Here is a 108,037-nt window from a genome sequence, read left to right as displayed (position 1 = left end):
CGCGTGCTGGCTGTCATGCGTGCTGTGGCAGCAACTCGAACTCGACGCCTTCTGGAGCGCTCGGCTGCCGCCCTCGCGCGAAGGCACCCCCTGGCTGCAGGTGCTGCAAACGCTGGTGGCCTACCGTCTCATCGACCCCGGCAGCGAATGGCGCCTGCACCGCCACTGGTTCGACGCCAGTGCGATGGCCGACCTGCTGCACGCCGACTTCGCGGTGGCCGAGAAGAACACGCTGTACCGCTGCCTGGACAGGCTCGCAGCGCACAAGGACGAACTGTTCAAGTTCCTGTGCCGGCGCTGGGGCGAGCTGTTCGGGGCGAAGTTCGACGTGCTGCTGTACGACCTGACCAGCACCTACTTCGAGAGCGATGTGGAGCGCAGCGAACACGACAAGCGCCAGTACGGCTACAGCCGCGACAAGCGAGGCGACTGCCGCCAGGTGGTGATCGCGCTGATCGTCACGCCCGAGGGCTTCCCGCTGAGCTACGAGGTGCTCTCGGGCAACACGGCCGACTCAACGACGCTTGGCGACTTCCTCGATCGCATCGAGCAGCGCTACGGCCGAGCCAACCGGATCTGGGTGATGGACCGCGGCGTGCCCACCGAAGACAGCCTGGCGCAGATGCGCCGCATGGGAGCGTCCTATCTCGTGGGCACACCCAAGGGGCGGCTGACCAAGCTTGAGCAAGGCTTCCTCGCACAGCCGTGGCAGCGCGTGCGCGAAGGCGTCGCTGTCAAGCGCCTGGGCGCTGACGAAGACACCTACGTGCTCGCGCAAAGTGCGGCACGCATCGACAAGGAGCGTGCGATGCGGCAACGCCGCCTGCGCCGCTACGTGCAGCGCCTGCAGGCCTTGCAGGGCCAGATGCTCACGCGCGATCAACTGCTCATGAAGCTCGGCGCAGCCAAGCACGACGCCGGGCGAAGCGCCCAGCTGATCAAGGTTCATCTGCCCGAGGCCAGCAGCAGCGCCAAGACAGCGTCCTTCGAGTTCGAGCTCGATCGCGCCCGGCTGCGCCAGGTGCGCCGCCGTGAAGGGCGCTATCTGCTGCGCACCAACCTCGCAGCGCACGATCCCGCGCAGCTGTGGACGTTCTATATCCAGCTCACCGAGGTCGAGCAGGCGTTCAAGGAACTCAAGCACGACCTGGCCGTACGCCCGATCTTCCACTCCAGCGAGAAGCGCATCGAGGCCCACATCTTCGTGGCCTTCCTCGCCTACTGCCTGCAGGTCACCTTGAAGGCCCAACTCAAGCGCCTGGCGCACGGCATCACGCCTGCGGAGGTCATCGCCAAGTTCAAGACCATGCAGATGGTGGACGTGCACGTGCCCACCACCGACGGCAGAGAGCTCGTGCTGTCGCGATACACCCAGCCCGAGGCCGATCACCGCATGCTGCTGGACCTGCTGCGGCTGAAGCTGCCCGATCAACCCCCGCCGAAGATCACCGCCAAACACGCCCGCATCACTGCCCAACCCATCCCGCTGTAGTGGAGACCTTCGAGGTCGTGCTGAATCAAATCAAGCACTTAGCCGGCTTCACACCTGTCAGTTGAGAAAGATGGGCTAGCTCGGCCCGCCGCGGTTAACGCGTCGCCCGCTGCATCCTACGCAGTGCTTGTCTCTATGGCCGTCCTCTATAGGCACGACGGTACCCGCGCCCATCGCGCTTGTAGTCGCATTTCGAAACGTAGAAGGAAAGCAAATGGGGATGCGCGATCGTCATACGTGCCCCATTGACATTCTGGACGGTCAGTAGGTCACGCGAAAGGAGCTTGGCCGCGGCTTGACTGGGCCTGCACGAGTACAAGGCACCGCTCCTTCGCGCGTGTTACAGCGTTGTATAGAAGTCGACGTTTCTGGTCGTCGCTGCCTCCAATCGCCGCCGGCCATAGCACGATCACATCGTCGAACTCTCGGTTCTTTGCGCCATGAACCGTCATGCCCCTCCAGCCGTTTTCATCACCCTTCCGTGCTCGGCGTCGTTGAGCGAACCCTTGCTCGATCGCCAGTTCAAGCTCGTCCTTGGAAAAGGTGGTCTTGGATCGAGCTCTTCTTTGCGTGTCCATCCAATCGGAAAGATCTCGTGTGGCTCGGGAGGATTCGTGCTCCGCACGGGCCGCAAGGGGCTGCTCGACCTGCTTGAAGAATGGCGTGCGGCCGGCGTCAACCACGCCGCCCTCGGCATTCAGTTCGCCCAGCGGCCGGTGCGCGAGCTGCTCCAGGAACTCGCGGAAGAAGTGCTTCCGCACTTTCCTGCACTGACGGCACCGGCCGCGCGCCCTTCTCGGTGGTGAGCCTTGGTGGAGCAGGACCCGCCTGCCGCCTCTTCGGATGCAGGCTCAAACGCTTGTGCGGGCCCTGAACTGGCTGGGCGACAACCCGGTCGAGTGGCGAAACGCCTTGGAGAAGTTGGCCAGCGACGAGAAGCCGGCCGAGAGCGCAATGTCCTCGATCGAGCAGCGCTCCTCGCGCAGGCGGCGCTTGGCCAGCATAAGCCGCCGCTCGGCAACGAAGGCATGCGGCGCCCGACCCGTCGCCGCCCTGAAGCTGCGCGTGAAGTGGCCCACGCTCATGCAGGCGATGCCCGCCAGCTCGGCCACCGTGAAGTCCTGGTCCAGATTGCCGTCGATGAAGTCGACCACGCGCGACAGGCGCCGGCTGTCCAGCGGCTTGGGCGCCTTGTCTACCAGCGGCCGGGCCAGGCCCAACTCCGAATAGTTCTTGAGCAGGTGGGCGCTGAGCGCCACCGAGAGGCTTTCGACGAACAGCCTCCCGACTCCCGTTTCGTTGGACAACTCGCAAACGATCTGGTCCGCGATCATGGTCACGAACGGGTCGTGGTCCACGGCTTGGTAGCGCAGGCCGGCCCTGGCCGGGTCGATGTCGAACTCGCGCTGGACCGTCTCGGCGAAGGGGTTGCCGGGCAGGAAGAGGTGCAGGCAGTCCGCGATGGGCTCGACCACGTTGATGTATTCCTCCTCGACGCCTGCGGGGCATAGCCAGATGGTCCCCCGGTGGCCCCGTGTGTGCTCGCGCCGGCCACCGCCGGCGCGGTCGACCAGCGTCTGCCCGCTCAGTTGAATCGCCACTTCGGTTGCGCGCGGCACGAGCCGGGGCAGTTCACCAGGCGCGTGCGTCCACCGCTCGGCCAGGATGTTCGACCAGCCCAACGCATTGGAGGTCTGGTGCATCGTGCTGTTGACGTACTTGTCCAACGAGTGCCCGAACATGGTGCTCGACCGGGTCTGGAAATTGATCGTGGGGAGAAAAGTCAGCAGGAATCGTGCCGAATCTTCATCCGCACACCAGGAAAAGTAAATAGCGCAATGGGATAAGGACTTTGGCCCCCTTGCTCGCCAGACTTTGCTCCACCACTACCCCACGTGAAGCACTGGAGAGAAAGGACCCCTATGGCCCGACATGTTGTCGTGGGCGCCTGCCCACACGATTGCCCCGATACCTGCTCGATCCTGACCACCGTCGACGACGGCAAGGCGGTGGCGGTGCGCGGCAATCCGAATCACCCCTTCACTCGCGGCCGGCTTTGCGTGAAGGTCAACAACTACCAGGACCGGGTCTACAGCGACCAGCGGCTGCTCCATCCCATGCGCCGCAGCGGGCCCAAGGGCAGCGGCCAGTTCGAGCGAATTTCATGGCACGAGGCGCTGGCCGAGATCGGCAGCCGCTGGAAGGCGCTCATTGCCACGGACGGCCCGCAGTCGATCCTGCCCTACAGCTACCTGGGAACGCAGGGAATCCTCAACGGCCTGAACGTGGGCGACCCCTTGTTCAACAAGCTGGGCGCCACGGTGTGCGAGCGGACCTTCTGCGACTCGGCCTCGTGCACCGCCTACATGATGACCATCGGCCACACGCCCGGCGCGGACCCCGAGAGCTTCGTGCATTCCAAGTACATCGTCCTGTGGGCCTGCAACACGCTGGGCACCAACTCGCACCACTGGCCCTTCATCGAGCAGGCAAGAAAGAACGGCGCCAAGCTGGTCGTGATCGATCCGGTGCGCACGCGCACCGCCCGCCTGGCCGACTGGCACATCCCCATCCGGCCGGGCACCGACGGCGCGCTGGCGCTGGCGATGGCGCACATCCTTATCAAGGAAGGCTTGATCGACCTTGACTACATCGACCAGCACACGCTGGGCTTCGATGAGCTGGCCGAGAGGGTTCAGGCGTACACGCCGGAGTTCGCTGCCGAACAGACCGGCATCCCCGTGGAGGACATCCTCAAGTTGACGAGGGAATATGCTTCCACGCCGCCCGCGGTGGTGCGCATCGGCGTTGCGGTGGAACGCCACGCCGGCGGCGGGCAGACCGTTCGCGCCATCTCCTGCCTGCCCGCACTCATCGGCGCATGGAAGCACGTGGGCGGCGGCTTGCTGCAGTTGCCGATCTGGGCCTTTCCGGTGAACTGGCCGGGCCTGATGCGGCCGGACCTCCAGCCCGAGTCGATGCGCGTGATCAACTCATGGCGGCTCGGTGCGGCGCTGACCGGCGAGCTGCAGCTGGCCCCCGCGATCCGTTCGCTGTTCGTCTACAACGCCAACCCCATGGCTATGGTCAGCGACCAGGACAAGATCGAACGAGGCTTGGCGCGGGAAGACCTCTTCACCGTGGTCAGCGAGCACTTCATGACCGATACCGCGCGCTACGCGGACATCCTGCTGCCGGCCACGACCCAGCTCGAGCAGAAGGACATCATGTTCTCGTGGGGCCACCTCTACCTGTCCTACAACAACCCTGCCATCGAGCCGCTGGGCGAAGCGGTGTCCAACACCGAGCTTTTCAGGCGCCTGGCCATGGCCATGGGCATCGACGACCCGTTCTTCCATCGGACAGACGACGAGATGATCGAGGCGTCGCTGGACTGGAGCAGCCCGGTGCTCGAGGGAATCACCCTGGCGGAGCTCAAGCAGAAAGGCTTCATGCGCCTGAACATGCCCGCACCTGGCGACTGGGCGCCGCACCGTGAAGGGAATTTTCCGACCCCGTCCGGCAAGTGTGAATTCAAGTCCTCCATGGCGGAGGGCGGCAACTTCGTGGTGCCGCTTTTCAGGCAGGGCTATGGCGGCCAGCAGTCGGGTGAACCGGTGGACCCGCTGCCGCATTACATCGCGCCCAACGAGAGCCCGGCAACGGCGGCGGACCTAGCGCGGCGCTATCCGCTCAGTCTGATCTCGCCCAAGAGCCACGCCTTTCTCAATTCCAACTACGGCAATCTGCCGGCCCAGCAGGCCCAGGCCGGCGAGGAACAACTGGTGCTCCTGCACCCGGATGACGCGAGCGCGCGGGGCATTGCTGCCGGAGCGCCGATCCGCATCTTCAACGACCGGGGCGCCTTCGAGGCGAAGGCCACGCTGTCGGCGGACGTGTCGCCGGGCCTTGTCATGGCGCCCTCGGGCTACTGGCATCGGTCGAACCGGGCCGGCGCCACGGTGCACGCGCTGACGCCCATCGCCTTCGCGGACCTGGGCCGCGCGCCCACCTTCTCCGACGCGCTGGTGCAAGTTGTTGCCATCTGAGCCCGCGCTCGTTTCCCAACCGCTCCCACATCGCATATGACCTACGTTGTCACCGACCTTTGCACCGGATGCCGCTACACCGAGTGCGTCACCGTCTGCCCCGTCACGTGCTTTCACATGGACGACCGGATGACCTACATCGATCCGGAGAACTGCATCGACTGCGGAGGCTGCGCCACCGCCTGCCCGGTGGGCGCCATCCAGGCCTCCTTCCTTCTTCCCGTCGACAAGGCGCAATGGATCGAGATCAACCGGGTTCGGTCAGCAGAAACGCCGATCATCGCCGAGCGCCTGCCGCCCTTGCCCACCGCCGAAGCGCGGCGCGCGGAGCTGGGCCTATGAGCGATGCCGGCGCCGCTACGTTGTCTGCGTCGTTCAGGGTGGCCGTCGTGGGCGCGGGCCCCAGCGGCTTCTACGCGGCCGAGGCGCTGCTGCGCTCGGCGCTGCCCATGCGCGTGGACCTGCTGGAGCGGCTGCCCGTGCCCCATGGACTCGTCCGCTATGGTGTGGCGCCCGACCACCCCAAGCTCAAGCAGGTGACCGCCGTGTTCGACCGCATCGCGGCCATGCCCGGGTTTCGCTTTGTCGGCGGCGTGGAAGTCGGCACCGACGTGTCGGTCGACGATCTGCTCGCGAGCTACCACGCGGTCGTTCTGGCCACGGGCGCACCGCTGGGCCGGCGCATGAATATCGCTGGCGAGGGCCTGCCCGGCAGCCACATGGCGAGCGATTTCGTCGGCTGGTACAACGGTCATCCGGACCAGAAGGACTGCCATTTCGATCTGTCCTGCGAACGCGCGGTGATCGTCGGCCAGGGCAATGTCTCGCTCGACGTGGCGCGCATCCTGCTCAAGGGCGTGAACGAACTGCGCCGCACCGACATCGCCGCCCATGCGCTGGATGCCCTGGCCCAAAGCCGCGTGCGCGAGGTGCACATCGTCGGGCGCCGTGGGCCCACGGACATTCGCTTTTCGCCCAAGGAATTGCACGAGATCGGCGAACTTCCTTCGTGCGACGCGCTGGTGGATGCCGCCGACATTCGTGCCGGCAGTTTTGCCGCTCCTGCGGGAACGGATGCCGAGAAGGTGGCGGCCATCGCCATGCTGGAGCGCCTTGCCGGTGTACACCCTGCGAAGGACAAGCGCTGCGTCTTCCGCTTTCACCTGGAGCCGCAGGGCATTGAAGGCTCCACCTCCGTTGACTGCATTCGTTTCAACAGGCCGCGAGGCTGGGCGGCGAGCCTGGAGCCGGCGTCCGTCGGCATCGAATGCGGCCTGGTGTTCTCCAGCATCGGCCGGCGGTCCTGCTCGATCGGCGGCGTGCCCTACGACGAAAGCCGGGGGACACATGCGAATTTCCAGGGACGGGTCGTGAGTGCCGGCCAAGTGGTGGAAGGCCTCTATGTTTGCGGCTGGTGCAAGCGCGGGCCCCAAGGCACCATCGGCACCAACCGCGCCTGCAGCTACGAAACGGCGCAGGCCGTGCTGGCCGATCTGCCCGCGCTGGCGCATCGCGCCCTCACAGCCGGGCACCAACTGCATGCCGGCAGGCCGGCCCAATACCTGGGGAAGTACCTGGATTTCCGGGACTGGGCGCGGATCGACAAGGCCGAGGTGGCGCGTGGCGCGGCCATCGGCAAGCCCAGGGAAAAGTTCGTGTCGCTGGAGCATCTCTACGCCGCCGCCCGCGAGGAACACCCATGCTGATCGATCAACGCCAAGTCTCGCTGATGCCGCTGGTCGATACCTACGAGCGGCGAATCAGCTACCTGCGCCTCTCCGTGACCGACCGCTGCAATCTGCGCTGCGTCTACTGCATGTCCGAAAACATGCGGTTTCATCCGAGCCCGGAGCTGCTGACGATCGAGGAGCTGGATCGAATCGCCCGACTCTTCATTGCGCGTGGCGTGAAAAAGCTGCGCATCACGGGCGGAGAGCCCTTGGTACGCAAGGGCGTCATCGATCTGTTCCGTTCTCTGTCGGACTGCCTGCATGACGGCTCCTTGCACGAACTCACCCTGACCACCAACGGCCTTCGGCTGGCGCACTTTGCGCACGACCTTGCCGCGGCCGGCGTGCGGCGAGTCAATGTCTCGCTGGACACGCTCGATGCGCAGCGCTTCGCGCAGCTCACCCGTGGCGGATTGCTCGGCGAGGTGCTCGAGGGCATCGAAGCTGCGCAAGCGGCCGGCATGGCGGTCAAGCTCAACGCTGTCGCCTTGCGTGGCATCACCGACGAGGAAATCCACACGCTCATCGAATTTGCGCACGGCCGGGGCATGACCCTGACCCTGATCGAGACCATGCCCCTGGGCGAGACGGGTCTTGACCGGGGGAGCCAGTTCCTGGGGCTCGACGTGCTTCGCCGCGAGATCGGCAAGCGGTGGACGCTCACCGACGTGCCCAACCGCAGCGGCGGCCCCGCGCGCTACGCAAGGCTTGAGCAAACCGGCGGGCTCATCGGCTTCATCACGCCTCTCACAGAGCACTTCTGCGGCGACTGCAATCGCGTGCGGGTGACGGCCGTGGGCACGCTCTATACCTGCCTCGGGCACGAGGACGGTGTCGACCTCAGAGAGTTGCTGCGCGGCCCCATGGCGGAAGCAGAGCTGCACCAGGCCATTGGCAATGCCATCGCACACAAGCCCAAGGGCCACGACTTCTCGCTTCAAGGGCGCGCCTTGCCGGTCAGGCTGGTCCGCCACATGTCTGTGACTGGCGGATAGTTGGCTCGGAGAAGCTCATCGGGTCTCTCTGCCAAGATCACCAACGGGGCCGCCATTTGGCAGTGGCGGCTTTCCAGATGCTTACCTCGCTTTCGGATCTGCCGCGGTAGCGGCTCTGGACAACGACCAAGCGGCCGGCTGCTCTGCAGCGGTTGCTGTCCTTGGCTCGCGGGCTTCCACTGACGGCTCAGTAGCTGCTTGCTGACCTTGAGTCCGGGTCAAATGGGTTCAGCTTGCCCGCGTGCGCGCGATACGAGTCGAACCTGATCAGGACGTTGGGGCTTGCGTCGTAAGGTCGCCGACAAGAGGGAGTGGCGGGTTCAAGCAACTCGAGAAGGCGCGGACGACGCGCGGTGAATAGCTGACCACGATCCAGGTTGGCCCATCACCCCCCGTACGAGATCGAGGCCCGCTTCAGGCCGTAGCAATCTTCCGCTCCCCGGACCCGGAACGTCCGCCTTCAGTCTTCTTGCCACTCTCGAGGCGTTCTACGCACAGCACAGCCCGCCCGCGGGAGTACCTAGCTTGTGTTCTAGGGCCGAGCCCCCGCGGCGCGGAGCAGAATCGGGAGGTCTCGTCGAAACCAAGGGGGCTCATGGCGCCGTTGGCGGGCCGGCGGGTCTTCTTGATCAAACCGGGGGACCACCATGCATGACAGCGACCCTGAGGGCAAGCGCCTTCCCATCAAGCTCGACAGCACCTCGAATGGCGAGTTCGCACCGGTGTCGCTGTGGCCGGCGAACATCGAAGCTAACCGCCTCGCACACGAGGCCGCGGCAACCAACGCGAAGCGACTGGGATGCTCGAAGCGAGCGTTCCTGACCTCGTCCTGTGGCGCAGCCAGCACGCTGCTGGCCTTCAACGCGGCCAATGCCGCGGCCGGAAGGACCGGCGGCTTCTTCGAGCTGCCCAGCGACGCGGTGCTGGATATGCAGCTCGCGCGCGCGCAGGTCGGCCCCGCCAGGCAGGAGTTCATCCTCGACGTCCAGGGCCACTTCATCGACACGCCGAAAGGCAATTCAAAGGGCGCGGAGGTCTTCCTCAAGGACGTGTTCATGGACAGCGACACCGACGTGATGGTGCTGTCCTTCGTGCCCTCCGCTCGCGACGCCGAACCGGTCACGATCCAGGCCGCCGACGAGGTCCGCCGGCTGGTCGACAAGCTCGAGGGAACGCACCGGCTGCTGCTGCATGGACGCGTCAACCCGAACCAGCCCGGAGACCTCGAGGGCATGGACGAGTTGCACGAGAAGTGGGGCATCAGCGCCTGGAAGACCTACACGCAGTATGGACCGAACGGCAAGGGCTACTTCCTGCACGACGACGACGGCATCCGGTTCATCGAGAAGGCTCGCGCACTGGGTGTCAAGAACATCTGCATCCACAAGGGGCTGCCGTTCGGACCACGCTCCTACGAGCACAGCCAGTGCAGCGACATCGGCGTCGTCGCCAGGCGTTACCCGGACGTGAACTTCCTGATCTATCACTCGGGCTTCGTCAGCACGGTGACCGAAAAGGCCTACGACGCGAGCGGCAAGAGCGACGGCATCGATACGCTGATTACGTCCTTGCGCAAACACCAGGTCAAGCCGAACAGCAACGTCTATGCGGAGCTGGGCAGCACGTGGCGCTTCCTGATGCGTGACCCCGAACAGGCGGCTCACGCCCTGGGGAAACTGATCGTCGCGTGCGGCGAGAACAACGTGCTGTGGGGCACGGATTCGATCTGGTACGGCTCACCGCAGGACCAGATCCAAGCCTTCCGGACGTTCCAGATCTCGGCGGAACTGCGCGAACGGCATGGCTACCCCGAGATGACGCCTGCGCTGCGGGCCAAGATATTCGGTCTCAACGCCGCGAACGTGTACGGCTTGACGCCGACGGAAGTGAAGCGATACACCGCCCGCGACTCGGTCGCCCGAAAGCGCATGGCCTACCTGGAGAAACCCGATCCTCACTTCAGGACCTACGGGCCAAAGACGCGACGCGAGTTCCTCAGGGTGTTCGATCCCGCTGGCTGAGCAGCGCAGGGGAGACTGTTGGCTGAAGACGCTCTCACCCGGTACGTCTCAACGACTGGTTTCCGCTCGAACCGTCGTTCGACCGACGCCGCGCGAGTGGGCGCAATCAGTCTAAAGCGGTAGTCGGGCCTTGTCGCGAAACGCAGGACGATCGCCATCGTCGATAAGCCCCGATCGCTGCGCGCCGTGAGCTCTAAACAACCCATGTCAGTCGACGGGCTAGGTAAGGACACTTGAAGCGGCAACAGACTCTGGAACTATCCGCGCAGCGTGAACACGACAGACAGGTACGACACGGGCTGCGCCTCAACGGCCTCGATCCCATGCAAGGCCGTGGCATCAAAGAGAAGTGAATCTCCCACCTTGAGTTGGACCACCCTTGTCCCATACCGATAGCTCACTTCGCCCGACAACAGGTACAAGAACTTTAGACCCGGGTGCTGGAAAGTGACATAGGGCTCGGCGCCAGGCAGAAGGGTCACAAGATAAGGTTCGACGAAGAGGTTTCCCGAAAGGATGTGGCCGATCAGTTCATAGCGGTAGTCAGCAACGGCTCCGACGCGGTCCACCTGCACTCCCCTACCGGCCGGCACATGTGAAAAGTCGGTTCGGCTTGGCTGATCGCCGAAGAACCGCGAGATCGGAACGTTCAGTCCACGGGCTATGCGGTAAAGGGTCTCAACCGATGGAGACACCAAGCCCCGCTCGATGCGAGACAGCATGGATGAAGAAATGCCCGAGGCGGCTGCAACCTTGCCACCCGAGACCCCCGCCGCGAGTCGCAGGGTCCGCACCTGAGCGCCGACTTCGCATGTAGCGGCGCTGCGCGTTGATTCATTTCCGTGGGCAGGCCGGCCGTGTGACGGCAAGACCGGCAGCTTTAGCGGGCGCGCCGTCGGGAAGGGAGAAGCGACCTCTCTAAGACTCATACCAGTGTTCCAGTCCGCGATCGCAGAGTCACGAACAACCAACCGACCCTTGCAGTGGCGAGGCTCCGCCCTGCTCCGCGGCGCCAAAGCTCGAAGACGCCCACCCGCCGAATGAACTTGTCCCTATGAGGCCGAAGCGCGGGCCTGGATAAGCAAAAGAGGCTTGAGGTTGGCACAGGCTATGTTATCTATAGACACGTGTCTTTTGTCAACAGCCACGCCAAAGTCACGCGCAATGCGACCCAGCCGCAATGCGCTCCTCCTTGAAGCTCTTGGCCTTGTGCTCAAGGAGCGGAGGCTTGAACTCGGCCTTACTCAAGAAGACGTAGCGGGGGAAGCTGAGATCGATCGCCCATTCGTGACGCTGATCGAGGTTGCGCGCAAACAGCCCACTGTCAGCGTTTTTTGGAAGCTCGCGGGTGCGTTGCAAATTGCGCCGGGCGACTTAGCGAAGCGAGTGGATCAGCGCTATTCAAAGATTTCGAAGCGTTCGGGTTGACCGTCAGCCGAACCGCGGCGCCTTTTAACGAAGCCCCGACCCAGGCTCAGCCTCGCGAGCACGTGCTTTGCCCTGACGCCGATCGCGTGCCTTAGAAGACCCAGGTCTTCATTTGGCTTCAACAGTCGCCAGGCCCACCTCGTGTCCGGAACTGCCGTGCGACCGGGCTGTCCTTCCAGACAACGGCCCTGCCTTCATCCACGGCTTCGCGCCCGTAGACGATCCATGCGTCGCAGATGGCGCCGATGGGCTCGATCACCTCAAAGCGCTCAGCGTGTGCCGCCGCGAAGGACGCGAAGACGACGCCCGCTTCGTAGCGTCCTTCGGCGAGGCCGGCTTGGACCGCGAGCACCGTGGGCTCATGGACGACGGTCGGCCAGGCGGAAATGTCCGCATAGCTCTGCGTGGCGGGCTGCACGCCCACCCTGCCGGTGCCCTCCCCGCTTCCCATGTCCCGCACGAGTGCCATCGGACGGCTGGGGGAGATGAAGGCGTCGACCACCACCATGGCTTCGCGATAGGTGCCCGTGATCTCGGCGGCCGCGGGATGAACGGCGCATTGAAGGAGGTAGTCCGCCTCACCGGCAATCAGCGCTCGCGCGCCGCTGTGAAAGTCGTCGAACAGCACGATGCGAGCGGCTTGCGCGATGCCATGCGCGGCGAGGTACTGCTGGAGAACGAAGTGGTGGTTACTGCCCTCGAGGCCCAGCGTCGAGAAAGTGAGCATGTGCTTGCTTTAACGGTAGAGCATGACTGGTGACAGTTGGTCGACCTCGAGGACTGCCTTTGCGGGGTTCGCGCCCTTCGCGAGCTGCCGGCGATGCCGCGACCGGCTCTCGTCTGAATGAAAGATGAGCGGCTTCATGCAGGCGTTGTGGGCACACCGATGATCTCATCCTCCAGGCGGCAGGTCTCCGTGATGATCAGCTCGTAGAGCGCACGCAGGAACGTCGGGCTCATGCCGTGTTCGGCGGCAAAGGCAGCCGCTCGTTCCTGCACCACCCCGATGCGGTGGGGCTGCATCATCGGGATCGCATGGTCGCGCTTGTGCAGGCCGATCCGGCAGCAGCAGTCAAGCCTTTGCCGCAGGGTCTCGAGCAGCGTCCTGTCCAGGCCGTCGAGCTCGTCGCGCAGCGACTGCAGGATTTGTTGGGCTTCCTCGTAGCTGCTGGCAGGGGCTGCGCCTCCGCTCTGCGGGGCCGAGGTTGCGTCATTGGCCGCGGCTGTGGCTTCCTGGCGCCCGTCCGGGCGCGGCTGTTCCGGGTTCATGCTGCGCCTCCCTACTCGAGCTTGATGCCCTGGCTCGCGATGATCTGGGTGAGCGCTGCCGTGTCCGCCCTCACCCGGCGGACCAGCTCCTCGCCCGATATGCCGGCCGCCTCGTAGCCATGCTGGAAGAGCTTCTGCCGAACCTCGGGGGAGCGGATGACTTCCGAGAGGACCTGGGTCAGGCGCTGGACGATCGGGGTGGGCAGGCTGGCGGGGGCTGCCGCAGCAGTCCAGATCTCGAGCTCGAAATCCTTGAGTCCTGCTTCCTGCAAGCTCGAATAGTCGGGCACGAGTGCGGAGCGGCGCGCCGAGGTCACGCCGATCGCGCGGAGCTTTCCGGCCTTGACCTGCACTTCGGCGAGGCCCGGCGGAAGGAGCGCCAGTTGCAACTGAGCGCTGGCCAGGCCGGTGATGACCTGCGGATTGCCCTGATAGGGCACGTGCACGGCGCCGATCCCGGTGCGGGCCTTGAGGAGCTCCATGCCGAGGTGGCCGATCGTGCCGATGCCGGGCGTCCCATAGCTCCAGGTGCTGCCGGCAGCGCGCGCGGCGTCGAGGAAGCCGCGGGCGTCGGCCTTCGAGACCTCCGGCGTCGTGGCGAGCACCAGGGGTGCGGTGCAGATGATGCTGAGCGGCACCAGGTCCTTTTGCGGGTCGTAGGGGGTCGCCGGATTGAGGACCTTGGCAATCGTCATGTTGCCGTTGATGAGGATGCCCACCGTGTGCCTGTCGGTGGACTTCGCGACGATGTCCGCCGCGATGTTGCCGCTGGCGCCCGGGTGGTTCTCGACGACCACCGGCTGGCCCAGCGCCCTCGCCATGGGGATGGCCAAGGCGCGTGCAACGAAGTCCGGCGACGAACCGCCGCCAAAGCCGACGATGAGGCGCAGCGGTCGCGTCGGCCAGTTCAGATCCGCCGGCTGGGTGCTCGAGGTGCCCGATGGGCTGGGATCGGTGCGACTCGCACCGGACGATTGCGCGGAGGCGACGCCGGCGCAGGCGAGCGCGCCGAAAACGCACAGCAGGCGCGCGGCAAATGATCGAAAAAGGAGGAAGGACATGGCAAGAGAAGTTGGAAATCGGAAGCCAAGTCTTTCTTCGACAACGCGCCGAATCAACTCCTGCTTGGTGCGCAAAAAGCCTCCACACTTGCTCAGCGACACACAGGCCCGACTCGCCGAGGAGCGGGCGCGGTGAGGACCTCGTCGCACTTGCTTGGTGTGCAAGATCGTTGTCGAGCGTCGGCGGCGCGCTGGTGCGCTGCGGGCGTGTCGCGGCACGCGCGCACGAAGATTCTTGCTGCGTCTTCGCGTCAGCTGCGGTCATTGCGGCAGTCCCTCAAGGCGCTTTCATGGCGCGCAGGCTGGTGGGCTTTTCGAGTGACTTGGGACTGGTCATGCGTGACGCGGTGCACGTGCAAAGGGCGCAGCTTGCGTTCGTCGCCCGCGAGCATTTCGGAGTGCATTCACGTGCGGCCATCAAGCGACCTGGCCGTCCTCGTGACCTCCGAGAGCGCGCGCGATCCGGTCAGCCTGTGGTGAGCGGCAGCGCATCCGTGGTGTCGGACGGGACGATCGTGTGTTCAGCCCCTACCAATTCCGGTAGTGCCGCCCTGCCCGCTGCCTCGCTGTAATTCGATCACTTCGGACAAGAAGGGTCGCACATGGAATTCATCACGGGCACCGCCGATGTCCCGCCAGGCATGCTGTTCGATCTGGCGCACTACCGCCATCGCGTCTTCGTGCAAGGTCTGGGCTGGAAGCTTCCTGCGCGACAGCGCATTGAACTCGACGAGTTCGACCGGCGCGATACGCGGTACGTGGTGGCACTGGACACCCAGCGCAGGATCGTCGGCACGACCCGACTGCTGTCGACCGAGGCCCTACCTGCTCAAGGAAGTGTTCCCCGATCTGTTGGGCGGCGCGCGGTTTCCGCATTCACCGCAGATGTGGGAGCTCTCGCGCTTCGCGGCGGTGGATCTCGAGTCGGCGAAACGGGACTTCCACCGTTCGCTCGCCTCCCCGCTCGCGCTGCAGGTCCTGGAGGCGGCCATGGGCCTGGCGGCCCGCTGCGGCGCGACCCAGCTGATCAGCGTTTCGCCCCCGGCGGTTGAACGCATCCTGCGCGCCGCCGGCCTGCGCGCACAACGCGCCGGACCCCCGATGGAATTCGACGGCGAGATGCTCATTGCCTGCCTCCTCCAGGTCGATCCGACCTGGCGCGCGCCGGCACCCACCTCGGTCACGCCAGGCGAGCGCGTCGCCGCCTGAGTATATCGGCAGGAACTACGCCATTGGCGTACACTTCGAACATCCTGACGGTCGTTGAAACGCCGACGTTCCAGAAGCTTTGGCCGAACTATTGGACGGAGGAAGAGCGCGGCGAGTTCGCAGCCTACATCGCAGCGAACCCAGACGATGGAGACCCGGTAAAGAGATCGGGAGGTGTGCGGAAGGTGCGATGGAGCCGGGCTGGATCGGGCAAGAGTGGCGGCGTGCGGATTGTCTACTTCAACCGCAAGAAGGCCGGCGAAGTCGTTCTGTTGTTGATCTACGCCAAAGCGAACCTTGATTCGATCTCCGGCGAAACGTTGAAGGAGTTGCGTGATGCCGCAGAAAAAGCCTCTGAGTGATGCCGAGCTGGCTGCCTTTGAAGCCGGCCAGGACTTCGAAGCCTTGCTCGTTCAATCGGCGCGCGAGATGGGCGCCGGGAAGACGCGCAAGGTGTACACCCCTGTCGTGGCAGCTCGCGAAAATGCGGGCCTGTCGCAAGCCGCGTTTGCCGAACTGCTCGGTGTCTCTGTGCGCACCTTGCAGCAGTGGGAACAGGGCCGTCGCGAGCCCACGGGCGCAGCGAAGACGCTGATAACGATCGCCGCAAAGATGCCGGAAGCACTCAAGGCAGTCGATCCGAATTTCAAGGCGCCCGCCGCGCGCGTTGCCAGTGCCCGTGCGGTTGCCGTCATGCGTAGCGCAGTCGAGGCGGCAAACAACGCATTTGAGGCCGTGCAGCGCGCAGCTGTCCATTCCGCAAAGAAGGCACCTCAGCGCGCCCATGGCCGCGTGGTTGCCAAGCACATCAAGGCCTGAATCCATCGAATGCCGGGCAACAGCTCGCGAGACCTACGACGGGTCGCGGTGGGGTGTGCGAAGGTTTTGGGACACCTCTCACCGGCCGTCGATAGCGTCCAGCCGAGCGCATCGCCGCCTGATCGCGACGAAACGCGTCAGCGCAGGCTTGCCGTCGGCCGTCCATCGGAGAACCTCGACCTGCCGACGCGTGAGCGGCTCGTGGAGCGCCGCCTGGGCGCCGCCAAGATGGCCGGCGAGTGTCAAATAGTGAATCAGGCCGCGGCGCAGTTCTGAAGAGAAACCACGACCGCGTTCGAGCCGTCGTCATAGATCTCGGGGCCAAGGATCGTGCCAGTCATCATGCCGGCCTTGAAGCCAGGAGCGCGAGTGGTGCAGGTGAAGTAGATCTTGTCGCGCTTGTTGATGTGAAAGAACCCTGCCCAGGTTCTTGGCATCGAGCTTGGCTACCTTCCCATGGAGCCAGTCCGAGCCTCCATCCCCCTTCTCCTTCTTGATCGCCAGTTTGATCGCCTGATAGTCCAGCGTGCCGGGAGCGCCGGCAGAGGCTGATCCCTTCTGGCGAGCGTTCTTCGAGGCATCGGCCTTCGATGTGGGTGCGAGCGCGGGAGCTGGGCCGGGGGAGGGTGCAGTCGCCACCGGTGCTGCGGGAGCTGGCGCCGCGGCTCGGGGTTGAAAGGTGCAGCCGGTGAACAGAATGGAGGCCGCAGCAACCAACACGAGAGACTTCGAGCTCATCGATCAAGATTCAGAGTTTTGATCCGACGAGTCTGTCGCCTCCGATGCTGATCGCGCTAGGTTGAGCGTGCAGAATTCACGCGAATGGTCGTTCAAGTACTCACCCGCCGCTCGTGCGTCCCTCTCGTTGACTACCTTCGGCCTCTTCGGCATCCGCCAGTCCAGAGCGAGCCACTCGGCTGATGACCTGTTTCAACGTAGGTGGAAAGCAACTGGAAAACTTCTCGATCGCCGCCTCGCTCAGGCCGCTTTGGGCGAAGCACTGTCGCCAGTTCTGGCGCACGGTGGCCTGAATACTGTCGTGAATTTCGGCTGCCTGCGCGTGCGACAGATCGAAGCTTGCGCACTCGCTGAGGATGTTGTCGCGCGTCGGTTCCGCGTCGTCGCCCACGCGCATCGCCTGAACGCGCCTCTGCGTTGTCGGAATCCGAGGGACCATGTCGTAAGCACCGGACAAACGGAATCCGTCGCCCATTTCATCGGCGACGAAGCCGTGGTTGCGATCGTGGTCGTCCGTGTTGGACACGACGCAGTTGAACACCATGCGTCCGAACAGTTCGTGCTTGTCCGCAAGCGGCTTGGCGCTCCACCGCGTCAGATCGCGCGCCAGGCCGGGATAGCTGCCGGTATAGGAGTTCTCGTTGACACCCGAGGACCTGAGGACCGTCCGCGCGCTCACGAATGCGTCGCGGCTCCACGCTGTGGCGCCGTCCTCGTTCTTCACGGCGGTCCGGTCGAATCGCTTCACGAGCAGGAGCTCGGCCCCGTCGATCGTGACGATCTCCGAATCCACCGTATCGATACCGCAGCGCCGAGCGAGCGCGTGCATGGCATGCTCGAGGCGTGCCACCGGAACTTCCGGGTCATCGTGGCGAGATGGAAACTTCGCGAGCCACTGGAAGGCTTCGTCCGCGATCGTCAGCTTTGGTCTGGCTCCGCCCATCGCCGTGTTCGGTCGGACCCAATTCTCGAGAGAGGGGTCTTCCTTGCGTCCACGTTCGATCCCGGCAAGAACACCGACCGCGGCCTTGAGCACGTCGCGCCCCGGAAGGGCGCGTTGCACGGGCGGCACTTCTGGCGCTTCGCTGAAATCGAGATTCCCCACCCGGTCACCCTGACTGCGCAGTAGGTACCCAACCGGCGATTCGGGCTTGCCGTACATCAGGTCGATCACCCCACGGCCCCAATCGTCGGGCGATGCGTCGACGAACACGCCGAAGAACCCGAGCTGCGCTGTCGTCGGATGCTCGCCGGCCCGCAGCGGAAGCATCACGGGATCGATCGGACGCGCATGGGTCAGGGCCAGATAGGACTTGGCGTAAACGAACTTACCCACGCCGCCGGCGGCGGTCTTTTCATTGTTGAATCGCCCGCACAAGGTTGGATGGACGTCGCCTGGGAGGTACACCCAAACGTATGCCTGGTTGGCCGGAGGCTCGTTGCGCTCAGAAGTCATTGTCGACCTTCGTTCCCACGCGCACCCGCTTGGTCTGGGTCGAGAGTTCCAGCGCCAGGCCGTCGCGGTCCAATCCCGGATCCGCGAGGAGATCAACCTCTTCGTCGAGACCGAGCGCCCAGAGCGCTTTGACGTACGCGCCGATTCCCGTGCTCACCTCTCCGCGCTCGATGGCTTCCATCGTCGATCGGGAAACGCCCGCACGCTGCGCGAAGTCTTCGCGCCGCAGCCGCCGGCGCGTGCGGGCCGCACGGATTCGCTGACCGAGTCGCTGGACTCGATCCACGACCGCATCGGGATCTGAGGTTGGAGTACTTGCCATAGGAGGCATTATCCTGATTTAACGCGTGGCCTGCAATGTACCGAAACACGACAGCAGCATAGTCAGGACGGCGTGCGGGTCAAAGAACGCGACAAGGACTCTCTGCGATACTGGTTTTATGTGCAGTATCGAGCCGCCGCCCTTCGCAGAGCTCCACTGCCGGTCGAACTTCACCTTCCTCGTGGGCGCCTCCCAGCCCGAGGAGATGGTGGAGCGTGCCGCGGCCAAGCTGTACTCGGCCCTGGCCCTGACAGATGAATGCTCGGTCTCGGGCGTGGTGCGCGGCCATCTGGCGGCGCGCGAGGCCAACATCCATTTCATCTGCGGCAGCGAGATCCAACTCACCACGCAGAGCGGACACAGACACGCCAGGATCGTTTTCCTGGCCCAGACGAAAGCGGGTGGGGCAACCTCTGCGAATGCATCACGCTCGCGCGCCGGAGAGCCGCCAAGGGCAGCTATAGCGCCTTGGTGACGGACGTCGAGGGCAAGAACATCCAGGCGCCGCACTTGGCCGGCATGCCCGGCTGCCTGGCGCTGCTCTTGCCTGAACCCGACGCCACTGTCGAATCGTTGTTCGCGCAGGCGATGTGGCTCAAGACCTGGTTTCCGGACCGCGCCTGGCTCGTGGCGCCGCGGCCCAGCGATCGCTGGCAGTTCGCCGCCAGCGTAGACACCGAGGAGCGCGAACTCGGCGACCTGTTCCGCAGTTCACCCTCAGTCGAGCAGGCCGAGCTTCGAGGAGCGCGCGACCGCGGCACTCTTGTTGGCCACGCGCAGCTTCGCAATGGCGTTCTTGATGTGGAAGTTCACGGTGTTCGCCGAGATCGAGAGGATCGAAGCGATCTCCTCGCTGGTCTTGCCGTCGGCCGTCCATCGGAGAACTTCGGCCTGCCCACGCGTGAGCGGCTCGTGGAGGGCCGCCTGGGCGCCGCCAAGATCGCCGGCGAGCGTCAGGTGCGCGTTGTTCGCGAGCCAGCGCATCATAGGATCGTGCGCGAGAAGCTCTTTGCGCGTTAACCGGTCGTTCGAACGCGCAAGCGTGAGCATGCCGATGCGGCCATCGGCATCGAAACAGGATTGGGCCCGGCCCACACGCAGGCCGAAGGAGCGCGCCTCCTCCCACATCTGCGGTGCACGCTCGAAAAGCTTGTTGCTCCACACCACCGGGTGCGCACTGCGCGTACCGTGCGCGACGGTGGGGTCTGTGCGCAGGTAACCCGCCTCGAGGTAGCGCTCGCGCCAGCCGCGCTCGTAACTCGAGAGGATCAGCGTCTTCGGATTGGTGAACGACAGCGGAAGGCGCAGGCCATAGGCACAGTACTCGAAGCCGAGCTCGCGTGCGCCGAGCGCGATCTGCGCGAACGCGTCCTCCAGGCTGCGTGCGCCCGTGAGCCGCCGCAATACGTCATGGGTCCACAGTGCCATCGAAGATGGCCTCTCTCGAAGTACGGGACGCGAGGCACTCACATCCCGGTCGGGGGCAAGGCCCCCCCCCCGCTGCCTGAAGGCTCGAGCACTTCCTCCAGCAGCCACAAGAGAAGTCTAGAAGTGACCCCAGCAGCCGACCGGCCCGCGCACAGCTGATGCCGCTCGCCGCGCCGGACAAGGTGCCGCGCTGTGCCCGGTGGCCGGCGCGAGTGCGTCGTCGCCCGATCCCCGGCTCACACTTCGTGCAGCTTCAGGGACCGCACCAGCGCCAACAACTCCGCGCGCCGCGCCCCGACGGCCAAGGGTTCTTCATTCAGCACCTCGAACGGCGGCTCGGGAAGGCGTTGCCCGAACAGCATCAGACAGCGGGCCGCATCGTGGCGCTTCGAGCCGTAGCCGATCGCCTGGGCCGCCGGTCGCTGCAGATAAGCCGCCTGGGACCAGCGCCTGGTCTGCGGATAGCACCCCGGCAGGCTGTCGATCAACTGCGCCCGCGAGATCTTCTGCAGCCTCGGCAGATACGGCGTATGGAAGCTGACATACCGCAGCACCGGCGGCAGCTTCAGCTTGACCAAGTGGAAATGCGCCAGTGAGGCCACCTCGAACAAGCCGGGCGGCGAGAGTGAGACGTCGTGGAGCACGGACTCCATGTAAGCGGCTTCCGGGCTGCTCGCAACATAGTAGGTGTGCACCGGCGTGTCATCCGCCTGGTCAATGGGCGCAAAGCGGGTGTCGCCCCAGCCTTCGGTGAACGTCTGTGCCGTGGTGCTGGGATGACTGCGCGTGCAGTACACGTGGTACCAAACGGGCACCTCTTCGTGCGTTACTTCCCGGACCTCGAAGTCCTCGGCCGCGCCGGGGTCGGGAAGGTCGCAGGCCGCGCCGTGCGGCGGACCGCCGCTCATGCGACGTAGCTAGTGCGCCGCCGCTGCGCCGCATGGAGCACGGCGTCATGCCGGTCCAGCGCCTCCTTTGGCGCGACCGGCGTGCCGTCGGCTCCGACGATCCAGGCATTCGGGTAGTGAAACCACGCCGCCAACACCCACGGGTCGGCGACTTCTCCGAAGGCTTTCAAGATCTCGCGGATGACAGGCAGGGGCTCGTACATCGCATCGAACTGGTAGCGGGCGAAGTACTCCCTCCCGCCGTGGCTCACGCCGTAGATACGCCCACGCCGCTTCCAGTCGCTCGCCGGCTGCGACTTGCTCTTGGGCGCCGCTGCCTGCAGCACGTTCAACTGCTCGGCGGTCAACCAGTCGCCCTCGGCGAACACCTGCCGCAGCGTCCGCATCCGATGCACGCGGTCCTCGAGCAGTTCGGTGCTCGGCTCCAGCAGGCCTGTGGCGATCTCCGCCAAATGGTCGGCACGCACGATCACCTGACCCTGGCCGGCGTGCATCAACACCACCAGCGCCTTCTCGATAGCTTCGACCACCGACGACACCGCTGCCGGATCGGTATCGTCCGGCATGTTGACCGGCACACGCAGCCCGCCGGCCGGCCCGGCAGGCATTTGAAAGTGCATCGCTTCGTTGGGCATGGCGGGCTCCTTTGGATTCCGATCTTGCCGACATACTATCATCAATCGTCAATCTCGGCAAACGAACGCGTTCGTGACGGCGTGGGTCAAAGGGCGCCCGCCCCCGGGCGGAGATCATTGGACCTGCCTTGTGGTTGGTCCCCGCTGGCCCTTTGCTGCTACGTGACGGCCAGCGGCTGCGCCGCCGAGTCGGTGCGAGCGCTCGCTTCGCCGCGCCGGTGGACGGCAACACCGCTTCGTGTTCCAGCAATTGGTGCCGCGGCGCATGCAGACCGGCGAGATTGCCGTGACCGACGCGGCCGGCGAGACGCGCGTGTTCCGGCGCGATTCCGACTGCCAGCCAACGACTGGTTCCTGGTCGGCCAGGCCGACCTCACGGTCGGACGGGACCGCGCACCAGTCGCCCTGCCGCATTGCTGATCAACGGCAAGAACCGCTCGTTCGAACGCGCAAGCGTGAGCATGCCCATGCGGCCATCGGCATCGAAACAGGATTGGGCCCAGCCCACACGCAGGCCGAAGGAGCGCGCCTCCTCCCACATCTGCGGTGCACGCTCGAAAAGCTTGTTGCTCCACACCACCGGGTGCGCACTGCGCGTACCGTGCGCGACGGTGGGGTCTGTGCGCGGGTAACCCGCCTCGAGGTAGCGCTCGCGCCAGCCGCGCTCGTAACTCGAGAGGATCAGCGTCTTCGGATTGGTGAACGACAGCGGAAGGCGCAGGCCATAGGCACAGTACTCGAAGCCGAGCTCGCGTGCGCCGAGCGCGATCTGCGCGAACGCGTCCTCCAGGCTGCGTGCGCCCGTGAGCCGCCGCAATACGTCATGGGTCCACAGTGCCATCGAAGATGGCCTCTCTCGAAGTACGGGACGCGAGGCACTCACATCCTGGTCGGGGGCAAGGCACCCCCCGCTGCCTGAAGGCTCGAGCACTTCCTCCAGCAGCCAGAAGGCAAGTCTAGAAGTGGCTGCCCCTCGCGGGGTGACAAACTGCCCCTAAATCCCGCCAACGCCCCCTCCGTTGGTCGAAGTCATGCGCGTGTCACAAGTCGCTAAAGTGCGCGCGGGTTCGCACATCGGAACAAGCGCTCTCGAGCATGCAACGTGTCTGGTTTCTGCTGCTGCCCGGCTTTCCCGTGGTCGACGTGACGGGTGCGATCTCGGTTCTGGAGATCGCCAATGCCGTGCTCGGCGAGCTCAGGAAGAAGCCGTTCTACCGCGTGCTCGTGATCGGCGCCGAGGCAGGTGCCGTGCTGGCCTCCAGCGGCGTCGCGCTCGCCGCGGAGCCGCTGCCGGCGCGCATCCAGGGCAGCATCGCCATGCTCATCGTGGCGGCGGGCCCGTGGCTGCGCACGACCGGACACTCCGATGCGGGCCGGGCGGTGGTCGAATCCTGGCTCGCCCGCATGGCCCCGCATATCGGCAGCGGCGCGACGATCGGGCAGGACGCCCGCACGCTCGTCCAGGAGGCATCCCGCGCTGCCCGCGCCATGGCATCGGCACGCACCGCAACTGCTCCCGTGCACTGGAGCGCGGTGAGCGTGACACGTGGCGTCGACCTCGCGATGAGCCTCGGGGCCGCCGACCTCGGAGGCGTGATCGCGACGGCGATCTCGAGCCGCATGGCCGCTCCCTTCCAACGCTCCTACGGCGTTGGCCTTTGGCAGCCGCAGGGGCGAGAGCGCCACCGAGGTGCAGCGCGATCCACGCATTGGCGAGCCGCATCTGTGGATCTCGATGAACCTGCGCAGGTCCTATAGCGTGACGCAGCTCGCCGAGCACCTCGCGATGTCCGAGCGCACCTTCGCGCGGTTCTACCGCGGCGCGACCGGCTCGACGCCTGCGGCAGTCGTGCAGCAAATCCGCGTGGACGCCGCGTGTCGGCTGCTTGGGGGCAGCCATCTCTCGGTCAAGGCGATCGCCTCCCGATGCGGCTTCGCCTCCTCGGAGGCCATGCGCCGCGCGTTCATACGCAGCCTGCAGCTCTCGCCACAGCAGTACCGGCAGATCCAGACCCACACCCGCAGGCACGTTGAAACGGCGCATGGGTAGCCGCATCAGGTCGATGGCGGATCGGCGAGGAGGTCCGGTAGGCCGCGGCGTCCTGGACCGACAAGACGGCAGCGCCCCTTGCGTTCAACCGGAGCAGGAGCCAGCCGCGCGTTGTGCTTATACGCCCCATGATCAGCGATCCTCGCGAGTGTGAAACATGCGCACGATGAAGATCGTGCTGCCGTCGATCTCGTAGCGCAGTTCGTAGGCACCCACGAGAAGTCGCCGAACCTCATGAGGCTCGGGGGCCTCCACTCGGCGTCCAATGCGGGGGTTGGCCTGCAGGGTCACCGGGGCGGCAGTCAACATCTGTACCGTCCGAGCTGCAGCTGTCGTATCGACTGGCTCGAGGAATTCGTAGAGGCGCGCGAGGTCAGACAGAGCCTTGGAGGTCCAACGGATCTCCATCAGCGCGGCACCGGCACCGGCAGCGGCTTGTCAGTACCGAGGCTCTGGGCCCATGCGTGGACGGAGGCATGGTCGACGGTGCGGCCGGCCTTCACATCTTCGAGCCCTTCCAGCGTGAGCCGCATTCGCTCGGCTTCCTGCTCAACCCATGCGGTGAGGGCCTGCTTGATGACCCACGCGCGCGAGCGATCGAGCTTCGCAGCGAAGTGGTCGACCTGGTCGGCGAGCTCGGTAGGTACATGAGCCGTCATCACCTTGGTAGACGGGGGAGTAGCGGTTTGAGTCATTTGTGAATCATAGCGATTCAATTTGATTTATCAACCTCTCCATACTTTGAAGCCGATGGATGCGCCGTAAAGCGGCATCCCTTGTGTTGGCGTGGAACCGCTTGGGCCTTCCAAAAAGCCGCATCGATGGTAGTAGCCCGAGCTTCCCGCTCAGCGAAGGTCAGTGCGCTCGCCTTCCGGACGCAAGCTACAACCCCATTGCGACACGATCGCTCAGACCCTGAGTTGACGCGCACAACGCAATGTCGGCTATGGCATCGCGCCGAGGCTTCTTCATGTCGGAGTCATCGGTCCATCGCTTGAGTCGGATTGCCAGAACTTCCACCAGGGTCGCCTGGGGGTCGGAACCAGCGGGGCACGCAGGGTGATCATCTGGCTCGCGCGAATGCGCCCTCGCCTTTCGACTTCGAGCACGTGGGCGACTCCGAACGCGCCAGACTCACCACGCGCAGCGCGAGCCCGCCAGGCGTGCGCCAACTCGTCAAGCTCGGCATCTTCGAGCTGGGCCAGTTGAGATGGCGTTGGAACGGCAGTCATGTCCTCTTGAAGTGAACCGAGTGAATCTTGGACGGGCGCAAGGCACCCCCGAACGCTGTGGCATCCGGCACGACCATTATCTACATAATTAGTAATTATGACGTGGCATCTGTCACGGCACTTTGAGTTGGGAAGCGCGGCAAGAATTCTCCTTCTAGCCCCAGGCGCGGGTTATCAATTCGCCCATGGCATCGGTGATCTGTTGCCCGTGATCCGCGAGCGATTCGACGACAGCACCCAGCTGGTCAAGGGCCACAGAGACGGTTTGAAGTGGATTGAGTACCACCTCGACCGGACAAGATGAGTGTCGCGCCCCACGGCATCGAGTGGGAGAGCTGCGGCAACCTCGGAGCGGGCGATCCATGGCGCTGAACTGAGCCGATTAAAAGCTGGACAGTTGGAGGTCAGGCGTGGGAGTGAAACTGAGCAGCCTCTGCCCCTGCTCCTTCTCCTATCTGCCCGGTGAGTCTGCGAAGGCGAACGCCCGTCAAATAGAACGAAGTCGGAATTGCGGACACAAGGCAAGCTTCCCACAAACAGACAGCAGGGCGTGCGACGCAGAGAGCGAATTGAGGCGGCGCCTCGAGCCCATGTCATACACGTGTGCCACGCGTCGGTAGGGTTGAACGTCCTCCCGCGCTCTCCCCTTCAACCCCACCGGGCGGGCGTCTTCACTGGCCTCGAACTGCTCGGCCTGCGGGAAATTCTCCATGCGCTGCGCTTACGCGATCGGCCAAGCCCTGCAGCGCCGGCGCCGCGGCGAATCGATCCGGGTCGAGCAGGATCAGCCGTGCGGTCTGAATTTCTATTCCCGCCGCGCGGCCGCGCCCTGCGAACTCGGCGTCATCGACATGGGCGAGCTGCGGCAACGTCGGAAAGGAGGTCATGGCTTGTTGAAGTTGCTCGATCAAAAGCTGGACACTTCCGCCTTGGCGGCAAGACGTGTGAAAGAACCGCACGGCCCCTGCTGCCCTTGGCCAATGGCATGACGCCGAGTGGGCCAAGGATGATGGCGGCCGCAGCAATGCTCAGCATTCTTGGTGACAGCATGCCCATGCTTTGGGCGTTTTGAACGGATTCAGCACCCTGAGCCGAACGGCCGGTCCGGTCCTGACCATTCCGGTTGCGGCGGTTGAGCCCAATGAGGTGTCCGTCGTCGAAGACATCACGAGTCTCTCCGTCCCGCCGGGCCGTCCGTTGGCCTATTTCAGGATGCGGGAACTGTCAAAGGAATAGTGTCGCATCGGCTCAACTACTGTGTCGCATGACAGAAGTTGGGGCAAGAATCGGCGCATCTCGGATTCCGTGAAACATTGCGCCTCCCAATTGGAGCAAGAATCCGCAAGACTTTTTCTGAAGTGCGACAACAACTTAGCTTGCGCGCTGTGCCTTGGGCAAAAAATTGTTTCACGGAAATCGGGGCCGGAAAAGCTCTTTGGCAATAGCGGGCTGATAATTCGGTTATTCAGTAACCAAATCATTCAGGCGTGGCGCATTTGTCCTCCTTACCCACCGATCGTGCTTCAGAACAGGTTGTGGATCTCGGAGAATTCCGTGATGCCGCATGGCCGGAAATCAGCAGTGTCGCGGACCTCGGCCGCATCCTGGTCATCCTGCACGGCGCCAGCGCGCCGTCGGAAGCGATGCTGAAAAAGTGGAGTGCAAGCGGCGAATTCAGGGAATGTCTCATCGCGTCGCGCGGGGAGGCCGACCCAGGCGGTCAGGATGGCGCGAACGCCAAGGGCACCGTGCTGCCTGGCAAACCGGGCCGGCCAGGACTGCGCCTGGCCACCGACAAGGCGATCGCACGGGTCTACGAGTTGTGGCCGCAGCTTGCGGACTCGAATCCGAAAGCCGTTTTCGAGGAAGCCGTGGCGCGCACGGCCCGCCAGCTGTCTGCGGTGCTGCGCCCGCTGATGCACGACCAGGTGGCACCTGCGGCGCCCGCTCACCGATTCCACGAAGCGACGCCCGCGGCCGCGCCGCCCTCGGAGGAACTTGCAGAGTGGCAGCGGCGCATTGAGCAGGTGCTCGTGACGCTGGGTGACGACGTGCGAGAAATGCGGCGCGAGATGGCGCAGTTCGCTGCGCTGCGAAACAACCTGATTACCAGGCTTGACGAGGTGGTGGCGCGTTCCAGAGAGACTTTGCTCGCCACCGCGCGTGCGGACGGAGGCGGCGGCAACCCCATCGTCGAGGCTCGGCGCGACAGGGACATGGGAGTTCTGAAGTCGACGATCGATCAGATCCTGTCGTCGCTCGAGCGTCTCGAGGCGTCTCGCGGCTCGCAGTCATGAGAGGCGTGAGGGTGGTTGCGGCCTAATCGCCGTCGCTGTTCGGAGGGGTGTAGTACGGTACTACACGCAGTTCGGTACCGACGACTTCCCCGCCCGGGTCGCTTCGATCGCGGGGTGTAGTACCGTACTACACCTCCCGATTCGGATATTCGAGGCCAACAAAAAAGGCGCCCAAGGCGCCTTTTTTGTTTGTCCCGCAGGGGTCTCTCTTATCCTTCGGCGACGAACTGCTTGAGCAAACGGGCGAGCTCCAACTGACGCGCCGCGGTCAATCCGACATGGATGCGGATGGAGGGTTTGGCTTGTCCGTCGACCTTCATCGTCGCGATGGTCGTACCCGCCTTCTCGAAAGTCTGAATCGACGGGTGCGACGGGGCCCGCATTGCCGCTGCCTGCGGGGACGTCAGCCGAGCGAAGATTTCCTTCGCACTCAGGGTGCCGCGGTCCGCCGCGATCTCGGCCGCCCGAGCTTCCAATCCCGCGGGGTCGCTCTCCACCGCGGCCTTGAACGCCGTCGACCAGCGAAACTGAAGATCCAGCGGTGACGCGAAGGCCTGCAGCACCGCCTGCGGCAGCCGCGCCAGCACCAGCGCCTTCGAGAGATTGGTCGGGTCCACGCCGATCGCGCTGGCCATCTGGCGCAAGGACGGATAGAGGCCGCGGTCCAGCGCACGCGCGTACATCACGCCCTGCTCCCAGGCCGACAGATCGGCACGCTCCCGATTCTCGCGCTCCATCTCCTCGAACAGCGCGCGATCGTCCAGGTTGTCCACGAACGCCAGAACCTGCAAGCCCAGCTGCAGACACGCCTCGTGCCGGCGATGGCCGAACACGATCTCGTACTTGGGACCATCGCCCGGACTCGCGATCGGGCGCACCTTGATGGGCTGGATATTGCCCCCGGCCTCCTTGATCTCACGCTTGAGATCCTCGAAGTCCTCGAGTCGAAAACTCGACTCGTGGCGATTGGCATAGTCGCTGCGCTTGATCTCGCGCGGGTCGAGCAAGCGCGTCGCCTTGGCGCCGTCCCAGGTGTGGAGCTCGGTCACGGCATCGTTCAGGCGCCCCTCGAGCTCCGCCGCGCGCGCGGCTTGCCCGCGCAGCAGATCGTTCTCGCGCAGGAGTTCGGAACGCTGGTCGTTGGCCAGGGCCATCATGGCGCCCGGCGCCGTCTTCGGCTTGGTGACATCGGGCGTGGGTGCCGCCACCGGCATCAACGATGCGAAGTCGATCTTGGAGGCCTTGTCTTTCAGTCCCATGTCAAACCACCGTTTCCAGAACCTGCCGCTCCGCCACCTGGTGCGCCCACACCGCTTCGATCTGCTGCTCGATCAACTCGCACATCCGATCGTAGGCAACTCGCGCCCGGGAAAATGTCTTGGAGTTCACCGAGCCGCGCGGCAGGTCATAGACCGTTCCGAACTCCGCGCTGGCGGTCGCCGCCACCGCGGTCTTCGGGATCTCGATCGGCAGCACCTTGTCGCCGTAGCCCTCGAGCACCCACTGGCGCACCACCGAGCTGGCCGTGTCCGAGGCCTCGACCCGCGACAACAGCACATCGATGAACTCGAAGCTCTTGTCCTTGCCGCGGCTTCGGACCAGCTGGTTGCACAGGTCGGAGAACAGGTCCCAGAACTGGGCCGAGCTCGCGAAGTCGAGCGCCGAAGGGGGCAGGGGCATGATGACGCCGTCGGCCGCCATCAGCGCGTTGATCGTCACGTAGCTCAGGGACGGCGGGGTGTCGATCACGATCACGTCGTAGGCCTCGCGCGTCAGGTCCAGGCCGCGGTCCAGCACGCGCCAGAACTCGAAGCCCGCATCCCGCGCCTGGCGCGCCGGCAAGTGGAATTCCGCGCCATAGAGAAGCGGCGCCGCGCAGACCAGGTCGATGTTCGGCCAGTAGGTCGAGCGGATCGCATACTGCAGGTTGTCCTGCTCCCCGGTGAACAGCGACATCGCCGTGTGCTCGGTCTCGACTTCGGCGTCCGGCAGCACCCCGAACAGGGTGGTGGCGGAGCCCTGCGGATCCAGGTCCAGCAACAGCACCTTGTGCCCGCGCATCGAGAGCCCCTGGGCCAGCGTGACCGCCGAGGTGGTCTTCGCCACGCCGCCCTTGAAGTTGGCGACGGTGATCGTGATGCCGGCGGCGCCGTCCGGGCGCAGGTGGTCGGCACGCAACTCGCGGGCCCAGGCCTGGGCCTCCGCCATCGTCCATTCACGACTGTTGCCATGGATCTCGCCACTGGGCAGGTCGCCGCGCGTAAGCCGGTAAGCTATCTTGGACTTGTCGACCCCGCACAGCTCGGCCAGTTGCACCGCCTTGAGCGTCGGCGCGGTCTTGGTGGCGGTCGGTGCCAGCATCGCAACCCGGATGCGCTCCATCATGCCCGCGACCTTGTGCGCCTGGTGCTCGATGTCCTCGAGATTCTGGCGCCGGATGGTTTGCTTGATGTCCACGAAGTCTGCCCCGGAAGTTGAAGAGTGCTGCGATTATGCCCATCACCTTCGCAAAAACGAAGAATCTTCAACAATCATCCTGCGCGGACGCTGCCCTGTGGCGGCCTTCGTATTCTGTTCTCCATCCAGCTCTCCCGAGATTAAAAGATATTGAATACCTTAAAGAGATTAAGCTTCTGGCAAATTCAAATTTCTCTTTATAAATCAATAACTTACGAGACAATATTCGCGTACGCCGTCCGGGTTTTGATCGCTTGCGTCCAGCTTCTAATCGCATCTGTCCAGACTCTGATCGGCAACCGTCCAGCCGGTGACGCGATGCCTCGCAGCTTATCCACAGCAGTGCTGAGGCCCCAAAATCTGCCCGTTTGCCTTCGCAAGAGGGCAATGTCCAGGTTCTAACCACCCCAATCAAGACCGTCAGAACGGGCTGCGAGGCGAACTGTCCGGGTTTTAATCGGGCCGGCCGAAGCCCCCGAGGCAGGGGAGTTCACCAAGTGTCCAGCTTTTAATCGGGCCCCGTTCTGATTGTCGACCCCGTTGCGTCCAGCGCGTGAGAGAGGGGTGCCGACTGGACGGTGATTCCGCTTGTGTCCAATCGGAGTTGGACATACGATCAGGTCCTCATGAACAGTCAGAAGAACGTCGCGGCGCCTGATGCCGACGAAGCGCTCGAGTTGCGCAAGCCGCACGAGATGATCGTGATGATGCCGCGCTCGGCGCGCGTGACGCTGACCGGCCGTCGCATCTACACGGCGCTGCTGCAGATCTCCCAGACGCGGCTGGTGGCCATGCCGGCCATGCCCTCGGCCGACTTCATGTTCGAGGCACCCCTGGCGGCTGTGCTGCGCACCACCGGCTCCAGCGGCAGCGAGCGCACCGCGGCGAAGCGCTATCTGCTGGAAATGCGCAGCCTGGAGGTCGACTGGGAGTCGACGGCGCCCGGGGACGGCGTGAAGTGGCGGGGCTTCTCCATGCTCTCGGAAGTCGCGCTGGAAGTGCGCCGCGGCGAGAACTGGGTCAGCTGGTCGTATCCGCCCACGATCATGTCCGCCCTGCGCGAGCCGCAGCGCTGGGCCACCATCGATCTGGAGGTTCTCGGCAAGCTCGGCTCCTACACGGCCGTGGCGCTCTACGAGATCTGCATTCGCTACCGGGACAATCCGAGCGGGGTCACCAGTCGCAAGCCCGTGGCGTGGTGGGTCGACGCCTTGAGCAACGGCCCGGGCCCCGAGCGGCGCGAGTGGCGCAAGTTCAAGAACGAGCGCGTGAAGGATGCAGTGGCCGAGATCAACAGCGACACGGACCTGGAGATCGAGCTCATCGAACACAAGCAGGGCAGGCTGATCCACGAGGTCCAGTTCGCCGTCAGGAAGAAGCGCCAGGCGTCGCTGCCACGGGCGGCCTCGAATCAACCCGTGGATGCCAACCTGATCCTGCGGGCCGAAACACTCGGCATCCGGGAGATCAAGCTCGAAGGCCTGATCAAGGAGTTCGGCGACGACCGTGTCCGCGATCAGATCGCCGTGCTGGAACGACGCGCCGGCAACAAGAGCCTGCGCGCCGTCGACAACGCTTTCTCCTATCTGCGCTCGCTGCTGCGCAACGAGACGGAGCCCGATGCGCCAACGGGGCCGGCGGCCGCCACCCCTTCGCTGCCCGTGGCTGCGCCCGCGCCGGTCGCGCCCGCGCAGCCCGCAGCCTCCGACGGGTCGACCTGGTTGCGCGAGCAGATCGAAGCCATGAAGAAAGAGGTCGCCGCCCTGGAGCCGGCCAAGCTCAACGGCTGGGTCAATCGGGCCCTTCAGGATCTGGCGCGCAAAGGCGCACTGAACGCGGTCATCAGTCGCAGAGCTGCGCAGGGAGACGTTCTTCACGGGCTCCTCGGATCAGCAGTGGTCTACGCCTATGCGGATGCGACCTACGGCCCGGACTGGAAGGTCGATCGGCAGCTGTTCGATGCGCCGGCCGGCAAATAGGCCCATTCCCACCGACCTCAGGATCCGGCGCCATGGTCCCGGCTTGACCAACGATTCAGCTACTGCAACCGCTTCCAATGATGTGAGTGCTCACATCATTGGAAGGGCGTTTGAAGGGGGAACAGCCACCCCGCAATCCGTCCAGTGCTCTTGGGAGATTTTAATTCCGTGATCACGGAACAATGGACTGGGAGACTGCAAGCGAGGATAATTCCGGCATTACGGAACAATCGACTCTACTCAGGGCTTCAGAATTAGTTCCGTAAAGGCGGAACTATGACGCGCAAGCTTCCTGTCCCCGATGAAACCGTTTCCCCCGTGGTGCGGAACCTGGCCGATCTTGGGCGGCTGGTGCGCAACCAGCGCGCTCACGCCCGTCTGCGCATCGACGATGCGGCTTCCCTCAGCCTGGTGTCGCCGGACATGCTGTCGCGACTGGAGAACGGAAAGCCGGTCACCGTGGACAAGTTGATGCTGGTCCTGGAGGGGCTGGGCCTGCGAATACTCGTCGTGCCTGCGCGCGCGTTGCCCCACGTGGAAAGCGCCCTCAGGTCGTCCTCCCAGACGACGGAGCGTAGCCATGGATGACTACGCCCTGCATCTCTACGCCGGGGAAGTCTTTGTCGGCGCATTGAAGTTCGACCCCGGGAGCGAGGAATTCGCTCTCGAGTACGACCCCGCCTGGGTAAAGAATCCAGCCGGATTCCCGCTGTCACCCCAACTTCCATTTGCAGGGGATGCATCGTCAGGCACGGTCAAACGCTTTGTAGAGAATCTGCTGCCCGAGGGCAATGCGTTGGACGTTGCGTCGAAGCACTCCAACATCATGAAGAACAACACCTTCGGTCTCATCCGCCATCTTGGACGCGAGACTGCAGGCGCATTGAGCTTCGTCCCCGTGGGACAGAAGCCAGGCGAGGTGGGCCCACAGGCTCGCGAAATACCCTTCGCGGAGCTCGACGAGCGCATCCAACGTCGAGCTCAGCAGCCCTTCAGCGTCTGGGATGGCAAGGTGCGCATGTCGGTCGCCGGCTTCCAGGACAAGCTGCTGGTGCTGAAGGACGGCGACAAGCTCTTCCTGGCCGATGGCTCGCTCGCCTCGACGCACATCCTGAAGCCGCAACCGCTCAGCGAGGCCATGCCCTTCATGGTGGCCAACGAGCACTTCTGTATGAAGCTCGCGAACCGCATCAGCCAGAGCCGCTTCAACGCGGACTATGCCGCCGAAGTGGAGATCCTGAGAGTGCCGTCGGCCGTGCTGGCAGTGAAACGGTTCGACCGCCGCAGGACCAAGGACTCGGTCGATCGACTGCACATCATCGATGCATGCCAGGCACTCGACATGTCAGTGACCGCCAAGTACGAGCGGAACATGGGCGAAGGAGAGGATGTGAGCACATTCGCGATGGCGTGAGCTTCCAGAAGCTCATGGATGTGCGCAAGGACCTGATCGACCAAGCGCTGGGCGTGCAACGAATCGTGCTCTGGGCGGTGACGACGCTCTTGCTGGGCAACAGCGATGCGCACGGCAAGAATCTCTCCTGCTACAGCCAGAACGCCGGTCTCGCAGTGACCGAGCTCTACGATCTGGTGAGCGTCGTGCAGTACAAGAACATCCACCACGATCTCGCGATGGCATTCGGAGACGAGTTCGAACTCAACGGCATCAAGTCGTTCGCGCTTGCGGACTTTTGCGAGCGCACTCGCATTCCACGACCCTACTTTGCGCGGGAGCTCTGGAAGCTGTGCGAGCTCGCGATCGTGCAGGCCAAGCTGCAGGCCGAGGATTCTGTCTACGTCGACGAAGAAAGAAAGTTCGTATCCGGCCTGGCCAACTTCATTGTGGAGCGCGCGGAAAACCTCCTGAAGATGGCCGGGGACATCCCCAGATTCAAGAAAGATCACTTCTAGCCAGGCACACCCACCAACTGGCCGAGGGGTGGCGAACGAAGAGGGTGAGCAGACCGCTCTCAATCCTGCAACCATGGACCCAGCGGGCCACTTCCTGCGTGACGTCCACGAGACCTCGGCCGGCCGTCTCGACCTCCAGTGTCGTGCTGTTCTGGCGAAGCATGCCGCAGCATCGGCGCTGGCGCGATCGTGCGCACCGAGCCTGGAATGCAGCTGCGACCTGGGGGAGGGGCAGGGCGCGGGCGGCGGGCACCTGCGCCAGACGGCCAGTTCGTCCGAGCACTGGCTCGAACGCCCGTCACGCCCCGACCTTGGACCCAGATGCCCCGGAGGCCACCATGACATACCATCCACCGAGATGCTGACCGACATCGCTTGACAAACAAGTCCTCATAGAGGCCGACCTTCAATGGGAGTCATTTGCCGATCAGGATGGGCTAGATGCGGACGCGTGACCAGAACACAGCGTTCTGCTGTGGGGACAGGCGCTCAGAGCAAAGGACCACCGGCGTACATCATCGGGATGTATGCGAACACAAGAAGGCTGACGAGCACACCCGCGGTGGCCGCACGCGCGAAGGTCAGAAGGCGTGCCTGATGCCGAAGTCGTAGCCGATGGACCTGCGAGGCTCCATTCCATTGGTGCTGACGTAGGCAGGCTGAGGCAGGATGGCAGGGAGACTCAGCACCAGAGGGGTGACGCCCATCACGGTCGGGTTGTTGTGGCCGTTTCGGATGCCGATGCGCGCCACCGACGCATACAACGCCGTGCGCTTGGACAGGTTGTGCACGTAGCCCAGCGCCAGCTTGTTGACCGAGGCATCGCTGTCCGGCAGGCCGTTGCCGTTCCTGAAATTCACCCGCGCAAACGATGCGCGAATGATGCCTGGGCCCACCGGCACGTTCACGCCGGCGACGAGGCCGTCGTAGCGGTCCGTCGAGCGCGCGGGGAGGGCCGTGGTGCCATCGCGCACATCGCGCACATCGCGCACGCGCGACCATTCGCCGAGGACCTTCACCACCCCGAAGTCGTAGGAGCCGCCGATGTTCAAGCTCTTGATCTTCTCGCCGCCGGGGGTTGTGCTGGCCAAGGTGCTTTCACCAAAGCCCAGCGCCACGTCGGCCTTGCCGTCGGTCCAGCCCAGGCGTCCGCCCGCATAGCGCCCGCGCTCGGACGGACCACCGGGCACGGTGCTGACTTCCACGTTCTCGTGAAGCGCGTACTGCACCTGCCCATAGAGGCCTGCCAGTCCCGGAGGCAAGAAGTAGCTGACCGCATTGCTCGTGCGCAGATAGCTGTCGGTGCCGGCAGACAGTCCCCCGCCGAGCAGACCGCCGGTGGCCAGCGCCCGCGAAGCTGCCAGATTGCTGTTGACCACCGCGATCAGATTGGTGCCGACGCCGTTGACGCCGAAGGGATCGAACACGGCGTCGTTCCAGAAGGAGGCGGTGTAGTCGCGGCCCAGTCGAAGCTCGCCGAAGGGGCCGGACAGGCTGACGGTGGAGCGACGGCCGAAGTTCGAGATGGCGCTGGCACCCGAGTCGTTGGCCATTGGCGCCTCCAGCCAGAAGCTGGCCGCCAGCCCGCCGCCCAGATCCTCGGTACCTCGAAAACCGAACCTGCTGGAGTTGTAGCCCGAACTCGACAGCACCTTCTGGCTTTGCGTCACCTGCCGCGGCAGCGTCGGCCCCCAGGATCGACTCGTGGCGCGGTAGTAGCTGAAACCGGCATCGACAACGCCGAACATGGTGACGGACGATTGCGCGGCGGCAGCTCCCGCAAGCGCGAGCGCGCAAAGCGCCAGTGCGAGTTTCTTCATGGATGGGTTCTCCTCACATCGATCAGTTGGATTGCACCGGACGTGTCCGTTGCGCTACGTCTGGCAGTCCCGACATGGCCAGCCACCTGCATCAGGGCATCCAGCGCAACAGGGCGATCGCCAGAACTGCCAGGAACACGGTTTCGCCCACCATCAGCACCACCGGCTTGAGGCCGACGGCGACCAGTTCGCGCAGTTGGGTCTTCATGCCGATGCCGGCCATCGCCGCCACCAGCAACCAGCCGGAGAGGTCGCTGCCCATGCGGGTGAGCGACCTCGGCAGCCAACCGGTGCTGTTGAGCGCCACCAGCACCGCGAAGCCGACGGCGAACCACGGCAGCAGCGGTGGCCGGGGGCCGTCGCCTGCCTTCCCGCCGCGGCGCGTGAACGCCACGGCGAGCAGGATTACCGGCAGCAGCGCCGCCACGCGCACCAGCTTGACCAGGGTGGCGGTATCGCCGACCTCCTGCGACATTCCGTAGCCGGCGCCCACCACCTGCGCCACGTCGTGGATGGTGGCGCCGAGGAACACGCCCGCGGTCTGCGTGTCCATGCCCAGCGCGCGCGCAAGCATGGGGTAGAGGATCATCGTGAAGGTGGAGAGCGCCGACACGCCGACCACGGTGAACAGCGTGGCGCGCTCCTTGAGCGGGTGCGGCGGCAGCGCCGCCGAGAGCGCCAGCGCGGCCGAGGCGCCGCAGATGGCGGTGGCGCCGCCGCTGAGCAGGCCGAACAGGATGTTGAAGCCCATCATCCGCGCCACGATCATCGACACGCAGATGGTCAACACCAGCGAGAACGCGACCACCAGCACCGGGGACCAGCCCAGCGCGATGACCTGCGCCGCCGTGATGCGCAGTCCCAGCAGCGCCACGCCCCAGCGCAACACCTGGCGCCCGGTGAACTCGATACCCGGCTTGCACGGCCCATCGCCGGAGAGGAAGTTCATCGCCATGCCCAGCATGAGCGCGAACAGCATCACCGGCGCACCGTAGTGCTGCGACAAGAAGGTGGCCGCGGCCGCGACCACGGCGCATGCGAGCACGCCGGGGAAGAGCTCGCGCCCGCGTGAATGCCAGCTGGCGAGGGAGAGGCTCGTCATGGGTGCCTCAGGCCTTGGCCAGCAATTGGTCGCCCCAGGCATCGCGCAGCAGGTTCTTCTGCACCTTGCCGGTCGCGCCCAGGGGGATGCTGTCGACGAACACCACGTCGTCCGGCGTCCACCACTTGGCGATCTTGCCCTCGTAGAAGCCGAGCAGTTCGTCGCGCGTGACTGCATGGCCCGATTTTTTCGCGACCACCAGCAGCGGCCGTTCGTCCCACTTGGCGTGGCGCGCGGCGATGCAGGCGGCCATGGCGACGGCGGGGTGCGCCATGGCGATGTTCTCCAGGTCGATGGAGCCGATCCACTCGCCCCCGGACTTGATCACGTCCTTGCTGCGATCGGTGATCTGCATGAAGCCGTCGGCATCGATGGTGGACACGTCACCGGTCGGAAACCAGCCGTCCACCAGCGGGTCGGTCCCCTCGCCGCGGAAATAGCCCGCAGCGATCCAGGGCCCCCGCACCATCAGTTCGCCCGCGGCCCGGCCGTCGTGCGGCAGCCGCTCGCCCTGGGCGCCGACGATCTTCATCTCCACGCCGAAAACCGCGCGGCCCTGCCTGGACTGGATGGCCAGGCGCTGTGGCGCGTCGAGTGCCTGATGTTGCGGCTTGAGCCTGCACACCGTGCCCAGGGGGCTGGTTTCCGTCATGCCCCAGGCGTGCACCACCTGCACGCCATGGCGTTCCTGGAAGGACTGCACCATGGCAGGCGGGCAGGCCGAGCCGCCAACAATGGTGCGGCGCATGGTGCTGAACTTCAGCCCGTTGGCTTCCACGTGCGCGAGCAGTCCCTGCCACACGGTAGGCACACCGGCAGACACAGTGACGCCTTCGGCCTCGAACAGCTCGTGCAGCGACTTGCCATCGAGCCGCGGGCCGGGAAACACCAGCTTGGCCCCCACCATGCAGGCGATGTACGGAATGCCCCAGGCGTTCACGTGGAACATGGGCACCACAGGCAGCACGGTATCGCTGCTGGCGTAGCTCAGCGCATCCGGCAGCGCCGCCGCATAGGCGTGCAGGAGCGTGGAGCGGTGGCTGTAGAGCACGCCCTTGGGCTTGCCGGTGGTGCCGGACGTGTAGCACAGCGACGAGGCGCTGCGCTCGTCGAACTCGGGCCAGTCGAACGCGGGCGAATGGGCCTCGAGCAGATCCTCGTAGCACAGCAGGTTCGGGACCGTCGTGGAGACGGGCATGTGCGCGCGGTCGGTCATCGCGACGAAGGTCCTGATGGTCGCCACGTGCGGCGCGATGGCTTCGACCAGGGGAAGGAAGGTGAGGTCGAAGAACAGGATCCGGTCTTCGACGTGATCGGCGATCCACGCCACCTGATCGGCATGCAGGCGTGGATTGATCGTATGCAGCACGGCGCCCGTGCCCGATACGGCGTAGTAGAGCTCCATGTGGCGGTGGCCGTTCCAGGCCAGCGTGGCCACACGCTCGCCCTGCGCGATGCCATGCGCCGCCAGCGCGTTGGCCAGCCGGCGAGCGCGCCGGCCGAGATCACGGTAGGTCATGCGGTGCAGGTCGCCCTCGACGCGGCGCGACACGATCTCCTGGTCGCCGTGCTGGCTCTCTGCATGCGTGAGCAGGCTGGAGATCAGCAGCGGCCGATCCATCATCAAACCGTTCATGGGAAATGCTCTCAGGTTGTTGGAGGCGAAGCAGGCCCGGCGCGGCCCGGACAAGCAGTCGTCGGCGCCGGCGTCGCTCGGGAGGAAGGCATGCATCCGGATGGCCATCGCCATCCGGCGGTTCAGGGCACCAGGACGGTCGATCCGGTGGTCTTGCGCGACTCCAGCGCGCGATGGGCTTCGGCCGCATCCTCGAGCTGGAACACCTGCTTGGGCTCGCTGACGATGCGCCCGGCGAGCACGTGGTCGAACAGTTCGCGGGCCATGTCCAGCATATGGGCGCGCGGCTGGATGTAGTGCACCATCGCCGGCCGCGTGACCCAGAGCGAGCCCTTGGCAGCCAGCATCTGCGAGTCGATCACCACCGGGCCCGATGAAGTGCCGTTGCTGACCAGCGAGCCCCGGGGCTGCAGGCAGCCCAGCGACGCCTCGAGCGTGTCCTTGCCCACCGAGTCGTAGACGACCGGCACGCCCTTGCCGCCGGTGATCTCCCTGACGCGCTGGACGATGTTTTCGCGCGAGGTCACGATGGTGTGGGCGCAGCCGTTGGCCTTGGCGAGCTCGGCCTTCTCGTCGGTGCTGACCGTGCCGATCATGGTCACGCCCATGGCACGCGCCCATTGGCAGGCGATCAGGCCCACGCCGCCGGCTGCCGCGTGGTAGAGGATGGTCTCTCCGCCCTGGAGCGGGAACACCTGACGGAACAGGTACTGCGCCGTCATGCCCTTCATCATCAAGGTGGCGGCTGTGCGGTCCGATACGCCGTCGGGCAGCGGGATCAGCACCTCGGCCGGCATCACGCGCACCTGCGAGTACGCGCCCTGCGGGCCGATCAGATAGCCCACGCGGTCGCCGACCCGGATGTCCGTCACGCCCGGGCCCACGGCTTCGACCACGCCCACTGCATCGGAGCCCAGCCCGTTGGGCAGCGCAAGCGGATAGCGTCCGGTCCGGAAATAGACGTCGATGAAGTTCAGCGCGATGTAGCTGTGGCGCACTCGCGCCTGGCCGGGGCCGGGATCCCCGACCTCGACGTCTTCGAGCTTCAAAACATCGGGCGTGCCGGTCTCGTAAAAGCGGATGGCCTTGACCATTTCGTGTCTCCTGTTCTTCAGTTGGGGAGCCCGGCGTGCAACATCTGCCCGCGGCGGCCTCGGTGCTCAGTTGAGCTTGATGTCGAAGGTCTTGACGATGTCGGCGTTGCGGTCGTATTCCTCCCGCAGTTCGCTCTGCGCCTGCGCCAGCGAGCGCTCCGGCATCGGCTCGAAGCCGGCACCGATCAGGCGCTCGCGCACCGCTGCGTTCGCCGCGACCTTCTGCAGCGCCGCATGAATCTTCTCGGCCAACGGTGCCGGCATCTGGGACGAGGCGATCACGCCGGTCCAGTTGCTGAAGTTCAGCTGCGGGTAGCCGAGCTCCGCGAGCGTGGGCACGTTCGGAAACTCCGGCAAGCGGGTCTTGGTCGCGACCGCCAGCAGTCGCACCTTCCCGGCAGCGATCAGGCTCCTGGAGGTGACGGCCCCGTCGAACATCAACGGAACCTGGCCGCCCATCAACTGCGCCAGCGCGGGCGCCGACCCCGGGTAGGGCACATGCTGCATGTCCAGTCCCGCCGCCTTGTTCAGGATGGCTCCGGCGTACTGGGATGCCGTTCCCGCGCTGTAGGAGGCATAGGACACCTGGCCGGGATGCGCCTTCACGTAGGCAATGGCCTCCTTCGCGTCCCTGGCAGGGAACTGGGGCGAACAAATGAAGAGCATCGAGGAGAGCGCCATCAGCGAGAGGGGCTTGACATCCTTGAGCGGATCGAAGCCGCCCTTGAGCACGTGCGGCACCTCGGTGAGAACGTTGCTGGCCGTCACCATCAGTGCCTGGCCGTCAGCCGGCTGGGAGAGCAGGTACTTCACTGCGATGGCGCCGCCGGCGCCGGGCTTGTTCTCGACCACCACCGGCTGGCCGATGTCGCGCGAGAGCTGATCGCTCACGATGCGCGCCATCACGTCGATGGTGCCTCCTGGCGGCGCGGGCACGATCATCTTGATCGGCTTGTCGGCAAAAGCGAGCGCCGAAGCCGGCACCACCCCCGCGACGGCGACCGCGGCACACAAGGCGAGGCGGAAGAAGTGCTTCATGGTTTTTCCCGTGCCGCGCTCAGGCGGCCTTGCGCAGGAAGCCCTGCTGGCCGCCATTGCGATTGGGTGCGAAACCGTTGGCCAGCAGCGTCTCTTCCGCCGTGTCGTAGAACACGCCGATCTTGCAGATCTCGCGCGCCTCCTGCGCGGTCGCGATGGGGCGGCCGAATTCACCGGCAATGCGCACCAGCTGCTCGATCTGCGCCGCGGTGCCGATCTTGGCCGTGCGTGTCTGGTTCCAGAGCACGTCCTCGGTGCCGCAGCGCACGTGCAGGCCCATGGCGATGCCCATCATGTTGATCGGCAACACGTTGAGCACCGAGCTCTCCACCGTGAGCACCGCGCCGTCAGGAACCGCGCGCAGGAAGTTGGCGAGGTTGTAGATGTTCGGCGCGTCCATGCCGCCGCTGATGGCCACCCAGTTCATCACCAGCGGGCCTTTGTAGACGCCGCGGCGCATCAGCCGCTCGACCGACTCGAAGCTGTTGATGTTGTAGCACTGGAAAGCGCTCTGGATGCCGGCAGCCGACAGGCGACGGATGTGCTCCTCGGCCCAGCCGGGCTGGGCCGGCACGGTCATCTCCTTGTAGGCATTGAAGACGGCCGGATCTTCCATCGAAGTGCCCTGGATGTCCCGGGCGTCGAACTGCTCCAGGATGTTCATCTGCGAGGTGTTGATCGTCACCGTCACCTGGTCGGGCTTGGGGTCCAGCTCCGCCAGCATGTGGCGCGTGTCATCGCTCAGCCACTTGGCGGCGGCGCCATCGGTCTCGGGCGCAAAGCTGATGGAGCCGCCCACTTGAACGATCATCTCCGGCACACGGGCGCGCACGCCGGCGATCAACTCGTTGAACTTGGAAAGTCGCTTGGAACCCTTGCCGTCCAATTCGCGCACATGCAGGTGCAGCACGGTGGCGCCGGCCTCGTAGCAGTCCACCGCCTTCTGGATCTGCTCTTCCATCGTCACGGCGATCTCGCCGGGAAAATCGGAGGGCACCCACGAAGGGGCGTAGGGGGCCGCCGTGATGACCAGCGGCTGCTGGTTCTCGGGAAACAGGTGTCCGTCGAGGAAGTTCATTGAATGCTCCGGGGAATGTCGTGGGGATGGGGCGACGAGGCGCGGGTCAGGACGTGGGCGTGCCGATGATTCCGGCGCGTTCCATCTTGCGGTGGCAGGGCGGGTAGTCCATCACCGCGTAGTGCTGCGTGGCCCGGTTGTCCCAGATCGCCACGCTGTCAGGCTGCCAACGCCAGCGCACCTGGTACTCGGGAATGGCGGCCTGGCTCTGCAGGTACTGCAGCAGTGAGGACGAGCCCTGAACGAAGTCCTGTCCATAGCGCACGTTGGCCGGCGTATGGAAGTTGGTGAAGTGCGTGGTGAAACTGTTGACGAACAGCACCTTCTCGCCGGTCTCGGGGTGGGTGCGAACCACGGGATGCTCGGCGTCCGGGTACTGGGCCTTGAGCGCCAGCCGCTTCTCGATCGGCATGGCCGCGCCGAATGTCGCCTCGATGCTGTGGCGCGCCCGCAGCGGGGCGATCAGTGTCTTGATGTGCTCGGGCAGCCTTTCGTAGGCCAGCGCCATGTTCGCCCACATGGTGTCCCCACCGACCGGCGGGCACTCGACACAGCGCAGCACGCAGCCCATCGGGGGCACCTCGCGCCAGGTGGCGTCCGTGTGCCAACTGTTCTCGTAGCGATCGTTGGGTGCATCGGGCGTCTTGTAGATGCGCACCAGCCCGGGGTGCTCGGGATCGCTGCCGGCGACGGGGTGGTCTTCCAGTTCTCCGAAGCGGCGAGCAAAGGCCACGTGGTCCTCGCGACTGAATGTCTGATTGCGCAGGAACAGCACCTTGTGGCGCAACAGCGCAGCCTTGATCTCGCAGAACAGTTCGACGCTGCGAACTGCGTCGGCAAGGCTGACGCCATTGAGCTGTGCGCCGATGGCGCACGTCAGCGGTTCGATCTGCATGCTTGTCTCCTTCTTGGTGACTGAACTGTAGGAGTCGCGCTGTATTGGCGCTTTGCAGTTCATGCCATTCGCTTGACATTTGATGCCAGAATCGGCGCACGACTGGAACGCTTCACGATGGCAGCCTTGGTGCGCGCAGCCGCGCTGACGAACTTCTCCGAAGTTGCACAAGAGCTCGGATTCGATCCGGGCGCGGCACTGCGCAGGGCGGGACTGCGCGCAGAGCTGATTCGCGAGCCGGACCAGCTGATCGAAGCGGATCGGGTTGCACGCCTGTTCGAGGATGCGGCCCGCGAGACCGGTTGCGAGTCCTTCGGTCTGCGCATGGCAGCGCGGCGCCAGCTCTCGAACTTCGGCGTCGTCAGTCTGCTGCTCATGCACCAACCCACGCTGCGGCAGGTACTGCTGACGCTGATCGATCACCTGCACCTGCTCAACGAGAGATTGGCGATCGAGGTCGAGGACGTCGGGAACCTGGTCGTGCTGCGCGAGGAGCTGGTTCTTCCGGTCGCCGCGCGCCAATCCATCGAACTGGCGATCGGCGTTCTCTACCGGCTGGGCGAGGGACTTCTTCAGGAGCGCTGGCGACCGACGAGCGTGAGCTTCACGCACCCACCGCCGGCGAACCCGGCGTTTCATCGTCGCTTCTTCAAGTGCCGCATCGAGTTCAATGGCGCCTTCAATGGGCTGGTGTGCCGGGCGGCCGATCTGGATGTGGCCAATTCGGCGGCCGATCCTGTGCTGGCCGAATATGCCAAGAAGATGATTGCGGCGCTGCCCGATGATCGGCAGCGCTCGATTGACCAGGAGGTTCGCAAGGCGATCTACCTGATGCTGCCGACGGGTCGCGCGACATGCAAATCCGTCGCATCCGGCCTGGGGATCAGCATGCGCACGCTGCAGCGAGAGCTCGACGGATGCGGACTCACCTTCAAGGCCTTGATCAGTGAAGTGAGGCAGGAACTCGCGCGCCGCTATGTCGCCAATACCCACCACAGCCTTGGCGAGGTGGCGGCGATGCTGGGCTACACCACGCACAGCGCATTCACCCGGTGGTTCGGCACCCAGTTCGGCTGTTCGCCGGAAACGTGGCGCACCCGGTCTTCGCCTTCGGCAAGCCGTGCCGTCCGCCAGCGCCGTCCGCACGCGGGGCGAGGCGCGGCATAGCGTCCTTGAACGCCGGCAGCTGCAGGCAGTGTCGTGAAAGGCCAAGTGGGCGACGCCAAGCGTCAAGCGGGCCGTGGCGCGAATCCAGAAGATGCAACCGTCCCGCACAACGCGGGCGTCCATCTTTCCACGGAGACCCACATGCACTTTCTCGACGACTCCCTTCTGCCCGAAAACCAGGAACCGCTTGTCATCCAGGCCGCACCCTACGGACCTCAATGGCTTCCGGGCGACTCCGACGACATTCCCGTCTCGATGGCTGACCAGGTCCAGAAAGCGGTGGATTGCTACAACGCCGGTGCCACCGTGCTGCACGTGCATGTCCGCGAAGCCGACGGCAAGGGATCGAAGCGGCTGTCGATGTTCAACGAAATGCTTGATCGCCTGCGCACCGCCGTCCCGAAGATGGTGTTGCAGGTGGGTGGATCCATTTCCTTTGCGCCGGAGAATGAAGGAGACACCGCGAAGTGGCTCTCCGACGACACGCGCCACGGCCTTGCCGAACTGACGCCCCGGCCCGACCAGGTGACGGTTGCCGTCAACACGAACCAGATGAACACGGCGGAGATGAAGACGCCTTCGGATGTCGAAGGTACTTCGTGGGTAGACCTGAAGAACAGCGCCTACCGGGAGATGGTGATTCCCGCGGGCCCCGCATTCGTGGAGGAGCACATCAAGCGCCTGGTAGCCAACGGCATTCAGCCGCACTTCCAGCTGGGCGACCTGGCGCAATTCGAAACCCTGGGGCGCATGATCCGCCGCGGCGTCTACATGGGCCCCGTCGTCCTGAACTGGGTCTCCATCGGTGGCGGCATGGACGGCCCCAATCCGCGCAGCATGCTGGAGTTCATCAACCATGTGCCGGACGGGGCGGTGCTCACGATCGAGGGGACCGCGCGCCAGACGTGGCCCCTGACCACCATGGGCATCTGCTTGGGAATGCATGTGCGTTGCGGCATCGAAGACACCCTGTTCGACAAGAAGGGAGAGCGCATCACGTCGGTCAAGCAGGTCGAGAAGCTGGCACGAATCTCCCGCGAACTTCATCGTGAAATTGCCACCGGTGACGAGGCCAGGCGCATCTACAAGATCGGCGTGACCTACAAGAGCGTGGAAGAGACGCTGGCGAAGAACGGATTCGCCCCGACCCGCAAAGAGGGACAGCGCGGATTCACGCAGTACGTCGCCTAGTTCGACCACGAAAGCGATGAATGGCCATGTTTCTCCATCTATTGAGGCTTCCCCTGATCTCCTTCGCAGCCTTGTGCTGCATCGGCGCAGGACCTGCATCGGCACAGCAGTGGCCGGACAAGCCCATCCGGCTGATCGTCCCCGCGCCGCCCGGCGGCATCTCCGACGCCGCCGCGCGATTGCTCGCGGAACAGCTGCGGACTCACCTCGGTCAGACCGTCCTGGTGGAGAACAAGCCGGGAGGCTCCGCCGTCATCGCTGAACGGGCATTGATGAACGCGCCAGCCGACGGCCACACCCTGATGGTGGGGCCGTCGAGCGTGCTCTCCGACATCCCGCTCACGGTCAAGACGCCCTTCGACCCGTTGAAGACGTTCACCTACGTCGGCGAGGTGACCGGCATGATCCACGTCCTGGTGGCCAACGCGAACTTCCGTCCGAATACGGTCAAGGAGCTGCTGGCTCACGCCGGGCAGCATCCCCGCTCGGTCAGCGTGGCCAACCTGAGCGCGGGCACGCGCTCCAATCTTCTGGGCGAGATGCTCAGGGAGCGAAGCGGCAACGACATCCTGGTGGTGCCGTACAAGGGCTCGGCCCCAGCCCTGGTCGACCTGATGGGCAACCAGGTTCAGCTGACCTTCGAGGTCGTGAGCAACGTGACATCGCTGGTGCGAAGCGGCAAGCTCAAGGGTCTGGCGGTGGCGTCGTCGAAACGGTCTGAGTTCCTGCCCGACGTCCCGACCTTCGGCGAGCTGGGGCTTGCCGACTTCGTGATGCCGGACGCGAGCGTCGGCGTGTTCGTCCTGAGCAGCACGCCGAAGGCGCTGCAAGACAGGATCCACGGCGAGGTGGCAAGGGCCGTCAACGCGCCGAGGTTTCGCGAAGCCCTGCTCGCGCAGAACTTCGATCCACCGCGAGGCGCTTCGCTGCAGCAACTGCGGCAATCCCTGGATGCCACAACCGCCCACAATCGGGCCATCATCGAGAAACTGCAGCTCAAGATCAGCCCCGAATGAGCAACGGGGCGCACAAACCGTCCCATGAAACATCTCGGTCGACTGATGCGCAGCGCCAGCTTGAGCGGTTATGTGGAACTCGTGGAGTCGCTTGGCCGAGACCCCCATGCGTTCATGCGAACCGTGGGGCTGCAGGCCAAGCTGCTGGACAACCCCGAGACGCTGATTCCCGGTGACGCCGTGCGCGAGCTGCTCGAGATCACCGCGCGCGCCACCCGCACCGAAGATTTCGCGCTGCGCCTCGCTGCGCGGCGCAAGCTCTCCACTCTCGGCCCCATCAGCCTCGTGCTGAAGGAGGAGCCCACGCCGAGGGACGCGCTCGACACGCTGTGCCGCTACCTGAAGCTGGTGAATGCCTCGCTGGTCACCCGCGTTGAAGACGCAGGCAGCGTCGTCATCATCCGGGAGGACCTGCTGCCAAGCCCCGGGCTGCCGATGCGCCAGTCGATGGAGCTCGCCGTCGGCATCATGTTCCGCATCCTGGGCGAACTGATCGACCCGCAGTGGCGGCCGATCCAAGTCTGTTTCACGCATCGCCCGCCGGCGGATGTCTCGGCGCATCGGGCGTTCTTTGGCCGCAACGTCAAGTTCAACCAGGACTTCAACGGCCTGGTCTGCGAGGCGGCCGAACTGCTGAAGCCCCGCGCGGTCGGGGACCACGGGGCGGCGCGTTTCGCGCGTGACTATCTGGAGGCGGCGCTGAGAGACCGCGGTGAAAGCGCACGCGAAACCTGTCGAGAACTGATCCTGGCCCTGCTGCCCGGTGGGGCTTGCACGGCGCAAGAGGTGGCTCGACTTCTGCGCGTTGATCGCCGCACCCTGCACCGTCGACTCGATGCGGAGGGGCTCACGTTCAGCAACCTGCTCGATCTCGTGCGCTCCGATCTGGTCAGGCGCCATCTGCGCGACAGCGACCTGCCACTCGGCGAAGTGGCCGAGCTGTTGGGTTTCTCAGGGCCCAGCAGTTTCAGCCATTGGTTCCGCAGCAATTTCGGCTGCAGCGCCTCCCAGTGGAGCAGGCAGGCAGCGGGCGCGGCCGCTCATGGAGAAGGCGGGGCATCCTGAGCCGGGCAGGCCAGCGCGAATCCGTCTTCGAGACGCAGGGCATGCGACATGCCCTCCACGAGGAGTCAGGCCGCCTTGCGCAGGAAGCCCTGGTTGGCTCCGTTGCGATTGGGCGCGAAGCCGTTGGCCAGCAGCGATTCTTCCGCCGTCTCGTAGAAGACGCCGATCTTCGAGATCTCGCGCGCCTGTTGGGCCGTGGCGATGGGGCGGCCGAATTCGCGCGAGATGCGCACCAGCTGCTCGATCTGCGCCGCGGTGCCGATCTTGGCCGTGCGTGTCTGGTTCCAGAGCACGTCCTCGGTGCCGCAGCGCACGTGCAGGCCCATGGCGATGCCCATCATGTTGACGGGCAGCACGTTGCGCACCGAGCTTTCCACCGTGAGCACCGCGCCGTCAGGAACCGCGCGCAGGAAGTTGGCGAGGTTGTAGATGTTCGGCGCGTCCATGCCGCCGCTGATGGCCACCCAGTTCATCACCAGCGGGCCTTTGTAGACGCCGCGGCGCATCAGCCGCTCGACCGACTCGAAGCTGTTGATGTTGTAGCACTGGAAAGCGCTCTGGATGCCGGCGGCCGTGAGGCGGCGGATGTGCTCCTCGACCCAGCCGGGCTGCGCCGGCACCGTCATCTCCCTGTAGGCCTCGAAGATGGCGGGCGTCTCCCGTGAGGTGCCCTTGAAGTCCGCCAGTTCGGCATGCTCCGTCACGTTCATCTGCGAGGTGTTGACGGTCACGGTCACCTGGTCCGGCTTCGGTTCGAGCTCGGCGAGCATGTGCCGCGTGTCGTCGGACAACCACTTGGCTGCGGCGCCTTCGGATTCCGGTGCGAAGCTGATCGATCCACCTACCTGGATGATCATCTCGGGCACCCGCGCACGCACGCCGGCGATCAGCTCGTTGAACTTGGACAGACGCTTGCTGCCCTTGCCGTCGAGTTCGCGAACGTGCAGGTGCAGTACCGTCGCGCCGGCGTTGTAGCAATCCACCGCCTTCTGGACCTGCGCCTCCATCGTGACCGGAATTTCTTCCGGGAAGTCGGATGGAAGCCAGCCCGGCGCATAGGGGGCGGCCGTGATGATCAGAGGCTGCTGGTTTTCGGGAAACAGGTGGCCGTCGAGAAAGTTCATGTCGTTGCGTCTCCGGGGTGCAATGCGAAATGTCGGGGATGGACGCAAGCCACTCAGTACGGAACGTCGCCGACGATGCCGGCGCGCTCCATCTTGCGCGGCGCAGGCCAGTAGTCGTTCAGCGCGTAGTGCTGCGTGCTGCGGTTGTCCCAGACGACGACGTCGCCAGGCTGCCAGGACCAGCGCACCTGGTACTCGGGAATGGTGGCCCGGCTGATCAGGTAGTTCAGCAGCAGCGCTGCACCTGGCGCCTTGTCGATGCCGTGTCGCACGTTCTCCGGCGTGCTGTAGTTCGCAAAGTGCGTGGTGAAACTGCCGACGTAGAGAACCTTCTCGCCGGTTTCCGGATGTGTTCGCACGACGGGGTGCTCCACCGGCGGATGGTCCTGGCCCAGCTTGATGCGGGCTTCCGGGGTCATGACGGCACCGAACGAATGCTCAATGCTGGCCTTGGCACGCAAGTGCTGGATCTTCTGCCTGATCTCCGGCGGCAACTCGTCGTGCGCCTGCACCATGTTGACCCAGATGGTGTCGCCGCCGACCTCCGGGCACTCGATGCAGCGCAGCACGGCGCCCATCGCGGGGCTCTCGCGCCACAGGCCGTCGCAGTGATAGGTGTTCTCGTAGCTGTGTTTGTTGTCGCTGCGATAGATGCGCACCAGGCCCGGATGCTCGGGGTCGCTGCCGACCACCGGGTGGTCCTCCAGCTTCCCGAAGCAGCTCGCGAAGGCCACGTGCTCGGCGCGCGTGATGTCCTGCCCGCGAAAGAAAAGCACCTTGTACTTGAGCAGCGCGGACCTGATCTGCGCAAAGAGTTCGGCGTCGCGTGACGCCTCCGCAAGGCGGGCTTCCATGACTTCCGCCCCGATGGAGGGCGTGATGGGTCTGAACTTCATTCTTCAGTCTCCTGTGGGATGGCTTGACGGCAGTCAGTTCGCCTGGATGTTGAACTTCTTGACGATGGCGGCGTTGCGCTCGGACAGCGCCTTCGTTTCGCTGAGCAGCGCGGGCGTGTCGACACTCAGCTCAGGCTCGAGGCTCGCGTCGATCAGCTTCTGCTGCACCGCGGGCGCCTGCGCTGCCTTTGCGATGATCGCGTGAAGCTTCGCCAGAGCGTCGGGCGGCAGCTTGCTGGAGCCGATGAAACCAACCCAGCCGCGGAACTGGAGGTCCGGGTAGCCGAGTTCGGTCGTGGTCGGCACGTCAGGGAGGTACCGGGACCGGCTTTTTCCGGTGAAGGCATGGGGGCGCAACTTCCCGGCCTTGATCAAGGGCATGGAGGTCACCATGCCGTCGAACATGATGTCGATCTGGCCGCCGAGCAGGTCTTGAAGCGCGGGCGGCGATCCGGGATAGCCCACGTGCTGCATGTCGAGTCCCACCCGGTCATTGAGGATCAGTCCGGCGTACTGCGACACCGTGCCGGGGCTGTAGCTGGCGAAGCTGGATTTGCCTTTGCGCGTCTTCAACTGCGCGATCAGGCCTTGAAAGTCCTTGGCTGGGTAGCTGGCCGCGGTCACGAGCACGACGCCCGACCTGGCCACCGACGCGATGGGGAGCACGTCCTTGAGCGGGTCGAAGGGCATCTTCATGACCTGCGGCGTTTCTGCGAGGACGTTGCTCGCCGCAAGCACGATCGTGTTGCCGTCGGGGGCGGCCTGCAGCATGGCCTGCAGACCGATCGCGCCACCTGCGCCCGGGCGGTTCTCGACGATCACCGGTCGACCGATGTCGGTGGACATCTGTTGGCCGAGGACACGGGCGACGATGTCCATCGTTCCGCCCGGGGGCGCCGGAACGATGAGCCTCAAGGGTCGCTCGCCCAGCGCCCAGACGCTGAGCGCCAGCGACCATCCGATCAGTGCCACGCCGACGCGTGCGATTTGCAGCAGTTTCACTTTTGTCTCCGGTTCTTGTGATGTCCGACCCAGGTGTCGATGCCGCCAGTATCCGGCGCACCGGCGGGTTAACTCTTGCTTGTCTGGGACATTGATTTGTTCATCTGGGACATAGCCGCTCCGCAAAGAATCCAGTCTCGGCATGAGGGCGACGCGCTCAGGAGAGTTCACGAATCAACTCTTCCGCCCGCGGCCATTCACCGAAGCCGGAGTGCGGATTCAGGTGTCCGACTTCGCCAAGCTCGACGAAGCGGCTGCCCCACGATCGCGCCAGTTTGCGGGCACGATCGAGGTGTGTGAGGGGATCGTTGCTGCTCGCCGCGACGATGCTGGGGAACGGTAGCGCCGCGCGCGGGATCGGCAGCCAGCCGTTGTCCTTCAGTGCTTCGGTGGTCGGGTAGCCCGCCGGCATGGGAGTTTCGAGGTCCGCCGGTGCTGCCAGCAGCGCGCCGCGAATATCACTCACGCGACGCGTCGCCGCCCAATGCGCAACCATGATTGCGCCCGCGCTGTGCGCAACGATGATCACGGGTCCGTCGATGCCTTGCAGGGCCCGGTCGATCGCATCGACGCGTGCCCTGCAGTTCAGCTTTTCATGTTCGAGCGGGGGCACGCTGCGTACCAAGGGAAGCCTTGCTGCCAGCAAGGTTTGCCAATGGTCTGCCACATGGTCCCGAAGGCCGGGGACGATGAGCACAGTGGGGTTCGACATCGATCGCACGGATCCGGTGGCAGCGTTGAAGCCTTGGGTCATGAAGCGGGTCTCCTTTTGTCGCAGCGGCGGAAAGATGCTCCGGATTCTGGTTGCCGTGGTGGCCTACGGGTTGACAATGCGCGCCAGCGACTTACCCTCCGATGCCAACTCAGTGCCCAGGTCTTCGATGTCATCTTTGGTCCGTGCTGCAAGTCTTACCAACTACAGCGAGGTCGCTCGCGCAGGTGGACTGGATCCGGCGCGGATGCTTCTGGATGCCGGCCTGAGCCCGAGCGTGCTGCGTGAACCCGATCTGATGATCCCGGTCGAGAGCGTTGCGTTGCTGCTTCAGGCTTCGGCGACCAGTTCCGGCAACGAGAGTTTCGGCCTCTGCATGGCGGAGTCGCGGCGCCTGTCCAATCTCGGCGCCGTCGGAATGCTGATCCGCGACCAGGCGACCTTGCGCGACTCGCTCAACGTGCTGATGCGCTACCAGCCGCTACTCAACGGCTCGTTGTCGTTGATGATCGAAGAGTTCGCCAACGTGGTTGTCATCCGCGAGGAAGTGAAGCCCGGCCATGTGCATGAGCCGACGCGGCAGCGCATTGAACTTGCGCTGGGGGTGATGGTGCGTTTGATGCGCCAGTTCCTCGGGGCAGACTGGCAGCCCAGACGTGTCTGCTTCGCGCACCCGGCACCGCGGGACCTTCGCACCCATCAAAGGGTGCTGGGACGCTTCGTCGAGTTCGATCATGACTTCAACTGCATCGTCTGCGCGAAGGAAGATCTTGACGCGTGCAACCCGTCGGCAGATCCTGCAATGGCGAGATACGCGCAGCAACTGCTGGATGCATCGGTCAAGCCACCTGGGGAAGCCATGCTCGAAGACGTGCGACGCACGATCCTGTTGCTCCTGCCAAGCGGACGCTGCACGATCGAGCAGGTTTCGGAATACGTGGGCGTGGTGTGCCGGACGATCCAGCGTCGACTTGCCGACGAAGGGCAAACCTTTTCGTCAATGGTCAACGACATTCGCAAGGAGCTCGCCACGCGTCATGTCCTGGAGAGCGATCGACCGCTCGCTGAGGTGGCAACGTTGCTCGGGTTCTCTGCACCCAGCGGGTTGTCACGCTGGTTTCACGCCCAGTTCGGTTGCAGTGCGAAACAGAGTCGTGCGGAGCGCAGCGCCGGGCGCCGTCGAGAAACATCCCCGCATGCACGGGGGTGACTCTTTCGGATGTGCACGCGCAGCAGTGAAGCCTCGGGAGGCAACAATCGGCCAACACCACACCTTCGCCAATGACCTTGCGTAAAAATTTCCGAAGCCAGGTTGCCAAGATTCGAGCGCCATGCGTCGCCCGAGGCTTGACCGCGCTACCCGCATAAGCGAAGAATCGCGCCGAAGAACAGGGCGAAGGCGAAGCCGGCCAGTGGCGCGGATCGCATTTTCAAGGCCCGGCTTGTTTGATAGCCTGTCGGCTGGTGGCCTCATAGGGTTGAAGGTGGGACACTCGCCGGGGGCTAGCGAAGTTCGACTTCTCGAAGGTCATCCGCGCAGATTCTGTAGGGGGAAAAGATGAAATCGATCGTGCATCTCGCGTTCGGCGTTCTGCTGCTTTCTGCTGTGGCGTTACACGCCGGCGCAACGGGGACGAACAAGCTATGCAACGGACGACAGACGGACATCGTCTTTGCTGTAATCCATGAGAATTCGGACGATTCGGGTTCGAGATGCGAGCTTCAGGGATCGCGGTGCTACGTGACGCTCCAAGGCTGGTACACCATGAGGCCGGGAGTCTGCATGGACGTCGACGTGGGAAATCAATGGGAATCCTATCTGTCGATCTTCGTCAAGGATACGGCGGCCGGCCAGTACAGGCCAGAAACCTTCCCAGTCAACGACAGGTTCTACAAGGACAGAAACGAGAAGAACTCCGGAGTCGTTGACGTCACCGCGTGCATGCCTGTCGGGCCGTTCAAGAAAAAGCTGCCTGGAGCGCTCGCGCCCATGCTGAATTCAGCAGTCGCATGCGATCCCGGCGAGGCGCTGCATCCGGTCAATTACGTCATGCGCGGCGGACCGCAAACTCACGTCGTGGTCACGTTGAACTAGTGGGCTGTAAAGATTGGATCGTTCGCCGTGTCGCCACGGTCGGTCCTTCGCCCGAAACGGCCTACGTCTCAGATCGGCCAGGACCGGACGGTCAAGGGTCTGCCAGAATTCCTGCTCTACCCACCCCCGTCCAGACGCCACCAATGCGCCGCGTGCTCTTTATCTGCAGTAGGAACAGGCTTCGCAGTCCCACCGCCGAGAGCGTATTCGCGGGGCCCGACATCGAGACGGACTCCGCTGGCCTCGCGCCCGACGCAGACTGCGTACTGAGCATCGAACAGGTTGAGTGGGCGGACCTGATTTTCGTCATGGAGAAGCAGCACCGGGTGAAGCTCAAGCAGAGGTTCACGGCGTCCTTGCAGGGGAAAAAGGTCGTGTGCCTGGATGTTCCTGACCGCTACCAGTTCATGCAGCCTGAGCTCGTCACGCTACTGCAGCAGAAGGTTGGTCAACACCTGCGTTAGCGAGAGCGCCAGCGGAATCGAACGGCAAAAATCCGGCCAACTCCGGACCTTCGCCGGCACCCGCCATTTTTAAGCAGACGACGCGCTGCCTTTGCCTGACATTCAATCTACATGAGCGATTTCCGAACCGTCGAAACCTCGATGCACCGTCTGATGGCCGCGGCCGCCATACCGGGCGTGGCCATGGCCACGGTCGACGAAGGTAAGGTGAGGGTCATGCCAATGGGCGTGACGGAGCTTGACGCTGCTCGGCCGGTTGGCGAGACAACAGTGTTCGACGTCGCCTCGTTGAGCAAGCCGGTCGTCGCCTACGTTGCGCTTCAGCTCGTTGACGGCGGGACCCTCGACCTAGACCAACCATTGTCCGGAATCGTCCAGAAAGGCGTGCCGCCCCAACTCGCCTCATCACCCATCACAGCCCGCCATGTTTTGACGCACACCTCGGGTCTCCCCAACCTTCGCGGTGATGAACCGTTGCAGACTTACTTCCCGCCAGGGAGCTGGTTCAGCTATTCAAGCGTCGGCTTCGCCTATCTTCAAATGGCGCTCGAGGCCGCCACGAACGAGTCTTTGGAGGCGCTTGCACAACGCTTGGTGTTCGACCCATTGGGGATGCAATCGTCCAGCTTCCAATGGCGCGACCGCTTCAGCGAGGATGTTGCCTTGCCGCACGAGGGTGAAGAGCGGCTTGAGAAGCATCGTCCGGCCGCCGCTCATGCCTCCTATTCCCTTCAGACCACAGCTGGCGACTACGCAAAGTTCATGGTTGCTGTTCTCAACGGCACGTCGTTGAGAGAGGCGTCGCGCCGCCAATGGTTGACGCCCACAATGAGGGTGCCGAAAGGGGACGCCACCCACCTAGCAGACAGCCCCCCCGAGACCGAGCAAGAAATCGGTTGGGGCCTCGGGTGGGGAGTTGAAGCAACTGGCGGCACATTCTTCCAATGGGGAAAGATGGATGGCATCCGGGCCTTCGCAATGGGAAATCCAAGAACTCAGTCAGCAGTCGTCCTTCTGACGAACAGTAACCGCGGCCTTCGCTTGATGGATGTGGCGGCAGAAGCTACGCTGCCGGGCGAGCATCCTGCCTTCTCGTGGCTGCGAGCGTGTGTCACAGAGTGAACCCGCTCAACCGCCGCCGACGGCCAAACCCGGACCTTCCATGTTGCGAAAAGAAAGTGACGTGTAGATGCCTCAGTCAATAGGTCAGGTCGCGGTTGTAGTGCGCGACTACGACGAAGCGCTCAGCTTTTACGTCGGAATACTCGGGTTCACTCTTGTTGAGGACACGTATGTGCCCGAACAAGACAAGCGGTGGGTTGTCATCTCCCCACCCGGCGCCACGGAATCACGCTTGTTGCTCGCACGAGCCGCAAATGGCGAACAGGCGACGCGAGTTGGCAACCAGACCGGAGGACGGGTTTTCCTGTTCCTGTTCACGGACGATTTCTGGCGCGACTTTCGTTCGTACAAGGCCAAGGGTGTCACGTTCATTCGGGAGCCGAAGGAAGAGCCGTATGGCACCGTTGCCGTGTTCCAGGACCTCTACGGCAATTTGTGGGACCTTCTGCAGCCGCGGAAGCCCGTCTGACGGCAGAGTTCGGCCAGGGGCCGACATTCACCATGGGTCCTACGTGAGGCACAGGCCGGATTCATTGGGCTTGAGGGTTTTTTCGATACCGAGTTCACGGGGCTTACGATGACGCTCAACTGGTGTCAATCGGGATAGTCGACGAGACCGGCCGCCTGACCTTCTACGCAGAGGTGATGGGCGTCGACGCTGCAGACTGCAGCCCGTTCTGCCGCGCGAAAGTGCTTCCGCTGCTCCAGGGCGGTCGCTTCGCCGTGCCGCTCGACCAGCTTCGAACTGCGCTTCATGTTTGGCTCTCCGCCTTGGGTCCGGCGGTGTTGGTGTGCGACTCCCCGCGCGACGCGGTTCAGCTTTCGCGCTTGTTCCCAGATGGGTTGCCTGCCAACTGCTCGGTCAGCGTTCTCGGATTCTGGGGAAGGGCGCGTCGACGCGTCCTCAACATCGGGCGTCGGTTGCACCGAAAGCACGGGCTGCGCGTGCACCACCCGCTCGATGACGCCAAGGCGAACCGCATTGCACTCATGTAGAGACGGCCCCTCGCCGTGATGGCCGCCACGGCGCGAGTTGACGAAGTGACGTTAGCCGCTCGGAGGAGGCGCCGCAGAGGACCGTGCCGGCGATTACAACAACGCTTTGTACACAGCGAGGTCCTTGTCCGAGAAGCAGCAGAAAACTACTTCCCCGAGCTCACCGTTTTCTGAGACGTACGCTCGCACCTGGGCGACTGCGATGCGCGCCGCTTGGTTGACGGGATAGCCATAAACGCCAGTGCTGATGCATGGAAACGCAATGGTCTTGGCGTCGACCAGCGTCGCAAGCTCGAGGGCACGGCGATAGCACGAGGCGAGCAGTTCGGGCTCATTCTGCTTGCCACCCTGCCACACCGGTCCTACCGCGTGCACGACATGCTTCGCTGGCAGCAGAAACCCCTTCGTAACCTTCGCGTTGCCGGCAGCGCAGCCCCCCAGTGCACGGCACGCCTCGAGTAGCTCGGGACCCGCAGCACTGTGAATGGCGCCGTCGACGCCGCCACCACCCAGCAATTTCGAGTTCGCAGCGTTGACGATTACGTCAACCTGCAACTTCGTGATGTCCGCCTTGATTGCACGCAGCCTTGTGGCCATTGCACTGCTCCTCCAGTCATTTCCTGGCGCGCTCTGTACGCCATTTGAGGACTATGATGGTCAAGCGCGTCCGCCGCAATCGGGCGTTTGCACCACCTGCGGGTGAGCCAACAATCAGGCGTGAGGCATGTACCGGCGTGCAGTCGTCTGTAGGCACTCAAACGGCGCTTCATCGGCGCCGTTTGTTTGAGGTGCACCATTGATACGTTCTTGCGCCGCCCCGCTCGGATTCCTTGGTACCTCCGCACCTCTCGCCGCGCAACCATGAAAAACTTCACGAAAGTGAGCCCCTAAGTCTGGTCTTCCTCTGTCGCAGAATACGGCAGCATCCGGCGCTACGGCAAGGCCGATGTGGCGCGGGTCCGATTCGTCAAGTCTGCCCAGCGCCTGGGCTTCAGCCTCGACGAGGTCGCCGGTTTGCTCACCCTGGACGATGGTGCGCATTGCGACGAGGCGCGCCAACTCGCGGAGCAAAAACTCGCCGATGTGCGTGCCAAGCTGGCGGACCTGCATCGCATCGAGTCGGTCCTGGCCAAGTTGGTGGACGACTGCTGCGCGAGCCGCGGCAGGGTGTCTTGCCCATTGATCGCCGCGCTGCAGGAAAGCCATAGCGGCAACGATCGGCTGCGGCCTCCCGCGAACCTCTAGTCCTGCGAGTCACGCGAAAGCATTGAACAGACAGCAGCGTCACACGACCCTCAGGATCTCCCAGCGTGGCGTTGCCGAGACAACATGGGGCTCCATGTCCTTGCTCCACTGCTTGTGGGCTTCAATGGCGCCCAGCTTGGTCCACGAATCATTCAACTCGGCAAGGTCTTGAACGCTGACTTCCATCTCGATGGTGGACTCCAAAGCCCCGATCGAACCGGTCGTGAGGCGCAGCTTGTCAGCGCTCCAGCCGACCTGTTCCCCGATATCGCCACACCACGTTTTCAGGGCGTCGATGACGGTCTGCTTGTGCCCGAAGCGGGCGTCGATATGCCAGCGCGCAATCATCATGATGTGTCTCCTTTCAGCATGGACAACAACAACTCGCTGCCGGTGGTCCCGCCGTCGCGAGACGCAGCGCTGCAGCCGGTATACGTGCCCGCATCCACGTTGGATGCGGCGCAGAGTTCCATTTACAATCAATCTAACGAGTGTTGGAATATAGTCAATGAGAGAGTTGAAAGACCATCTGTACGAGCAGGTCGCTCGCCTAGGCAAGGCCCTGTCCAGTCCCAAGCGCCTGGAGCTCATCGAGCTTCTGTGCCAGAGTGAGAAGGCCGTGGAAACGCTTGCGGCACAGGCGCAGATCAGCGTGAAGCTGGCCAGCGCGCACCTCAAGGAACTCAGGCAAGCGAAGTTGGTCGAGACCCGCAAGGACGGCAAATATGTGCAGTACCGGCTGGCGGCCCCTAGCGTGGCCGACCTGTGGGTGGCGCTGCGCAGCGAGGCCGAGGCACGACTGGTCGAGTTGCAAGCCGCGCTGGCGGCGCTCATCGAGCATCGCGGTGACCTCGAAGGCGTCGACCGGCGCGACATCCTGAAGAGGGCCAAGACCGGTGAGGTGGTGGTTCTCGATGTCCGCCCGGCGGAGGAGTTCGCCAGCGGCCACCTGCCCCACGCGCGTTCGCTGCCGTTGAACGAACTCAGGAAGAAGCTCGCCGAACTGCCGAAGGGCACCCCCGTGGTTGCCTACTGCCGAGGGCCGTTCTGCCTGATGGCCCGGGACGCCGTGGAGCTCCTGCGCGACAAGGGCTACAACGCGTTCCAGCTCAGCGACGGTATCGCGGAGTGGCGCGCGCGCGGGTTGCCGGTCGAAGCCTAGCGTCCAGACGAATTGAGCCGGGAGACAACGATGTTCTTCAAGCAACGGGCCACCGACACCGCGACGCTTTCGTACTTCCTCGGCTGCGCGGGGCACGGCCTGGGCATTGCCGTGGACGTCGTCGCAGGCGACGAGGACTGGTTCCTATCCGAGGCCGAGAAAGCGGGCGCGGCGATTGCCCACGTGATCGACACCCATGTTCATGCCGACCACTACTCCGGCGGCCTAGCGCTGGCACGTCGCAGCGGCGCGGCATACCGGCTGCACGAGAGCAATCAAGGGCGAGCGGCCTTCGACTTCGCGCCGATGACCGATGGTCAACGGCTCGAGGCGGGCAACGTGCTCGTCGACGTGCTACACACGCCGGGCCATACGCCCGATAGCGTCTGCCTGCTGGTGCGCGACCTGCGCCGTGGCGACGAGCCCTGGTTCGTCATCACCGGCGATACGCTGTTCTTCGGTGCGGTCGGCCGCCCCGATCTGGCAGGCCGGGAGCAAGAGATGGCGGCACTGCTGCATGATTCTCTGCACCGCAAGCTGCTCGCGTTGCCCGGCGACCTCGAGATCTACCCCGGCCATCAGGCGGGCAGCGCCTGCGGCGTGGGCTTGTCGGGCAAGCCGGCGTCGACCCTTGGCTTCGAAAAGCGCTGCAATCCCATGCTGTCGATGCCGCGCGAGGAGTTCGTCGCGGCGTTGACGCGTGACATCGCACCGCAGCCGCAGGAGATGGCCCGCATCATCCAGGCCAACCTGCGCGGTGTGCTACCCGAACTCGCTCGCGCTTGAGCCGCGCAGCATGGAATACGGCATTCGCGCCAATCTCGGACAGGTCCTGCAGCAGTTGCTGCAGGTGCTGCTCGTGGGCATGACCCTGGGCATGATGCGCAATGTCGTGCCGGCGCTGGCCGAAAGCGAATTCGGCGTACCTCGAGGGTCCTTCATGCTGCTGGCGGCTTTCGTGGTGGCCTTCGGCTTCGTCAAGGGCGCGCTCAACTTCGTCGCAGGCCGCCTGGCCGAGCGCGTCGGCCGCCGCCGGGTGCTGATGCTCGGCTGGCTGGTCGCGCTGCCCATCCCGGCGCTGATCCACTTCGCGAGTTCGTGGAACTGGATCGTCCTGGCCACGTTGCTGCTGGGCGTGAATCAGGGGCTCACCTGGTCGATGACACAGACGGCCAAGCTCGACATCACCCGCGCGGACCAGCGCGGTCTGGTCATCGGGCTCAACGAATTCTCCGGCTATGTCGGCGTCGCACTCGCCGCGGTGATCACCGGCTACGCCGCCGCGCTGGCCGGGCCGCGCGCAGGACTGCTGTGGTTCGGTGTCATCGTCATCGGGCTTGCGACGCTGCTGGCGTGGGCGGCAGTCGCCGAGACGCTGCCCTGGGCCCATGCCGAGGCCCGGCGCCACGCCGCAGGACAAGCTACGCAGGACCTGCGCCCGCACCATCCGATCACGCTGAGCGCGCCGCCGTCCACCGGCGAGATATTCGCGCTGATGAGCTGGCGCGACCGCCGCATGGCCGCGCTCTGCCAGGCCGGCCTGGTCGAGAAGTTCGTCGACGCGCTGGTCTGGGTGTTCTGGCCGGTCTACCTGCACCAGCACGGCGTGAGCCTGCCCGGCATCGGCTGGATCGTCGGCGTCTACGGTTTCACCTGGGGCGGCGCGCAACTCATCACCGGCCGCCTGTCGGACCGCGTCGGACGCCATCGGCTCAACACCTGGGGCATGTGGATCTGCGGCGTGGGCGTGGCCTTGCTGCCGATGGGTACGGGCTCGGCTTGGTGGAGCCTCTCGGCCGCCGTCGCGGGCCTGGGTATGGCGATGCTCTACCCGAACCTGAGTGCCGCAGTTGCCGACATCGCGCAACCGAACTGGCGCGCCTCGGCGATCGGTATCTACCGTTTCTGGCGGGACCTCGGCTACGGCATCGGTGCCCTGGCGCTCGGCGGCGCCGCGGCGCTGGGTGGCCACATCGAGAGCGCGTTCTGGTTCGTGGCCGTGGCGATGGGGCTGTCGGGCCTCGCGCTACACCTGTTGGGCGAGGAGACGCATCCGCGGCTCAGCGCCGCCCGTTGAATGCAATCGACCCACGTGGCCGGTGCGTGGCTCGGTCTATTAGTAAGAAACTCGACAGCGCCGCCCGCCTACGGATCCAACCAGCAAGATCGCGGCGGCCGTGCGAACCTTCAAGGACACCGAGGCAATATGAAACTTCGCGCCATCACCTTCGACACCGGTGGAACTGTGCTCGATTGGCACAGCGGTGTCGTGCAAGCTCTCCGTCGGGTCGCTCACCAACAACAGGCTTCGCAAGCCGATTGGCATGCCATCGCCAACGATTGGCGCAGGCGCACCATGGCCGCGATCGTCGGGCTTAACCGGCCGACCTTCGATATGGACGATGTACATCGCTGGACCCTCGACGAGTCATTGACTCACTTCGGTCTGCAGGCACTGACACCGGCGCAGCGACACGAGATCTGGCGTGCGTGGCACGAACTGGACGCCTGGCCCGACTTTCCCGCTGCCATGGCGACATTGCGTCAGGTCCTGCCCGTCGTCTCGTTCACGATGTTGCCCACGTCATTGGTGATCGATGTTTCTCGCAGGAACGCCTTGACCTGGGATGCCGTGATCTCGTGCGAAATGATCGGCGTCTACAAGCCGCATGCGCAGGCGTACGAAACGGCGGCGCGATGGCTGGCCCTTCCGTCTTCCGAGATCCTCATGGTGGCTTGCCACAACTTCGACCTCAACGCCGCCCACGCGGCGGGCTATCGAACCGCTTTCGTGAAGCGGCCCGACGAATGGGGGCCCGAAGGACCGCCGGACCCGCATCCGAACATGGACTACGACTTCGTGGAGGATGGGTTCGAAGGTTTGTCGAGCAGCGTTTTGCGCGCACTCGGCGAGCCGGAAATTGGCCGATAAGCAAGGGAAAGCATGAAATTCGTTCGTATCACCGTCGCTGCAGCATGCGCGCTATGCGCCATCGCGGCCTTTGCTGCAGAGGGCCTGATTGCCATCAAGAGCCCGCACTCCCCCGCAGAAACAGCGTCGCGCTTCGAGGCTGCGGTCAAGCAACGAGGATTGACCGTGTTCGCGCGTATCGATCATGCCGCTGGCGCATCAGCGGTTGGAAAGACGCTTCGCCCGACCGAGGTGTTCATCTTCGGCAGCGCCCAGGCAGGTACGCCATTCATGGAATGCCAACAAACCGTGGGGATCGACCTACCGCTCAAGGCCTTGATCTGGCAGGACGCCAACCGTCAGACCTGGTTCGGCTACAACGACCCTGCCTAGCTCGCCAGACGGCATGGGGTGGATGCCTGCCCGTCGGTCGAGGGCCTGACCAAGGCCTTGTCGGGTCTGGGCGCGGCGGCCACGACACCATAGGCTCGCGTTTGATGCTTCTGCGCGGTCAAACGGCACCGACGTACTCACCGCGGGCCGGGTAGTTCTTCGCGAGCGCGAAGTCGAGCGCGCCGAGCAAGTCGTCGAAATGCGGGCGCGCAAAGGGCATGGTCTGAACCGAGCCGTAATACAGCGTCGCGTCGGCTCGCACGATGAACACGCCAGGTTCAGCGAAAAGCGCAGGCTCTTCGATGCCGATGGACGTCGTGCCGCGCGAGGTGCTGATGTACAGGCCCCATTCCCGCGCCTTCGAAAGCGGCAGGTCGTAGCCGATGCGCAAATTCTCGGCCTTGAGCTTGTCGGCCATCGCCTGCGCGCGCTCGCGCGTGTCGCTGGAGATGGCAATGATCTTGACGCCGCGTTTCTCGAACTCAGGTTGCAAACGACCCAGTTCGAGCAGGTATTTGAGGCAGATCGGGCAGTGCAGCCCTCGATAGAAGACGATCAGCGAGAAATGCTCTGGTGCGTCTTCAGCCAAGGTGAAGCCGCCGTGCGCGAGCGTGGGTACTTGGAGGGCGGGGACGGGTTGCCGAGGCTGAAGCATTGGGTATCTCTCCGAGGGTGTTGGGTAGTTCGAGGCGCAAAGCGCCGGACCGAAAGTGAAGAACGATGATGACGTTTTTCTCGCCTGTTTGCAGTTGAGGGGCGATTGCAAGACGCCTGGGAGATGCAGCCCAACTGAGCAGCGCTTCGTAGTCAAGCCTCGTGCGAACCGACCCTCCGCCACAACCAATGATCGAGCGACCAGGCTCCGGGCCCCCGGCACAGCAGAACGAGGAGCATCGCTGCCCACTGAATGTGCGTCGGCCACGCCTGGGGATAGACAAGGATCTCGATGACCGCCGTCATGCCCAGCAGCACGGCGGCGGCGGGCCGGGTCAAGAGTCCCAGCACGAGCAACACCGGTGCGCTCAATTCGATGCTTGCCGCCATGTACGCCGCAAGCTCCGGCGGCAGCAGCGGCAAGCGATATTCGTCCGCGAACAGTGCAACGGCCGTGTCCCAGTTCGCGAGCTTGGTCATCCCGGAGTTCCAGAACACGGTCGCCACCGCGAGCCGCAGCGGGACCGCAAGGACAGTGTAGGGAGTCGCCTCGAGCCAGCGGCGCAGGCGTGCGAGAAGATGGATCACGGCGTTCCTTCCGGCCGGCAAGGCTTGTTGGCCGCACCGGCGAGCCGGAATGCGACCAGGCGCCCCGCACTCAAGTGCTGCGCGAGAAGTGCGGGCGCATCGACGCCCGCCGCCGACTCGAGCGCGGCCTCGAGTGGCCTGCCGTCGAACAGTGCGGCCGTGAAACGCCACGCGCCCTCGTCGAGGCGCTCGACTTCGACCTCGCCCGTCAGGCGCTGCACCAGCAAGCACACGGGCCCGCTGCCCGGATCGATCGCGGCGATGGCCTCGCCGTCTTGCTGCAGCACGGCGTGCCACATGCTGTCGACCGGGAAGTCCGAGCGCAACGTCGATACGGACGGGTGCGCCGTGAAGCACACCTTGCCGTGGTCGGCGGGTGCAACGGTTGCCAGCCGCTCCACCGTGAGCGGGTCGGCGTCGGACGCATGCAGCGCACGGTTCACCGCCCATTCGAGGCGAGCCACGTCGGCCAGGTAGGCGAGCGTCGCCGCAGGCTCGAAGCGCTGCAGGAAATCCGGAAACTCGGCGCCGTAGGCGTTCAGATCGGCGCGGCGCGGCGCTTGTTCGCGCGCGAAGATCTGCGCTGCGCCTTCGAAGAAGTCCGCACCGACCAGCCGATGCACGGCCGGAAATGACAGCCGCAGCGCGTTGGCGAGCGTTGCGACCATGGTGTTGCGATAGATGCTCAGCCGCTGCGCGGGCGCCAGTCCCGCGCCGACGATCAGGTCCGCCGCATGGTCGTCCGCATCCTCCAGCATGCTGCGCCGCATCGCCTGCTGAACATCATGCAGCGAAGGCATGGCCCGTCTCCTCGAGCAGCGCCGCGGCTTGGGCCGCCTCGGCCATCAACACGTCCATGGGCGGTATGTTCGTGTCCCACTCCACCAGGGTCGGCACTGGGCCGAACCGAGCCAGCGCCTGCGCATACAGTGCCCAGACCTCCGGCGCGACGCGCGAGCCGTGGTCGTCGATCCGCAAGGCCTGTCCGCCTTCGAGCTGCCTCAGCGTGTGGCCGGCGAGATGGATTTCGCCGATGGCGTGAGCGGGCAGCGCGGCCAGGTAGGTCGAGGCGTCCCAGCCGTGGTTGCACGCGCTGACGTAGATGTTGTTGACGTCGCACAAAATTCCGCAGCCGGTGCGCTGCGCCACTGCCGCGATGAAGTCCCACTCGGGAATCGTCGAGTGCTTGAAGCGCAGGTAAGTCGATGGGTTCTCGATCAGGATCTGGCGCTGCAGACAGGTCTGGGCCTGGTCGACATGGCGGCAGACGAGGTCGAGCGCTTCGTCGGTCATCGGCAGCGGCAACAGGTCGGCCAGATAGGTACCGCCGACGACGCTCCATGACAGGTGTTCGGACACGAGCCCCGGCTCGATCCGGCGCACGACATCCCGAATGCGTTCGAGGTGCGCGGCGTCCAACCCGTCCGCGCTGCCCAGCGACAGGCCGACGCCGTGCAGGGACACCGGATAGTCGCACCGGATGGCCTCGAGCGTGCGGATCGGCGCGCCGCCGCCCATGTAGTTCTCGGTATGCGCCTCCAGCCAGGCGACGGCGGGCCGTGTCTCGAGCACGGCCTCGTGGTGCTGGAAGCGCAGCCCGATCCCCGCGGCGGCCGGCACCGCGCCGCGTTCGTCGCGCATGGCCGCCACCGCGCTCAACTCGACTTCATGCTTCCGCCCTGGATCTTGGCGCAGTCACCCGCCGGCAGCAGCACGAAGGACTTGGGGTCGCGCGCCTGCGTGGACTGGCCGGCACAGGAGTGCTTGCCCTCGGCGCAGTCGTTCTTGGCGGCGGCATTGATGCCGTAGCACTTCTCCAGTTTGTTCTTCTCCATGCGCGCCATGTTGTCCTTGACGGCCTGTGGCGCCTTGCTCATGTCCATGCCTTGCGCCTGGGCCGCCATCCCCGATGCGGCCAACACCAGTCCGAGCGCGGTAGACAGCGCTGAACCTGCGAACACTTGATGAGTCATGGTTTCACCTCTCGCGTTAAGGCCTCGGGTCGAGACCGACACTCAAAGGTTCGTCCGAGGGCGGCGAAAGGTTACGCACCGCGAAAGAAAAATAGTCGCCCCGGCGGACCGCGTTGAGGGCTATCGTGCGTTGCGTGAGCAGCAACCGTGATCGAAACCCTGCGTTGAGGCTCGTCCCTCACACAACGTCGCCGAGCGAAATGCCCGTCGTGGTGCGCGAGTTCGACTGGTCCATCTTGATGGCGCGCGCCCAGGCGGGTGATCGAGAGGCCTATCGACGCCTGCTCGACGAGATCACGCCGTATTTGCGCTCGCTGGCGGTGAAGGCGCATCGCGATCGCAGCGATGTCGAAGACACGGTGCAGGATGTCCTGCTCACCGTTCATTCCATCCGTCATACCTACGATCCGGGCCGCCCCTTCGGCCCATGGCTGGTGGCGATTGCGCATCGGCGCATGGTCGACCGGCTGCGCCGCCAGGGCCGCGCCACACAGCACGAGACACCGCTGGCCCCCGGACATGAAACCTTGGTGGTCACCGAAGCGAACTACCCTGGGGAAAGTGCCGACTTGGTGGCCGTTCGCGAGGCGGTGGAGCGCCTGCCGCCGGGGCAACGTGAGGCAATCAAGTTGTTGAAACTGCAGGAGATGTCGTTGCGCCAGGCCGCCACGGTCAGCGGAATGTCGATCGCCGCCTTGAAGGTGGCGGCTCACCGCGGGATCAAGAACCTGCACAAGCTACTCAACGGACCCGGCAGCGGATCATGATCAAGACGAGCGATCTCATCGAAGCGCTGGTGGCCGATGCGCGGCCGGTGCGCCGTCTGCGGCCGCCGTTGTTGCGGGCGGCGCTGTGGCTGCTGCTGCCGGCGCTGATCTTCGGATTGCTGGCGGTGGGCCACGGCGTGCGCCCCGACCTTGCGCAGCGACTGGAGCAGCCGGACTTCATCGTCGGCACCGCTGCCGCGCTGCTGACGGGCGTGCTGGCGGCCATCGCATCGTTCAAGCTGAACCTGCCCGACCGATCGCGCGGCTGGGCCCTGCTGCCGGTGCCCGCGCTGCTCGCGTGGGTGGGCACCGTCGGGTACGGATGTCTGGTGAACTGGGTCAGCATCGGCCCCGATGGTGTCCAGTTCGGCGAGACGGCGCGATGTTTCGCTACCCTGCTGATGATCAGTCTGCCGCTGTCGCTCGCCATGTTCGCCATGCTGCGCCACGGGGCGGTGCTGTCGGCGAGCACAGTCTCGCTGACGGGAAGCCTGGCCGTGGGCGCGATGAGCGCCACGGCGATGTCGATTTTTCACAGCTTGGACGCAACCGTGATGATCCTGGTCTGGAACCTGGGCACCGCGGCGCTCATCGTCGCGCTGGGCCGCTTGCTCGGCCCCCGGCTGGCTGCTGCCGGACGTTGAACAGGGAGTGCCGAGGGCATTGGGGTCTGGGGAGCAACGGAACCCGGCCTGACCTCACTCCCGCGCCAGCACGTCGATGATCAGGCAGACAGTTCCGCCGTCAACGGCATCGCATTGCTGCACCAGTCCGCCCAGCAATTGCCGCATGGCGGCCAGAACAGCGATCTTCTGCTCGATCACGCCGCTTGGCGTGGGCGCGGTGGCCGCGGTGGGACAGGTCACCAGCGAGTCGAGCATCACGGCGTTCATCAAAGGCTGCGGGTTCAGGATCTGGTTGGGATGGAAGTAATCGAACGGGTGTTCATGATGCTGCTCGGCAGGTTCGAGTTCGGCATGAATTCAACGCCACGGGCCTTCCAAGGTGGCGTTGCGCAGGAAACCGGAGGGCATCTGTGACGCACCGCCAGCCTGCTGATGCGCCTCGAGCAACTGATCCAGTCGAGGATCACGCAGCATCACCTGAGGGGCGCCAGTTCCGACCGCGACCTGCGTCGGAGCGAGCGGGGACGCGGCGGACGGCTGCCGCCCACGCGATGCCGCGAGGACCGAGCCAGAACTCTGCTGGTGCGCTGCTGCTGGTTGAGCGTCGGCACCGCACCGCTGACCCAGTTCCATCCGATGGCCGCCGCTGCCGCCAGCGATGCGAAGCCTGCCACCAGTTTCCACGCAACACCGGCTCGTTCGCCACCTCGTCACGGGGTTCCGCGAGCAAAGCCTCGGGCGAAAGAACCGGCGCGCTGCACGCAGGATGGACGCCCGACCGCAGCACCTCGCCGACCAATTGATAGGTGCGCCAAGTCGCCCGCAACTCTTCGTCGCTGCAGACCGTGCCTACAGCTTGTGCAAGCTCGTCTTCTCGTAGCTGGCCGTCGTAGCTTGGCGATTGCCATCGCCGTATTCGTGTAGCCATGGGTGTCTACCGCCAGCAGCGACAGCCGGATTCGGTCCTCGGGCCATGCGAACTCGTTCGAGATGGACCTGACATCCTGCGGTACATGCGGTGCGCGGTGGGCCTCGTTGTTCTGCGTTGCCAATGGCGCAACTGGTCGGGAGCGGGTCACGGATGCCGAAGCGAAAACTCTTCTCGATCCTCCCGCAGGGCCACAGCGCAAAGCTGCGCTTCGCGATTGGATCGATCGTCATACTTGAAGTCGCAAATCGGCCGAGGCTGTGTGAAAACTCAATGCGGTCGACATCGCTCCGAAGGTCGACCTCTCAGATGGACTCAGGTTGCGTTTTTTCTGATGTGCCAAGGGGTCAAGGACCCCTGAAAACATGACTCAACGGAGTTTTCACACAGGTGCGCCGGGAGACCGGCAAGGAGTAGGTGGTGCAAGTCCACTGCGATGAAGGAGTAGCGAACCACATCGGCCCCGAGCCGTGCGCGTGCTTTCGTGAGGATGCACGTGAAGCGTCGGTAGGGGTACGTGCAGGCCAGCCATTGAGCCGCGATAGAAAACTGTTCCCGGGTGCCGACGCTGTCTGTGTAGCGGAAGGCAACATGTCCGAATGCGTCCTCGCAAGCACTCGGGCAACCCGGCGTGGTCGTAGAACCTGGCATGCACGCACGCTCTTTGCACGGGAACCGGGAGATCTCGGGTTTGACCAGCCGCGCGATGTTGGGTTGGCCCGCATCGGGAAGGCGAGGAGCCGTAGCCGATGATGAACGGACCCGAGAAGTCAGACTCCGCCATAGTAGCGATGAAGCCTGCGAACAAGGTCGGGCGACCGACTGCGGAGTGGGCGGAGCCAAGGGCGGGGACCAAGGGGAACACGGGCCAACCGCACACGCGACGGACTCAGAGCCGCGGTAGCGTGTCACAGGGGCTGGACCGTGTACGCAACGCTGCAAGGCAGCGGAAGAAGGAGAAGTTCACTGCGCTGCTGCATCACGTGGCGGTCGAACTGCTGCGGGACGCGTTCCTGGCGCTCAAGCGCCGTGCCGCACCCGGAGTGGACGGCGTCACGTGGCGGGACTACGAGGCGAACCTGGAGGGCAACCTCCAGGAACTGCATTCGAAGGTCCAGAGTGGCAGCTACCGGGCACTGCCCGTCAGGAGGCGGTTGATACCGAAGCCGGACGGCAGACAGCGCCCGCTGGGGATCGCCGCGCTGGAAGACAAGATCGTCCAGCGTGCGCTCGTCGCGGTGCTCAACGCCGTCTATGAGGAAGACTTCCTCGGGTTCTCGTACGGGTTCCGGCCCGGGCGCAGGCCGCATGACGCGTTGGACGCACTGTCGGTGGCGATCTGCGACACCCCGGTGAACTGGATTCTCGACGCCGACATTCGAGGCTTCTTCGATTCGGTCAGCCAAGACTGGCTGGTCCGATTCCTGGAGCACCGGATTGGCGACGAGCGCGTCATCCGTCTTGTGCGCAAGTGGCTCAAGGCGGGCGTCCTGGAAGACGGGAACTGGAGCGTCAGTGAGAGGGGGACACCCCAAGGGGCAGTGGCATCGCCGCTGCTGGCCAACATCTACCTGCACCACGTCTTCGATCTCTGGGCTCAGCAATGGCGGCGGCGCGAAGCCACCGGCAATGTGATCGTCGTGCGCTATGCCGACGACATCGTTGTCGGCTTCGAGCACGAAGCCGATGCGAGGCGATTCTGGGATGCGATGCGGCAGAGGCTCGAGCAGTTCGCGCTCGAGCTTCACGGGGCAAAGACCCGGCTGCTGGAGTTCGGCCGCCACGCGGCGGCGCGACGAAAGCACAGCGGGTTGGGTAAGCCGGAAACCTTCAGCTTCCTGGGGTTCACGTTCATTTGCGGCAGGTCTCGACGCGGAGCCTTCCAGCTCCAGCGCAAGAGCCGGGGCGACCGCATGCGAGCGAAGCTTCGCGAGGTCAAGGAGGAACTGCGTAGCCGCATGTACTACGCCATCCCCGAACAGGGCCGATGGCTGAGGGCAGTGGTCACGGGGTTCTTCGCATACCACGGCGGTGCCGACGAATGCCCGGGCGCTCGGCGCGTTCCGCCACTATGTCAGTGATCTCTGGCGACGAACGCTTCGGCGTCGAAGCCAAAAGGATCACATGACGTGGCAACGAATGACGAAGCTCGCTGATGCGTGGCTACCGCCGCCCCGAATCCTTCATCCGTGGCCTGACCAGCGCTTTGCCGTCACTCACCCAAGGTAGGAGCCGTATGCCTGAATCGGGCACGTACGGATCTGTGCGGGGGGCGTCCAGCAATGGGCGTCCCTACCGTAATCCTCGGCCATAAGCGGGCGTGCGACGGCACCTCAGAACCCGCGGGACCGGTGAGAGCGGCGAGCAGCGCTGCTGACAATGCAGTGCATTGCCAAGACAATGCAATTGCATTACTATCCGGGGAAGCAAAATTTTCAGGAGGCCGAAATGGCTGCCACCCTCAAAGCTGAAAGCACCCTCACCGACCGCTACCAGACCACAGTGCCCGAGCCAATTCGGCAGGCGTTGCGGTTGGGCAAGCGCGACAAGATTCACTACGAGCTGAAGGATGGTAACGTCGTGATCAGTCGTGCCGAAGCAGCCGCCGAGGCGGATCCTGTCATGGGCCAGTTCTTGAATTTCCTGGCCAAGGACATCGCTGCCCACCCGGAGCGCGTGAAGGCCGTGGACGCCGGGTTCGTGGAGCGCCTGCGTGGCCTTACCGAAGGCGTCGATGTTGACCTGGACGCTGCGCTGTCGTGTGACGACGAATGACTGAGGCCGCTGAACCGAGGCCTCTGATCATCAACGGCTGGAACATCTTCGCGCACCCGCTCTTCCTGGACCAACTCGAGGAACTCGCGCAAAAGGTGGAGGCGCTGAAGAAGCGCGACTCGAAGGGCTGGATGAAGAAGAACGCGGCCAAGCGCCTGGCTGCGGTAACGAAGGTCGCGTTTGAACTGATCCCTCAAGACCCTACGCATCCGCAGTTCCGCCAGGGCGACACCCTGGGAGACGAGTACAAGCATTGGTTCCGTGCCAAGTTCCTGCAGCAGTACCGCCTGTTCTTCCGCTACCACGCCGAGACCAAGACGATCCTGCTGGCCTGGGTGAACGACGAGGACACAAGGCGTGCCTACGAGAGTGATACAGATGCCTACAAGACCTTCCGAAAGATGCTCAAGGATGGCAACCCGCCCGACAGCTGGAATGCGCTGCTGAAGGAGGGACGGGAGCAGATCGAGCGGCTGGCCAAGGTGGCAGCGGCGACGAAGTAGGTCCCGGTGGAGGCGGACGGCGTCTCTGGGTTTGAGGCTGCCATCTCAGCCCGGCAATCGCTGGCCGAGATTGCCTCCCTGGACTGGCGAGGGCCGTGTGAAGAAACTGTCGTCGTCATGCGGGCGGCTGATATGGCTTGATCCTGTCAAGAGCGCAAGCCCATCTCTCCGGGTTCCGGATTGCAGAATTCGTTCGCGAATGCCGGATGGGGAACGCGACGGAGCCGGGTGCGTGAGCGACGGTTGATCATGCTGATATGCGTGGATTGGCTACCGACAGTTCATGTATTCGTCGCGGGGCTGCCTGCTTTCTAGGGTCTGCGGTTGGTCACTTGCGTGGCTGCGCAATAGCCGCGCCGAGGATTCCCCTGTGGCCGTGGCTGCGCCGCGTTCCCGATCCGGCCTCAAAGAGGTTGTTCGATAGGCGCCTCCTTCGCGTTGCTTGCCATGTCATCGCGGGTTCACGTCGAGGCAGGCGGCGTCACCTCGCGCGCAATGGCCCACACGAAGCCCGAGAGTTCGCGCGCGATGGCCACCACGATCTTGTTGTGCGGCATGCGCCGCGCGGCCAGCCGCTTGAAGCGCGCGCACAGCCGCAACTGCGCCGTCCAGGCGATGTCGGTCACGGCCTTGGGCAACTCCGACTGGCGCCTGGCGATGACCGCACTGACCCGCGCCGGGTAGCGGTACTGGTGCGCCACTTCCACCAGCATGCGCCGCGCCGCCGAGTTGCCGGCCTTGGTGATGGCACCCTGTCGGCGGCGCTGGCCGCTGGAACTCTCGCTGGGCACCAGGCCCAGGTAGGCCATCAACAGGCGCGGGTTGGCGAAGCGGTGGAAGTCCTGGATCTCGGCCACCAGCGTGATCGCGGCGATGAGCTGCACACCGCGCAGCGCCTGCAGCGCGGCCACCACCGGCGCCAGCGACCAGCCCGCCAGCGCATCGCGCAGCGACTGCTCCAGGCGTGCGATGCGCGCCCCCGACTCGCTCACCGCGTGCAGGTACTCCTGGAAGGCGATCTGCTGCGCGGCGTGCGGCAGCGCCATGCTGGCCAGCCAGCGCAGATGCGCCGCCGTCCAGGCGCTCTTGCCCGCGTACACCACGCCGCTGCGCAACAGCAGCGCCTTCAGGCGGTGGCGCGCGTTGCGCTGTTCCCGCACCGCGTCCTCGCGGGCGCGCACCAGATCGCGCAGCGCCTCGTCCACGGCGTCCGGCACGCGCACGGCACTGAGTTCACCTGCGCGTGCCAGGCGCGCCAGCATCAAGGCGTCGCGGCGGTCGGTCTTCACCCGATCACCCGAGCGCTTGGGGATGGACGAGGGCGCCACCACCTCGCAGTGGTAGCCCAGTGCGGCGAGGTGGCGCTGCAGCACGAAGCCGCAGGGGCCCGCTTCGTAGACGACATGTAGGCAATGGCCCCGGCTGACCAGGCGGCGCAGGGCCTTGGTGACGGCACCGACGCCGCCGGCGACCGCGCCCAAATGGCGCACTTCGCCGTCACGGCCGGCCTCGGCCAGGGCGATGTCGATACTGTCCTTGTGGACGTCTAGGCCAACGTAAACGGTGGCCGCAGTGGTGGTAGATTGACTCATGGCCCGTCTCCTTGCTCGTTGACACGCTGTCCGCCCCTCGGGGTGCAGCGTTGTGGCTCGGCGCACCCACGGTGCGCAACCCACGGTAGTCCTGGAGACGGGCCACCTCAACGGCTCAAGCCATTCTGTCTAGCCCTGCGCAGCATTCTGTCGACCATCGCACCGAACTTCCGCTTCCACAGACGTGAAGGACCGCAACGGGCCACTGTTGACATTGGCCGGTCAATATTGCCTGCCGCAAAGCAGTCGCTCACTTTGACTTAAGCGGCAGCTGCCGTAGGCATCCGCAGGAACGAGGGGATAGGCGTCACTTGAAGCGCGTGGCCCGGCAACTTTGATGCCACCTACCGCGCGACCTTGGAAGGCAAACGTTCTTACGCGGCGCTCTCGGCGTCTGCCTTCATCAGGCGTTCGAAGTTGCTCTTGAATATGATCCCCGCGTAGTAAACGTGCTCGCGCATGAGCTGCTCCGCACGGCCGCTGTCGCGCTCGAGGACCGCTTCAATGATGCGATGGTGATCGCCATGTGATCGAAGAATCACTGTGTGCTCGACATCCCAGAGCACGATCCGGTCGGACGCATAAGGAATATTGTTGGCCTGTTCCGCGAACCGACCGACCCACGGGTTCGCGGAAGCTTCCAGCAGCGTGTTGTGAAGATCGATGTTCATCTTTTGATAGGGCTCGTGGTCTTCGGGTTGCAGGGAGCCCTTTGCCAGGATGCGATCACCGATTTCGAGGCAGTCGCGCAATCGCTGCGCTTGCAAGTCGCCCAGACCGCGCTGCGCCGCGCTCTTGCAGGCCAGTCCTTCAAGTACGGCACGCACCTCATAGGCCGCCACGATGACATCGAGCTCGAACTCCCGCACCACGTAGCCGCGCTTGGGCTGATGGTCAATCAGGCCTTCGCTGGCGAGCGTCGCCAGCGCTGCGCGCACGGGGGTACGGGACACGCCCATCGCTAGCGCAGTCGGAATTTCCTCGATGCGTTCACCGGCCTTGAAGCGGCCGTGAAGGACCCAGTCGCGCAGGGCTTCGGTGACTTGGTGAGACAGTGTTTCCAACGCCGAGCCTCCAGTACTTAAGGGTTCTTGAATTGCCAAGCAAGTATACATGAAAGACCAATTTACGCCATAAATAGGGTAAACCCGCTATATCGTCACTCATCATGTATACATACTGCATTGCTCTCGAGATATGAGAAGCGCATTTTTTTCACAGGAATCGCATGGCAAACAAGGCATCGGACGGCAGGTTGGCAGTGATCACGGGTGGCGGCCGCGGCATCGGAGAAGCGATCGCCCGCCAATTGGCGGCGCAAGGGTTGCGGGTGGTGGTGGCCGACATCGACGGCGCCAACGCCACACGCGTGGCGGACAGTCTGGGCTCGCCGCATGTTGGCCGCACCGTGGATGTGGCCGACGAGCGCGCGGTTGATTCGTTGTTCGACGAGATCGAAGAGAGCGTCGGACCTGTCGCCGTGCTGGTATGCGTCGCCGGCCTGCTGATCCTTCCGGGCGGCGAGCGGCCGATGATCAAGGATATGACCCTGGATACATGGGAGCGCAGCTTCGCGGTCAACACGCGCGGCGCCTTTCTGTGCAGCCGGGCATACCTGCAACGGCGCGAGGCCGCGAATGTCGAGCATGGCCGCGTGGTCTTCTTCGGCTCGGTCGCCGCACAGCTCGGCGGCTACCGATCAAGCGCCGCATACATCGGCGCCAAGTCGGCGGTTCATGGCTACGCAAAAGCCTTCGCGCGTGAAGCCGCGCACCTGGGCATCACATCCAACGTCATCGCGCCCGGCCTGATCGATACCGAGATGCTCCGCAGCACGGTGACCAGCAGCGGTGCGCTGGCGTCGGTGGCGCAGAACATCCCGCTCGGCCGCGTCGGCACCGTGGACGACGTGGCGGCGGCCGTGTGCTACCTGGTTTCCCCCGCCGCTTCCTATATCACCGGCGACGTCATCGACGTCAACGGCGGCTACCGCATGCAGTAGCAGAAGCGTCCCCCGATTCGCTCAACCAACAGGAGACATTCATGAAACTTCTCAGATCCGTCTTTGCCCTTGCCGCTTGCAGCCTCGCGGTCGGCGCACTCCAGGCGCAGCAGGAACCCGGCTTGACCGACAAGACCATCAAGATCGGCTTGTTCGGCCCGCTGTCCGGCAATTCGATGGCATATGGCTTCGACGTGATGAACGCCGCCAAGATGTACTACGACAAGATCAACAAGGAAGGCGGCGTCAACGGCAGGAAGATCGAGCTGGTGATCGAAGACGACCGTTGCAATGCCAACGACCTGCTGGCCGCGGTCAAGAAGCTTACGGAGCAGGACAGGGTCTTTGCGCTGAACGGCGGCTCGTGTTCGAGCGCGGTGGTCGGCGCACGGGAATATGTCGAGCGCGCGCAGATTCCGTACGTCATGCTCAACGCTTCGGGCGACGGGGCGCTTTATCCGCCATCCAAGTACATCTACGGCGCTTTCTCGATCTCCCAGCGCGCCGTTGGTGGTTCGATGGTCCAGTTTGCCTCGGAGCACCTGAAGGGCAAGAAGGTCGGCTACATCAACCACGATGACGCCTATGGCGGCTGGAACCTCGAAGCCGCCGATTTCCAGGCCAAGAAGATCGGGGTGGACCTGCAGGTGCAATCCATCAATCCGAATCTCACCGACGTCACGGCGCCGATGCTCAAGATCCGCGCGGGCAATCCGGACGTGCTGCTGATCACAACCTATGCGCGGCCGGTCAGCCTGCTGGTGAAGAAGGCTCATGAGCTCGGCTTCAACAAGCCGATCGTCATCGGCGTCAACGGCACGGCCGACCTGAAGCAGCTGGTCGAGAACGTCGGCAACAAGGAAGCGTTCAAGAACGTCTACATCCAGGAAGTGTTGGCCGACGTTCCCGGCGGCCCCAAGCTCAAGTGGGTGTACGACATGTACAAGACCTACTACCCCGAACTCGCTTCCAAGCCGGGCTATCCGCAGACCTACATGCCCTACGGCATCCCGCCTGCGATGACGGTCGTCAACGCGCTCAAGGCGGCCGGCCCGAACCTGACGCGCGAGAAATTCCTGACTGCGCTGTCGCAGACCAAGTTCGACTCCGGCGTGATGGCGGGTCCGATCGAACTCACCGCGACCGACCATGCCGGCCAGAAGTCGGCCATCTACCTGAAGTTCGACGGCGAGAAACAGACGCTCGTGCCTGGCGCATACCGCAGCCAGTGGACCTACCAGCCCAGCAAGTAACCAACCAGCGAGGAGCGGCCGCGGATGCTGTGAACAGCGCCCGCAGCCGGTGAAACCATGGGTCTCAGTGATATCTGGCTGTTCCTGCAGCAGGGCGTGTTGTCAGGCCTGGTGACGGGCAGCGTCTACGCCCTGCTGGCGATCGCGATCGTCGCGGTCTTCAAGACCACCGATGTGCCCAATTTCGCGCAAGGCGAAATCTTCATGATGGCCGGCTACGTGGCGCTCATGCTGCTGCTCGTCGCGCAACTTCCGTATGCGATCGTCATTCCTTTGACGCTGGTCGTCGTGGCGGGCGGGACCGCGCTCTTCCAGCGCGTCGTGATGGAACGTGTGACGGTTTCCAAGGGCGTCGGCGTCCAGCTCGTGATCGCCACGCTCGGCTTCGCCTACGCGCTGAAGGGCATGGTGCGCCAGACCGGGTTGGGCGACACGCCGCGCTCGCTGCCGTCGCTGGTCTCGGCCGATGCAGTGGTGATCGGAGACGCGGCGCTCACGCGGCTCGACGTCGTCATCTTCATCGTGTCGATGATCGTCATGCTGCTGCTGTACTTCATGTTCAGCCGCACGCGCATCGGCAAGGCCATGCGCGCGGTCGGCATGAATCCGCGCGCCGCGCAGATCGTCGGCATCCGGCTGTCCCGCATCCGGATGCTCGTATGGGCGATGTCCGGCCTGATCTCGGCGATCGCCGCCTTGCTGATCACGCCCAAGGTGCTGATCACTCCCGACATCGCGCACATCGCCATCCTGGCCTATGCGGCGGCCATCGTCGGCGGCTTCACCAGCTTGCCCGGCGCCGTGCTGGGAGGCCTGCTGATCGGCGTGATCGAGAACCTGGTGGGCCTTTTCATCTCGACCAATGCCATCGTGGTCGCACCCTTCCTCGCCATCCTGGTCACCCTGGTGCTGCGGCCCCAGGGCCTGCTCGGCGGCAAGCCGCAGGTGAAAAAAGTATGAAAAACATGACTCCCGACCGCTGGGCGATGCTGTTCGCCGTGGTCGTCCTCCTCGCGCTGCCGTTCGCGGTTTCCGGCTACGTGCTGTACGTCGTCAACCTGTTGATGGTGTTCATCGTACTGGCGCTCGGCATGCATGTCGTCATCGGCGAGGCCGGCCAGTTCGCGCTGTCGCACACCGCCTTCTACGGCATCGGCATCTACACCGCCGGACTGATCAACACAGCCTGGCATCCACCCTTCATCGTGTCGATCCTGGCGGGCGGGCTGCTGTCGGCGGTGCTCGGCTACGTCATCGGCCTGCTGGCGCTGCGCATGCGCGACATCTACCTTGCGCTCGCCACCTTCGCCTTCGGCGAGGCGATGCAATGGGTGTTCCTCAACTGGGAAGGCGTCACGGGCGGCTCGAACGGCATGCGCATGCAGCCCGCCGAGCTGTTCGGTTACAAGCTCACCAACGACCTGCAGGCCTACCCCTTCGTGGCGGTGCTGATGGCGTTGATGCTGTGGCTCACCATCGCGCTGTCCAGGTCGCAGTACGGCTCGTCGCTGCGTGCGGTGCGCGAGAGCGACGTGGCGGCCATGGCCATGGGAATCAACGTCAAGGCGATGAAGCAGAGTGCGTTCGCGATCTCGGCGGCGTTCGCCGGCATCGCGGGGGGCATGTATACGCTCTTCACCTCCTTCATCCATCCGGAAAGTCTCGGCTTCCAGACGACCATCGTCGTGCTGACGATGGTGGTCGTGGGCGGCATCGGATCGGTGCGAGGCGCTGTCGCCGGCGCCATTGCCTTTGGGCTGATCTCCGAGTTGCTGCGGCAGGCGCTGTCGATCCAGGAGGTGATCTACGGCGTGATCCTGATGGGCTTCATGATGTTCAAGCCCAAGGGCCTGTTCGCCGACCGGGCCGGGCGCGTGGCGCGCCAGGTTCCCCAGGTTACGCAGGAGGTACGGTCGTGAGTGCCGCCCGGCCGCCCGAAGGCGCTCGCACCGCAGCCGAAGGCGAAGGTACTCCAATGAGCGCCAACCCCTTCGTCGAAGTCGAGGGCATCACGGTGCGCTTCGGCGGGTTGACGGCAGTCAACGCCCTGTCCTTCAAGGTCGAGCGCGGCACCATCCACGCGCTGATCGGGCCCAACGGCGCAGGCAAGTCGACCACCTTCAACTGCATCTCCCGGTACTACCAGCCCACGGCCGGTCGCATTCGAATCGACGGCCTGGACGTGACGCACCACCGCCCCTCGCGCATGGCGGGGCTCGGCGTCGCGCGCACGTTCCAGAACCTCGAACTGTTCGGTGATCTGAGCGTGCAGGAGAACGTGCTGCTCGGCTGCCATGCGCACAGCGCCAGCACGCTGGGCGGTCTGCTGCGCCGGCCCAACGCCGCAACCCGCGAGCTGGTCGACAGCCTGATCGAACGGGTCGGCCTGACGCACGACCGGAACACGCGTGCCAAGGAACTCGACTTCGGCCACCAGAAGCTGCTGGAGATCGCGCGCGCCCTGGCGCTCAAGCCGCGGCTGCTGCTGCTCGACGAACCGGCCGCCGGCCTGCGCAACAGCGACATCGAGAACCTCGATCGCCTGCTGACCGAACTTGCCCAGCGCGACGGCATCACCGTGCTGCTGGTGGAACACGTCATGCAGCTCGTCATGTCGATCTCCGACCGCATCACCGTCATGTCCTTCGGCGAAAAGATCTCGGAAGGCACGCCGCAGCAAATCAGCCAGGACCCAAAGGTCATCGAAGCCTATCTGGGCAAGGGAGCCGCACGTGTCTGAACCTTTTCTCGAACTGCGCGGCATCAGTGCTTCGTACGGCGCGATACAGGCCTTGTCCAAGGTGTCCCTCAAGGTACCGCAAGGCGGGATCGTCGCCTTGCTCGGCAGCAATGGCGCCGGCAAGAGCTCGACGCTGAACACCATTTCGCACCTGGTCGATCCGACCCATGGCGAGGTGATCTTCGACGGCAAGCCGATCCACCGGCTGCCGTCCGACGAGATCGTCCAGCGCGGGCTGGTGCAGGTCCCCGAGGGACGGGAAGTGTTCAAGGAAATGAGCGTCCACGAGAACCTCGAGCTCGGCGCGTTCCTGCGCCGCAACCGGCGTGAGATGGCGGAAGACTTCGACAAGGTCTATATCATGTTTCCCCGCCTCAAGGAACGTCGGGAGCAGCGCGCCTCGACCCTCTCCGGCGGCGAGCAACAGATGCTGGCGATCGGCCGCGCACTCATGTCGCGGCCGCGGATGATCATGTTCGACGAACCCTCGATGGGCCTGTCGCCCGTGCTGGTCGAACAGATCTTCGAATCCATCCAGCGACTCAACCGCGAGCAGGGCCTGACCATCCTGCTGGTGGAGCAGGACGTCCGGCTGGCGCTGACGGTGGCCAGCTATGCCTACATCCTCGAGAACGGCGAGATCAACCTGGAAGGTCCGTCGCAGCAACTGATCAACGATCCCGCCGTGCGGCGCGCGTATCTCGGCGTTTGACGCGCCGAGGCACAAGGAGAAAACAAATGGATTTGCTGAAGAACAAGCTGGCGCTCGTGACCGGTGCGGGCGGCGGTCTCGGCTCGGCCATCGCGCGCGGCTTCGTCCGGGAAGGCGCCCGCGTCATCGTGGCCGACATCCATGCAGACAACGCGGCGGCGGTGGCCAAGGCCATCACCGACGCGGGCGGCGAGGCATGGAGCGTGGTGCTCGACGTCACCGATCGCCCGGCCACGCAAGACTGCGCCGCGCACCTGACCGAGCGCTTCGGTCCGATCGACGTGCTGGTCAACAACGCCGGCATTTCCGGCAAGGCCCGCATCGACGAGCCGGAGGCCGCGGCGGTATGGGACCGGCTCATCTCGGTCAACCTGCAGGGCCTCTTCAACGTCACGCATGCCTTCGTGCCGGCGCTGAAGCAATCGCGCGGCTGCATCGTGAACCTGTCGTCGATCGTCGCTTTCGTGAGTGGCATCTCCTCGGCCGGCTACGTCGCTTCGAAGGGAGCGGTGCGATCGCTGACGCAGGTGCTGGCGCGCGACCTCGCGCCTTTCGGCGTGCGGGCCAATGCAGTGGCGCCGGGATTGATGCTGACCGACATGGTGGCGCCGCAACTGGCGGTGCCCGGCGGCACCGACTGGTACATGAAGCGAGCGCCGATGGCCCGCGGCGGCGAAGTCGACGAGATCGTGGGTCCGGTCGTCTTCCTGTGCTCGTCCATGGCCAGCTACGTCAATGGCGTGGTGCTGCCGGTGGACGGCGGCTTTCTTTCAGCATGAGAACCGGAACGACATGAACAAACCGATTGCATTGGTCACCGGCGGTGCCGGCGGCATGGGACTCGCCACGGTGGAGCGCCTCGCGCGCGACGGCTTCGCCGTGGTGATGGTCGATCGCGACGAAGCGCTCGCACAACGCGAAACGCAGCGCCTGGTCGACCTTGGACTGGACGTGCAATGCCGCGTCCTCGACTTGACGGACGAAGAGGCTGTGCGCAGCCTGGTCCGGTCGCTACCGCCAATCCAGGCGCTGGTCAACAACGCCGGCATCTTCGACGAACGCAAGTTCCTCGAAGTCTCCAACGCCGACTTCCGCCGCGCCTACGAAGTCAACCTTGTCGCAGTGGCGACGCTGACGCAGGAGGCCGCGAGGACGATGCCCGACGGCGGCCGCATCGTCAATATCGCCTCGCGTGCGTACCTCGGCGCCAAGAACCACCCGCACTACGTCGCATCCAAGGCCGCAGTGGTTGGCTACACGCGGGCCAGTGCGATGGAGCTGGCGCCGCGCGGCATCCTGGTGAACGCCATCGCGCCGGGCCTGATCGATACACCCATCCTGCGCGCGCTCACGCCCGAACGGCTGGCCCAGCAACTCGCGCTGCAGCCCACAGGGAAGGCGGGGAAGCCTGAGGACATCGCGCAGGCGGTGTCGTTCCTGGTGTCTGCGCAGACGGGGTTCATCACCGGGCAGGTGCTGTTCGTCGATGGCGGCAAATCCCTGGGCGGGTCGGGCGCATGAATGACAGCTCCTGGGATGCCGAGTACGACGTGGTCGTCATCGGCGCAGGCGCCGGTGGCATGGCAGCGGCCCTCACCGCGAAAATCGAAGGCCGCAGCGTGCTGCTGACCGAAAAGACGGACCGCGTCGGCGGATCGACCGCGGTGTCCGGCGGCGCCGTCTGGGCGCCGTTGAATGCGCAATCCGCGAAGGTCGGGCATCCCGACACCATCGAGAAGGTCTGGACGTACATGCAGAAGACGGTAGGCGATGCGGCACCGGCGGCGATGCAGCAAGCCTTCCTGCGCAACTGCGCGGGCATGGTCGACTACTTCGAAAAGAACACGCTCGTCGAGCTGGTGGCGCGCAGCAACTCGCCGGACTACTACCCCGACCGCGAAGGTGCCGCGTTCGGGGGCCGCTCGCTGGATCCCGCGATGTTCGACGGGCGGTCGCTGGGTCGGAATTTCCAGGAGCTGAGGGATCCGCTGCCCGAGTTCCAGGTGCTCGGCGGCATGATGATCAACATGACCGACGCCAAGCACCTGCTTGCGGTCACGCGGTCGTTCGAGTCGTGGCGCGAGGGCATGAAGCTGGTGCTGCGCTATTTCAGCGACCGCTTGCGCGGCTATCACCGCGGCACGCGCCTGGTGTTGGGAAACGCACTTGCGGGGCGGCTGTTCAAGAGCGTGCTCGACCGGGGGATCGAATACTGGCTGAATGCGCCGCTTGAGAAACTGCATGTGGTGGACGGTCGGGTGACCGGGGTCTCGCTGATGCGCGAGGGCAAGCGGGTCGCGGTGCGGGCTCGGCGCGGCGTGATCGTGGCGACCGGTGGATTTCCTTGGAGCGAAACGCTGCGCAGCGAACTTTATCCGCAACCGAGCGGCCCATGGTCCATGTCACCGCAGGCCAACCAGGGTGAAGGCATCACGTTGGCCAAGGAGGCCGGCGCCACGCTCGGCACCGGACACGTGAGTCCCGCGTTCTGGGCGCCGGTGTCGATCCTCAAGCGGCCCGACGGCAGCGAGGTCCGGTTTCCGCATCTGGTATGGGATCGCGCCAAGCCGGGGCTGATGGCGGTGAATCAAGCGGGGGAACGCTTCGTCAACGAGTCGACGTCGTACCACGAGTTCGTGCGCGCCATGTACCGGTCGCACGAGATGGTGCCCACGGTGCCCGCGTTCCTGGTATGCGATCACGACTTCATGGAGCGGTGGGGCCTTGGCCTGGCGCTGCCTGGTGGCCGGCCGCGGGAGCATCTTGTGCGTGCGGGCTATCTGTACAAGGCGCAGTCGCTGCGCGACCTGGCTGCGGCATTGGGCATCGACGGTGAGCGTCTCGAGGCTTCGGCCGCGCGGTTCACCCGGTTTGCCGAAAGCGGCAAGGACGACGATTTCGGCAAGGGCAGCACGGCCTACAACCGCTATCTCGGCGACCCGGATCATCAGCCGAATGCCTGCCTCGGGCCGTTGCAGCGCGGCCCCTTCTACGCGGTGAAGGTGTATGCAGGCGACATCGGAACGGCCTGCGGCATCGCGTGCAACGAGCACGCACAAGCGCTGGATGCGCAGGGCCAGCCCATTGTCGGCTTGTACATGGCCGGCAACGACATGCATTCGGTAATGGGCGGCGAGTATCCTGCGCCGGGCATTACCCTGGGCCCCGCCTTGACCTTCGGCTGGATCGCCGGACGCCATGCGGCGAGCTCTCCCGAACTCCATTCCACAGCCGGCGCGCTCTCATGAAAATATACTTCTCCCCCTTTTCGCCCTATGTGCGCAAGTGCCTGGTCGCGGGCCACGAACTCGGCCTGAACGATCGGATTCGGCTCTTGCCCTCCAATGCAGGCCCCATCCAGCGGGACAAGGAGCTCATTGCCAAGAATCCGCTCGGCAAGGTCCCCACCTTCATCACCGACGACGGCCAGGTGCTGTACGACAGCCGGGTGATCTGCGAATACCTGGACGATCTGGCCGGCGGCAACTTGTTCCCGCGCACGGGGTCCGCGCGATGGGCTGCGCTCACGTTGCAATCACTGGGCGACGGCATCCTCGACGGCGCGTTGCTGGCTCGCTATGAGGACGTGGCGCGTCCGGAGGCACTACGCTGGAGCGAGTGGCGTGCGGGGCAACTCGACAAGGCGGAAACTTCGCTTGCCCACCTGGATAGCCACCCCGAGATGCTGGAAGGCCGGGTCGACATCGGATCGTTGACCGTGGCTTGCGCGCTTTGGTACCTGGATTTACGGTTTGCGAATTTCGATTGGCGCAGCCGCCATGCCGGTGTGGCTAGCTGGTTCGCCAAGTTCAGCCAGCGGGCGTCCTTGCAGGGCACTTGGGCGCTTTGACCCGCCGTTTTGGTCAAACCGCACCAAAAGAAAATGAGTAAAACGAACGGTGTGGATCGAAAGCCGCTCGCAGCGCAATAAATTTCAGAGGAGCACCTCTCCATTCTTGGTCCAACCTTCCATGGGCAACTTGCAGACGTTGCAGTCACTCGGGATTTCGCTTCCGAGCCCGGCCTATATCCTTGGTGCCGTGTTATTCGGCCTCATCGGGTTCGTGGCGTATCGTTACGGAAAGCGCACCGGTCGCCAGCGAAGCAAATGGCTCGGTGTCGCCCTGATGCTCTATCCCTACGCGATTGCACAGACTTGGTTGCTATACGTCGTGGGCGCTGCGCTGTGCGTAGGTGTGCTCATCGACGGCGACTGAGTCTTCGACTTCCAGATTGGGGCAGGAACACGTCGGGGAACTGAACCAAGCTTCAGCGGTATCGAAAGCCATGACGATTCGTGTGGAGTGCTGCGCCGGCCATCGCGGTGAACCGGAACCGTTCGCCTTCTGGCTCGGCGAGCGCCGGCTTGCCGTGCGTGGCATCGTTGACCGCTGGTTTGCGCCAACGCAGCGCTGGTTCAAGGTCGACGCAGATGACGGGCATCTTTACGTCCTCCGATGCGACGAGAAGACCGGAGGCTGGGAACTTGCCGCCTTCACGCTTGGGCCCGGCCAAGTCCAGCAGCTACCGCCATGGCTCGAGGCGTTTCTCGTCACGGCTTGCAAGATTGAGCGGTAGCTCCGGACGTCTGCTCTTGGGCCGCATTCTGCCTTCGCGCTGGGCGCCCATCTTCAAGCGACCTGTTTCTCGCCCTTGGCGTAACGGGTAGGGCGGCGAGGTGATGATTGCGGAGATTTGATCCGTCAGTTTGCCGGCGAGCGTCTCGGTCCGGGTCCAGATGGCCACGCCCAGATCGGTGCTGAACGCGACCAGTGGCACCCCCTCGGGCGTCGGCGTGAGGTCGCCTTCCTGCTGCGCCTTGGGGGCAGGCGCCAATTGCCGCGCTGGCTAGGAACGCGCTCGAGCAGCCCGAGCTTGCGCAGCGTTTGCTGTGCCTGCCAGCGGACGTTCCGGTGCGCCAGGTTGTGGGGCTGGCGCGCACGGCCAACAGGCTTGCGCTCACCGCCGGCCAGGTCGAGCGCTCAGGAGAGAGCCTGGTTCGAGAAGCCTTCTTCGTTGATCTGGACGTTCCGATAGGCGCTCGTGTAGTGGAACCACGAAGGTGCAGAGACGGCGCCATGACGGGCGGCGAATGAGGCGGCTCAGGGGAGCGAGGCTGCGAGCCCCTTCGTACGATGACTGATGACGAACTCGCGCAGCGAGTGCAGCGCCGGGTTGCGCGAGTCCTCGCGCCATGCCAGATAGATCTCGGCGGTGACGTCCTTGCGCCAGAGCGGCCTCAGCACCACGTTCTCGAAGCCGAGATACTTCGCCGAGGCGGGGACGATGGCGATTCCGATGCCCGAGCGCACCAATGAAACGATCGTATGGGTTTGCCCGATGTGATGCACGTACTCCGGCGAGCGGTCCGTTGCGGGAAACAGATCGACGATCTTGTCGTGGAAGTATTTCCCCTCCCTTTCCGAGTACATGATCATCGGCTCGCCGGCCAGATCTTCGCGGCGCACGCGAGACTTGCTGGCCAACGGATGCCGGGCAGGCAGCGCGAGCACCATGGGCTCTTTCGCGATGCGGTGATAGCGAATGCCTGCCGCCGGCTGCGTCGGCCGCGCGAAGCCGAGGTCGATGGTCTCCGACTCGAGCGCGCGAAGCTGGTCTGACGAGACCATCTCCTTCAGCAGGATGCGGATGGCGGGCAATGCCTTGCTCACAGCCGCCAAGAGTTCCGGGATGAGCGCATAGCCGCAGACGGCCGTGTAGCCGACCACAACGCGGCCGGCCTCGCCGCGGGCAGTGCGTCGCGCCATGTCGGCAGCAAGCTCGGTGCGGCGCAGGATCGCCTCGGCTTCTTCACACAGGACTGCGCCGGCGGCTGTGAGGCGCACTCTCCGGCTCGTCCGTTCCAGCAGCTGGGCGCCCACGGCATGTTCGAGCAGCTGGATCTGGCGCGACAGCGGAGGCTGCGTCATGTGAAGCCGCGCCGCGGCGCGGCCGAAATGCAGTTCCTTGGCGACGGCGACGAAGCAGCGCAGTTGGAAGAAGTCAAGCATCGATCCAGATTGTGCATCGATCGATCCAGGATCTGGCTTGGACTTTTATCGATCCGCTTCTTAGACTCCAGTTCAAATCCTCCAGGAGACATTGCATGCGTCCACTCGTCCTGGGCATCCTTGCCGCAGCGACTGCTGCGTCCTTCGCCGCGCCGGCCACTGCCCAATCATTCCCCGCCAAACCGATTCGCATCGTGGTGCCCGCGACACCGGGCGGCGCGATCGATCTCGCCGCCCGCGTCATCGGCGACAAGCTCGCGCAGGCGTGGGGCCAGCCAGTCGTCGTCGACAACAAGCCGGGCGCCGCGGGCATCTCCGGCACGGACATCGTCGCGAAGGCGCCTGCAGACGGCTACACCTTCGCGCTCGTCGCGAGCAGCCATGCGATCAACGCCACGCTCTACGGCAAGCTGCCGTACGACACGCAGAAGGACTTCACGCCCGTCGCACTCACCCACGTGGTGCCGCTGGTGCTGGTCGTGAACAACAACCTGCCGGCGAAGAGCGTGCGCGACTTCGCGAACTACCTCAAGGCGAACCCGGGCAAGGTGAGCTATGCGTCTTCGGGCAACGGCGGTGCGCCGCACCTGTCCGCGGAGCTGTTCAAGTCGCTGACCGCAACGACGATGACGCACATACCCTACAAGGGCAGCACCGCGGCGCATACGGACCTCATCTCCGGCGAGGTGCAGGCGATGTTCGACACCGTGGTTGCGATCGGACCTCAGATCAAGGCCGGCAAGGTGCGGCCCCTGGGCGTGACCACGGCGAAGCGCTCCGCCGCATTGCCCGAGGTCCCGACGATCGCCGAGTCCGGCGTGAGCGGCTACGAAACGAGCACCTGGGGCGGGCTTATCGCGCCCGCCGGCACGCCGAAGGACATCGTGGCCAAGGTCAACGCGGAGGTGAACCGCATCCTGAAGATGCCGGATGTGCGCGAGCGGCTGCAGGCTTCGGGCGCCGAGCCGGCGAGCGGAAGCGCCGATGACTTCGAACGTTTCATCCAGTCGGAGATGCAGAAGTGGGGACAAGTGGTCAAGGCCTCCGGCGCCACGGCCACGCAGTGAAGGGGCAGCCTTGAAGAAGTCATTGATTGGGGTACTGGTCTCCATCTCGGCGGCTGGTGCCTTCGCGCAAACGTGGCCGGCGCGCGCCGTCACGCTGGTGGTTCCCTTTCCCCCGGGTGGCGGCACCGATACCGGCGCCCGCATCGTCGCGCAGCAGCTCTCGAAGAAGTGGGGCCAGCCGGTCGTGGTGGAGAACAAGGGCGGGGCGGCGGGACAGATCGGCGCCGAGTTCGTGGCCAAGGCGCGCCCCGACGGCTACACCATCCTCATGGGAAACATCGGAACACAAGCGATCAATCCCGTGCTCTATCCGAAGCTGCCGTACAACCCCGACACGGCGTTTGCGCCCATCGCTCTGGTGGCGGAATTGCCCCTCGCGATGATGGTTCATCCCGGCGTGCCGGCGAGGTCGGCGAAGGAATTCGTCGCGCTGGCCAAGGCGCAGCCCGGCAAGCTCAGCTACAGCAGTTCCGGCGCCGGCGGCGCTCCGCACCTCGCGGCCGAGATGTTCAAGGACGCGACGGGCAGCTTCATCCTTCACGTGCCCTACCGCGGTGGCGGACCTGCGATCGCCGACCTGCTGGCCGGGCACGTCCAGCTTTCCTTCATGACCGTTCTGGAAGCCAGCGGGCACATCAACGCGGGAAAGCTGCGTGCGCTGGCCGTCACCAGCGACAAGCGCGTGAGTGCGCTTCCTGCCGTGCCCACCCTCGCGGAATCGGCGGTGCCGGGATTCAACAGCATCTCGTGGATCGGGCTGTTGGCGCCGGCGCCGACCCCGCGCGATGTGGTCGAGAAGATCTCCGCCGATCTGCGCGAGGCGGTGGCGAATGACGAAGTGCGGGAGAAGCTGGTTCAGCTCGGCGCCGTCCCAGCCGCGACGACGCCCGATCAGTTTGCGCGGCTGATCGACAACGACCGCAAGCGCTATGCAGAGATCATTCGCGTGCGCAACGTCAAGATCGATTGAAGAAGATGACCGACCGTCCCGTCCTCCTCCAGACCATCGCGCTGCTGCCTTCGCTGGAGCGCGCACTCGCCGAAAGCTACATCGTGCATCGCCTGCCCGGGCGCGGACCTGAGCGCGATGCCTTTCTCGCCGAGCGCGGCGCGGAGATCACAGGGGTGGTGACATCGGCGGCCAGCGGTGCCGACGCTGGCTTGATCGGCTTGCTGCCCAACCTGCGGGTCATCTCGAGCTTTGGCGTCGGCCTCGATCGCCTGGACCTCACCGCCGCGGCGCAGCGCGGAATACCCGTCGGCTACACCCCGGATGTTCTCAACGACTGCGTCGCGGACATGGCCATGGGACTGCTGCTGTCGGTGGCGCGGCGGCTGCCGGAGGCGGACCGCTACGTACGCGCGAAAGGCTGGCAGGGTGGCGGCCACTCGCCCTTTCCCCTGGGCCGGCAGGTGAGTGGCGCGAAGCTCGGACTCGTGGGCCTCGGCCGCATCGGCCGGACGATCGCCCGGCGCGCGCTGGGATTCGACATGGAAGTTCGGTACCACACACGGCGGGCTGTGGAAGGCGTCGATTGGGCCTATGAACCTCAGTTGCTCGATCTTGCGCGCTGGGCGGACTTCCTCGTGATCATCACAGCGGGCGGTCCGGGTACCCGCCACCTCGTGGATGCCGCGGTGCTCGATGCACTGGGCGCCAAAGGCTATCTGGTGAACGTGGCCAGGGGAACGGTGGTCGACGAAGCGGCCCTTGTCGACGCATTGAAGGGAAAGCAGATCGCCGGCGCCGCCCTCGACGTTTTCGAGGACGAGCCGCGTGTGCCGGTCGACCTCCTCACGCTCGACAACGTGGTGCTCGCACCGCACATCGCGAGTTCGACGGTGCAGACCCGGGAAGCCATGGGCCGAAGGGTGCTGGACAATCTTTCGGCGTTCTTCTCGGGGCGCGCGTTGCCCAGCGCTGCTGCGAGCTGATGCTGCCTCGCCGCGGAACTTGCAAGAACTGAGAGCCTTCGGGGGCGCTTCCATCCCGCCTGTTTGTGCGCCACTGTGTTTTGAAGCATGACGTTGGGTGCTGTGTGTTGGTGCCGATAGCTTCTGGTCAACTTCGTCCGCTCTTGGGCCGGATTCTGCCGGCTATCGGTAGCTGTGCATGACAAAGTTGGGCACGGAGCCTGCTCGGACCTTTCGCTCCCAAATGTCCAACCACGCGCCACCCATCTTCCAGAAGACTCTGCACTGTTGAAAATAGCTAAGAACTGACCCGAACTCCCCGTGCTTCAGCAGCTCTTTTGCGAGCTGCATGCTTGGCCCGAACGAACCGAGTTGAGGCGACCCGCTGGTTTCGCCGGACGCTTTGAGCTCCTGTATACCAAGCAGCAGTTCGTCCTGTCGCACCGCAAGGAGGCCCAGGACGGTGTGCGCAAAATGAATGGCATTGCCGTGGTTCCAGTTCCGCTCAAAGGAAGTCGCAAGGTCAAGCAAGCTCCGGGCGAGCTGTTCTGCCAAGTCGTAGCGCTCAAGATTGAAGGCTGCGACAGCCGCACCCGGCAGCGCGTAAAAGCGGTCTTCTTCACTCGCTACGCCTTCCAACTTCTCGATTGCAACAGGTGCACGCTCAAGAGCAAGGCGCCTAAGTTGCCTCTGCATGCGTCGCGTGAACGGCTCTCGCTCGCTCTCAGCTTCGAAGCTAGTCCGTTTGCTCGTGCGCTTTGGCATCTTGTTGCGTTCCTAGCCTTCGACCGGCGGCATCGCTTCGAAGCCCGGCAGCGACCGAAGCAGCGCAGTCATCGACTTTGCAGCAAGCGCCGGTACATCCGCAATGTCCACCCACCTAAACTGGTCCACTTCGGGGGTCATCACGCCTGACGCGTGGTGAGGAAAGAAGCTCGTGCATTTGCATGCCGCGATGTCGCAGTTGCGCGTGTGCAGGACGACACGGAAAAGGTGTAGGTCCTTTCGGGAGAGGTAAAGCATGCGCCCAAGCTCCTCCATCGAATCCGCAATCAGTTCGATGCCCGTTTCTTCCCGGACTTCGCGGATGGCCGCCTCGCGCGGAGACTCGCCTTCTTCCGCGCCACCCTTTGGGATGTCCCAGTGCTTCTGCCCGGTGGCGTGCGCCAGCAGGAGCTGACCTTGCTCGTTCAGGATGAGCACCCCATAAGAAGTGGTCTTCATAGGCACCGGATTGTCGTTGGGCGCGGCACGGTTTGCGACGTCATTGCTGGCCGACTGTAGCCGGCGATCGACCGGTCCCAATCACCGCTCAACGCGAAACTGGACCGCCGTGACGTAGGTCCGCTTGGCCGAATGTAGCCAATCCCGGCCGGCCCGCCGCGCAGGAATCGAGTTTGAGGCGCGGGCGACTTTCGAGCACCAGGGCTCTCAGACGAAAGCGGCGTAGTCATGCAGGTCTTTGCATCCATACCCTCGACTAACGAGGGCGGCACGCTGCTCAGAGGTGAACTCGGGCGAGAAGACGACTCTCTCCTGCGTCCAGTTGCTCAGGTGTTTGTGCTCGCGTGCAGCCATGAATCCCGCGACATGCTGGTCGAAGACCTCGAGGGCCGCGTTGTCGTGCGCGCCAGCGGTGCGCTTACAGGAGCCGAAGCGAATACGCTTGCTGGCCTCATCCAGCGCGACAAGGTCTATCTCGATGCTACGGGCCACGTCCCGAGGCCTATTCCAGTAACCGAGCCTGAGCTCAGACAGCTCGAAGTCGCCGAGGCCTTTGCGAGACATCTCGGTATGCAGGCCGCGCACCAGCTTTTCGAAGGAGAAGCCCTCGAGAACCTCAAGCCGGCGCCAGTGCTTTGTCCAACGGTTTGAGCCGCGCGGCTTCACGAGCGGGCTTCGCCACTGCAAGCCACGCCTGCAGGAAATTGTCGGCGAGGTAGTAGCGCGCATTTCGGCTCTTGCTGTCCGAGAACACAGGATGGAGCTTGTCCACCATGCGGTAGTCGTTGACGAGCCGGCTGATGTGCGTGCCTAGTGGCGTCTTGTCGTGAGGGTCGTTCAACGCCGTGACCAGGTCTCCATTGCTGCAACCTGCGTGGTCGGCCAGGTAGTGCAATATGGAAACGGCTCGGCCGCGCAGTTCGCGCAGGAACCACGTGTCGGCCTCTTCAGACAACGGGCTGGAGCCGCGCACGAACATTCGGGTCAGCAGCTCCCGAGCGAGGTCCGCCGCGGGTGCCGCGAACAGGTCCTGCTCGAATGCATCGTGATAGAACTTTGGGACCCCTTCGAAGAAGGTCCAGAGCGTGAGCCATCGCTGCGGTTCCTCAACACCTTGGCTACGGAACACCGCCATCAGGTCCTGGAAGTCCCAGTGGTCCAGCCGGATTTGTGCCGTTGTGCGCCCATACAGGGGTGCTGCCTTGTCGTCCAGGAGGGCATTCATCTCGGACTGAAGAGAGCCCAGCACGAACAGCCCGCCGCGGCGCAGACCAGCGTTGCGCAGCCGGTCCACCTGCGCCTGAAGGAACGAATTGAACGCATGAAGCTTGGCGCGCGTGAAGTACTGGAACTCATCCAGCACGACAACCATGCCCGCATCGCAGAGCTGGCCGATGGCACCGGCCATTGACGCAAAATCCGTCACGTTTGCCGCAAGCGCCCGTGCATCGTCGCGCTCGCATTCGCCAAGGCTTCGAGCGAACGTGGTTGCGACATCGCGCTCGTCGGAATCGGGCACTTGCATGTGCACGAGGTTCGCCCCCAGGCTAGCCTCGCCCTTTGCAAGCTGACCCAGCAGCGTTGTCTTGCCTATCCGACGGCGTCCCTCGTATGGGTTTTTTGGCGGCAGAAACTATCGCCAAGACAGGCCCGCAGGCAGTGAAGCCTCTGGACAGGTTCAGCCGCCGTGCGGTGGCAGCGAATCCCGCACGACGAAGTACTTGTCGCCTGAGAAGCGCAGGTACCCCTTGGCGACAAGAGGCTCAAGGAAGCGAAGCACTTCCGAAATGATGCCGGTCATGGACTCGCCAGCGCTAGCGTCGAATCGCGCCCAGGTCCAGCTGTTCACTGCTGCTGCGGAGAAGCCGTAGTCGCGCTTTCGCGCGTCCGCAAGCGTGCCAACAATCGTTGGCCAGCTCGCCAGCTTCAAAGGGGGCTAGGGCGTGCCAGGCGCCAGCCCGGGCGACATTGCCCGAGGCCTCGCCGCAGCGCAGGCTGTCTTCGCGAAGGTGGGAGTCACCTCGATGCAAGCCGCCGAAGCATTGCTCAAGCGCGATGGCTTGGCTACGTTGGGCTTCCCGGACGGAGGCGAACCTCCGCGGACGAATTCGCTGCGGCCGATGCCTTCGACGTGGCGAAGAAGCTGCGATCCTGGCGCGCTGCGCTGACTGGGCTGATGTGCCCGAGGAAGCACATCTGCGCGTGACGCCCGACGCCTTGTGGTGATCTCGCGAGGCGACGGCCGCCCGACGGAAGTTGGACGTCACCGGCTTCGCCGGTCGGGCTGTTCCAGGTTCGCGCTGTGGCGCTCATCCCTTCGGGACGGTCCGTGGCCGCCTTGCGCATCCCTGACGCGGAGGCGGGAAAGAAGGCAGTCGGGGTGTCAGTGATCCGCGAAACCAGATGTCGGAATCGCAATCGTGAGGACAGCAAGGCCGACCCATAAGGCATGCAGCGCTGACGCAAAGTCAGCGGCGGTGCCTGCTGAACTAGGTGCTCACGAACTTCGGATCCAACTCTTGCACCGCAAACCTCCGGACATGATCGACGAAGGCGCTCACCAACATCGATGAGGTGCGCCGCGCCGGCGTCAGCACGGAGAATTCCGTGACCATGACTGGCTCGAACGGCAGGAAGGTCAGGCCCCTGCCGCGGTGCTCCAGCGCGGTGATCGGGTCGACCAGCGACACGCCGAGGCCGGCAGCCACCATGGCGCAAATGCCGGCCGACACCTGCGTCTCTACCTGTAGCTCGCGCTCGATGCCGTAGGACGCGAAGAGCGCGTCGATGTGCAGCCGCGATTCGATCGCATGCGGATGCGAGACGAAGTGCTCGCCGGCCAGGTCTGCGGGGCGGATCACCTTTTTCCTCGCGAGCCGGTGATCGCTCCGCATCACGCAGACCATCCGGGTCGCGATCAGCTGCTCGCCGTGCGTGCTGGAGTGGCTCATCGGCAGGACGACGAAGCCGACGTCGCAGCGCTCGCCCACCACCAAGTCGACCACGGTCCGTGACGAATGGTTGGCGAGCGATATGCGGATGTCGCTGTGCTCGCGCAGGAACGTCGCGATGGCGCGCGGCAGGAACGACAGCGCCAGCGCCGGGGCTGCAGCGATGCGCAGCGCGCCACGCTGCAGCGAACGTATCTCGTCGGCGGTTCGCGCGATGCGTTCCATGCCGAGCAAAGACCGCTCGACCTCCTCGTTCAGCGCCTCGGCTTCCGCCGTGGGTTGCAGGCGCCCTCGCACGCGCAGGAAGAGCGCGAACCCGACGCTTTCCTCCAGGTCCGCAATGAGCCGCGTGACGGCCGGCTGCGACACGTGCAGCGACTCGGCCGCACGTGTCACGGTTTGCCACTGCATCACGGCGCGAAAGGCTTCCAACTGACGAATCTTCATATGAGCAACTCCATACGCCAATGTTATGGGTATCCGAAAAAAAACGATTGTTCAGTTGGAGATCGAATGACTAATCTCCGAGCTGCGAGTGAAACCAACCGCAGATTCCATCCTGGTGCGCCATAAGCAAAACGCATCATGATGGGGAAAACCCCGACTTCTTGGTGCGCAACAAAGGAAATCCCATGATGCTTCGTCCCGTTTCCGCGGCCGTGAATGTGGCCGTCTCCGCAGCGCTGGCACTCGGCGCCCTGACCGCAGCGACCAGCGCGTCGGCCGATCCCACCACGCTGTATGTCGGCTCCTACGGCGGGTCGACCGAGAAGGCCTTCAAGGAGAGGCTGATCCCCGCGTTCGAAGCCAAGAACAACGCCAAGATCGTCTACGTGCCGGGCAACTCGACCGACACGCTGGCCAAGCTGCAGGCGCAAAAGGGCAAGCAGGAACTCAACGTCGTGCTGCTCGACGACGGCCCGATGTACCAGGCGGTGCAATTCGGCTTCTGCGACAAGCTGGGCAACCCGGCGGTGCTGAAGGACCTGTACCCGGTCGCGCGCATGACCGACAGCGCGGTTGGCATCGGCATCGTCGCCACCGGCATCGCCTACAACACCGAAGCCTTCAAGAAGGCGAACCTGCCCGCGCCGGATTCATGGGAAGTGCTGACCGACAAGCGCTTCAAGCAGAAGGTCGCGATCCCGCCGATCAGCAACACGTACGGCCTGCAGACGCTGCTGACCTTCGCCAAGCTGCGCAAGGGCGGCGACAAGAACATCGACCCCGGCTTCACCGCGATGACGCGCGAAGTCGGACCCAACGTGCTGGCGTGGGAGCCGTCGCCGGGCAAGATGACCGAGCTGTTCCAGAACAACGACATCATGTTGGCCGTGTGGGGCAGCGGCCGGGTGCAGGCGCTGAAGGACACGGGCTTCCCGGTGCAGTTCGTCGTTCCGAAGGAAGGCGCGCCGGCCTTGCTGACGGCCGCCTGCCCGGTGGCACAGAACAGCGCCCCGGCGCTCTCGCAGGCCTTCGTCCAGTATCTCCTGACGCCCGAGGTGCAGGCCATCCTCGCTGACACGCAGGGCTGGGGCCCGGCCAACAGCAAGGCCAAGCTCGAGCCGGCCGTCGCCGCCAAGGTGCCTTACGGCAAGGAGCAGATCGACAAGCTGCTGCCCACCGACTGGACCGTCGTCAACGAGAAGCGCGCCGAGTGGACCAACCGCTGGAACCGCACCGTCGAACGCTGAGCTTGCAACCGCGCTGCTGAACCCGGGCCCCCTTCATGACCTTCCTTCAACTCGATCAACTCGGCAAGGCTTTCGGCGACTTCCGCGCGGTGGAGAGCCTGAGCCTCGAGGTTGAGCGTGGCGAGTTCATCTCGCTGCTCGGCCCTTCGGGCTGCGGCAAGACCACCACCCTGCAGATGGTCGCGGGCTTCGTCGAGCCGACGCGCGGGCGCATCCGCCTCGACGGCGCCGACATCACGGGCATGCGGCCGGAGAGGCGCGGCATGGGCGTGGTGTTCCAGAGCTACGCGCTCTTCCCGCACATGACCGTGGCCGAGAACATCGGCTTCGGCCTTGAGATGCGCGGCATCCCGCGCGCGGAAAAGCTCAAACGCGTCGACGAGACGCTCGAGCTCGTGCGGCTGCCGGGCCTCGGCAAGCGTTACCCGAAGGAACTCTCTGGCGGGCAGCGGCAGCGGGTCGCCATCGCGCGTGCGCTGGCGGTGCGACCCGCGGTGCTGCTGCTGGACGAACCCATGTCGAACCTCGACGCGAAGCTTCGCGAGGACATGCACGTCGAGTTGCGCAGCATCCAGCGCCATCTCGGCATCACCACGATCCTGGTCACGCACGACCAGGTCGAGGCCATGACGATGAGCGATCGCATCGCCGTCATGCATGGCGGACGCATCGTGCAGCTCGCTACGCCGTACGAGGCGTACGAGCGGCCCGAATCGGCGTTCGCATCGTCCTTCCTTGGCAAGACGAATGTGCTCAAGGGCGTGGTCGAAGCGCGCAATGCGCGCTGCTGCGAGGTGCGCGTCGGCGATTCGCTGCTGCACGTGCCGCACCAGGAGAAGCCGCTCGCGCGCGAGGTCAACGTCTACGTGCGGCCCGAGAAGGTGCGGCTCGCGCCGGCCTCGGCCGCGCACGGCATCCCGGCCACGATCCGCACGCGCCTGTTCCTCGGCAACCACTGGCTGGTCGAGGTCGACAGCGCGCTCGGGCCCATGCGCGTGAGTCACCCCAACATCGGCTCGGTGCCGCCGGCCGAAGGCGAGGCGGTCGCCGTGCATTGGCTGGACGACGACCTGCGCCTGCTCGACACGGAGGTCGCGCATGGCTGAGGCCGCCACCGCTCTCGTGACTGGCGCGCCGGCCCGGGCCGCGTCGCCGTCGAAGTCGGTCGAGCCGCGCGCCGGCTCCGCGCCCTGGCTCCTGAGCGCACCCGCGCTGCTGCTGTTCCTCGGGCTGCTGGTGATTCCGCTTGCGCTCACCGCGGTGCTGTCGTTGCACTCGTTCGACGGCACGCGCGGTGTGCTGCCGGACTTCACCGCGCGCAACTACCTCGAGGTCTTCTCGGACCCGTACTACTACGAGATCTTCCTGCGCACGGCCGGCCTGGCGCTGGCGGTCACGCTGCTGTCGGTGCTGTTCGGCGTGCCGGAAACGATCATCCTGTCGCGCATGAAGGCGCCGTGGCGGGGCATCTTCCTGGTCGTCATCCTCGGCCCGCTGCTGGTATCGGTCGTGGTTCGCACGCTGGGCTGGGCCATCCTCATGGGCAACAACGGGCTCATCAACGCGGGCCTGCAGGCGCTCGGCCTGACGGACGAACCGGTGCGGCTGCTGTTCACGATGACGGGGGTGGTCATCGCGCTCACGCATGTGCTGATGCCGTTCATGGTGATCTCGGTATGGGCCTCGCTGCAGAAGCTCGATCCGCAGGTCGAGAATGCGGGGCTCTCCTTCGGTGCTGCGCCTTTCACGGTGTTCCGGCGCATCATCCTGCCGCAAATCGTGCCGGGCATCCTGTCGGGCGCGATCATCGTGTTCGCGCTCGCGGCGTCGGCCTTCGCGACGCCGGCCATCCTCGGCGGGCGCCGGCTCAAGGTGGTCGCCACCGCCGCGTACGACGAGTTCCTCAGCACCCTGAACTGGCCGCTGGGCGCGTCGATCGCGATCCTGCTGCTGATCGCCAACGTCATCGTCATCGCCGGCTTCAACCGCTGGCTCGAGCGGCGCTACGCGCAGGTCTTCGAAGGCTGAGAAGGAGCACGACATGCGCAAGAACGGACTGCTCTCTCTCGTCTATCACACGATCTTCATCGCCTTCATCCTGGCGCCGCTGGTGGTGGTGGTGCTCGTCTCGTTCACCGGCAAGGGCTACATCTCGCTGCCGACCGACGGCTTCTCGCTGCGCTGGTTCCGCGCCATCGGCGGTGCCACCGAACTGGTCAACGCGTTCTGGCTGTCGCTCTGGCTCGGCCTCGCGAGCGCGACCGTCGCCGTGGTGCTGGCGGTGCCGGCGGCGCTCGCGCTCGTGCGATACCGTTTTGCCGGGCGCGGCGCGATCGCGGCCTTCTTCATGTCGCCGCTGATGATCCCGCACGTCGTGCTGGGCGTGGCCTTCCTGCGCTTCTTCACCACCATCGGCGTGTCGGGCTCGTTCGTGTGGCTCTCGCTGACACACGTCGTCGTGGTGATGCCGTACGCGCTGCGGCTGGTGCTGGCCTCGGCCACGGGCCTCGATCGCGATGCCGAGAAGGCGGGGCTCTCGCTCGGCGCGAGCCGCATGACCGCGTTTCGTCGCATCGTGCTGCCGCTGATCCTCCCTGGCGTGGTTGGCGGCTGGATGCTCGCCTTCATCCAGAGCTTCGACGAACTCACCATGACGGTCTTCGTCGCCACGCCCGGCACCACGACGCTGCCGGTCGCCATGTACAACCAGATCGCCCAGACCATCGACCCGCTGGTTGCATCGGTGTCGACCGTGCTCATCGCCGGCACGGTGGTGCTGATGGTGCTGCTCGACCGGCTCGTCGGCCTCGACCGCGTGCTGATCGGCAAGGGCTGAGCGCGGTTTGCCCGCATCCGGGCGCTTCCTTTTTTTCTGCACTCCATGAACACAAGTGATTTGATCGTCGTCGGCGGCGGCCTGGTCGGCACCGCGCTGGCCTACGGCGCGGCACGCAACGGCATTCGCGTCACCGTCCTCGACGAGGGCGACGATGCGTTCCGCGCGTCGCGCGGCAACTTCGGACTCGTATGGGTCCAGGGCAAGGGCTTCGGCATGGCGCCGTACGCGCGCTGGACGATGACGTCCGCCGCGCAATGGCCGCAGCTCGCCCGCGCGCTGGCCGACGACGGCGGCGTCGACGTGCAGCTGCGCCAGCCCGGCGGCTTTCACTTCTGCTTTTCCGACGATGAGCTGCAAAGCCGTGAAGAGCGGCTGCGCAGCATCCGCGATGCACTCGATGGCGACTACGCCTTCGAGATGCTCGACCACGCGTCGCTCAGGACGCGGCTGCCGGGCATCGGACCTGAAGTCGCGGGCGCGAGCTACACGCCGATGGACGGTCATGCCAATCCGCTGAAGCTCTTGCGGGCGCTGCACGCGGCCTGCCGGCATCGCGGCGTGCATTTCGCGCACGGCAGCCGCGCGACGCGCATCACGCCGCGGGCGAACGGCTTCGAGCTCGAGGCGGGGGCGACCACATGGCGCGCGCCGCGCGTGGTGCTCGCGGCCGGCCTCGGCAACCGCGAGCTGGCGCCGCAGGTCGGCCTGCACGCGCCGGTGCGGCCCAACCGGGGCCAGGTGCTGGTCGGCGAGCGCGTCGCCAGGTTCCTCGACCATCCGACCACCTACGTGCGCCAGACGGACGAAGGCACGGTCCAGCTCGGCGACTCGCTGGAGGACGTCGGGCTCGACGACGGTACGACCGTCGACGTGCTCAGCACCATCGCGCGCCGCGGGGTGCGCAGTTTCCCGGCGCTGGAGAGCCTGCGCCTCGTGCGCGCATGGGGTGCGTTGCGCGTGATGACGCCCGACGGCTTCCCCATCTACCAGGCATCGACGCAATGCCCGGGCGCCTTTGTCGTGACCTGCCACAGCGGCGTGACCCTGGCTGCCAACCACGTCTTCTCGATCGCGCCATGGATCGCCGGCAGTGCCGGGCACGGCGTCCCGGTCGGCATCGAGTCCTTCGGCGGCGACCGCTTCCTCAACGGCAACGAAACCTTCCACCATGCCCATTAACGTCCGCTTTCGCCCCCTCTTTCCGATCGACGCTTCGCCGCGCGGCGAGCCCACGGTCGGCCTCTACTTCGATGGCCGCGCCATGCGGGCGCCGGTCGGCTGCAGCGTGGCGGCGGCCTTGCTTGCCAACGGCGTCTCGACCTTTCGCACCACGCCCGTGAGCGGCGCGCCGCGCGCGCCCTATTGCATGATGGGCGCGTGCTTCGATTGCCTCGTCGAGATCGACGGGCAGCCGAACCGGCAGAGCTGCCTCGTCGCGGTGACCGAGGGCATGCAGGTGAGAACGCAGGCGGGGCTGCGTTCCTTGGATTGCGGCGGGGCCGCCGTTTCCGAGGAGGCCGCGCATGTCGAGTGAGCGTTGCGATATCGCCATCGTCGGCGCCGGCCCGGCTGGCATGTCGGCTGCCATCGTCGCCGCGCGGCTCGGCGCCCATGTCGTGGTGCTCGACGAGCAACGCGCTGTGGGCGGCCAGATCTACCGCGCCATCACCGACGCGCCGGCACGCCGGGTCGACCTGCTCGGGCCGGACTACGCCGCCGGCCGCTCGCTTGCCGAGGCCTTCGCCGCGAGCGGTGCCCGGCACGTCACGAATGCAGCCGTCTGGCAGGTGACGCCCGAAGGTGCGGTGCATTACCTGCATGACGGTGCGACCGCGACACTCCAGGCCGAACGTGTCGTGCTCTGCTCCGGCGCCATGGAGCGTCCGTTCCCGATCCCGGGCTGGACGCTGCCGGGCGTGCTCACCGCAGGTGCCGCGCAGATCCTCCTGAAGAGCGCCGATGTGGTGCCGGTCGAGCCCGTCGTGCTGGCGGGCTGCGGACCGCTCCTCTACCTGCTCGGCTGCCAGTACGTGCGCGCCGGCGTGCCCATCCGCGCACTGGTCGACACGACATCGATCGAGGACTACCGCCGCGCGCTCCCGCACCTCGGCGGCGCGCTTGCCGGCTGGCGTTATCTGAAGAAGGGTCTGTCGCTCATGCGCGTGCTCAAGCGCGCCGGTGTGCCATTCCATACCGGTGCGGAGAACCTCGCTGCGCAAGGCCGGGACGGGGTCGAGGCGCTGCGCTTCACGATCGGCGGCAAGGCCCATCGCATCGAGACCTCGACGCTGCTCCTGCACCACGGCGTCGTGCCGAACACGCAGTTCACTTGGTCGCTACGGGCCAAACACAAATGGGACGATGCGCAGCTCTGCTGGCAGCCCGAGGCGGACGCCTGGGGCGCGCTGGACGTGCCCGGCATCCATGTTGCCGGCGATGGTCTTGGCATCGGCGGCGCGCTGGCAGCGGCGCTGCAGGGCGAGCTCGCGGCGCTCGGTGCGATGCATGCGCTCGGCCGAATCACGCTCGGCGAGCGCGACGGGCTCGCTGGACCGCTTCGTTCGGCGTTGCGCGACCAGCTGCGCATCCGTCCCTTTCTCGATGCCCTGTACCGGCCCAAGAAGGCCAATCGCATTCCGGCCGACGACGTGATCGTGTGCCGCTGCGAGGAAGTCGCCGCCGGCGACATCCGGCATTTCGTGGAGCTCGGCTGCCATGGACCGAACCAGGCGAAGGCCTTCGGGCGTTGCGGCATGGGCCCGTGCCAGGGGCGCCAATGCGGCCTGACCGTGACCGAGCTGATCGCGGAGGCGCGCGGGGTGACCCCGGCGGAAGTGGGCTACTACCGAATCCGACCGCCCATCAAGCCGATCTCGCTGGGCGAACTCGCCGGCGCGGATCGAAGCGTGGCATGAAGCGATCGGCGGACGCGATCGTCGTCGGCGGCGGCCTGCACGGCCTGTCGAGCGCGCTGCACCTCGCGCGGCGCGGACTCGAGGTCATCGTGCTGGAGGCCGAATTCTGCGGCCGCCATGCGTCCGGCGTGAACGCGGGCGGCGTGCGCACGCTGGGCCGCCACGTCGCCGAGATCCCGCTTGCGCTGGCGTCGCGCACGCTGTGGCACCACCTGGCAGAGCTCGTCGGCGACGACGCGGGTTTCGCGCCCAGCGGCCAGTTGAAGATTGCCGAAACCGACGATGAGCTGCAGATGCTGCGCGACACCGTCGCGCATCTCCAGTCGCTCGGCTTCGATCATGAAGAACTCGTCGACGCGCAGCAGGTCCGCGAACTCGTGCCCGCCATTGCGCCGCACGTCGTCGGAGGCATCTGGGTTCGCGACGACGGCCATGCACTGCCGTACCGCGCCGTCACCGCATTCCGCCTCGCAGCCCAGCGCGCCAGGGCCGAAGTGCACGAAGTGACGCGCGTCGAACGCATCGACCATCGTGCCGGTCGCTGGCACGTGGCGACCACGCGTGGCAGCTTCGACGCCACCCATCTGGTCAACACCGCGGGCGCCTGGGCCGGCGCGCTCGCCGCGCAGGCCGGCGATGCGGTGCCGCTCGAAGCCGGCGGGCTGATGCTCATGATCACCCATCGCGCGCCGCCCTTCGTCACGCCGGTGCTCGGCGCGACCGGCCGGCCGCTGTCCTTCAAGCAATTCGCGAACGGCACGGTGCTGATCGGCGGCGGCCTGCGCTGCACCGCCGATCTCGATGCGCGCCACGGCATCGTCGACATGCCCAAGCTGGCGAGCAGCGCGCGCACGGTGACCGCCCTGTTCCCGCACCTGAAGCCGCTTGGCGTCAACCGCGCCTGGGCCGGCGTCGAGGCCTTCATGCCCGACGGCATCCCCGTGATCGGCCCGAGCCGCGCGGCACCGAACCTCGTCCATGCCTTCGGCTTCTCCGCACACGGCTTCGAGCTCGGGCCGATCGGCGGGCAGATCGTCGCCGAGCTCGTGACGGAAGGCCGCAGCACGCTGCCCATCGAACCCTTCGCCGTCGACCGCTTCGCGCGTCGAGCGGCTGCATCGTTTCAACCACTCCAAGAAGGAAGTTCATCATGAGCGACATCCAGCGCTACGACTCCAACGCACGCCTTTCCCGCATCGTCGTGCACAACTCGGTGGTCTACGTCGCCGGGGTCACCGCGACCGATCGCAGCGGCGACGCACAGGCGCAGACCGCCGACATCCTCGCCAAGATCGACGGCTACCTCGCGAGCGTCGGCACGAACAAGTCGCGCCTGCTGTCGGTCCAAATCTGGCTGCAGGACATCGAGCGCGATTTCACCGGCCTGAACGCGGCCTGGGCGGCATGGATACCTGACGATGCGATGCCCACCCGTGCGACCTGCGAGGCCAGGCTCGCGGCGCCGGACCTGCGGGTCGAGATCATTGTGACCGCCGCGTTGTAGCCGGCTTTGGACGCGTTCGGCGTGAACGTGACGGGTGAGGGCGGAATCGCGCCATGCGCTGATGCTTGGTGCCGGTGGTGTGGCCCTCGGCACGCGCTTCTATGCCTCCGAGCGTTCGACCCTTGTTGTGTGCGCCGTAAGCGGTAAGCCGACGGCGGCGTTGCGGAGGCGAAGGATGTGTGATGGGTACGAGCGTAAGAGGCGATCGCTACGCTGGGACCGTCGCGGGCGTGTCGGTCGGGCGACTGAGAGGGACGCTCTTTCGGTGAGCTCAGCGGTTTCACTCCGTTGTTCTCGGCGCTGTCTCCGCAATGCACTCAACCAAGTTCAGCGCCGCCAGCATCATCATCTTTTCCGCCTCGGTTTCGATGCCGAGATGGCCATGCTCCCCGAACTTGCCGAAGACGTATGCGAGTAACTGCTGCTCGGGATGGTCCGCGATGGCGTCCGAAGTGGCTTGCGCTTGCTGCTGCGGCGTCAGGCCCTCGATGAAGCGCACGCGTGCGGAGATGCGCTTCAGGCAACGTTCCTGGACGACTTCGGAGATGACCGGCCAGACTCTGCCGCTGGTCTTCATCGCCTCATAGAAGACGAGTAGCAGGTTCAGAACCACCTCGATTTGCTCAAGGGTGGCGCCATAGCGCTGAAGGACGAGCACCGAGAAGAACAGGTTGGGCTGTCGGGCGTGGACTTCGTCGGCAAGTTGCTCGCGTTCCTTGAAGGTCATGCGCTCGACGCTGAGCACGGCGTCGACGAGAAGCCGACTTGAGATCGATGTCATGGGGCGATTGTCCAACGCCGCCTCTCGGTTACGCAGTGGCTTCTTGCCTATGCGATGGCTTCGTGCAAGTTCGAGCGAAGCGGCTTGTGATTCTCCGGCCAAGAGGCGGGCCCGCAACCATGAGGTTCCCATTTCCACATCGTCACCAAACTCAAGGCGCTCGATACGCTGAACGGATGCTTGATTGAGCCCGAGACGTGTTCGGGAATCGAAACGGCGCATGAGTTTGTATGCGCCTCTCGCCCTTACGGCGTCGAGCCAGTGGATGTCATCCGCGTAGTGGGCAAGTTCAGCGATGCGCCAGTCCACCTTCGTCAGAATTAAAGCCGAACTCTGAACGCGCGCCTCGTAAGTCGTTGAAACTATTAGGAATGGGCAGGGGCAGGGGGAGGTGGAGGTGGAGGTGGAGGGTAGGTCGATTTAACCAAGAAACCCTGACAGATTTCGTGGTCTGACCGCCAATGCCGCTCCCGCCAGCCGAGTCACTTGGCTTGGGGGAACCTGACCGAGAAAACAGGCGCTCGCGCTATTGCCAGTACGGCTAGCCACAACTGTCGGAACTTCACCGCCCAGCGGGCCGTCAAACTCATTTTGACGTGCGCCTTCTGGTCGCGCGCAAGCGCATTGGGATGCACGAAGGCGCCCGGCTCTGTCGGTTGCAAGGAGAGCGCACGCATGGAAAAGATGCTTCACCTGCTCGAGACTTTTACCGCCCGAGGAAGCGATGGCCAGACCTACCGTGTCCAGGCCTATGAACACCTCGCCCGTCTCGACGCGGTTCCCGACACGCAAGGGCTATGGGAGCCGACGGGGCTCACCGAATACAAGCTGGCGGATGGTCGGCATGTCGGCGTTGACAAGGATGGCGTGATGACGTTGGCCGGCACGGGGATGAGGCTGAATCGCGACCCTTCCCCCGCAGGACCGAGAGTTACGCCCGCGTGAGCGGGAGTTGTGGTGGATTCCTCGGGCGCTACACGGCCGTCTTGTTCGAACGCCTCGAGGCCGGAGCCGATGACAGGGCTTCTGTTCAGTCTGTTTGTGACGGCGTCGAAAGGCGCCTTGCGACCGGGGCTGTGTGCAGACGCGTTGATCGACCAAATTGAGGCAACGCGACTGAGCACGCCGACGCTGGGTAACCCCAACCCGAGGAGAGGACCATGCCTACCGAGAAAAGGCGCCCGATCGCCCAGTTCGAGCCCGGCTCCTACCGGGTGAATCCGCCAAAGAATGCGAAGGAGGTGATTGCCCTCGTGCGGGAGCACGGAATCCAGATCGTCGACCTCAAGTTCACCGATCTGCCTGGACTGTGGCAGCACTTCTCGATCGGGCTGCCGGAACTCAACGACGAGTTGTTCGATGACGGCATCGGGTTCGACGGCTCCTCGATCCGCGGTTTCCAGCAGATCCACGAGTCGGACATGCTTCTGCAGCCGGACCCGACCACCGTATTCATCGATCCGATGTGCGAGACCCCGACACTTTCGATGATCTGCAACGTGATCGACCCGGTCCTCAAGGGGCCCTACTCGCGCGATCCGCGATTCGTGGCCCGCAAGGCCGAGCGCCATCTGAAAGCCACCGGGGTCGCGCAGACCTGCTACTTCGGCCCAGAGCTCGAGTTTTTCATCTTCGACTCGATCCGGTTCGAGCAGAACACGCATTGCGGCTACTACTACGTCGATTCGGTCGAGGGCGCCTGGAACTCGGGCCGGGACGAAGGCGCGTTCGGAGGCGGGAACCTCGGTTACAAGCCGCGCTACAAGGAAGGCTATTTCCCGGTGCCCCCGCACGACACCCTTCAGGACATCCGCTCGGAGATCGTGCTCGGACTGATGAACGCGGGTGTGCAGGTCGAGATCCACCACCATGAGGTGTCGACCGCGGGCCAGAATGAGATCGACATGAAGTTCGCGCCGCTCGTGCGGATGGCCGACAACGTGATGGTCTACAAATACTTCGTCAAGAACATCGCGCGCCGGCACGGCAAGGTTGCCACGTTCATGCCGAAGCCGCTCTTCGCTGACAACGCGAGCGGCATGCACTGCCACCAGAGCCTGTGGAACGACAAGCGCAATCTTTTCTACGACGCCAAGGGTTGGGCTCTGACCTCCGAGCTGTGCCGCTGGTACATCGGCGGGCTGCTCAAGCATGCGCACGCGCTGATGGCGTTCTGTGCGCCGACCACCAACTCCTACCGCCGGCTCGTACCGGGCTACGAGGCGCCGGTGAACCTGGTAATGTCGCAGCGAAATCGCTCGGCCGCGGCGCGTATTCCGATGTATTCGGACTCGCCGAACGCGAGGCGCGTCGAGTTCCGTTGTCCGGACCCGACTGCGAATGCCTACCTCGCGTTCGCAGCAATGCTGATGGCCGGCCTCGACGGGATCGCCAACAAGACCGACCCGGGCCCGCCGCTCGACAAGAACATCTACGAGCTACCCCCTGAAGAGGCAAAGAACATCGCGAAGGTCCCTGGATCGCTCGAGGAGTCACTGCGCGCGCTGGAGAAGGATCACGACTTCTTGATGCGCGGAGACGTGTTCACCACGGACCTGATCGAAACCTGGCTCGAATACAAGTGGAAGCACGAGGTCGATCCCGTGAGGTTGCGCCCGCACCCGTGGGAGTTCTATCTCTACTTCGATGCCTGAGACCCAGCGTGAAAAATTGGCAAGGAGACAAAAAACGTCCTATCTGAGCTGGTGGCAATTGGTGAGTCCGTCCCGTCGACTGCGACGCCTCGAGTGAGCAGGACTCGTCTTGCTTCTTTGTAATTCACGTGCACGACAGCGCTTTGACAAAGCGACGGAAAGTCCGGCTCTACCGACGGCGAGAGGCTCCTGACAACGTCTTGCTGATTTCGTAGATGCATCAGCGTGCCATCGACCGAATCGACAAACTTCACCGGAACATTCTTCAGGCTCCAGAACTCGCAGAAACCCTCCCGGTCCGTCCTCAAGCATCGTGAACATCCAGCCGCCGCTTCGGAACTTCTCGCCCCGCGCTACACGTTGCTCGAAGAACCGCAGAAGCAAGGAGATGTCTTCAGCTGGCACGGCGCTATTCGAGACGCAAATCTGAAACTCAGGATGGTTGTAGCGCTTGCAGTCGGACGTTGCGTGGACCGACGAAGTCCTCGACTGCTCGGAGGGCGGTTTCCGGCCGAATGCCGAGAAGACGGAGCGCAGAGACATGTTCTTCTAAGATTTAGTGGTCAATCGTGGCCGAACGTCGGCTATCGGGCAAGTTGGGCTTGGTCAGCGAATGTCGTGTTTTGGCTGCGGATTCAACCGGTCGATGCGGCCGGGTCACCAACTCTGGCGGCGCAGCACCTGGAGCAGTACGCGCCGCGGCGCAGCGCCGGCAACTGTTCGTGGTGGTCGTGAGCGACGGCCGGTGGCGCGCGCACCGTGACGCTGCGCGGTCGGCGGCTAGACGCACTCCGCGATCGCCCGGCGATGCCGTAGGCCAGCACGCAGACGCGGTCGGACATCGCGCCCGAGCGATGCCTGGAGGCGGCCTCATCGCAGAGCCTGCCTCGCAGCAGCGATGAACGGTTCGACAAAGGGGCTGTCCAGATCGTGGCGCCGGCAGACAGCCACGTCGAAGCCTTCGCTGACGCCCTTCAGCTTCCGGAAGGCGACACCCGGAGGACGGCCAACCGCAGCGCATGCCGGAACCAGGGCATACCCCTCGCCAGCGAGCACGAGAGCCAGTGCGGCGTGCACGGTCTCCACACGTTCGACCACCTGCATCGTCACCTGGTGCCGGCGAAGCAGTGCGGCCACCAGCGACGTGTCCGCGTTCTCCTTGAGCTTGGGCAGGGCGACCAGCTTCTGGCCCTGGAGCCGTTCGATGGGGACCGAAGCGAGACGCGCGAGCGGCGCGCGTGCAGGCATGGCGAGCCGCAGCGGCTGCATGCCGACGATGGTGTTGGCCACTTCCACGCGCTGCATCGGCGGCATGCACAAGCCGACGGACACCTTGTGATCGACGATCTGGGCCTCACAAGTGGCGGCACTCATCTCGACGAATTGCAGTTCGACTTCGGGTAGGGCGCGACGTAAGAGCGGGACGAGCTTGGGCAGGACGGCGTAACCCAACGAAAACATGTAGCCCACCGCCAGCAGGCCGCGTCGTCCGGAGCCGATCGCGCGCGCGGCCTCGTAGCCGTCGTAAGCCAGGGCCAGGGCTTCGCGAGCGCGCGCGAACAGGGCGCTCCCCGCGTCGGTGAGCCGCATCCCCGTCGATTCGCGCAGGAACAGCGCAGTCCCTACCTGGGCCTCCAGGTTGCGGATCTGGACGGACAACGGTGGCTGCGCCATGTGCAGCCGCTGGGCTGCCTTGCCCACGCTGCGAGCTTCCGCCACGGCCACGAAGTAACGCAGGCTCTTGAGGTCCATGCCCATACGCTTCTGATATGAGCGGATTGTGAACGAGTATTGGACCGTGCGGCAGCCGGATGGCACCCTTCGGCGCATGCCGGCTGGATGTGCCGGTGTCTGACAGAGGAAGGTTGGATGGCCGAAGAGTTTTGCTTTTGGACAGCAGTACGCCTGCGCGAAGCGATCGCGCACCGTGAAGTCTCTCCCGTCGAAGTGACCCGGGCCGTGCTGGATCGCGCGACACGGCTGCAGCCGAAGCTCAACTGCTTCATCACGTTGTGCCCCGACGAAGCCATGCGCGATGCGAAGGCTGCGGAGCAGGCAGTCATGCGGGGCGAGCCCACCGGACTGCTCCACGGCATTCCGTACGCCTGCAAGGACCTGGTCAATACGAAGGGCGTGAAGACCACCTTCGGTTCGCTGCTGTTCGCCGACAACGTCCCGACCGAGGACGCGGCAGCCATCTCCCGGCTGCGGCAGCACGGTGCCATCCTCGTCGGAAAGACGACCACGTCGGAGTTTGGCGCCAAATGCCTGACCGATGCACCCTTGTTCGGACGCACGCGCAACGCATGGCACCCCGAGCGCACGAGCGGCGGATCGAGCGGCGGCGCAGCGGTGGCGGTGGCGACTGGACTTGCCCCGATCGGGATCGCAACGGACGGTGGAGGCTCCACCCGGATTCCGGCAGCCTGCAACGGAGTCGTCGGCCTGAAGCAGTCGATCGGGCTGGTCCCGCATTCGCAGGCGGAGGACGCCATCGGCAATCTCACCTACGTCACACCGATCTCGCGTACGGTCGCCGACACCGCCCTCATGCTGCAGGCCATGGCGGGCGAGCATCCCTGCGACCCCTGGTCTGCCGGCGCCCGGGCGGAGGACTATCTCAAGGACATGCGCTCCGTGGCTGACTTGCGGGGCAAGCGCATCCTGTTCGCGGGAATGCCGCCCGGCAGGCCTATGGCGTCCGACGTTGCTTCCTGCTTTGGATCCGCACTGCAGCTCCTGGCGGAGTTGGGCGCGGAGTTGGTCGAGATGGGGCCGTCGACAGACTTCGACGTCGAGCCACTTTGGCGCACCATCAATCACACGGTCTGGAAAGCACGGTTCGGGAAGATGGCCGAGGAGCAGCCGGATCAGCTGACCCCCTCCCTCCTTCAGCAGCTCGCGCTCGCGAAGGACTACACCGCCGTCGACTACCAGAAGGCGAACTTCGCTCGCACTCGCCTCTTCCGGCATGTGCAGGACTTGCTGCGTGACAACGACTTCATCGTGGTTCCCACGCTGGCACGGACCGCCGTTCCGATCGACCAGGACCTGTTCGGCAAGCTCGAGATCGATGGACGGCTCTTCGACGAGGTGCGGTCCAACTGGTTCCCGTGGACCATGCCGTTCAACCTGACCGGCCACCCCGCCATCACGCTGCCCTGCGGCTTCGGCAGCGACGGACTACCGATCGGCCTGCAGTTGGTGGGGCGCCTGCGCCGGGAGTCGGATCTTCTTGCCGCTGCGGCGGTATTCGAGGCTGCCAGGAATATTGTGTCCCGCTGGCCGAACGAGGAGGTGTGGTGATGAACGTGATTCGGATTTTCCTTTCCGCCGCGTGGATCGCGGCGATCGCTGCCGTTGCAGCCGGCCCTGCACAGGCGCAAGCGCCTGCGCAGGCATCGGTCGGAGGCGCCCATCCGCTGCGTCTCGTCGTCGGATTTCCGCCCGGGGGTGCGCTCGACACGCTGGCGCGGGCGCTCGCCGAGCAGCTGCGCCTTGGCGGCGAGGAACAGGTCATCGTGGACAACCGGCCCGGCGCCGCCACGCGGATCTCCATCGACTACGTGAAGCGCGCCCCGCCCGATGGCAGGACCGTGCTGCTGTCTTCCAACGCGCCGCTGGTCATCTTTCCGATGACCTACAGGCAGCTTGCCTACGACGTCGATCGCGATTTCATCCCCGTGAGCCACCTCGCCGAGGTTCCCACGGTGATTTCCGCCGGTGCGGACCGGCCGTACAAGACATTGCAGGACTACCTGAGCTGGGTGCGCGCCAACCCTTCGCAGGGGAGCGTGGGGCTCACCAACCTCGGCGGGACACTGCACTTCGCCGTCCTCGGCATGGCCAAGACCGTGGGTGTTCCGCTGACGCCCGTGGCGTACAAGGGTGGCGCACCGCTCGTGGCGGACCTGATCGGCGGGCACGTTCCCTTGAGCGCGGACGCCCTGGCCAGCCAGCTGGAACTCCATCGCGCCGGCAAGGTGCGCATCCTGGCGGTCTCCGGCACGCGCCGCAACGCATCTCTGCCCGATGTCCCGACCGCGCGCGAGGCCGGCATCGATGCCTTCGACCACGCGAACGCCTCCTACAGCGCCTTCGTTCCTGCAGGCACGCCTGCGGAGGTCGTGCAGCGCCTGGAGCGGGCCTTCGTGGCCGCGATGCAGCAACCGCAGGTCCGCAGCGCGATGGCGCGCGCAGGTCTGGAGGCGACGGGCCTGCCTGGCGCCGCGGTGAAACGCACGCTGAGCGCGGAGCGCGACTTCTGGCGTCCCGTGGTGCAAACCTCGGGATTCCGCAGCGAGGAGTGATGGCGTCACGGGCGCCCTTCAACCGAAGGAGATCAAGATGCGCAGAGCGATCAGCAAGACTTCCGCATGCACGCGCCGCCGTGCAGGCGTACGCACTCTGGCCCTGTTCCTTGCTGCATGCGTGATGCCGCTGGGACCAGCGGCTGCCGCGGGCTATCCGGAGCGTCCGGTGACGATCGTCTCGGCGTTCCCCGCCGGCGGTATCGTGGATGTCATCGCACGCCGGCTCGCGCAGCATCTCTCCGAGCGCTTCAAGCAGAGCTTCATCGTCGACAACCGCGCGGGTGCCGCCGGCAGCATCGGCTATTCGGCCGTGGCGCGTGCGGCGCCCGATGGGTACACGCTGGTCG

The 108,037-nt window shown here is 64.9% G+C and carries 114 protein-coding genes and 5 pseudogenes (2 of these 119 running past the window's edge); 70 read left to right on the top strand and 49 right to left on the bottom strand.

What is annotated here, in order from left to right; genetic code table 11:
- Positions 1–1,492: the 3' portion of an IS1634 family transposase gene (locus tag ACSQ86_RS30505; protein ID WP_436310376.1), read on the top strand. 290 nt of this gene lie to the left of the window's left edge; the window shows 1,492 of its 1,782 coding nt (coding positions 291–1,782); its start codon lies beyond the left edge, outside the window; the stop codon is at positions 1,490–1,492.
- 269 nt (positions 1,493–1,761) lie between these two features.
- On the opposite strand, the gene ACSQ86_RS30500 is transcribed toward ACSQ86_RS30505, so the two are convergent.
- A complete protein-coding gene (locus ACSQ86_RS30500; RefSeq protein ID WP_436307762.1) occupies positions 1,762–2,193 on the bottom strand; it encodes an ATP-binding domain-containing protein in 432 nt (143 codons plus the stop codon).
- On the opposite strand from ACSQ86_RS30500, the pseudogene ACSQ86_RS30495 reads away from it, so the two are divergent.
- A pseudogene (locus ACSQ86_RS30495) lies at positions 2,098–2,298 on the top strand (LLM class flavin-dependent oxidoreductase); the annotation flags it as partial. The gene ACSQ86_RS30500 and the pseudogene ACSQ86_RS30495 overlap by 96 nt on opposite strands.
- 45 nt (positions 2,299–2,343) lie before the next feature.
- Here the strand turns inward: ACSQ86_RS30495 and ACSQ86_RS30490 are convergent.
- Positions 2,344–3,234, bottom strand: a complete 891-nt coding sequence (locus tag ACSQ86_RS30490) for a helix-turn-helix domain-containing protein (RefSeq protein ID WP_436307406.1) — start codon at positions 3,232–3,234, stop codon at positions 2,344–2,346.
- Positions 3,235–3,414: 180 nt separating this feature from the next.
- Here ACSQ86_RS30490 and ACSQ86_RS30485 point away from each other — a divergent pair, with 180 nt between their 5' ends.
- The 5 genes from ACSQ86_RS30485 (at position 3,415) to ACSQ86_RS30465 (ending at position 10,287) form a co-directional block, all read left to right on the top strand.
- On the top strand, positions 3,415–5,541 hold the full coding sequence (locus ACSQ86_RS30485; protein WP_436310375.1) for a molybdopterin-containing oxidoreductase family protein: 2,127 nt from the start codon (positions 3,415–3,417) through the stop codon (positions 5,539–5,541).
- Between the two features lie 36 nt (positions 5,542–5,577).
- Positions 5,578–5,883, top strand: coding sequence for a 4Fe-4S dicluster domain-containing protein (locus ACSQ86_RS30480; RefSeq protein ID WP_436310374.1), 306 nt, complete (start codon positions 5,578–5,580; stop codon positions 5,881–5,883).
- A complete protein-coding gene (locus ACSQ86_RS30475) occupies positions 5,880–7,247 on the top strand; it encodes an FAD-dependent oxidoreductase (RefSeq protein WP_436307409.1) in 1,368 nt (455 codons plus the stop codon). The genes ACSQ86_RS30480 and ACSQ86_RS30475 overlap by 4 nt, the downstream gene beginning before the upstream one ends.
- A complete protein-coding gene (moaA, locus tag ACSQ86_RS30470; protein ID WP_436307410.1) occupies positions 7,241–8,266 on the top strand; it encodes a GTP 3',8-cyclase MoaA in 1,026 nt (341 codons plus the stop codon). Before ACSQ86_RS30475 ends, moaA begins: the two co-directional genes overlap by 7 nt.
- A 647-nt stretch (positions 8,267–8,913) precedes the next feature.
- Entirely contained in the window at positions 8,914–10,287 is a 1,374-nt protein-coding gene (locus ACSQ86_RS30465) for an amidohydrolase family protein (protein ID WP_436310373.1), read from the top strand.
- A gap of 257 nt (positions 10,288–10,544) precedes the next feature.
- On the opposite strand, the pseudogene ACSQ86_RS30460 reads toward ACSQ86_RS30465, so the two are convergent.
- Positions 10,545–11,090, bottom strand: a pseudogene (locus ACSQ86_RS30460) (helix-turn-helix domain-containing protein); the annotation flags it as partial.
- Positions 11,091–11,451: 361 nt separating this feature from the next.
- On the opposite strand from ACSQ86_RS30460, the gene ACSQ86_RS30455 reads away from it, so the two are divergent.
- Positions 11,452–11,715, top strand: a complete 264-nt coding sequence (locus tag ACSQ86_RS30455; protein WP_436307412.1) for a helix-turn-helix domain-containing protein — start codon at positions 11,452–11,454, stop codon at positions 11,713–11,715.
- Positions 11,716–11,833: 118 nt separating this feature from the next.
- Here the strand turns inward: ACSQ86_RS30455 and ACSQ86_RS30450 are convergent, their stop codons facing one another.
- The 3 genes from ACSQ86_RS30450 to ACSQ86_RS30440 all read right to left on the bottom strand — a co-directional run bounded on the left by ACSQ86_RS30450 (position 11,834) and on the right by ACSQ86_RS30440 (position 14,045).
- Positions 11,834–12,442, bottom strand: a complete 609-nt coding sequence (locus ACSQ86_RS30450) for a hypothetical protein (protein WP_436310372.1) — start codon at positions 12,440–12,442, stop codon at positions 11,834–11,836.
- A 134-nt stretch (positions 12,443–12,576) separates the two neighbouring features.
- Positions 12,577–12,984, bottom strand: coding sequence for a chorismate mutase family protein (locus ACSQ86_RS30445; RefSeq protein WP_436310371.1), 408 nt, complete (start codon positions 12,982–12,984; stop codon positions 12,577–12,579).
- Positions 12,985–12,995: 11 nt separating this feature from the next.
- Positions 12,996–14,045 carry a Bug family tripartite tricarboxylate transporter substrate binding protein gene (locus tag ACSQ86_RS30440; RefSeq protein ID WP_436310370.1) on the bottom strand — a complete coding sequence of 350 codons (1,050 nt, stop codon included), beginning with the start codon at positions 14,043–14,045 and terminating at the stop codon, positions 12,996–12,998.
- Positions 14,046–14,647: 602 nt separating this feature from the next.
- Here ACSQ86_RS30440 and ACSQ86_RS30435 point away from each other — a divergent pair.
- The 4 genes and pseudogenes from ACSQ86_RS30435 to ACSQ86_RS30420 all read left to right on the top strand — a co-directional run.
- Positions 14,648–14,815 (top strand): annotated as a pseudogene (locus ACSQ86_RS30435) (N-acylhomoserine lactone synthase); the annotation flags it as partial.
- Positions 14,816–14,882: 67 nt separating this feature from the next.
- Complete coding sequence (locus ACSQ86_RS30430) at positions 14,883–15,254, top strand: acyl-homoserine-lactone synthase (RefSeq protein ID WP_436307763.1); 372 nt, start codon at positions 14,883–14,885, stop codon at positions 15,252–15,254.
- Between the two features lie 23 nt (positions 15,255–15,277).
- Positions 15,278–15,616 carry a transcriptional regulator gene (locus ACSQ86_RS30425; protein WP_436293159.1) on the top strand — a complete coding sequence of 113 codons (339 nt, stop codon included), beginning with the start codon at positions 15,278–15,280 and terminating at the stop codon, positions 15,614–15,616.
- Positions 15,591–16,073, top strand: coding sequence for a helix-turn-helix domain-containing protein (locus ACSQ86_RS30420; RefSeq protein WP_436293158.1), 483 nt, complete (start codon positions 15,591–15,593; stop codon positions 16,071–16,073). The genes ACSQ86_RS30425 and ACSQ86_RS30420 overlap by 26 nt, the downstream gene beginning before the upstream one ends.
- A gap of 254 nt (positions 16,074–16,327) precedes the next feature.
- On the opposite strand, the gene ACSQ86_RS30415 is transcribed toward ACSQ86_RS30420, so the two are convergent.
- The 3 genes from ACSQ86_RS30415 to ACSQ86_RS30405 form a co-directional block, all read right to left on the bottom strand.
- Positions 16,328–16,510 carry a hypothetical protein gene (locus tag ACSQ86_RS30415; RefSeq protein ID WP_436307416.1) on the bottom strand — a complete coding sequence of 61 codons (183 nt, stop codon included), beginning with the start codon at positions 16,508–16,510 and terminating at the stop codon, positions 16,328–16,330.
- Positions 16,511–16,911: 401 nt separating this feature from the next.
- The gene (locus tag ACSQ86_RS30410; protein ID WP_436310369.1) at positions 16,912–18,267 is read right to left on the bottom strand and encodes a type II toxin-antitoxin system HipA family toxin; all 1,356 of its coding nucleotides are present in this window, start codon (positions 18,265–18,267) and stop codon (positions 16,912–16,914) included.
- Positions 18,257–18,589 (bottom strand): helix-turn-helix domain-containing protein, encoded by a 333-nt coding sequence (locus tag ACSQ86_RS30405; RefSeq protein WP_436310368.1) that lies wholly within the window; start codon positions 18,587–18,589, stop codon positions 18,257–18,259. Before ACSQ86_RS30405 ends, ACSQ86_RS30410 begins: the two co-directional genes overlap by 11 nt.
- A gap of 118 nt (positions 18,590–18,707) precedes the next feature.
- Here ACSQ86_RS30405 and ACSQ86_RS30400 point away from each other — a divergent pair, with 118 nt between their 5' ends.
- Positions 18,708–19,064: a PHP domain-containing protein gene (locus ACSQ86_RS30400; protein ID WP_436307419.1), complete on the top strand. Its 357-nt coding sequence runs from the start codon at positions 18,708–18,710 to the stop codon at positions 19,062–19,064.
- A gap of 242 nt (positions 19,065–19,306) precedes the next feature.
- On the opposite strand, the gene ACSQ86_RS30395 is transcribed toward ACSQ86_RS30400, so the two are convergent.
- The 4 genes from ACSQ86_RS30395 to ACSQ86_RS30380 all read right to left on the bottom strand — a co-directional run bounded on the left by ACSQ86_RS30395 (position 19,307) and on the right by ACSQ86_RS30380 (position 22,401).
- Positions 19,307–20,017, bottom strand: a complete 711-nt coding sequence (locus ACSQ86_RS30395) for an autoinducer binding domain-containing protein (RefSeq protein ID WP_436310367.1) — start codon at positions 20,015–20,017, stop codon at positions 19,307–19,309.
- A 236-nt stretch (positions 20,018–20,253) separates the two neighbouring features.
- Entirely contained in the window at positions 20,254–20,925 is a 672-nt protein-coding gene (locus tag ACSQ86_RS30390) for an RES family NAD+ phosphorylase (protein ID WP_436307421.1), read from the bottom strand.
- Positions 20,922–21,560: a hypothetical protein gene (locus ACSQ86_RS30385; RefSeq protein WP_436297138.1), complete on the bottom strand. Its 639-nt coding sequence runs from the start codon at positions 21,558–21,560 to the stop codon at positions 20,922–20,924. Before ACSQ86_RS30385 ends, ACSQ86_RS30390 begins: the two co-directional genes overlap by 4 nt.
- Before the next feature lie 373 nt (positions 21,561–21,933).
- A complete protein-coding gene (locus tag ACSQ86_RS30380; RefSeq protein WP_436310366.1) occupies positions 21,934–22,401 on the bottom strand; it encodes an autoinducer binding domain-containing protein in 468 nt (155 codons plus the stop codon).
- 254 nt (positions 22,402–22,655) lie between these two features.
- Here ACSQ86_RS30380 and ACSQ86_RS30375 point away from each other — a divergent pair, with 254 nt between their 5' ends.
- On the top strand, positions 22,656–23,318 hold the full coding sequence (locus tag ACSQ86_RS30375) for a hypothetical protein (RefSeq protein ID WP_436310365.1): 663 nt from the start codon (positions 22,656–22,658) through the stop codon (positions 23,316–23,318).
- Positions 23,296–23,610: a helix-turn-helix domain-containing protein gene (locus tag ACSQ86_RS30370; RefSeq protein WP_436307424.1), complete on the top strand. Its 315-nt coding sequence runs from the start codon at positions 23,296–23,298 to the stop codon at positions 23,608–23,610. The genes ACSQ86_RS30375 and ACSQ86_RS30370 overlap by 23 nt, the downstream gene beginning before the upstream one ends.
- 132 nt (positions 23,611–23,742) lie before the next feature.
- Here the strand turns inward: ACSQ86_RS30370 and ACSQ86_RS30365 are convergent, their stop codons facing one another.
- Both ACSQ86_RS30365 and ACSQ86_RS30360 read right to left on the bottom strand, forming a co-directional pair.
- Entirely contained in the window at positions 23,743–24,018 is a 276-nt protein-coding gene (locus ACSQ86_RS30365; protein WP_436293149.1) for a type II toxin-antitoxin system RelE/ParE family toxin, read from the bottom strand.
- The gene (locus ACSQ86_RS30360) at positions 24,018–24,305 is read right to left on the bottom strand and encodes a CopG family ribbon-helix-helix protein (RefSeq protein ID WP_436307425.1); all 288 of its coding nucleotides are present in this window, start codon (positions 24,303–24,305) and stop codon (positions 24,018–24,020) included. Before ACSQ86_RS30360 ends, ACSQ86_RS30365 begins: the two co-directional genes overlap by 1 nt.
- A 1,247-nt stretch (positions 24,306–25,552) precedes the next feature.
- Here ACSQ86_RS30360 and ACSQ86_RS30355 point away from each other — a divergent pair.
- Complete coding sequence (locus ACSQ86_RS30355; RefSeq protein WP_436307428.1) at positions 25,553–25,831, top strand: hypothetical protein; 279 nt, start codon at positions 25,553–25,555, stop codon at positions 25,829–25,831.
- Between the two features lie 507 nt (positions 25,832–26,338).
- Positions 26,339–27,139 carry a hypothetical protein gene (locus ACSQ86_RS30350; protein WP_436310364.1) on the top strand — a complete coding sequence of 267 codons (801 nt, stop codon included), beginning with the start codon at positions 26,339–26,341 and terminating at the stop codon, positions 27,137–27,139.
- A gap of 209 nt (positions 27,140–27,348) precedes the next feature.
- Here ACSQ86_RS30350 and ACSQ86_RS30345 read toward each other — a convergent pair whose 3' ends face one another.
- Together ACSQ86_RS30345 and ACSQ86_RS30340 are read right to left on the bottom strand one after the other, a co-directional pair.
- Positions 27,349–28,398 carry a ParB/RepB/Spo0J family partition protein gene (locus tag ACSQ86_RS30345; RefSeq protein WP_436307430.1) on the bottom strand — a complete coding sequence of 350 codons (1,050 nt, stop codon included), beginning with the start codon at positions 28,396–28,398 and terminating at the stop codon, positions 27,349–27,351.
- 1 nt (position 28,399) lies between these two features.
- Positions 28,400–29,596: a ParA family protein gene (locus ACSQ86_RS30340; RefSeq protein ID WP_436296768.1), complete on the bottom strand. Its 1,197-nt coding sequence runs from the start codon at positions 29,594–29,596 to the stop codon at positions 28,400–28,402.
- A 626-nt stretch (positions 29,597–30,222) separates the two neighbouring features.
- Between ACSQ86_RS30340 and ACSQ86_RS30335 the strand changes: the two genes are divergently transcribed.
- The 4 genes from ACSQ86_RS30335 (at position 30,223) to ACSQ86_RS30320 (ending at position 33,486) form a co-directional block, all read left to right on the top strand.
- Positions 30,223–31,575 carry a hypothetical protein gene (locus tag ACSQ86_RS30335; protein WP_436310363.1) on the top strand — a complete coding sequence of 451 codons (1,353 nt, stop codon included), beginning with the start codon at positions 30,223–30,225 and terminating at the stop codon, positions 31,573–31,575.
- Between the two features lie 276 nt (positions 31,576–31,851).
- A complete protein-coding gene (locus tag ACSQ86_RS30330; RefSeq protein WP_436310362.1) occupies positions 31,852–32,163 on the top strand; it encodes a helix-turn-helix domain-containing protein in 312 nt (103 codons plus the stop codon).
- Positions 32,156–32,989 carry a HipA domain-containing protein gene (locus ACSQ86_RS30325; RefSeq protein ID WP_436310361.1) on the top strand — a complete coding sequence of 278 codons (834 nt, stop codon included), beginning with the start codon at positions 32,156–32,158 and terminating at the stop codon, positions 32,987–32,989. The genes ACSQ86_RS30330 and ACSQ86_RS30325 overlap by 8 nt, the downstream gene beginning before the upstream one ends.
- The gene (locus ACSQ86_RS30320) at positions 32,986–33,486 is read left to right on the top strand and encodes a HipA domain-containing protein (protein ID WP_436310360.1); all 501 of its coding nucleotides are present in this window, start codon (positions 32,986–32,988) and stop codon (positions 33,484–33,486) included. The genes ACSQ86_RS30325 and ACSQ86_RS30320 overlap by 4 nt, the downstream gene beginning before the upstream one ends.
- A gap of 581 nt (positions 33,487–34,067) precedes the next feature.
- Here ACSQ86_RS30320 and ACSQ86_RS30315 read toward each other — a convergent pair.
- The 7 genes from ACSQ86_RS30315 to ACSQ86_RS30285 all read right to left on the bottom strand — a co-directional run bounded on the left by ACSQ86_RS30315 (position 34,068) and on the right by ACSQ86_RS30285 (position 42,149).
- Positions 34,068–35,306, bottom strand: a complete 1,239-nt coding sequence (locus tag ACSQ86_RS30315; RefSeq protein WP_436310359.1) for a porin — start codon at positions 35,304–35,306, stop codon at positions 34,068–34,070.
- Between the two features lie 91 nt (positions 35,307–35,397).
- Positions 35,398–36,408, bottom strand: coding sequence for a YeiH family protein (locus ACSQ86_RS30310; protein WP_436307440.1), 1,011 nt, complete (start codon positions 36,406–36,408; stop codon positions 35,398–35,400).
- 7 nt (positions 36,409–36,415) lie between these two features.
- Complete coding sequence (locus ACSQ86_RS30305; protein WP_436310358.1) at positions 36,416–38,044, bottom strand: 3-(methylthio)propionyl-CoA ligase; 1,629 nt, start codon at positions 38,042–38,044, stop codon at positions 36,416–36,418.
- A gap of 122 nt (positions 38,045–38,166) precedes the next feature.
- A complete protein-coding gene (locus ACSQ86_RS30300) occupies positions 38,167–39,138 on the bottom strand; it encodes a quinone oxidoreductase family protein (RefSeq protein WP_093111857.1) in 972 nt (323 codons plus the stop codon).
- 66 nt (positions 39,139–39,204) lie between these two features.
- On the bottom strand, positions 39,205–40,176 hold the full coding sequence (locus ACSQ86_RS30295; RefSeq protein ID WP_436296775.1) for a Bug family tripartite tricarboxylate transporter substrate binding protein: 972 nt from the start codon (positions 40,174–40,176) through the stop codon (positions 39,205–39,207).
- Positions 40,177–40,195: 19 nt separating this feature from the next.
- On the bottom strand, positions 40,196–41,254 hold the full coding sequence (locus ACSQ86_RS30290; RefSeq protein ID WP_436310357.1) for a 3-keto-5-aminohexanoate cleavage protein: 1,059 nt from the start codon (positions 41,252–41,254) through the stop codon (positions 40,196–40,198).
- A gap of 46 nt (positions 41,255–41,300) precedes the next feature.
- Positions 41,301–42,149 carry a TauD/TfdA dioxygenase family protein gene (locus tag ACSQ86_RS30285; RefSeq protein ID WP_436307442.1) on the bottom strand — a complete coding sequence of 283 codons (849 nt, stop codon included), beginning with the start codon at positions 42,147–42,149 and terminating at the stop codon, positions 41,301–41,303.
- Between the two features lie 117 nt (positions 42,150–42,266).
- On the opposite strand from ACSQ86_RS30285, the gene ACSQ86_RS30280 reads away from it, so the two are divergent.
- From ACSQ86_RS30280 to ACSQ86_RS30265, 4 genes are all read left to right on the top strand, one after another.
- Entirely contained in the window at positions 42,267–43,316 is a 1,050-nt protein-coding gene (locus ACSQ86_RS30280; RefSeq protein ID WP_436310882.1) for an AraC family transcriptional regulator, read from the top strand.
- A 141-nt stretch (positions 43,317–43,457) separates the two neighbouring features.
- Positions 43,458–44,507 (top strand): 3-keto-5-aminohexanoate cleavage protein, encoded by a 1,050-nt coding sequence (locus ACSQ86_RS30275; protein WP_436307443.1) that lies wholly within the window; start codon positions 43,458–43,460, stop codon positions 44,505–44,507.
- A 20-nt stretch (positions 44,508–44,527) separates the two neighbouring features.
- Entirely contained in the window at positions 44,528–45,523 is a 996-nt protein-coding gene (locus ACSQ86_RS30270; RefSeq protein WP_436307444.1) for a Bug family tripartite tricarboxylate transporter substrate binding protein, read from the top strand.
- 24 nt (positions 45,524–45,547) lie between these two features.
- Positions 45,548–46,588: an AraC family transcriptional regulator gene (locus ACSQ86_RS30265; RefSeq protein WP_436310356.1), complete on the top strand. Its 1,041-nt coding sequence runs from the start codon at positions 45,548–45,550 to the stop codon at positions 46,586–46,588.
- Positions 46,589–46,653: 65 nt separating this feature from the next.
- Here the strand turns inward: ACSQ86_RS30265 and ACSQ86_RS30260 are convergent, their stop codons facing one another.
- The 4 genes from ACSQ86_RS30260 to ACSQ86_RS30245 form a co-directional block, all read right to left on the bottom strand.
- Positions 46,654–47,712: a 3-keto-5-aminohexanoate cleavage protein gene (locus tag ACSQ86_RS30260; protein ID WP_436307446.1), complete on the bottom strand. Its 1,059-nt coding sequence runs from the start codon at positions 47,710–47,712 to the stop codon at positions 46,654–46,656.
- 53 nt (positions 47,713–47,765) lie between these two features.
- Positions 47,766–48,608, bottom strand: a complete 843-nt coding sequence (locus tag ACSQ86_RS30255; RefSeq protein WP_436307447.1) for a TauD/TfdA dioxygenase family protein — start codon at positions 48,606–48,608, stop codon at positions 47,766–47,768.
- A 33-nt stretch (positions 48,609–48,641) separates the two neighbouring features.
- Positions 48,642–49,610: a tripartite tricarboxylate transporter substrate binding protein gene (locus tag ACSQ86_RS30250; RefSeq protein WP_436310881.1), complete on the bottom strand. Its 969-nt coding sequence runs from the start codon at positions 49,608–49,610 to the stop codon at positions 48,642–48,644.
- A 157-nt stretch (positions 49,611–49,767) separates the two neighbouring features.
- Entirely contained in the window at positions 49,768–50,364 is a 597-nt protein-coding gene (locus tag ACSQ86_RS30245; RefSeq protein WP_436310355.1) for an RBBP9/YdeN family alpha/beta hydrolase, read from the bottom strand.
- A gap of 127 nt (positions 50,365–50,491) precedes the next feature.
- Between ACSQ86_RS30245 and ACSQ86_RS30240 the strand changes: the two genes are divergently transcribed.
- From ACSQ86_RS30240 to ACSQ86_RS30220, 5 genes are all read left to right on the top strand, one after another.
- Positions 50,492–51,532, top strand: a complete 1,041-nt coding sequence (locus ACSQ86_RS30240) for an AraC family transcriptional regulator (protein WP_436310880.1) — start codon at positions 50,492–50,494, stop codon at positions 51,530–51,532.
- A 348-nt stretch (positions 51,533–51,880) separates the two neighbouring features.
- Positions 51,881–52,417, top strand: a complete 537-nt coding sequence (locus ACSQ86_RS30235; RefSeq protein ID WP_436310354.1) for a hypothetical protein — start codon at positions 51,881–51,883, stop codon at positions 52,415–52,417.
- A 143-nt stretch (positions 52,418–52,560) separates the two neighbouring features.
- Positions 52,561–52,881 carry a low molecular weight protein tyrosine phosphatase family protein gene (locus ACSQ86_RS30230; protein WP_436307450.1) on the top strand — a complete coding sequence of 107 codons (321 nt, stop codon included), beginning with the start codon at positions 52,561–52,563 and terminating at the stop codon, positions 52,879–52,881.
- Between the two features lie 111 nt (positions 52,882–52,992).
- On the top strand, positions 52,993–54,003 hold the full coding sequence (locus tag ACSQ86_RS30225) for a serine hydrolase domain-containing protein (protein ID WP_436307451.1): 1,011 nt from the start codon (positions 52,993–52,995) through the stop codon (positions 54,001–54,003).
- Positions 54,004–54,070: 67 nt separating this feature from the next.
- Positions 54,071–54,472: a VOC family protein gene (locus ACSQ86_RS30220; RefSeq protein ID WP_436307452.1), complete on the top strand. Its 402-nt coding sequence runs from the start codon at positions 54,071–54,073 to the stop codon at positions 54,470–54,472.
- Between the two features lie 125 nt (positions 54,473–54,597).
- On the opposite strand, the gene ACSQ86_RS30215 is transcribed toward ACSQ86_RS30220, so the two are convergent.
- Positions 54,598–54,759: a hypothetical protein gene (locus ACSQ86_RS30215; RefSeq protein WP_436307453.1), complete on the bottom strand. Its 162-nt coding sequence runs from the start codon at positions 54,757–54,759 to the stop codon at positions 54,598–54,600.
- Between the two features lie 333 nt (positions 54,760–55,092).
- Complete coding sequence (locus tag ACSQ86_RS30210) at positions 55,093–55,596, bottom strand: O-acetyl-ADP-ribose deacetylase (protein WP_436310353.1); 504 nt, start codon at positions 55,594–55,596, stop codon at positions 55,093–55,095.
- Between the two features lie 318 nt (positions 55,597–55,914).
- On the opposite strand from ACSQ86_RS30210, the pseudogene ACSQ86_RS30205 reads away from it, so the two are divergent.
- Positions 55,915–56,244, top strand: a pseudogene (locus tag ACSQ86_RS30205) (MerR family DNA-binding protein); the annotation flags it as partial.
- 39 nt (positions 56,245–56,283) lie between these two features.
- Here the strand turns inward: ACSQ86_RS30205 and ACSQ86_RS30200 are convergent.
- The gene (locus ACSQ86_RS30200) at positions 56,284–56,595 is read right to left on the bottom strand and encodes a hypothetical protein (RefSeq protein ID WP_436307454.1); all 312 of its coding nucleotides are present in this window, start codon (positions 56,593–56,595) and stop codon (positions 56,284–56,286) included.
- A gap of 157 nt (positions 56,596–56,752) precedes the next feature.
- Between ACSQ86_RS30200 and ACSQ86_RS30195 the strand changes: the two genes are divergently transcribed.
- The 5 genes from ACSQ86_RS30195 (at position 56,753) to ACSQ86_RS30175 (ending at position 60,710) form a co-directional block, all read left to right on the top strand.
- The gene (locus tag ACSQ86_RS30195; protein ID WP_436307455.1) at positions 56,753–57,406 is read left to right on the top strand and encodes an ArsR/SmtB family transcription factor; all 654 of its coding nucleotides are present in this window, start codon (positions 56,753–56,755) and stop codon (positions 57,404–57,406) included.
- 30 nt (positions 57,407–57,436) lie between these two features.
- Positions 57,437–58,192, top strand: a complete 756-nt coding sequence (locus ACSQ86_RS30190) for an MBL fold metallo-hydrolase (protein WP_436310352.1) — start codon at positions 57,437–57,439, stop codon at positions 58,190–58,192.
- 10 nt (positions 58,193–58,202) lie between these two features.
- Positions 58,203–59,483 (top strand): MFS transporter, encoded by a 1,281-nt coding sequence (locus tag ACSQ86_RS30185; RefSeq protein ID WP_436307457.1) that lies wholly within the window; start codon positions 58,203–58,205, stop codon positions 59,481–59,483.
- Positions 59,484–59,612: 129 nt separating this feature from the next.
- Positions 59,613–60,338: a haloacid dehalogenase type II gene (locus tag ACSQ86_RS30180; protein ID WP_436307458.1), complete on the top strand. Its 726-nt coding sequence runs from the start codon at positions 59,613–59,615 to the stop codon at positions 60,336–60,338.
- A 12-nt stretch (positions 60,339–60,350) separates the two neighbouring features.
- A complete protein-coding gene (locus ACSQ86_RS30175) occupies positions 60,351–60,710 on the top strand; it encodes a DUF302 domain-containing protein (RefSeq protein WP_436307459.1) in 360 nt (119 codons plus the stop codon).
- 118 nt (positions 60,711–60,828) lie between these two features.
- Here the strand turns inward: ACSQ86_RS30175 and ACSQ86_RS30170 are convergent, their stop codons facing one another.
- Genes ACSQ86_RS30170 through ACSQ86_RS30150 form a run of 5 tightly spaced genes read right to left on the bottom strand, consistent with a single transcriptional unit; the run spans position 60,829 to position 63,925 of the window.
- Positions 60,829–61,476, bottom strand: a complete 648-nt coding sequence (locus ACSQ86_RS30170) for a peroxiredoxin-like family protein (RefSeq protein ID WP_436310351.1) — start codon at positions 61,474–61,476, stop codon at positions 60,829–60,831.
- A gap of 41 nt (positions 61,477–61,517) precedes the next feature.
- Positions 61,518–61,952 carry a DoxX family protein gene (locus ACSQ86_RS30165; RefSeq protein WP_436307461.1) on the bottom strand — a complete coding sequence of 145 codons (435 nt, stop codon included), beginning with the start codon at positions 61,950–61,952 and terminating at the stop codon, positions 61,518–61,520.
- Complete coding sequence (locus ACSQ86_RS30160) at positions 61,949–62,752, bottom strand: HvfC/BufC family peptide modification chaperone (protein WP_436307462.1); 804 nt, start codon at positions 62,750–62,752, stop codon at positions 61,949–61,951. The genes ACSQ86_RS30165 and ACSQ86_RS30160 overlap by 4 nt, the downstream gene beginning before the upstream one ends.
- Positions 62,736–63,593, bottom strand: coding sequence for an MNIO family bufferin maturase (gene bufB / locus ACSQ86_RS30155; RefSeq protein WP_436307463.1), 858 nt, complete (start codon positions 63,591–63,593; stop codon positions 62,736–62,738). Before bufB ends, ACSQ86_RS30160 begins: the two co-directional genes overlap by 17 nt.
- Positions 63,594–63,607: 14 nt before the next feature.
- Positions 63,608–63,925 (bottom strand): BufA1 family periplasmic bufferin-type metallophore, encoded by a 318-nt coding sequence (locus ACSQ86_RS30150; protein ID WP_436307464.1) that lies wholly within the window; start codon positions 63,923–63,925, stop codon positions 63,608–63,610.
- 200 nt (positions 63,926–64,125) lie between these two features.
- On the opposite strand from ACSQ86_RS30150, the gene ACSQ86_RS30145 reads away from it, so the two are divergent.
- Both ACSQ86_RS30145 and ACSQ86_RS30140 read left to right on the top strand, forming a co-directional pair.
- Positions 64,126–64,692, top strand: a complete 567-nt coding sequence (locus ACSQ86_RS30145) for a sigma-70 family RNA polymerase sigma factor (protein ID WP_436307465.1) — start codon at positions 64,126–64,128, stop codon at positions 64,690–64,692.
- Positions 64,689–65,336, top strand: a complete 648-nt coding sequence (locus ACSQ86_RS30140) for an NrsF family protein (protein ID WP_436310350.1) — start codon at positions 64,689–64,691, stop codon at positions 65,334–65,336. Before ACSQ86_RS30145 ends, ACSQ86_RS30140 begins: the two co-directional genes overlap by 4 nt.
- A gap of 54 nt (positions 65,337–65,390) precedes the next feature.
- On the opposite strand, the gene ACSQ86_RS30135 is transcribed toward ACSQ86_RS30140, so the two are convergent.
- Entirely contained in the window at positions 65,391–65,573 is a 183-nt protein-coding gene (locus ACSQ86_RS30135) for a hypothetical protein (RefSeq protein WP_436310349.1), read from the bottom strand.
- Positions 65,574–65,781: 208 nt separating this feature from the next.
- The gene (locus tag ACSQ86_RS30130; RefSeq protein ID WP_436307468.1) at positions 65,782–66,246 is read right to left on the bottom strand and encodes an RseA family anti-sigma factor; all 465 of its coding nucleotides are present in this window, start codon (positions 66,244–66,246) and stop codon (positions 65,782–65,784) included.
- Between the two features lie 749 nt (positions 66,247–66,995).
- Here ACSQ86_RS30130 and ltrA point away from each other — a divergent pair.
- The 3 genes and pseudogenes from ltrA to ACSQ86_RS30115 all read left to right on the top strand — a co-directional run bounded on the left by ltrA (position 66,996) and on the right by ACSQ86_RS30115 (position 69,524).
- A pseudogene (ltrA, locus tag ACSQ86_RS30125) lies at positions 66,996–68,475 on the top strand (group II intron reverse transcriptase/maturase).
- 219 nt (positions 68,476–68,694) lie between these two features.
- Entirely contained in the window at positions 68,695–69,021 is a 327-nt protein-coding gene (locus ACSQ86_RS30120) for a type II toxin-antitoxin system PrlF family antitoxin (protein ID WP_436307469.1), read from the top strand.
- Positions 69,018–69,524, top strand: a complete 507-nt coding sequence (locus ACSQ86_RS30115) for a type II toxin-antitoxin system YhaV family toxin (protein WP_093111161.1) — start codon at positions 69,018–69,020, stop codon at positions 69,522–69,524. Before ACSQ86_RS30120 ends, ACSQ86_RS30115 begins: the two co-directional genes overlap by 4 nt.
- A 461-nt stretch (positions 69,525–69,985) precedes the next feature.
- Here the strand turns inward: ACSQ86_RS30115 and ACSQ86_RS30110 are convergent, their stop codons facing one another.
- Positions 69,986–71,116 (bottom strand): IS110 family transposase, encoded by a 1,131-nt coding sequence (locus ACSQ86_RS30110; protein ID WP_436305038.1) that lies wholly within the window; start codon positions 71,114–71,116, stop codon positions 69,986–69,988.
- A gap of 374 nt (positions 71,117–71,490) precedes the next feature.
- Positions 71,491–72,180 (bottom strand): GntR family transcriptional regulator, encoded by a 690-nt coding sequence (locus ACSQ86_RS30105; protein WP_436307470.1) that lies wholly within the window; start codon positions 72,178–72,180, stop codon positions 71,491–71,493.
- A gap of 164 nt (positions 72,181–72,344) precedes the next feature.
- On the opposite strand from ACSQ86_RS30105, the gene ACSQ86_RS30100 reads away from it, so the two are divergent.
- The 12 genes from ACSQ86_RS30100 (at position 72,345) to ACSQ86_RS30045 (ending at position 82,401) form a co-directional block, all read left to right on the top strand.
- Positions 72,345–73,118 (top strand): SDR family NAD(P)-dependent oxidoreductase, encoded by a 774-nt coding sequence (locus tag ACSQ86_RS30100; protein ID WP_436307471.1) that lies wholly within the window; start codon positions 72,345–72,347, stop codon positions 73,116–73,118.
- 41 nt (positions 73,119–73,159) lie between these two features.
- Positions 73,160–74,371 carry an ABC transporter substrate-binding protein gene (locus ACSQ86_RS30095; protein ID WP_436307472.1) on the top strand — a complete coding sequence of 404 codons (1,212 nt, stop codon included), beginning with the start codon at positions 73,160–73,162 and terminating at the stop codon, positions 74,369–74,371.
- Positions 74,372–74,428: 57 nt separating this feature from the next.
- Positions 74,429–75,331: a branched-chain amino acid ABC transporter permease gene (locus ACSQ86_RS30090; RefSeq protein WP_436307473.1), complete on the top strand. Its 903-nt coding sequence runs from the start codon at positions 74,429–74,431 to the stop codon at positions 75,329–75,331.
- A complete protein-coding gene (locus tag ACSQ86_RS30085) occupies positions 75,328–76,290 on the top strand; it encodes a branched-chain amino acid ABC transporter permease (protein ID WP_436310348.1) in 963 nt (320 codons plus the stop codon). Before ACSQ86_RS30090 ends, ACSQ86_RS30085 begins: the two co-directional genes overlap by 4 nt.
- A 56-nt stretch (positions 76,291–76,346) precedes the next feature.
- On the top strand, positions 76,347–77,111 hold the full coding sequence (locus tag ACSQ86_RS30080; RefSeq protein WP_436307475.1) for an ABC transporter ATP-binding protein: 765 nt from the start codon (positions 76,347–76,349) through the stop codon (positions 77,109–77,111).
- Entirely contained in the window at positions 77,104–77,823 is a 720-nt protein-coding gene (locus ACSQ86_RS30075) for an ABC transporter ATP-binding protein (RefSeq protein WP_436307476.1), read from the top strand. Before ACSQ86_RS30080 ends, ACSQ86_RS30075 begins: the two co-directional genes overlap by 8 nt.
- 26 nt (positions 77,824–77,849) lie before the next feature.
- Positions 77,850–78,602, top strand: coding sequence for an SDR family NAD(P)-dependent oxidoreductase (locus ACSQ86_RS30070; protein ID WP_436307477.1), 753 nt, complete (start codon positions 77,850–77,852; stop codon positions 78,600–78,602).
- A 13-nt stretch (positions 78,603–78,615) separates the two neighbouring features.
- Positions 78,616–79,344, top strand: coding sequence for an SDR family NAD(P)-dependent oxidoreductase (locus tag ACSQ86_RS30065; RefSeq protein ID WP_436307478.1), 729 nt, complete (start codon positions 78,616–78,618; stop codon positions 79,342–79,344).
- Positions 79,341–81,071: an FAD-dependent oxidoreductase gene (locus ACSQ86_RS30060; RefSeq protein WP_436307479.1), complete on the top strand. Its 1,731-nt coding sequence runs from the start codon at positions 79,341–79,343 to the stop codon at positions 81,069–81,071. The genes ACSQ86_RS30065 and ACSQ86_RS30060 overlap by 4 nt, the downstream gene beginning before the upstream one ends.
- Positions 81,068–81,673 carry a glutathione S-transferase family protein gene (locus ACSQ86_RS30055; protein WP_436307480.1) on the top strand — a complete coding sequence of 202 codons (606 nt, stop codon included), beginning with the start codon at positions 81,068–81,070 and terminating at the stop codon, positions 81,671–81,673. Before ACSQ86_RS30060 ends, ACSQ86_RS30055 begins: the two co-directional genes overlap by 4 nt.
- A 121-nt stretch (positions 81,674–81,794) precedes the next feature.
- Positions 81,795–82,040 (top strand): hypothetical protein, encoded by a 246-nt coding sequence (locus tag ACSQ86_RS30050; protein ID WP_436307481.1) that lies wholly within the window; start codon positions 81,795–81,797, stop codon positions 82,038–82,040.
- Between the two features lie 70 nt (positions 82,041–82,110).
- Positions 82,111–82,401 carry a hypothetical protein gene (locus ACSQ86_RS30045; protein WP_436307482.1) on the top strand — a complete coding sequence of 97 codons (291 nt, stop codon included), beginning with the start codon at positions 82,111–82,113 and terminating at the stop codon, positions 82,399–82,401.
- Between the two features lie 524 nt (positions 82,402–82,925).
- Here ACSQ86_RS30045 and ACSQ86_RS30040 read toward each other — a convergent pair.
- Positions 82,926–83,834, bottom strand: coding sequence for a LysR family transcriptional regulator (locus tag ACSQ86_RS30040; RefSeq protein ID WP_436307483.1), 909 nt, complete (start codon positions 83,832–83,834; stop codon positions 82,926–82,928).
- A 95-nt stretch (positions 83,835–83,929) separates the two neighbouring features.
- On the opposite strand from ACSQ86_RS30040, the gene ACSQ86_RS30035 reads away from it, so the two are divergent.
- From ACSQ86_RS30035 to ACSQ86_RS30025, 3 genes are read left to right on the top strand one after another with little or no spacing between them, the layout of a single operon-like run.
- Positions 83,930–84,901 carry a tripartite tricarboxylate transporter substrate binding protein gene (locus ACSQ86_RS30035; RefSeq protein ID WP_436307484.1) on the top strand — a complete coding sequence of 324 codons (972 nt, stop codon included), beginning with the start codon at positions 83,930–83,932 and terminating at the stop codon, positions 84,899–84,901.
- Between the two features lie 10 nt (positions 84,902–84,911).
- The gene (locus tag ACSQ86_RS30030; RefSeq protein WP_436307485.1) at positions 84,912–85,871 is read left to right on the top strand and encodes a Bug family tripartite tricarboxylate transporter substrate binding protein; all 960 of its coding nucleotides are present in this window, start codon (positions 84,912–84,914) and stop codon (positions 85,869–85,871) included.
- 5 nt (positions 85,872–85,876) lie between these two features.
- Complete coding sequence (locus ACSQ86_RS30025; RefSeq protein WP_436307767.1) at positions 85,877–86,836, top strand: 2-hydroxyacid dehydrogenase; 960 nt, start codon at positions 85,877–85,879, stop codon at positions 86,834–86,836.
- A 162-nt stretch (positions 86,837–86,998) separates the two neighbouring features.
- Here the strand turns inward: ACSQ86_RS30025 and ACSQ86_RS30020 are convergent, their stop codons facing one another.
- The 6 genes from ACSQ86_RS30020 to ACSQ86_RS29995 all read right to left on the bottom strand — a co-directional run bounded on the left by ACSQ86_RS30020 (position 86,999) and on the right by ACSQ86_RS29995 (position 91,437).
- Positions 86,999–87,580, bottom strand: coding sequence for a hypothetical protein (locus ACSQ86_RS30020; RefSeq protein ID WP_436307486.1), 582 nt, complete (start codon positions 87,578–87,580; stop codon positions 86,999–87,001).
- Between the two features lie 12 nt (positions 87,581–87,592).
- A complete protein-coding gene (locus tag ACSQ86_RS30015; RefSeq protein ID WP_436307487.1) occupies positions 87,593–88,039 on the bottom strand; it encodes an NUDIX hydrolase in 447 nt (148 codons plus the stop codon).
- Positions 88,040–88,246: 207 nt separating this feature from the next.
- The gene (locus ACSQ86_RS30010; RefSeq protein ID WP_436307488.1) at positions 88,247–88,705 is read right to left on the bottom strand and encodes a DUF234 domain-containing protein; all 459 of its coding nucleotides are present in this window, start codon (positions 88,703–88,705) and stop codon (positions 88,247–88,249) included.
- Positions 88,656–89,564, bottom strand: coding sequence for an AAA family ATPase (locus ACSQ86_RS30005; protein WP_436307489.1), 909 nt, complete (start codon positions 89,562–89,564; stop codon positions 88,656–88,658). The genes ACSQ86_RS30010 and ACSQ86_RS30005 overlap by 50 nt, the downstream gene beginning before the upstream one ends.
- Before the next feature lie 153 nt (positions 89,565–89,717).
- Complete coding sequence (locus ACSQ86_RS30000) at positions 89,718–89,840, bottom strand: hypothetical protein (protein WP_436307490.1); 123 nt, start codon at positions 89,838–89,840, stop codon at positions 89,718–89,720.
- Between the two features lie 688 nt (positions 89,841–90,528).
- Positions 90,529–91,437 (bottom strand): LysR substrate-binding domain-containing protein, encoded by a 909-nt coding sequence (locus tag ACSQ86_RS29995; RefSeq protein ID WP_093110688.1) that lies wholly within the window; start codon positions 91,435–91,437, stop codon positions 90,529–90,531.
- A gap of 185 nt (positions 91,438–91,622) precedes the next feature.
- Here ACSQ86_RS29995 and ACSQ86_RS29990 point away from each other — a divergent pair, with 185 nt between their 5' ends.
- The 9 genes from ACSQ86_RS29990 to ACSQ86_RS29950 are packed head-to-tail and all read left to right on the top strand — an operon-like array spanning position 91,623 to position 99,942.
- On the top strand, positions 91,623–92,684 hold the full coding sequence (locus ACSQ86_RS29990) for an ABC transporter substrate-binding protein (protein WP_436307491.1): 1,062 nt from the start codon (positions 91,623–91,625) through the stop codon (positions 92,682–92,684).
- A gap of 35 nt (positions 92,685–92,719) precedes the next feature.
- Positions 92,720–93,790: an ABC transporter ATP-binding protein gene (locus tag ACSQ86_RS29985; RefSeq protein WP_436307492.1), complete on the top strand. Its 1,071-nt coding sequence runs from the start codon at positions 92,720–92,722 to the stop codon at positions 93,788–93,790.
- On the top strand, positions 93,783–94,712 hold the full coding sequence (locus ACSQ86_RS29980) for an ABC transporter permease (protein ID WP_436307493.1): 930 nt from the start codon (positions 93,783–93,785) through the stop codon (positions 94,710–94,712). Before ACSQ86_RS29985 ends, ACSQ86_RS29980 begins: the two co-directional genes overlap by 8 nt.
- Before the next feature lie 13 nt (positions 94,713–94,725).
- Positions 94,726–95,520, top strand: coding sequence for an ABC transporter permease (locus ACSQ86_RS29975; protein WP_436307494.1), 795 nt, complete (start codon positions 94,726–94,728; stop codon positions 95,518–95,520).
- Positions 95,521–95,565: 45 nt separating this feature from the next.
- Entirely contained in the window at positions 95,566–96,702 is a 1,137-nt protein-coding gene (locus ACSQ86_RS29970; protein ID WP_436307495.1) for an NAD(P)/FAD-dependent oxidoreductase, read from the top strand.
- A complete protein-coding gene (locus tag ACSQ86_RS29965) occupies positions 96,692–97,057 on the top strand; it encodes a (2Fe-2S)-binding protein (RefSeq protein ID WP_093110676.1) in 366 nt (121 codons plus the stop codon). The genes ACSQ86_RS29970 and ACSQ86_RS29965 overlap by 11 nt, the downstream gene beginning before the upstream one ends.
- Entirely contained in the window at positions 97,047–98,438 is a 1,392-nt protein-coding gene (locus tag ACSQ86_RS29960; RefSeq protein WP_436307496.1) for an FAD-dependent oxidoreductase, read from the top strand. The genes ACSQ86_RS29965 and ACSQ86_RS29960 overlap by 11 nt, the downstream gene beginning before the upstream one ends.
- A complete protein-coding gene (locus tag ACSQ86_RS29955; RefSeq protein WP_436307497.1) occupies positions 98,435–99,592 on the top strand; it encodes an NAD(P)/FAD-dependent oxidoreductase in 1,158 nt (385 codons plus the stop codon). The genes ACSQ86_RS29960 and ACSQ86_RS29955 overlap by 4 nt, the downstream gene beginning before the upstream one ends.
- Complete coding sequence (locus ACSQ86_RS29950; RefSeq protein ID WP_436307498.1) at positions 99,589–99,942, top strand: RidA family protein; 354 nt, start codon at positions 99,589–99,591, stop codon at positions 99,940–99,942. The genes ACSQ86_RS29955 and ACSQ86_RS29950 overlap by 4 nt, the downstream gene beginning before the upstream one ends.
- A 280-nt stretch (positions 99,943–100,222) precedes the next feature.
- Here the strand turns inward: ACSQ86_RS29950 and ACSQ86_RS29945 are convergent, their stop codons facing one another.
- Positions 100,223–101,032 carry a hypothetical protein gene (locus ACSQ86_RS29945; protein WP_436307499.1) on the bottom strand — a complete coding sequence of 270 codons (810 nt, stop codon included), beginning with the start codon at positions 101,030–101,032 and terminating at the stop codon, positions 100,223–100,225.
- A 366-nt stretch (positions 101,033–101,398) separates the two neighbouring features.
- Between ACSQ86_RS29945 and ACSQ86_RS29940 the strand changes: the two genes are divergently transcribed.
- Together ACSQ86_RS29940 and glnA are read left to right on the top strand one after the other, a co-directional pair.
- Positions 101,399–101,668: a hypothetical protein gene (locus ACSQ86_RS29940; RefSeq protein ID WP_436307500.1), complete on the top strand. Its 270-nt coding sequence runs from the start codon at positions 101,399–101,401 to the stop codon at positions 101,666–101,668.
- 215 nt (positions 101,669–101,883) lie between these two features.
- Positions 101,884–103,377 (top strand): type I glutamate--ammonia ligase, encoded by a 1,494-nt coding sequence (glnA, locus tag ACSQ86_RS29935; protein WP_436307501.1) that lies wholly within the window; start codon positions 101,884–101,886, stop codon positions 103,375–103,377.
- A gap of 870 nt (positions 103,378–104,247) precedes the next feature.
- Here glnA and ACSQ86_RS29930 read toward each other — a convergent pair.
- Positions 104,248–105,129, bottom strand: coding sequence for a LysR family transcriptional regulator (locus ACSQ86_RS29930; RefSeq protein WP_436307502.1), 882 nt, complete (start codon positions 105,127–105,129; stop codon positions 104,248–104,250).
- 117 nt (positions 105,130–105,246) lie between these two features.
- On the opposite strand from ACSQ86_RS29930, the gene ACSQ86_RS29925 reads away from it, so the two are divergent.
- The 3 genes in view from ACSQ86_RS29925 to ACSQ86_RS29915 are tightly spaced (at most 37 nt apart) and all read left to right on the top strand, a layout consistent with a single transcriptional unit that may run on beyond the window.
- Positions 105,247–106,683 (top strand): amidase, encoded by a 1,437-nt coding sequence (locus tag ACSQ86_RS29925; protein ID WP_436307503.1) that lies wholly within the window; start codon positions 105,247–105,249, stop codon positions 106,681–106,683.
- A complete protein-coding gene (locus tag ACSQ86_RS29920) occupies positions 106,683–107,687 on the top strand; it encodes a tripartite tricarboxylate transporter substrate-binding protein (protein WP_436307504.1) in 1,005 nt (334 codons plus the stop codon). Before ACSQ86_RS29925 ends, ACSQ86_RS29920 begins: the two co-directional genes overlap by 1 nt.
- A gap of 37 nt (positions 107,688–107,724) precedes the next feature.
- Positions 107,725–108,037, top strand: the 5' end (the start) of a protein-coding gene (locus ACSQ86_RS29915) for a Bug family tripartite tricarboxylate transporter substrate binding protein (protein WP_436307505.1). Its footprint extends 719 nt past the window's final position; the window shows 313 of its 1,032 coding nt (coding positions 1–313); the start codon lies at positions 107,725–107,727; its stop codon lies beyond the right edge, outside the window.

It is taken from the genome of Variovorax sp. LjRoot130, from assembly GCF_964253755.1.
In the GTDB taxonomy this organism is placed as follows: domain Bacteria; phylum Pseudomonadota; class Gammaproteobacteria; order Burkholderiales; family Burkholderiaceae_C; genus Variovorax.
Note: the sequence above shows the minus strand (reverse complement) of the source record. Positions and strands in the feature narration are given on the sequence as shown.

What these genes read in the sequence shown, in the direction of transcription:
- ACSQ86_RS30490 (WP_436307406.1), bottom strand. Translation starts at nt 3,234, where the DNA reads ATGTTCGGGCACTCGTTGGACAAGTACGTCAACAGCACGATGCACCAG.
- ACSQ86_RS30485 (WP_436310375.1), top strand. Translation starts at nt 3,415, where the DNA reads ATGGCCCGACATGTTGTCGTGGGCGCCTGCCCACACGATTGCCCCGAT.
- ACSQ86_RS30480 (WP_436310374.1), top strand. Translation starts at nt 5,578, where the DNA reads ATGACCTACGTTGTCACCGACCTTTGCACCGGATGCCGCTACACCGAG.
- ACSQ86_RS30475 (WP_436307409.1), top strand. Translation starts at nt 5,880, where the DNA reads ATGAGCGATGCCGGCGCCGCTACGTTGTCTGCGTCGTTCAGGGTGGCC.
- moaA (WP_436307410.1), top strand. Translation starts at nt 7,241, where the DNA reads ATGCTGATCGATCAACGCCAAGTCTCGCTGATGCCGCTGGTCGATACC.
- ACSQ86_RS30465 (WP_436310373.1), top strand. Translation starts at nt 8,914, where the DNA reads ATGCATGACAGCGACCCTGAGGGCAAGCGCCTTCCCATCAAGCTCGAC.
- ACSQ86_RS30455 (WP_436307412.1), top strand. Translation starts at nt 11,452, where the DNA reads ATGCGACCCAGCCGCAATGCGCTCCTCCTTGAAGCTCTTGGCCTTGTG.
- ACSQ86_RS30450 (WP_436310372.1), bottom strand. Translation starts at nt 12,442, where the DNA reads ATGCTCACTTTCTCGACGCTGGGCCTCGAGGGCAGTAACCACCACTTC.
- ACSQ86_RS30445 (WP_436310371.1), bottom strand. Translation starts at nt 12,984, where the DNA reads ATGAACCCGGAACAGCCGCGCCCGGACGGGCGCCAGGAAGCCACAGCC.
- ACSQ86_RS30440 (WP_436310370.1), bottom strand. Translation starts at nt 14,045, where the DNA reads ATGTCCTTCCTCCTTTTTCGATCATTTGCCGCGCGCCTGCTGTGCGTT.
- ACSQ86_RS30420 (WP_436293158.1), top strand. Translation starts at nt 15,591, where the DNA reads ATGCCGCAGAAAAAGCCTCTGAGTGATGCCGAGCTGGCTGCCTTTGAA.
- ACSQ86_RS30415 (WP_436307416.1), bottom strand. Translation starts at nt 16,510, where the DNA reads ATGCCAAGAACCTGGGCAGGGTTCTTTCACATCAACAAGCGCGACAAG.
- ACSQ86_RS30410 (WP_436310369.1), bottom strand. Translation starts at nt 18,267, where the DNA reads ATGACTTCTGAGCGCAACGAGCCTCCGGCCAACCAGGCATACGTTTGG.
- ACSQ86_RS30405 (WP_436310368.1), bottom strand. Translation starts at nt 18,589, where the DNA reads ATGGCAAGTACTCCAACCTCAGATCCCGATGCGGTCGTGGATCGAGTC.
- ACSQ86_RS30400 (WP_436307419.1), top strand. Translation starts at nt 18,708, where the DNA reads ATGTGCAGTATCGAGCCGCCGCCCTTCGCAGAGCTCCACTGCCGGTCG.
- ACSQ86_RS30395 (WP_436310367.1), bottom strand. Translation starts at nt 20,017, where the DNA reads ATGGCACTGTGGACCCATGACGTATTGCGGCGGCTCACGGGCGCACGC.
- ACSQ86_RS30390 (WP_436307421.1), bottom strand. Translation starts at nt 20,925, where the DNA reads ATGAGCGGCGGTCCGCCGCACGGCGCGGCCTGCGACCTTCCCGACCCC.
- ACSQ86_RS30385 (WP_436297138.1), bottom strand. Translation starts at nt 21,560, where the DNA reads ATGCCCAACGAAGCGATGCACTTTCAAATGCCTGCCGGGCCGGCCGGC.
- ACSQ86_RS30380 (WP_436310366.1), bottom strand. Translation starts at nt 22,401, where the DNA reads ATGGCACTGTGGACCCATGACGTATTGCGGCGGCTCACGGGCGCACGC.
- ACSQ86_RS30375 (WP_436310365.1), top strand. Translation starts at nt 22,656, where the DNA reads ATGCAACGTGTCTGGTTTCTGCTGCTGCCCGGCTTTCCCGTGGTCGAC.
- ACSQ86_RS30370 (WP_436307424.1), top strand. Translation starts at nt 23,296, where the DNA reads ATGAACCTGCGCAGGTCCTATAGCGTGACGCAGCTCGCCGAGCACCTC.
- ACSQ86_RS30365 (WP_436293149.1), bottom strand. Translation starts at nt 24,018, where the DNA reads ATGGAGATCCGTTGGACCTCCAAGGCTCTGTCTGACCTCGCGCGCCTC.
- ACSQ86_RS30360 (WP_436307425.1), bottom strand. Translation starts at nt 24,305, where the DNA reads ATGACTCAAACCGCTACTCCCCCGTCTACCAAGGTGATGACGGCTCAT.
- ACSQ86_RS30355 (WP_436307428.1), top strand. Translation starts at nt 25,553, where the DNA reads ATGCGCTGCGCTTACGCGATCGGCCAAGCCCTGCAGCGCCGGCGCCGC.
- ACSQ86_RS30345 (WP_436307430.1), bottom strand. Translation starts at nt 28,398, where the DNA reads ATGGGACTGAAAGACAAGGCCTCCAAGATCGACTTCGCATCGTTGATG.
- ACSQ86_RS30335 (WP_436310363.1), top strand. Translation starts at nt 30,223, where the DNA reads ATGAACAGTCAGAAGAACGTCGCGGCGCCTGATGCCGACGAAGCGCTC.
- ACSQ86_RS30330 (WP_436310362.1), top strand. Translation starts at nt 31,852, where the DNA reads ATGACGCGCAAGCTTCCTGTCCCCGATGAAACCGTTTCCCCCGTGGTG.
- ACSQ86_RS30325 (WP_436310361.1), top strand. Translation starts at nt 32,156, where the DNA reads ATGGATGACTACGCCCTGCATCTCTACGCCGGGGAAGTCTTTGTCGGC.
- ACSQ86_RS30315 (WP_436310359.1), bottom strand. Translation starts at nt 35,306, where the DNA reads ATGAAGAAACTCGCACTGGCGCTTTGCGCGCTCGCGCTTGCGGGAGCT.
- ACSQ86_RS30310 (WP_436307440.1), bottom strand. Translation starts at nt 36,408, where the DNA reads ATGACGAGCCTCTCCCTCGCCAGCTGGCATTCACGCGGGCGCGAGCTC.
- ACSQ86_RS30305 (WP_436310358.1), bottom strand. Translation starts at nt 38,044, where the DNA reads ATGAACGGTTTGATGATGGATCGGCCGCTGCTGATCTCCAGCCTGCTC.
- ACSQ86_RS30300 (WP_093111857.1), bottom strand. Translation starts at nt 39,138, where the DNA reads ATGGTCAAGGCCATCCGCTTTTACGAGACCGGCACGCCCGATGTTTTG.
- ACSQ86_RS30295 (WP_436296775.1), bottom strand. Translation starts at nt 40,176, where the DNA reads ATGAAGCACTTCTTCCGCCTCGCCTTGTGTGCCGCGGTCGCCGTCGCG.
- ACSQ86_RS30290 (WP_436310357.1), bottom strand. Translation starts at nt 41,254, where the DNA reads ATGAACTTCCTCGACGGACACCTGTTTCCCGAGAACCAGCAGCCGCTG.
- ACSQ86_RS30285 (WP_436307442.1), bottom strand. Translation starts at nt 42,149, where the DNA reads ATGCAGATCGAACCGCTGACGTGCGCCATCGGCGCACAGCTCAATGGC.
- ACSQ86_RS30280 (WP_436310882.1), top strand. Translation starts at nt 42,267, where the DNA reads ATGGCAGCCTTGGTGCGCGCAGCCGCGCTGACGAACTTCTCCGAAGTT.
- ACSQ86_RS30275 (WP_436307443.1), top strand. Translation starts at nt 43,458, where the DNA reads ATGCACTTTCTCGACGACTCCCTTCTGCCCGAAAACCAGGAACCGCTT.
- ACSQ86_RS30270 (WP_436307444.1), top strand. Translation starts at nt 44,528, where the DNA reads ATGGCCATGTTTCTCCATCTATTGAGGCTTCCCCTGATCTCCTTCGCA.
- ACSQ86_RS30265 (WP_436310356.1), top strand. Translation starts at nt 45,548, where the DNA reads ATGAAACATCTCGGTCGACTGATGCGCAGCGCCAGCTTGAGCGGTTAT.
- ACSQ86_RS30260 (WP_436307446.1), bottom strand. Translation starts at nt 47,712, where the DNA reads ATGAACTTTCTCGACGGCCACCTGTTTCCCGAAAACCAGCAGCCTCTG.
- ACSQ86_RS30255 (WP_436307447.1), bottom strand. Translation starts at nt 48,608, where the DNA reads ATGAAGTTCAGACCCATCACGCCCTCCATCGGGGCGGAAGTCATGGAA.
- ACSQ86_RS30245 (WP_436310355.1), bottom strand. Translation starts at nt 50,364, where the DNA reads ATGACCCAAGGCTTCAACGCTGCCACCGGATCCGTGCGATCGATGTCG.
- ACSQ86_RS30240 (WP_436310880.1), top strand. Translation starts at nt 50,492, where the DNA reads ATGTCATCTTTGGTCCGTGCTGCAAGTCTTACCAACTACAGCGAGGTC.
- ACSQ86_RS30235 (WP_436310354.1), top strand. Translation starts at nt 51,881, where the DNA reads ATGAAATCGATCGTGCATCTCGCGTTCGGCGTTCTGCTGCTTTCTGCT.
- ACSQ86_RS30230 (WP_436307450.1), top strand. Translation starts at nt 52,561, where the DNA reads ATGCGCCGCGTGCTCTTTATCTGCAGTAGGAACAGGCTTCGCAGTCCC.
- ACSQ86_RS30225 (WP_436307451.1), top strand. Translation starts at nt 52,993, where the DNA reads ATGAGCGATTTCCGAACCGTCGAAACCTCGATGCACCGTCTGATGGCC.
- ACSQ86_RS30220 (WP_436307452.1), top strand. Translation starts at nt 54,071, where the DNA reads ATGCCTCAGTCAATAGGTCAGGTCGCGGTTGTAGTGCGCGACTACGAC.
- ACSQ86_RS30215 (WP_436307453.1), bottom strand. Translation starts at nt 54,759, where the DNA reads ATGAAGCGCAGTTCGAAGCTGGTCGAGCGGCACGGCGAAGCGACCGCC.
- ACSQ86_RS30210 (WP_436310353.1), bottom strand. Translation starts at nt 55,596, where the DNA reads ATGGCCACAAGGCTGCGTGCAATCAAGGCGGACATCACGAAGTTGCAG.
- ACSQ86_RS30200 (WP_436307454.1), bottom strand. Translation starts at nt 56,595, where the DNA reads ATGATGATTGCGCGCTGGCATATCGACGCCCGCTTCGGGCACAAGCAG.
- ACSQ86_RS30195 (WP_436307455.1), top strand. Translation starts at nt 56,753, where the DNA reads ATGAGAGAGTTGAAAGACCATCTGTACGAGCAGGTCGCTCGCCTAGGC.
- ACSQ86_RS30190 (WP_436310352.1), top strand. Translation starts at nt 57,437, where the DNA reads ATGTTCTTCAAGCAACGGGCCACCGACACCGCGACGCTTTCGTACTTC.
- ACSQ86_RS30185 (WP_436307457.1), top strand. Translation starts at nt 58,203, where the DNA reads ATGGAATACGGCATTCGCGCCAATCTCGGACAGGTCCTGCAGCAGTTG.
- ACSQ86_RS30180 (WP_436307458.1), top strand. Translation starts at nt 59,613, where the DNA reads ATGAAACTTCGCGCCATCACCTTCGACACCGGTGGAACTGTGCTCGAT.
- ACSQ86_RS30175 (WP_436307459.1), top strand. Translation starts at nt 60,351, where the DNA reads ATGAAATTCGTTCGTATCACCGTCGCTGCAGCATGCGCGCTATGCGCC.
- ACSQ86_RS30160 (WP_436307462.1), bottom strand. Translation starts at nt 62,752, where the DNA reads ATGCCTTCGCTGCATGATGTTCAGCAGGCGATGCGGCGCAGCATGCTG.
- bufB (WP_436307463.1), bottom strand. Translation starts at nt 63,593, where the DNA reads ATGCGCGACGAACGCGGCGCGGTGCCGGCCGCCGCGGGGATCGGGCTG.
- ACSQ86_RS30150 (WP_436307464.1), bottom strand. Translation starts at nt 63,925, where the DNA reads ATGACTCATCAAGTGTTCGCAGGTTCAGCGCTGTCTACCGCGCTCGGA.
- ACSQ86_RS30145 (WP_436307465.1), top strand. Translation starts at nt 64,126, where the DNA reads ATGCCCGTCGTGGTGCGCGAGTTCGACTGGTCCATCTTGATGGCGCGC.
- ACSQ86_RS30140 (WP_436310350.1), top strand. Translation starts at nt 64,689, where the DNA reads ATGATCAAGACGAGCGATCTCATCGAAGCGCTGGTGGCCGATGCGCGG.
- ACSQ86_RS30135 (WP_436310349.1), bottom strand. Translation starts at nt 65,573, where the DNA reads ATGCTCGACTCGCTGGTGACCTGTCCCACCGCGGCCACCGCGCCCACG.
- ACSQ86_RS30130 (WP_436307468.1), bottom strand. Translation starts at nt 66,246, where the DNA reads ATGGCTACACGAATACGGCGATGGCAATCGCCAAGCTACGACGGCCAG.
- ACSQ86_RS30120 (WP_436307469.1), top strand. Translation starts at nt 68,695, where the DNA reads ATGGCTGCCACCCTCAAAGCTGAAAGCACCCTCACCGACCGCTACCAG.
- ACSQ86_RS30115 (WP_093111161.1), top strand. Translation starts at nt 69,018, where the DNA reads ATGACTGAGGCCGCTGAACCGAGGCCTCTGATCATCAACGGCTGGAAC.
- ACSQ86_RS30110 (WP_436305038.1), bottom strand. Translation starts at nt 71,116, where the DNA reads ATGAGTCAATCTACCACCACTGCGGCCACCGTTTACGTTGGCCTAGAC.
- ACSQ86_RS30100 (WP_436307471.1), top strand. Translation starts at nt 72,345, where the DNA reads ATGGCAAACAAGGCATCGGACGGCAGGTTGGCAGTGATCACGGGTGGC.
- ACSQ86_RS30095 (WP_436307472.1), top strand. Translation starts at nt 73,160, where the DNA reads ATGAAACTTCTCAGATCCGTCTTTGCCCTTGCCGCTTGCAGCCTCGCG.
- ACSQ86_RS30090 (WP_436307473.1), top strand. Translation starts at nt 74,429, where the DNA reads ATGGGTCTCAGTGATATCTGGCTGTTCCTGCAGCAGGGCGTGTTGTCA.
- ACSQ86_RS30085 (WP_436310348.1), top strand. Translation starts at nt 75,328, where the DNA reads ATGAAAAACATGACTCCCGACCGCTGGGCGATGCTGTTCGCCGTGGTC.
- ACSQ86_RS30080 (WP_436307475.1), top strand. Translation starts at nt 76,347, where the DNA reads ATGAGCGCCAACCCCTTCGTCGAAGTCGAGGGCATCACGGTGCGCTTC.
- ACSQ86_RS30070 (WP_436307477.1), top strand. Translation starts at nt 77,850, where the DNA reads ATGGATTTGCTGAAGAACAAGCTGGCGCTCGTGACCGGTGCGGGCGGC.
- ACSQ86_RS30065 (WP_436307478.1), top strand. Translation starts at nt 78,616, where the DNA reads ATGAACAAACCGATTGCATTGGTCACCGGCGGTGCCGGCGGCATGGGA.
- ACSQ86_RS30060 (WP_436307479.1), top strand. Translation starts at nt 79,341, where the DNA reads ATGAATGACAGCTCCTGGGATGCCGAGTACGACGTGGTCGTCATCGGC.
- ACSQ86_RS30055 (WP_436307480.1), top strand. Translation starts at nt 81,068, where the DNA reads ATGAAAATATACTTCTCCCCCTTTTCGCCCTATGTGCGCAAGTGCCTG.
- ACSQ86_RS30050 (WP_436307481.1), top strand. Translation starts at nt 81,795, where the DNA reads ATGGGCAACTTGCAGACGTTGCAGTCACTCGGGATTTCGCTTCCGAGC.
- ACSQ86_RS30045 (WP_436307482.1), top strand. Translation starts at nt 82,111, where the DNA reads ATGACGATTCGTGTGGAGTGCTGCGCCGGCCATCGCGGTGAACCGGAA.
- ACSQ86_RS30040 (WP_436307483.1), bottom strand. Translation starts at nt 83,834, where the DNA reads ATGCTTGACTTCTTCCAACTGCGCTGCTTCGTCGCCGTCGCCAAGGAA.
- ACSQ86_RS30035 (WP_436307484.1), top strand. Translation starts at nt 83,930, where the DNA reads ATGCGTCCACTCGTCCTGGGCATCCTTGCCGCAGCGACTGCTGCGTCC.
- ACSQ86_RS30025 (WP_436307767.1), top strand. Translation starts at nt 85,877, where the DNA reads ATGACCGACCGTCCCGTCCTCCTCCAGACCATCGCGCTGCTGCCTTCG.
- ACSQ86_RS30020 (WP_436307486.1), bottom strand. Translation starts at nt 87,580, where the DNA reads ATGCCAAAGCGCACGAGCAAACGGACTAGCTTCGAAGCTGAGAGCGAG.
- ACSQ86_RS30015 (WP_436307487.1), bottom strand. Translation starts at nt 88,039, where the DNA reads ATGAAGACCACTTCTTATGGGGTGCTCATCCTGAACGAGCAAGGTCAG.
- ACSQ86_RS30005 (WP_436307489.1), bottom strand. Translation starts at nt 89,564, where the DNA reads ATGCAAGTGCCCGATTCCGACGAGCGCGATGTCGCAACCACGTTCGCT.
- ACSQ86_RS30000 (WP_436307490.1), bottom strand. Translation starts at nt 89,840, where the DNA reads ATGACCGGCATCATTTCGGAAGTGCTTCGCTTCCTTGAGCCTCTTGTC.
- ACSQ86_RS29995 (WP_093110688.1), bottom strand. Translation starts at nt 91,437, where the DNA reads ATGAAGATTCGTCAGTTGGAAGCCTTTCGCGCCGTGATGCAGTGGCAA.
- ACSQ86_RS29990 (WP_436307491.1), top strand. Translation starts at nt 91,623, where the DNA reads ATGATGCTTCGTCCCGTTTCCGCGGCCGTGAATGTGGCCGTCTCCGCA.
- ACSQ86_RS29985 (WP_436307492.1), top strand. Translation starts at nt 92,720, where the DNA reads ATGACCTTCCTTCAACTCGATCAACTCGGCAAGGCTTTCGGCGACTTC.
- ACSQ86_RS29980 (WP_436307493.1), top strand. Translation starts at nt 93,783, where the DNA reads ATGGCTGAGGCCGCCACCGCTCTCGTGACTGGCGCGCCGGCCCGGGCC.
- ACSQ86_RS29975 (WP_436307494.1), top strand. Translation starts at nt 94,726, where the DNA reads ATGCGCAAGAACGGACTGCTCTCTCTCGTCTATCACACGATCTTCATC.
- ACSQ86_RS29970 (WP_436307495.1), top strand. Translation starts at nt 95,566, where the DNA reads ATGAACACAAGTGATTTGATCGTCGTCGGCGGCGGCCTGGTCGGCACC.
- ACSQ86_RS29965 (WP_093110676.1), top strand. Translation starts at nt 96,692, where the DNA reads ATGCCCATTAACGTCCGCTTTCGCCCCCTCTTTCCGATCGACGCTTCG.
- ACSQ86_RS29960 (WP_436307496.1), top strand. Translation starts at nt 97,047, where the DNA reads ATGTCGAGTGAGCGTTGCGATATCGCCATCGTCGGCGCCGGCCCGGCT.
- ACSQ86_RS29955 (WP_436307497.1), top strand. Translation starts at nt 98,435, where the DNA reads ATGAAGCGATCGGCGGACGCGATCGTCGTCGGCGGCGGCCTGCACGGC.
- ACSQ86_RS29950 (WP_436307498.1), top strand. Translation starts at nt 99,589, where the DNA reads ATGAGCGACATCCAGCGCTACGACTCCAACGCACGCCTTTCCCGCATC.
- ACSQ86_RS29940 (WP_436307500.1), top strand. Translation starts at nt 101,399, where the DNA reads ATGGAAAAGATGCTTCACCTGCTCGAGACTTTTACCGCCCGAGGAAGC.
- glnA (WP_436307501.1), top strand. Translation starts at nt 101,884, where the DNA reads ATGCCTACCGAGAAAAGGCGCCCGATCGCCCAGTTCGAGCCCGGCTCC.
- ACSQ86_RS29930 (WP_436307502.1), bottom strand. Translation starts at nt 105,129, where the DNA reads ATGGACCTCAAGAGCCTGCGTTACTTCGTGGCCGTGGCGGAAGCTCGC.
- ACSQ86_RS29925 (WP_436307503.1), top strand. Translation starts at nt 105,247, where the DNA reads ATGGCCGAAGAGTTTTGCTTTTGGACAGCAGTACGCCTGCGCGAAGCG.
- ACSQ86_RS29920 (WP_436307504.1), top strand. Translation starts at nt 106,683, where the DNA reads ATGAACGTGATTCGGATTTTCCTTTCCGCCGCGTGGATCGCGGCGATC.